The sequence below is a fragment of the Acidovorax sp. ACV02 genome (assembly GCF_014851475.1).
GTDB classification, from domain to species: Bacteria; Pseudomonadota; Gammaproteobacteria; order Burkholderiales; family Burkholderiaceae_C; genus Acidovorax; species Acidovorax delafieldii.
The window spans coordinates 1-114745 of the sequence record NZ_JACUZU010000011.1; the positions used below are offsets into that span (position 1 = coordinate 1).

The window sequence follows — 114745 nt, forward strand, 5'->3', positions numbered from 1 at the left end:
ACGACTACATCCGCTGGTACAACGAGAAGCGGATCAAGATCTCTCTTGGCTCCCTCAGCCCTATCGAATACCGGGTGAGCCTTGGACTTGCGGCATAAAACCAGTCCAAGTTTTTATCCGCACCCCCGTTTCGCTCGCCCTGAACAAACCAGCAGCGCCTGGCCGGCGCGACGACACAAAAATGGCCCGCAGCCCAAGCCGGGGTGGGGGCAGGTACGACCACTTGGCCCCAAAGGGCGCTTGAAGCACGATCTGCGCCGCCCTCTTCGACCCCCAGACGCTCCGATATGCACGGCCGCAGGCCATACGCGGCCCCGTGGGGAGATGCGTGAAATATCCGGGCTAGCCTTCTGGCTGGGGCTCTTGGTGGTTTTATCAAACGCTGCCGTTAAGCCGTGAACTCATCTTTTTTCATACAAAATTGAATTCAATACTGGGATTATCCCTTATGGAATTCTAAATTGAGTTCAATATAGTTAGTCTCTTGTTGATCCTGCGCATAGGAGCGCTCCATGACCAAGACTCAGCTGTTCGTTTTCGACCCCTATCCGATTGACGTTCAAGAGGGCCCCCTACCTGTATGACGCGGTGCTGCGCCTGTGCGAGCAAGCCAAATGCTGGGCGCTGTCGCGTTACGGCGACGTACTGGGCAGTGACCTGCCTAGTCGGTGCCAAGAATGGATCGAAATCGTGGCCGCCGTCATCGTCGCCGAGCCCGGATATGCATTGCGTGAGCGGGTTGATCGATGCCTGCGCGCATCCGCTGGCCTCTTCAACTACCCCAAACGTCTGATCTTGACCGACGTGCTGCCGAAGAATCTGAGCGGCGCGTTGCTCAACTGTGACTGCGGCTGCGCTATGCCGCGACGTGTGCCTGAGCGGGCTCGCTAACCCACTTTGGGCAATTCCCGACCATCTCGACCCCCTTGAGGAATAACCATGACTACATCCCGACGCGAACTTTTCAAATATGGCTCTGCCGCGCTTGCCGGTGCAGGGCTGGCCGCTTGCGGCGGAGGCAATGCGGCAGCCGTCGACAAGCCGGCTTACGTCCTGGTCCACGGCGCGTGGCATGGCGCATGGACGTATCAGAAGGTCATCCCTGAGCTGGCGGCCTTGGGGCACGCGGCTATCGCTGTCGACCTGCCGGGGCACGGTCTGGAGGCTTTGTTTCCATCCAGCTATTTTGGTCGCCCCCTGGACGCCCAGGCTTTCGCCACTGAGGTGTCGCCGCTGGCCGCTGTCACCGTGGAGCAATGCGCAGATCGCGTAATCGCCGCCATCGACCAAATGCGCGCCGGCGGCTTTTCGAAGGTTATTCTGGTGGGGCACAGCCTGGGCGGCGTGACGATCACCCGCGTCGCCGAACGTGTGCCCGAAAAACTGATATCCGTGGTGTACCTCACGGCGTTCATGTTGGCTGACGGACAAAAAGCACTCGATGCACTCCTCTCTCCCGAAGCCGCAACTGCCGAAGTGCTGCCGCTCCTGAAGGCCGATCCTGCCGTCGTCGCAGCCACCCGCATCGACTTCGCGTCCACGGAACGCGCATATCTCGCTGCAGCGAAGTCGGCGTTTTACGGCGATGTGAGTGATGCTGCATTCCGGGCCATTGCCAACCTACTGACGCCCGACGAACCCATCGCGCTGAGCGCGACTGCAACCGCTAAGACGGTGAGCCGCTGGGGCTCCGTGCCGCGGCACTACGTCAAGTGCTTGCTCGATCGCGCGATTCCGCCCGCACTTCAACAGCGCTTCATTGACGCTGCTGACGCGTTTACCCCCATGAACAAAACCATCGTTCATCCGATGAATACAAGTCACTCACCATTCATCTCAGCACCCAAGGAACTCGGTGCCTTGTTGGCGCAGATAAGCGGTTACTGAATGTGAACAACGAGAAACACGATTTCACGGTGGAAGACTTCACCCAACGCTTGAGGCGCCTAGACTGCTGCGCGGTTTCCGATCCCTGGAGTAGAGCTTGTTGCCAAAGACGCATTTGTCGAGGGTAGTGGAGGTTCGAAGTCGACTTTTCTTTCTGAGGCTGTCGATGATCGTGAGGATGGCTCGACGTTGTGTTTCAACGGCTCCTTCGCAGCGGACGCAGGCAGAACGACGGACAATCACAGTCGGCGCAGCGGCGGCGGCAGTCCATCGGTGATCTGCATGCGTTCGGCTGTTGTCGGCCAGGGCATCACAAAGGCAGGGTGATTTGAACCTCACCGCGACTCGAAAGCCCCTTGATACACTGCCCAGTATGAGGGAAAAGATGAGAGTCGATGCCTATGACCAGTAACCAAGTCCTGACCCAAAGTGCGCTGCGAGTCGGTGCATTCCTCGGGCTCTCCCATGGAGAACTGACCCAAGCTTTGGGCCTGGACCTCTGCACAATCTCAGCCATGGCAGACGGTTCGGCAGAGCTAGACGGCAACACCGCCAGCGGTCAGCGGGCCCTCACTCTGATCAAAATCCATCAGGCGCTAATTGCCAACGTGGGTTCGAATGAGGAGGCATGCAAGCAGTGGGTTTGCTCGCACAACGCCGGCCTTGCGGGAACGCCTGCGTTGTTCATACATACCTCAATAGGTATGGAGGCGGTATTGGAGCTCCGCAGGGGATGTGACAGGGAGGCAAGAGCTTTAGGACGTTCAGCGTAGAAAGCCCAGGAGGTGGCCCGCGACGATGTCGAAGGACTGTGATGCAGCGGTTGCAGCCGTTCGCATCTCAGTCGCGAATGGGTACTATCGGCCAGAAGTGGACCTCAGTGAAGGGCTGCTTTCGGCTGGGCTATCCTGATCAGGCGGTTTGCTGATTGCCGTGAACTGACTTCATCACCGTCGCGGAAGCTCCACGACGACCCGGGTCGTATTGGTGTCATCGAATACCTCTAGCCCTACGCTGCCATGCTGGGCCTCGGTGAGCAATTTGGCGGAATATGTGCCCAGGCCTGTCCCCCCCTGTTTGCCCGCAGTCACGAACTTGTCGAAAAACCGGTCGCGGATCGCGATTGGCACAGCTCCAGTGTTGCTGATGATGATGCGCAAGGGGTTCTGATCCTGGAGCTGCACCGACACCCGCGACCCGTGCGGCGCTGCTTCGCACGCGTTCCTTAGTAGGTTCTGGAAGATCGAGTAGCACAGGGTTGAATCCGCAAGCGCTACAGGTGGCTCCGCTCCGACCGCCACGTCCGTGTCCACCGCGATAGACAGGTCCTTCTCCGCGAAGGTCACCCGATTCATCTCGGCTATGCGGCGCAGCAGTTCGCCGATAAGCACGGGCTGCGCTCGTAGCACGAAGCGACCCGATTCAATTTTGTACAGTTCGGATGACAGGTTGATCATGTTGAGCACCTGCATCACGCTCTCTTCCATCAAGCGCAACTGCTCCACTTGTCGGCGACCGACCGAGTCATCCTCAATCAGCGCCTGCACAAGACCCAGTGCCCCGGCCAGCGGCGCCTTGATGTCGTGCCGCGTGATGCGCTCAACGTCTTCGCGCAACTGGGCTGCCTCGACCATGCTGTCGAACTCGGCCTGCAGGTCCTTGCGCAGCTGCACGTAGCGCATGAAATTGCGCACGCGCGGCTTGAGCGTTTCGGGGTCGATGGGCTTGGTAATGAAATCGACCGCGCCGAGATCGAGCCCCCTGATGCGTGCGTCCGCCGACGCCATGGCAGTGACGAAGATGATGGGAATGCTCTGGGATGTGGGATGCTCGCGCATCATCCGCGCTACTTCGAAACCATCCATGCCGGGCATCATGATGTCCAGCAGTACCAAGTCCGGAGGGTCGTCGGAGGTCACCACCTCCATCGCCTTGGCGCCTGTCTGAGCCAGCCTGATCCGATACTCGCCTTTGAACAGCTGGGACAGTAGCAGCAGGTTGTCGGGCGTATCGTCGACGATCAGTATCGTCGGTCGAGGAGCTTCCTGCTCTTCGGCTGATGGCGTGCTCGCGGTGTCCTGCGTCGCCGGAGCATGCGCATTTTGCGCTGGCAACCCCTCCCCAGCAAAATCGCCAGGAGCGCGCGGCTTCCATTGCAAGGCCTTCTCCAGCCTTTGAGCCAATTGCTTGGGGGAGTAGGGCTTGAGCAGCAGGGAGGTCACCCCCATCGAAATGGCCTCCTGAACACGGCTGCGCTCCGCCTCGGCGGTGATAAGAACAAACGGTATTGCGAATAATCGTTCGTCTGCACGCATGGCCTGAAGCAACTCCACGCCTGTCATCACGGGCATGTTCCAGTCCGAGAGCACCACATCGAAACGCTGATTCTTCAGAAGGCGCAGGGCTTCGGCACCGTTGCGCGCGGATTCAATGCGTTCCACTCCCATCTGCCGGAGCTGGTTGATGGTGACCTTGCGCATCGCCTCAAAGTCATCAACGACCAGACAGCGTGCGCCTCGCCCAATGGCAGATGGGCTCGAAGCAGCAAAAACACTCATGCAGATACCTTCTTGTCTTGCTGGGTGAGGTCAAGAGCCACATCGGCCTCTTCACGAACGAAGCGCAGGATACCCACAGCGATGATGGGTTCCATGTCCACTAGCAACTGGCGGCGCTCTGGCCTGATCGACTCAGTCGCGGCTAACTCAATGACGGCCACGACACATCCAGCGTGCTTGATCGGCATCAAATAGATGGCGCAGGGAGCGCAATGCCCAAGACCTGACTGGACACGCAGGTAGTCAGTCCCAGGCGCTTCGATGAGCACGGACTCGCCCGTTGCGATGCATCGCTCGATCATGCTGGCTGTTGTGGGCAGCTCAGAGAGCGTTTGTTCCGCACTAGCACCCGAACCCGCATAGTGCGCAACTGCCTGCATCGCGCGCGCTTCGTTTACTCGCACCAGCAGGGCTTGCCCCATCGGCAAGTGCCTCGCCAGTTCGTGCAGGACTGTGCGGGCAAAAGCTGCAAGAGTGTTGGCGTGTTGCAACTCGAGCAATAGGTCGGACACTGCCTTGCGCCGGTAGGCCTCGCCGGTCAACTGGTCGTGGCTTTGCTGCAGCGCTTTTAGGGTCAGTTTGTGCCGGGCCGCTTCGCGCCTGAGCTGCGTTGCCCAAAATAGCATGGCCAGCAGCACTCCCGCAATGGCGGCCCCGCCAGGGATTCCCCAGGCCATCCAAACCCGGTGCCATTTCCCGCTATTGTCGAAAGAGGCGGAGAAGAGCTGGTACTCCATCAGCGACACGCCATATTTGCGTCGCCAGGACAGATCGAGATCTGACCCCATCCGACGACTGTCGGTGAAATAGCGCTGTATGGCGTGCTCGAGGTCCGATGCTTCAAAGGAAATACCCCAGCCTACCGAGATCGCCTCGCCCACCGGAAACAGCATGTCCAGGTTCTCCAGGTCGTTACGCACCCAGTGGAAGGCAGATTCGGCCGCGATCACGGTGAAATCTGCGCGACGCTGCGCGACGGCCTGCATGGATTTGGCGGTAGGTACGTTCTCAATGACGATCGGTGAGTGCTCTCCCGCTCCAGCGTTGAATCCCTGGATCCATCCTTCGTAAGCGGTTCCCGCCTGGACCGATGCAGTGCGCCCTGCAAGATCTACCTCGGCGCGCAAAACGGATCGCATCTCCGGTCGCGAGACGACGACATTGCGCGTGGTGAAGTACGGCACCAGTATCATCTTTTGCTTGCGCCATTCGGTGATGTGCAGGTCATTCGGGTACAGATCGCATTTTCCAGTGGCCAGAGGAGCGGCTTCGTAGCGATCTCCCTGAACTGTCACGCCCTGCGCGTTGTGAAACTGCTGATCCCACTGCGAAAGCGTCACGGTTTTCGCTTGAACACCAAGGTATCGGGCGAAATCCTCCCCATTGGTCCGATAGTAGTCGGCGCTGGAGCCAGCGACGCAGATGCGCAACTCTTGGCTGTCCTTGATTTGCACCAGCGAGCGCCCCAAGGCGCTGCCCGCGGCCATCGCAAGGCCCACAAAGCAGGCAAAAAATCGCATTTGGCGCTTCATGGACCAGATTCAGCCGGGCTGAGCAGGAGCCTGAACTTCGAGCGCTGAGAGCGCAGCATCGAAATCGATGCGATCAATGGCTCGGCTCACGGCAGACAGGGACTCAGCAAGCGGGTCGCCATCCGCCGCCAACCGAGCGACCAAGTTCTCCAGCGCGTCGCCCGCATCCGCGTCGCTGTCTCTGAGCAACTTGCGCAATCGGCTCAGCAGAGCCTCGGTTTCGGCGGAGCGCGCCTTGGAAACAACAGGTTCCGATCGGGCTTGCACAGTGCCAGCCCCGCTGCTCGCCGTGGACTCCTGCAGAGCCTTGATAAGCGGGCGTAACAAAACTCCAATCTGGGACAACATTTCCAGCGCTGCCGGCACGCGGGACTCGTGGGCGCCCTCTGCCTCCAGCGCCCCTGCTGCCCATGCGACGTTGGTGGCGCCGATCGTGCCCGCAGCGCCTTTGAGGGTATGAGCCAGCCGCGTGGCCAGAGGCCAGTCGCCCTGATGCAGCGCCTCAGCGACGGCTGTTTCAAAGCCCGTGTACTCCTGCAGAAACATGCCCAGTAGTCGGCGGTAGAGCCGCCGGTCGTTTTGAACTATGCGAAGTCCAATCGCCTGATCCACGCCGGGCAATTGCGGCAGATCTGGATCGGCCACGCTGCCTCCTTGATTGAAAGCCTGTTCAGGCGTCGTCTGGGCGGTTGTGGCAGCAGGGTTGATCCATCGAGCCATGCACGCAAACATTTCCTCTACCCGCAGCGGTTTGGGGATGTGGTCCACCATGCCGGCATCCATTACCTTCTCCCTGTCACCGGCCATGGCGTTGGCTGTCATGGCGATGATGGGCAGGTTGGCAAACTGCGGCAGCGAGCGCAGGTGGCGTGTGGCCGTATAGCCGTCCATCACGGGCATCTGGCAATCCATGAGGACGCCATCGAATCGAGGGTCCGCGGCCAGCAGGTCCAGCGCCTCCTGGCCGTTGTTGGCCAGCACCACCTCCATGCCGGCCTGGCGCAGCAGCTCCATAGCCAGTTCCTGGTTCAGTGCATTGTCTTCAACCAGCAGCACCCGCGCGCCCTTGAGCTGCTGCAAATGCTCGGTTCGCCCGTCGGCCTTGGCTACCACGCGATCAGATACCAGGCGACCTTTGCCCAGCGCCTCAGCCACCGCTTCTAGCAATGTCGATGCCGTGACCGGCTTGGTGAGCACCGCATTCACCCGGGCGCCATGGCTCTGCACCGCAGTCATGGCTTCTTCCCGGCCGAAAGCAGTCACCATGATCACCGCCGGTGCAGCCCCACCCTTGAGCGCCTGCATGCGGCGCACGGTCTCGGCGCCGTCCATGCGTGGCATCTTCCAGTCCATCAGCACTAGGTCGTAGGCGAGCGAGCGGCTGTCGGCGCCCTCCACCATGCGCAGCCCTTCCTCGCCATCGCGGGCCATGTCCACCTCCAGGCCGAAACGGCGCGCCATGGTCGACAGGATCTCCCGGGCCGCAGCATTGTCATCCACCACGAGAACTCTCAGGCCCAGCAGTTCGTTGGCATCAAACATGCGCCGGGGCATGGGCTGCGCCTGCAGGCCAAAGTGCACATGGAAGTGGAAGGTCGAGCCCTGCCCCTCGGTGCTCTCCACCCAGATGCGGCCTTTCATCAACTCCACCAGGGTCTTGGAGATCGCCAGGCCCAGGCCCGTGCCGCCATAACGCCGCGTGGTGGAGCTGTCGGCCTGACTGAACGACTGAAACAGCCGTTGGCATTGCTCTGGCGTCATGCCGATGCCCGAGTCCTTGACCCAGAAGTGCAGCTCGACGTCACCACCTGGCTTGCCTTGCTGGCCGGCCAGCTCGATCCCCAGCACGATCTCCCCCTGCTCCGCGAACTTCACGGCATTGCTGCCCAGGTTGGCCAAGATTTGGCCCAGTCGCAGCGGGTCTCCTACCAGCGCCGTCGGAACGTCGTCCGCTGTGCTGAACAGCAACTCCAGACCCTTGTCCTCGGCCTTCATACCGATCAGATTGGCTACGTGGTCGAGAACATCCTCCAGCCGGAAGTCGACTTGCTCCATGGACATCTTGCCGGCTTCGATTTTGGAGAAGTCGAGGATGTCGTTGATGATGCCCAGAAGGCTCTCGGCAGCGCGGTTGACTTTCTCGATGTAGTTGCGCTGCTTGTTGTCCAGCGCGGTCTGCAGAGCCAGGTGCGACATGCCGATGATGGCGTTCATCGGCGTGCGGATCTCGTGGCTCATGTTGGCCAAGAACTCGCTTTTGGCCCGCGTCGCTTCCTCGGCCATTTCCTTGGCCCGCCGTATATCTTCTTCTGACGTCTTTCGGATCGTCACGTCAAGCAGCATCCACACCGTCCCCTTGCTCAGGTCGTCCGGATCAATGGCTGCACCGCTGAGTTGACACCAGAAGCGCGTGCCATCGGCGCGCACCAGCTCTTCCTCGCGTTGGTGTTTTTCACCGCTTGATAGCTGTCCGTATATCTCATTGAGGGCATGGGCAAACGCGTCATCAGATGCGTACCAGGCACGGGGGGACTGGCCAAGTTGCCCGGTGCCGAACAGCGTGTCAAGCTGTGTGTTGCCGCGCACAACCACGCGGTCCTTGATGAACGCGATGCCCAGCGTGGTGGCCTCGAACATGGCGGTCTGCTCGGCATGGGCCAGCTGCATGGCCTCCTGCGACTTCTTGTGCTCGGTGATGTCGGTGGCGATGCCGCAGATGCCGTAGATTTCACCTGCTTCGTTGATCAGCGGTGTTTTCGTGGTCATGAACGAGCGCTGCCCTGATCCATCGGCAGTGGGGATGATCTCCTCGTAGGTGATGGCTTCGCCCCTTTCGAGCACGCGGTTCTCCACCTCCCAGATCTTGTCTGCCATCTCTTTGGGCCACAGGTCGTGTGCGTTTTTACCGAGAACCTCATGCTCGCTGGTGCCTGCGTACTTCGCATAGGTGGCATTCAATAGCTGGTAGCGGCCTTCCCTGTCCTTGAGCGTAATGATGGAGCCGATGCCATCCACCAGGGTGCGGATCTGACGTTGGCTGTTGCGCACTTCCTGCTCTACCCGGTTGCGCTCGGTCACGTCGCGCACCGAGGCGCATACACAGACGCCATGGCCGCCAATGGCAGGCAGGCGTGACAGGCCGACCTCCACCGGAAACTCGCTGCCATCCTTGCGCACGCCTTTGAGGTTGGCATTCGTACCCCCCATGTTTCGCGGCAGTCCGACTGCCAGGAAGCCCTGGCGCAAGCCCGGGTGCCGGTCGCGGATGGCGGATGGCACCAGTATTTCCATAGGCTGGCCCACCAGTTCATGTTCCGCATAGCCAAACAGATCGAGCATGCGCGGGTTGACCATGATCACCGTGCCGTGCTCGTCCGTGACCATCAAGCCGTCGGGTGCAGATTCGATGATGCCGTGATACCAAGCCTCGGTGGCGGCGATGGAATCTTTTTGCGTGGCGAGCTCGTGCGCCTGCTGTTCCAGCGTCTTCGCCTGGGCCTGCGTTTCCTCAAGCAGCCGATGGGTGGCCACGTTGCGCTCCAGAATCTCCAGATTGGCAGCCAGCGCAGGCATCAGCGCGTCCAACAGGGCCTGCTGTGCAGGCGAGAAGATCTGAAAGCTGGCAATCTCCAGCACACCCAGCAACTCGTCACCACGTTGGATCGGCAGCACGCAGATACACCGGGGTGCGGCATCGCCCAACGCCGATCCGATGCGTACGTAGTCTGGGGGAGGCTGAGTGAGCGTGATGGCGCTGCGCTCCAGTGCGCACTGTCCCACCAAGCCCTGGCCCAGCTGAATGTATTGATCCATCGTCTTGCGTTCGCGATGGGCAAAACCGGTTAGCAGACGCAGGTGGCGCTGGCTTTTTTCGTAGATGTAAAGGACGCCGTGCCCTATGTCCAGCAAAGGCGCCGAGAGCGTGAAGAAGCGTTGCGCCAGCTCGACGAAGGACTGGGTCGACTGCAGTTCGGCAGAGACGCTGGCCGTATGTGTCTTGACCCAGCGCTGCACCTCCAGTTCGCGGGCTCCCCGCTGTAGCACCGCCACTGCACGCGCCAGCGCGCCCAGGTCGTTGAGGTACGAGGTATGAGGCACCTCCTGCAGCAGATCTCCTTCTGCAATCCGCTCCACAGCCGTGCGCAGTTCGAACGCTGGTACACGAATGGACCGCGCGATAAGCCACGCAAAAAGCACACTGAACAAGCCGCCCATGACCAGCAGGGTGCTGCCGCGGATCCTGGTCTGCTGCGCAAGGTCCTGCACGGAGCGCAGCGTAGCCCGGGCGCTGTCCTCTTTCGTGGCTGCCACAGCTTCCATAGACTGGGCCACGGTATCCCCAACGACAGCGAACTCCCGACTTGAGACCTGTCTGCGCGCTTCTTGAAGTTGCCCCTGCCTGGCGAGCTCAAGCAGACCTTCAACTCTCTTGCGGTACTCCGCATAGTTCTGGTCGAACGTCAGAAGGTTGCGTCTGTTGTCGTCGCGAACAATGCGCCCGCGAAGCTCACCGACCTCGCGCAAGATATCTTGGTGCGACTGATCAAGCCTCTCCAGCGCCTGGGCCCTGTCGTCTGTCTCTACGGTGAGCAGCGCATTGCGCAAATGGCGCCCCATGCTGGCATAGTGGAACTGGATCGCCCGGGCGTTGGAAACGCCCTGCAGGTCCCTTTCATACATGTCCTGAATCTCGTCGTTCACGCGGCTGACCGCCTGCATGCCCAGCACGCTGAGCACGATTGCCATGAGGAGGATGACGAAAAAGGCGAACGCGAGCTTCGCCGTCAGGGAGGAGCGGTGGTAGTGCTGAACAATAGCGTTCATGAAACGCGTTCCTCTCTATTCCGGGGCGAAGTGATGCAGGCCAGACGGTCCCGGCAATGGAGGCTGGCTGCCTGGGAACCTATTGAGCTCAGGAAGAAGGCTGAATGACCGCAGTCGCCAATTCCAGGTGCTTGGCCTTGTCGGCCATTTCCGCGTCGCTGTCGGCAAATTTTTGAGCAATGCGCTGAAACTCTTCGAGCATGCCGAGAAAGGCATCCAGGATGTCGGGGTCGAAATGCGAGCCTCGGCCTTCGCGCATGATGTCCACCGCTTTCTCGTGTGGCATCCCGTCCTTGTAGACACGACGACTGATCAGTGCATCGTAGACATCGGCCACGGCCATGATGCGCGCAGACAGGGGAATTGCCTCGCCCGCCAGGCCCTGTGGGTAGCCGCTGCCGTCCCATTTCTCTTGGTGGCCATAGGCGATCTCCTTGGCGTATTGCAAGAACTCAACCGGCATGCCCAACTGGTCCTCGGCATGCTGTATCGCGTCTCGGCCCAGGGTCGTATGCGTCTTCATGATCTCGAACTCATGCGGCTCAAACCGCCCGGGTTTGAGAAGAATCCGGTCCGGGATGCCAACCTTGCCGATGTCGTGCAACGGCGCCGACTTGTACAGCATGTCGATCACGTGATCGCTCAGTGCAGTGCTGAAGCGCGGATGCGTCTTTAGCGCTGTGGCTAGCGCCTTCACATAGTGCTGCGTGCGGCGGATGTGGTTGCCGGTCTCGTTGTCGCGGGTCTCTGCCAGGGACGCCATGGCCAGGATGGTGACATCCTGGATAGCGGCGAGTTCGCGCGTGCGCTTGTGGACTTCCGTCTGCAAAAACTGATTTTGGTCGCGCAGGAAATCGGCACCCGCCTTGGCCTGAAGCTGGGTCGCCACACGGGCAAGCACGATTGGAGGGTTGATTGGTTTAGTGATGAAATCGGCAGCGCCTAATGCCAGCCCGACCTTCTCATCCTCCGTCCCCGTCATGGCCGTCAGGAAGATGATGGGAATATCCCGCGTGGCCGGAGCCGCCTTGAGCTGGCGGCATACCTCATAGCCGGAGAGGTCCGGCATCATCACATCCAGCAGAATCAAGTCTGGTGCTGGGATGCTGCGCGCGATCTGCAGCGCTTTTTCGCCAGACCCTGCCAATTTCACCCGGTACTGATCTTTGAGGAGGCCGGAAAGTACCCAAAGATTGTCTGAAGAGTCATCGACAGCAAGTACCAGTGGACGCGGAGAATCCTCGGACTGTTTGAGCATCTTTAATCATCCCTCCAAGGCGTAGGCCCCTCATCAGCCTAACTATTCCTTACACGGGACAGTTTGACAAGTGCTCAATTGACCTAAGTTGGATCGAAGGGCAGCACTCCGAGTTCAGGGGTGATTTAAGGCCTGCCCCCAAGGGCTGTCTCGCTATGGAAATACGGTGCTCTCTCAACTCAGATTTCGGTCTGTTCGGATAGCTCAAGAGCATCGTCAACCTCAATGCCAAGGTAGCGGACAGTTGATTCGATTTTTGAGTGGCCCAGTAGTAGCTGGACCGCACGTAGGTTTTTGGTTCTCCGGTAGATGAGCGTAGCCTTGGTGCGCCGTATGGAGTGCGTTCCATACTCTGCTGGATCGAGCCCAAGCTGCACCACCCAGTGCTCGAGAATCCGGGCGTACTGGCGCGTCCCGAGGTGCGGAGACTTGTGAAGTCGGCTCGGAAAAAGAAAGTCTTCTGATTTCAGTCCGGCTGCCTTGATCCATTGCTGAAGTGCTTCACGGGTGGTCGCCGTTATCTCGAATTGGACGGGGCGCTGGGTTTTGTGCTGCAAGACCATTGCTCGCGAGGCGACTTGGTCGCCATGGCAAACATCGCGAACCTTGAGGGCGACCAGGTCGCATCCGCGCAGCTTGCTGTCTATTCCCAGATTGAAGAGTGCAAGATCGCGCACCCGGCTCTCCATCTGGAGGCGCACGCGTAGCGCCCAGATGTCTTTAGGCTTGAAGGGAGCCTTCTGACCAACGATTTTCCCTTTGTTCCAAGGCTCGCGATGAACGACGACTGGAGCGGATTCCATGATGGTCTCCCATCGAGTAGAGGGGACAAATACGATGCGCCTTTTAGATGCCGTTGTCCACGAGTGACCACGGTAGCTATGTCAGTTCTTGCGGTTCAGAAAACGCCCAGTGATGTTCTTCACTGTCTGCTCTCGATCGCAGCAGTCGTTCAACGACTTCGGGTCGAGCGACAGCAACCAGCCTTAAGCAGGCCTGTTTGACCGCAGGTATCGCGGCGCGCGCTTTGGATGGCTGGTCAACATGGCAAACAGAGAAACTTGTCCTCTCATTGACGCTTGTACGCGATAGGTACTTCTCAGCCTCAAAAGTATTGAACAAACCATTCGTGCCAAGAGACGTCTGGACTATCCATGCACGATCTTGTGCCGGATCGCATACATCACAAGTTCGGCGTTGCTTTCCACGCCGAGCTTGCGAAGAATGCGCGTTCGGCTGGAACTTACCGTTTTGACGCTGATGAACATCTTTTTCCCGATGTCAGTCAAGGAGATGCCTTGGGCAATCATTAGCATGATCTGGTGCTCGCGGGCGGACAGCTTGTGGTGCGGTGGCTGGTCGTCGTCTGCACTGGCCGTCTGCAGCAGTAGCCGCTGAGCCGCGATGCTGCTGAGGTAACGCCTGCCAGCGGCCACCTCGCGGATGGCGTGGATCAACTCCTCGGCCTCGGCATCCTTGGTGAGATATCCACTGGCGCCCGCGCGCAGCGCTACCACTGCGTACTGCTCGGCCGGGTACATGGATAGCAGTAGCACCGGCATCTTCGGAAACTCTGCGCGAAGCGACGGCATGGCTTCCAATCCGCTGCGCCCTGTCATGCTCACATCCAGCAAAACGACTTCAAAAGGAGCTCCCCGCAGTTTGGTCAGCATTTCGCCCACATCGCGCGCTTCATCCTCCACGCGCATGTCCGCCTCGTCCGAAAGCAGCTTGCGCAGCCCCGAACGGAAGATGGTGTGGTCATCAACAACGAGAACTCTGATCATGGTGTGACAGGTATTGAAAGGTGAAGGCTCATGCCCGCCCCGGGCGCACACTCAAGGTCCAAGGTGCCACCCAGCTCACGCGCCCGTTCTTTCATGCCAAGCAGGCCTCGTGCATCGCTGCGGTGGGGGCCTGGAGCCAGGCCCACGCCATCATCCCGGATCTCCAGCGACAGCTGATTAGGCTCCTCCTGCCGCAAGGACACCCACACCTTGCCGGCATGAGCGTGTTTGGCAATGTTGATCAGAGCCTCCTGGAAGATACGGAACACACTGGTCGCGCGGTCGATCTCCAGCCCCTCTAGCGTGCCCGAGGTTTCCCACTGACATTGCAGCGCGTGCCGCGCCGCAAACTGGCGCAGCTCGCGCTGCATGGCCGAAGCCAGCCCCAGGTGGTCAAGCCCGCTGGGCCGCAACTCCTCGGACATCTCCCGCACCGACTGGATGGCTTGGCGCGTCATGTGCATGAGGTCCGCCGCGATCTCCGTGAGCGCAGGATCGCTGACCCGGCGCTGCACGCGCTGGGCGTTCATTTTGATGGAGGCCAGCAGCCCGCCCAACACATCGTGCAGCTCACGTGCGAACAGTGCCCGCTGGCGCTCGCGCTCCTGGTTGATGTGCGCAGCCAGCTGCTGCAGATCGTTGCGCGCTTGGCGCAGCTCTTCTTCGCGCAGCGTCTGCTCGGTGACGTCAATGCCCACGCCCATCACTGCAGGTCTGCCCCGGTAGGCCATGCGCGAACCGTGCACCTCCAGCAGCACGATGCGCCCCTGCTTGTGAATAGCAGGGGTGATGTAGCGCACGCTGTCGATCTCGCCTGCGATCCGCTGGTGGTACATCTTCAGTGTGTAGTCGATGGACGATGGCGGGACGAGGTCACGCAGCGACATGCCGACGATCTCGGAACGGCTGCGTCCGAAGAACTGGGCCCAGGTCTCGTTCGAGTACACGAAGATTTCATCCTGGATGACATAGATGCCCGTGATCGACTGCTCGACGATGGCCTTGAAGGAAAGGTCCAGGTAGTCATCCACAGTCGGAGTGGGAGGCTGGGGCTGCATGGGTAGGTCGTGGCGGAATCAATACGGGGCAACGGTAGGGGGCGGATCCCCTCGCGTCAAGCGGTGAGCACAGACGTGACATAAGACCCGCAGGTCACGACCAGGTCGCCATGGCGCTCGAAGTAGGCAGACTTGGTCATGGCCTCCTGCGTGAGCGGGTGCAGCCAGCGGTAGCTCACGTGGCCACTGCCCTGGCGCAACGCGTTGGCAACAATCTCGGCCACGAAATGTTTGCCATCCAGATCCTTGAAGTTGCGTCCATCCACCCCGACCAGCCGGGTGTTGGTTCCATGGGCAACACAATGAACGTCAGTGGAATACAACACCAGGTAAAGGTCCCGGTCGATCAGCTCGGTGTTGTGGGGGGTGTTGACCTGGGCAATCAACGCTGCGCCGCCCCGGCTGCGCAGTACGCCAACGGCCCGCTGCACGAGGGCCTTCGCATCATCAGCGCTGGCATGGGCCTGGGTTCCCAAGTCGAATGACGCCACCGACTGGACCAGTTGCAACGCCTGCTGGTGCAGCGCCGCCACCGGCTCGGCGGCATTGCGACTGAGCGACGCGTTCTGGCGGGTGAGCACATCCAGATCCGCGATGGACGCGCCGATGGCATGCATGCCTGCCGTTTGCTGCCGCACCGCCGTGGCCATGGCCTCGATGATGCTCGCCACCTGCTGCACGCCGTCCAGCAGTCCCGCCATGGTCCGGCCTGTCTGTCCGGCCATCTCAGCACCGGCATCAACACTGCGGGCCGACCCTTCGATGAGGGTGCGCACCTCGCGAGAGGCAGCGGCGGAGCGCGTTGCGAGGTTGCGCACTTCGTTGGCCACTACGGCAAACCCCCGCCCCGCATCCCCCGCCCGTGCAGCCTCTACCGCAGCGTTGAGCGCAAGGATGTTGGTCTGAAACGCGATGTTGTCGATCAGGCTGATGATCTCGCCAATCTTGCGCGAGCTGCCTGTGATGCTGCCCATGGTTTCCACCAACCGCTGGATCACCTGTGCGCCTTGCTTCGCTTGCTCCAGCACGCCGTTGGCGATGTGATGCCCCCGTTGGGCATCGTCGGCATTGGCCTGTAGGGCTGGCGCCAACTGCTCCATAGAGCCGTTGACATCGTCTATCGACGACGCCAACGTGCTCATCATGGCAGCAAAGCGCGTGTGGTCGCTGCCCACGTGGCCCGAGGATGTCGCGATGGCCAATGTGCCTGCATGCACATCGCGCACCACGGCAGCCAGGCGTTGCTGAAGCGCGGCCAGGTCCTGAAGCAGCGGTTCGGTACGGTCCGCACCGCGCGGATCTTGCGGCGGTGCCTCCAGCGCGCCCGCCACCAACTGTTGCACCTGCCTGTGCGCCTGCACCAGGCGGCGCGCGTGCCGGGCTGACTGAACGGCCAGCCCAGCGTAGCAACAGCCAGCAAGCACAAGGCAGGCCATGGCCCCCAGCTGCATCTGGCTTGGCGGCGCCATCGCCAACGCAGCAACTCCCCCCACCACGGAGAAAGCCGCAAGCGCATGCGCCACCACACCAGCGCGATCGTTCCAGACTGTGAGCAACCCCATGGAATGTTCCGATCCTTTTCTGGGAACCATGTCTTGGCAGCGTTCTGGCACTCAGAACACGTGCTGCAGGCCTACTTCGTAGCCATTCTTGCGCGTGGGTGCCTTGCTGTCGTGCGCGAAGGTCGTGTATACGCTGGTGCGCTTGGACAGGAAGTGGTGGTAGCCCAGCGCCAACTTCTGCGAGGCAACCACATCGGCGCGCTTGTAGTTCCCGAAGCTGGTTCGGAACTGGCCCGTGCCCACAGGAACCACTGACGACAGGGCCCACGTGCGCACGCTGGCATCGGTGTGGTCCGTACCACCCGCCACCATGGCATTGAGCGTGAACGCACCAAAGTCATAACCACCAAACAGCGTGGCGAGCTTGGAACGCCCGTCTGCGGGCTTCTCGTAGCCGAAGCGCAGTTGCCAGGGGCCCGGTGCATAACCCAGTGCAAACGAGTACGGCGTCTTGTGTGGTGTGCCCGACCAGCCGGGATTGGCGTCCTTGGCGGCCACCTGCGCCGTGAACGAGAAGGCACCGGTGTCGTAAGCATAGGTGGCTGCATCGTTGTACCAAAGGTTGCCGATATAGCCTGTACCTGCTGCAAAGCCGTTGGTGGTGTTGTCCCAGAACCAAGGGTCCACCAGGAGCTGCGGCAGCAGCGCCGCCGTCATCTGCCGCCCCAGCGTGAGCGAACCCCAGCCTCCGCGCAGAGCCACAGACGACTCCTGCGTCCAGTAGGTGCCAGCAGGGGAGTTGAGCACCGCGCCAGGTGCGTTGGTCGTACCACTGTCAGCGTTGATCCGGGTCGCAAGCTTGAAGCTGGCCAGCATGCCGCCACCCAAGTCTTCTGTGCCAGCAAACGTGAGGTGGCTCATGGAGCCAGTACCCATGCGCGTCTGTCCGGCCCCAATGTCTTTTCCCACGTTCAGGTCGATGCGCCCCGACAGGGTGATGTTGGACTGCGCGAGAGCCGATGTGCTGGCAAGCAATAAGGCTGCGGCGGGCAGTGTGATGCGGGCAATCATGGCGTGAGGTCTCCTTCCCTTAAAGGGATCTGTTGTGGTTCAGTAAAAATGAGGGACAGCCTGCTGCGCCCCACGGGTCGTGGGGCCTCCGGGACCGCTGGCGCAGGAACTCCAGCGCGGGGATACGGCCTCAGGCCAGGGCCGTCTGGTGTTCGGGTGCTGATGCCTGTGCAAACTTCTGGCGCAGGACTTTCTTGTCGAACTTGCCCACACTGGTCTTGTCGATGGCCTCGACAAAATGGATGCGGTCGGGCACTGCATAGCGGGGGATCAGGCCCCGCTCGGCCTGCTCCAGCACCAGGGTGCGCAAGGCCTGCTCGGTGGCAGACGCATTGCCCGGGCGCCGCACCACCACGGCGATGGGCCGCTCGCCCCAGCGCTCGCAGGGCGCGGCCACCACGGCGGCCTCGGCCACGCCCGGGTGGGTGGCCAGGAGCTGCTCCAGGTCGAGCGAAGACACCCACTCGCCCCCGGTCTTGATCACGTCCTTGATGCGGTCCACCAGCCGCAGGCAGCCGGTGGCATCGATGCGACCCATGTCCTGGGTGTGCAGGTAGCCGCCCTGCCACAGGGCCTCGGAGGCCTCGGCATTGCCCCGGTAGCCCTGCGTGAGCCAGGGCGCACGCACCACCACTTCACCCACGGCCTTGCCGTCGCGGGGCAGCGCGTGCAGGGATTCGTCCACCACCCGCAGGTCCACCAGCGGCACGCTCCAGCCGGCGGTCAGGCGGAAGTCGTCGGGCACGTCCAGGCCCGGCTGCGCAGGGCGCTGCGCCAGCGTGAGCAGTGGGCAGGTCTCCGACATGCCGTAGCCCGTGAAGATGTCTATGCCCTGAGCCAGCGCTTCCTGGCACAGGTGGGGTGGCATCACCGAGCCGCCCGAGACAATCTTCCAGCCCTCGAACCGGCGCCCCTTGGCGGCGGCCAGCACCATCTGCAGCACGGTGGGCACGCCGTGCGAAAACGTCACGCCCTCGCGCGCCACCAGGTCCACGATGTGCTCGGGCCGGAAGCGGCCCGGATAGACCTGCTTGACCCCCATTAGCGTGGCCACAAACGGCAGGCCCCAGGCGTGCACGTGGAACATCGGCGTGAGCGGTAGGTACACGTCGCCCCGGTGAAAACGCTGATGCTGCGGGCTGGCCGCCAGGCCCGATGCCGCTGCCAGCGTGTGCAGAACGATCTGGCGGTGGCTGAAGTAAACGGCCTTGGGCAGGCCCGTGGTGCCGGTGGTGTAGAAGGTGGTGGCCAGCGTGTTTTCGTCGAAGTCACGGAACTCAAAGGCCGTGGGCTGCACGGCCATCAGCGCCTCGTATTCGCCCACCGTCGGCAGCGGCGTTTGTGCGGGTTGCGCATCCTGAAGCAGCACGATGCGCTGGAGTTGCGGCAGGCGCGCGTGGATGACTTCAAGCACCGGCAGGAAGTCGGCATGCACCAGCAGAGTAGTAGCACCACTGTGATCCAAGGCATAGGCGATCTGCTCGTTCGACAGCCGGATGTTCACCATCATCAGCGCGGCGCCCATCATCGGCACAGCGAAGTAGCTCTCCAGATAGCGGTGGCTGTCCCAGTCCATCACAGCCACCACATCACCCGCCCCAACACCCAGCGACTGCAGCATATGGGCCTGCTGCGCAATGCGGCCCGCAAAACCCCGGTAGGTCATTCGAAACAGATCGCGGTACACGATCTCCTGATCCGGCGCGTTGGCCAGAGGGGTGTGCAGCAGCTGCTTGATGAGCAGCGGGTAGCTGTAAGCGGACGGTGTGCGCTCGATCACGCGGTCTTCGGGGGTCTGCACGCTGGTCTCCTGGCATTCTTGTTTGAGTGCACCGAGCGTAGGCAAAGGGCTGCGGCCTGGATGCCAGAAATTTCTGTACGGCAGGGCAGATAAGTCCATGCCGCGGGGGCCGCCCATGGCGGAAAAGTCTGGCGCGCCGGGCAGACAAATCCCGCAGACGGCCGCCGCCCCTGCACCCAGCATCCCGCACCACAACTCAAGGAGACATTGGTGCAGCATTTTTTCTGGCGCAGGCTGGTCGTTATCGGAGGGCTGTGCGGGGCCCTGTCAGCGGGCGCTGCGCCCGTGGCGGAGCTGGTGGTGGGGCAATCGCTGCCCCTGTCGGGTGAGCAGGCGGCGCTGGGGCGACAACTGCGACTGGGCGCAGACCTGTGGTTCGCCCATGTCAACGCCACGGGTGGCATCCAGGGCACGGCCATCCGCCATGTGGTGCTGGACGACGCCTTTGACCCAGCCAGCGTGGTGCGCAACACGCGCCAGTTGGTGCAGCAGGAGCAGGTGTCCGTGCTGATGGGCTACCCGCAGGCGCAGGGCGTGCGCGCCTTGCTGACGCAAAAGCTGCTGGCGGTGTCGGGTGTGCCACTGCTGGGGCCCGCCACGGGGGCCGGGTGGCTGCGTGAGCCAGTGCACCCCCAGGTGTTCCCTGTGCGCGCTGGTCACGCGGGCGAGGCCGAACACCTGGCCGGGCACCTGGCCACGCTGGGGGCACGCCGCATCGCCATGGTGCACGCGGCAGACGAAGACGGCCTCGGTGCCGTTGACGCCTTGCGCGCGGCGCTCACCCGCAAGGGACTCACCCTGGCAGGAGCCGCCACACTCGGCCCGGAAGGACCCGACGCCGCTGTGACTGCCCTGCGGGCGTTGCGGCCCGAGGCCATCGTGCTCATGGCTCCCACACGCCACGTCGCCGCATTCGCCAAAGCGTACCGAGGCACGGGCGAGACGGCACAACTGCTGAGCTTTGCGCGGGCCGACCACCAGGAAGTGCTGACTCAGGTCGGACCCACCGTAGCACGGGGAATGGGCTTCACGCAGGTTGTGCCTTATCCCTACGGAGGTGCCCGGCCGCTGGTGCGCGAATACCGGGCGCTGCTGGCCACCTATGGGCCCATGGACGCCGCCCCCAGCTACGCGGGCTTCGAGGCGTTCATCGCCGCCAAGGTGCTAGTGGAGGCCCTGCGGCGCGCAGGGGGCACGGCCTGGTCGCCAGGCCGCGTGGCCACCGCACTGGAGCAACTGGGCACTCTGGACCTGGGCGGTTTCGTGGTGCGCTATGGCCGGGGCGAGCGTCAGGGCGGGCGCTATGTGGATTTCACCGTGCTGGGCAGCGAAGGGCAGCTGCTGCGCTGACACCATGGATGCATCGGATGCGCTACAGCAAAAAAACAATAGCAATAAATCGAATGCAGACGAGCGCAAAGGCCGATTTATTTTCGCATTCCACATGCCAGAGCGACCATTGCGCGAAAAACAGAAGGCAGAAAATTCCCTCAACGCCCGGGGAATTTTCTGGCTGACGGTGCGCAATGGCGCGATCTACGATGCGCCGACCAGACAACGAAAAAAACCGAAGGAGACATATGAGCACAACGAACACCAACGAAACGCGCTTCAGTGTTGCAGCAGCCGATGGCCATGCCATTGAAGCGTATGCCTGGGCCACGCCAGCCGCTTTCACCGTGCCCCGCGCCGTGGTGCAACTGGTGCACGGCATGTCCGAGCACATCCGCCGCTACCGCCATGTGGCCCAGGCGCTGGCCGCGCAAGGCTACTTTGTGTACGGCAGCGAGCACCGGGGGCATGGCCAGTCGGCATTTGATGCGGGCACAGCAGGCGACTTTGGCCCGCGCGGTTTTGCGGCCCTTATAGACGACATGGCTGCAGTGACCCGCGCGCTGCGTGAGCGCCATCCCGGACTGCCTGTCGTCATGGTGGCGCACAGCATGGGTTCGATGGCGGCACAGGTCTATCTGATCGAGCACTCGGCGCTGGTCGATGCGGTCGCGTTGTCGGGCACCGCCGCGCTGGAAATGCTGGATGTGCGCACCTCCGGCTGGACGCCCGAGACGGCCAACGCCAGCGTGGGCACACCGGTCACGCCCGCCGACTGGCTCAGCCGTGACCCCAATGTGCCAGCGGCTTTCATTGCCGACCCGCTGTGTGGCACGCCGCTGACGCTGGAGTCGCTGTTCTCTATCTTCGACGTGGGCAACCGCACGGCAGACACGGCTTTGTACGCCGCTGTGCGCAAGGACCTGCCGCTGTACCTCTTCACCGGCGACCGCGATCCGGTGAACGCCTGCCTAGCTTGGTTCGACCCGCTGGTGAACCGCCTGCGCGGCGCGGGCTTCCGCGATGTGTCCACCCACGTGTACGGCGGCGCGCGCCATGAGGTACTCAACGAGACCAACCGCGAAGAGGTGATTGCCAACCTCATCGCCTGGATACGCCGCGCGGTTGGTTAAGGCCGCGCTCAACCACGCGCCCTGACCGGCGCCTGCCCCCTCTTTTCATCCCGACCTGACGAGTGGCCCCTGGGGCCGCGCGCAGGCCCCTGCACGCCTTTCTTACGCCTTTTCACGCCGTTCTTTCATACCCACAACAGGAGACACATCATGCTTACACCCACCCCATTCCACTGGAAGAAAACACTGGCCGCCCTGGCACTGGCCGGCCTGGCCGCCGCGCAGGCCGCACATGCGGCCGATGTCGAGCTGCTGCCGCCCGGCCTGCTCACGGCCACGACGGCCGAGCAGACCAAGCCCGGCCAGTACAAGAAGGCCGGGCCCTGGCGCATTGGCGTCTCGTGGGCCGGCATGGGCAACAGCTGGATCGTGCAGCTCATCGCCGAGATGCGCCACGCCGCCGCGCAGGACAAGAACATCGGCGAATTCATCTTCACCGAGGCCAACTGGCAGCCCGCCAAGCAGGTAGCCGACGTGGAAGACCTGCTGACCAAGAAGGTGGACCTGCTCATCATCGGCCCCATCTCGCAGGCCATCGGTGCGCCGCTGATCGAGAAGGCCGCCAAGGCGGGCATCCCGGTGGTCACGCTGGGCTCGTATGGCCGCGCTGTGCCGTCCACCACTGAGATCTGGGCGGGCGGCCGCATTTTTGGCCAGCAGGGCGGCGAGTTTTTGCGCAAGGAGTTGGGCGGCAAGGGCAACCTCTGGGTGTTCCGAGGCATTGCGGGCGTAGATGAAGAGCAGCAGCGCTACGACGGGCTGAAGAAAGCCATTGAGGGCAGCAATCTCAAGATCACCAACGAAGTGTTTGGCGACTGGAACTACGCCAAAGCCAAGCAGATCTGCGAGAACCTGGTGCTCTCGGGCCAGCCGGTGGATGGCATCTGGTTCTCGGGCGCAGAGATGACTCGCGCGTGCATCGACGTGTTCAAGGAGGCCGGCAAGCCGCTGGTGCCCATGACGGGCGAGGCCAACAACGGCTTTCTGCGCGTGTGGAAGCAAGCGGGTGTGAAGACTGTGGCACCGATCGTGACGCCGGGCCTGGGCACTGCCGTGGTACGCGCATCGAGCGCGCTGCTAGAGGGCAAGCCGCTGTACCGCTCGTACTTTTCGATGCCGACCCCGATTGCGCGGGACCAGCTCGACAAATTCTTCCGCCCTGAGCTGAACGACTCCTACTGGATGCCCACGGTGCTGCCCGAAGCCAAGATCGTGGAAACCTACCGCAGCAAGTAACAGGAAGCTCGCACCATGACGATCAAGGAGCGCCAGCCCCTGGTGGAGCTGCGCAGCGTGAGCAAGTCGTTCGGCCAGAACGCCGCGCTCAAGGCGGTCAGCCTGAAGGGCTGGCCCAGCTCGATCCACGCCGTGACCGGCGAGAACGGCGCGGGAAAATCCACGCTGATGAAACTGCTGGCCGGGGTGCACCAGCCCGACAGCGGCGAGATCTTGCTCCAGGGCCGCCGCGCGGCGTTGGGTACGCCCGCCAAGGCGCGCCGCGCGGGGGTGTCCACCGTGTTCCAGGAGCTGACCATCCTGCCCAACCTCACGGTAGCCGAGAACCTGTGCCTGGGGCGCGAACTGACGCGCGGCGGCTTGCTGAACCTGCGCGCGCTTCGGCATGAGGCCTTACAGGTACTCCAGCGCACCGGCATCGCGCTGGGCCCCGACCGGCTGTGTGGCACGCTCAGCGTGGGTGAACAACAATTGCTGGAGATCGCCAAGGGCCTGCATTCCGAGGCCGACATTTTCATCTTCGATGAACCCACCGCGCCGCTGAACCGCGCAGAGGTAGACCAACTCGAAACCCTGCTGCGCGCCTTGAAGGACCAGGGCAAACTGGTCTTCTACATCAGCCACCGGCTGGAGGAGATCTTCCGCTTCTGCGACACCGTGACGGTGCTCAAGGACGGCGCACATGTGGCCACACAGCCCATCGAAGGCCTCACACCCGATGCCCTGGTGGCGCTGATGGTGGGGCGGGAAATGGAAGCGCTGTTTCCCGAGCGCCCGGCACATGTACCCGATGTGCCTGCACTGCAGGTGGAACACCTCACAGCCACACCTCACAGCCCCCCTGTGACATTCATGCTGCGCCGGGGCGAGATCGTGGGCATTGCTGGGCTTGAAGGCCAAGGCCAGCGCGAAATCATCCGCAGCCTGGCCGGGGCACAGGAGCGCAGCAGCGGCACCGTGTGTGTATGGGCAGACGGTGGCCACTCTGTCGCTGTTGCGCCTGGCAGCGTGGCTGCCGCTGTGCGCTGCGGTGTGGCCCTGCTGCCCGAAGACCGCAAAGGCGAGGGGCTGTACCTGGACCTGTCCATCGAAGACAACATCTGGCTCGGCCCCCTGCGCCAGACCCCGCTGTGGCGCCGTGCGCCGCGCGACCCGAGTCTCGTGCGCCATCTGGCCGAGCACATGGGACTGCGCACGCACCCAGCGCAGCCCGTGGGCTCGCTTTCGGGCGGCAACCAGCAGAAGGCCATGCTGGGCCGCTGGCTGGCTGCCGATGTGCAGATTCTGCTGGTCGAGCAACCCACTCGCGGTGTCGATGTGGGCGCCAAAGCTGAAATCTATGAGCTGCTGCGCCGCTTCACGGCCGAGGGCGGCACCATCCTGGCCGTCTCTGGCGACCTGCCCGAGCTGATCGGCCTGTGCGACCGCATCCTGGTTGTGCGTGGTGGCGCCATCGTGGCCGACGTGCCCGGGCACAGCGCCACCGAAGAACTACTGCTGGGCCACGCACTGCGCAGCGAATCTCCCCACGAGGCCACCGCATGACCACCTTGAATCCGGCCCGTACGGGCCTGACGCGCTACACACTCGGCCTACCTGTCGTCCTGGTGTTGCTGCTTGCCACCACGCAGGTGGATTTCCGCTCTACCCAGAACCTTATGAACTTCAGTGGCCAGATCGGCGCATTGCTCATAGTGGCCGTGGGGCAGCTGTTTGTAACGCTGGTGGCGGGCATCGACCTGTCGGTGGGTTCGGTGATGAGCCTGGCATCCGCCTTCGCCGCCACCCAAAGCGATCCATTGGCCGCCGTCGCCATGGCAACCGCCCTGGGAGTTGCAGTGGGAACGGTCAACGGCATGGGCGTGGCCTTCGCGGGCGTGCACCCGCTGGTGATGACACTGAGCACTGCAACTTTTCTGCAAGGACTGGCTTACGTGGTGCTGCCGATTCCTGGCGGCACCATCGCGCCCGCCATGACGGCGGCAGCGACGGGCGAGGCGGCAGGCATCCCGGCACCACTGCTGTGGTGTGCGGCTGCAGCGCTGGCAGCCAGCATCGTGCTGCGCCGAACCCGTTTTGGTGCGCACCTGTTCGCAGTGGGTGGCCACCCGCGCAGCGCCTACCTCAATGGCGTGCGCGTGAAATCCGTGGTCGTGGGAGCCTATGTGTGGTGCTCGGTTGCTGCAGCGTGGGCGGGACTTTTCCTGGCCGCGCGCGTGGCTGCCGGAGACCCGGCTCTGGGGGCGTCTTATGCGCTGGAATCCGTTGCAGCCGTGGCCCTGGGCGGCGTGCAACTGACAGGCGGCGTCGGCAGCGTGGCAGGTGTGGTGGCCGGGGTACTGAGCCTCGGGCTGATGACCAATGGCCTCAACCTGTTCGGCGTATCGCCCTTCATGCGCGGGGTGTTGACCGGTGTCTTGTTGCTTGCGGCCGTGAGCCTGCAGCGCCGGCGCATCGTTGGAATGTGAGTTCGCCCATGTCTTCATCCATGTCCCTATCCTCTTCCCCCGGGCTGGCGTACCGCCTGCAACAGGCAATGACATTCATCCTGGCGCTGCCACCCGCTTATCTGGGCACCGTGGTGCTGCTGGTCAGCGCAGCGGCCCTGAGACCCAACCTTCTTTCTCCGTTCTTGCTACTGCTCATCTTGCGCCAGGCGGCGCCGCTGGGCTTCGCCGCCATCGGGCAGTCTCTGGTGATGCGCTGCCGCTCGCTCGACTTGTCCACAGGTGGTGTGATTGCGGTCGTGTCTTATCTGTTGACCAGCGACGTGATGCCCTTGCCCTGGCCCATCACATTGCCGCTGTGCATTCTGTTTGGTGCACTGGTCGGGGCATTCAACGGCTTTTTGATCGTGCGGGTGCGTGCTTCAGCGGTCATCGTGACGCTGGCCGTGTCGATGATTCTGTCGGGCACCGTGATTGCGCTGAGCCAGTTCCATGCCGTTGGCGATGCGCCCGAAATCCTGCGTTCCATGGGCCGCGCGCGCGTGGCTGGGGTGCCGCTGGTGCCATTGCTCTGGATTGCGACCCTGGTGCCGTTGGCCCTGTGGCTGCGCCGCAGTGCTTTTGGTCGCGTGCTTGACGCCGTGGGCGCCAACCCGCGTGCTGCGGGCCTGTCGGGACTTCCGCATCTGCGCGTGGTGTTTGTGGCGCATGTCACCTCGGGCGCCATGTCGGCCCTCAGCGGCCTGATGCTGCTGGGCTTCGTGGGAGTAGGCAACGTCAAGCTGGGCGCGGATCTGGCGCTCAACGCACTTGCGGCGTCCATTCTGGGCGGCATCAACTTCGGCAACGGGCGTGGCGGCATGCTGGGTCCGGCGGTTGCGGCGTTCATGCTGGTTTTTCTCTTCAACTTCCTCACTAGCCTGGGCCTGGGTGAGCCCGGCAAGCTGATGCTGCAGGGCACGCTGATCGGGGCGGCTGCACTGGCCTATTGCTTGCGCCACAAAGACTCGGCGCACTGATTTCACACAACCCAAAGAAGCTCAAGATGGCAGATGTTTTCAAAGATGGCTTGCTGCACGGGCAGCACGCACTGATCACGGGTGGCGGCAGCGGCATCAACCGCCGCATCGCAGAACGTTTTTCAGCCCAAGGGGCAACGGTGTCCATCGTGGGACGCAGCCTGGAACGGGCTGAAGGCGCGGCCACCGCCATCCGAGCAGTGGGTGGGCAAGCGCAGGGCTTGTCGGCGGACGTGCGCGATTTCGACGCACTGGCCAGCGCCTTCAGCCAGGCGCACGCAGTCTTTGGCCCGGTGGACATCTGCATCGCGGGCGCGGCGGGCAACTTCGTGGCCGAGGCCGCAAACATGTCCTCCAATGGCTTTCGGACAGTGGTGGACATCGACCTTGTCGGCACCTGGAATACCTTCCGCGCCAGTTTGGCGCTGCTACGCGAAGGACGATCCAATCTGCTGGCCATCTCCGCAGTCCAATCGGTGATGCCTATGGCCACACAAGCGCATGTGTGTGCGGCCAAGGCAGGCATCGATATGCTGGTGCGCACGCTGTCCATCGAATGGGCGCAGCGTGGTGTGCGCTGTAACGCCATAGCACCCGGCCCGGTGGCGGATACAGAAGGCATGAGGCGCCTCGCACCTGAAGGCGACGCGAGCTGGGCGCGCGTGCTGGCGGGCATTCCCATGGCGCGAGCCGCAGACCTAGATGAAATTGCAGACTTGGCGCTGTTCCTGTGCAGCGGCGCTGCCCGCTACATCCATGGCACAGTGGTCACCATCGATGGTGGGCAGACCAACCTGGGCTCACTGCCGTTCGGCAACGCGCTGCTTGAGTCATTGAGGCCTTACCCCTCCTGAACGTGGGATCAGTGAAGCATTTTCGTTCTTCCGAAAGCTCTGAAAAATGTCGGATCAGCTTCACCCCTGTCCGCAAGGAAACCGCAGAGGTTCTGCACCAGGTGGGCTTGCGGGTCGTACGAGAGCAGGACTGGTTTTAATTGCGACCTTGAGAGCGTCTGGTTTCGGCGCAGATCTGTCGTCCGACTGTCCCCGCTGAACGTCGACAACCAGCCTGAAGCAGCCCATCCAACTCCCCCATAGCTTGGTGATCTGACAATAAAAAAAGCGCCTCAACTGAGGCGCTTGGAACCCAACGGTACAGGTGCACTAAACCTTTCCAGGTTTTATTTACAGATTACAGAGTTTATTTTTACGATCATCAAGAGTCAGAAGGCAGCCTTCTTCCATCACCGTTACTCTATTGGCAAGTTTCAAAACTTGTCTACAAATGGCTCGCTGCACCGTCTCTGTATTGCAGGAGGCAGAACATCCGACCCAAGCAGGTTACACAGTCACTTGCCCTGTAAAAAGTATTCAGTCGCCAGGAAATGGGCAGGACTCGGCGGCTACCCGAAAGTTGGTCGACTTCAACCGACAGTTAGGCAAAAGCCGTTCACTTGCCTCGGGGCGGGCTCTCCACTGCAGAACGTTTGTCTATGTCTTCGACTGGGCAAGTGCATGCAGCAAACCCTCACGGATGCAAGGCATTTTTTACGAATTAAATTACCCAGCATATCCAGATGCTATTGACACTTTATATTTTTCTTTGACACTTTTAATTTTTACGGTCAACCCGGAATATTTGTTCAGCAGGTCACTCCACCGTGACGCTCTTGGCCAAATTTCTGGGCTTATCCACATCCGTCCCTCGCGCGCAGGCCGTGTGGTACGCCAGCAGCTGCAGCGGCACCACATGCAGCAGCGGGCTCAAGGGGCCGTAGTGCTCGGGCATGCGGATGACGTGGATGCCCTCGCTGCTCTCGATGCGGGTGTCGGCATCAGCCAGCACGTACAGCACACCCGCGCGCGCACGGACTTCCTGCATGTTGCTCTTGAGCTTTTCGAGCAGGGTGTCGTTGGGTGCTACGGTGACCACTGGCATGGCGCTGGTCACCAGGGCCAGGGGGCCGTGCTTGAGTTCGCCGGCCGGGTAGGCCTCGGCGTGGATGTAGCTGATTTCCTTGAGCTTCAGGGCACCTTCGAGGGCGATGGGGTAGTGCAGCCCCCGGCCCAAAAAGAGCGCGTTTTCCATGCGCGCAAAGTCTTCGGCCCAGCTGATGATTTGTGGCTCCAGCGCCAGCACGGCCTGCAGGGCCACAGGCAGGTGGCGCATGGCCTTGAGGTGCGCAGCTTCCTGCTCGTCGTTCAAACGCCCCTTGGATTGGGCCAGCGCCAGCGTCAGCAAGAACAGGCCTGCCAGCTGGGTGGTGAAAGCCTTGGTGCTGGCCACGCCGATCTCGACCCCGGCGCGCGTGATGTAGGCCAGCTTGCATTCGCGCACCATGGCGCTGGTGGCGACGTTGCAGATGGTGAGCGTGTGCTGCATACCCAACGACTGCGCGTGGCGCAGGGCGGCCAGCGTGTCGGCGGTTTCGCCGCTTTGGCTGATGGTGACAACGAGGGTGCGCGGGTTGGGCACGCTGGTGCGGTAGCGGTATTCACTGGCCACTTCCACTTGCGTGGGGATGCCAGCAATGTCTTCCAGCCAGTATTTGGCGGTGCAGCCGCTGTAGTAGCTCGTACCGCAGGCCAGGATCAACACGTTGTCGATCTCCTTGAACACACGCCAGGCGGCCGCGCCGGGCTCGCCATGCTGGCCTGCGCCGTCGAACAGCTCGGGCACGATGCCGGCCAGGCCTTCCAGCGTGTCGGCAATCGCGCGTGGCTGCTCGAAGATTTCCTTTTGCATGTAGTGGCGGTAAGGCCCCAGCTCGGCCGCACCACTGTGGGCGAGCACGGTGCGCACGGGGCGCTGCTCGGTGGTCAGCGCGCCGCCTTCCTTGCCTACGATCCAGTAGCGGCCCAGCTGCAGGTCCACAAGGTCGCCCTCTTCCAGATAGATGATCTGGTCGGTCACGCCCGCCAGGGCCATGGCGTCGCTGGCCAGAAAGTGCTCGCGCGACGCAGATGCGCCAGCGGTGGCGTCTTTGCCCACCCCCAGGATCAATGGGGACCCGGCGCGTGCCCCCACCACGCGGTGGGGTTCGTCCTTGTGCATGACGGCGATGGCGTAGGCGCCGTGCAGTTCGGCCACGGCGGCCTGCACGGCTTCGAACAGGTCGCCGCTGTAATGGCTGTCCACCAGATGGGCGATGACCTCCGTGTCGGTCTGGCTCGCAAACACATAGCCGCGTGACTGCAGTGCCTTGCGCAGTTCTTCGTGGTTTTCAATGATGCCGTTGTGCACCAGCGCCACGCGACCTGCGCCTTGGACCTGCGCGTCTGCGCCCGTGCCGTGGCTGAAATGCGGATGGGCGTTGTGCACGGCGGGCGCGCCGTGCGTGGCCCAGCGGGTGTGGGCGATGCCAGTGGCGCCGTCGATGTGCTCGGTGCTCACCTGCTCCAGCAGCTCGGCCACGCGGGCGGTGCTGCGGGCGCGCTGCAGGCCGGCAGGGCGCGTAGCGTCGAGGCTGGACGCATGCACGGCCACGCCACAGGAGTCATAGCCCCGGTATTCAAGCCGCTGCAGGCCCTGCACGAGGATGGGAACGATGTTGCGCGTGGAGACTGCGCCGACGATGCCGCACATGGTGGTTGCCCTTGGGTTGGATTCGATGGGGCGATCGTAGGCAGCAAAGAGAAAAATTATTCATTGATATTTGCATAAAAATGAACTTAAATTTCACCAATTCATACCGGTGAAATTTTCATTCATTTTTTATCGATTAATGGAATCCATATCTCTCGATGCGATCGATCTCCAGCTGCTCAACCTGCTGCAAACCGATGCCGCACAAAGCAACCAGGCCCTGGCCGAACAGGTGCACGTGTCCCCGCCCACCTGCCTGCGCCGGGTCAAGCGCCTGCATGATGTGGGGCTGATCGAGCGGCAGGTGGCCATCCTGCAGCCCGACCGACTGGCAGCGCTGCAGGGCCATGGGCTGGGGTGCATCGTGGAGGTGTCGCTGGACCGCCAGGGCGCAGAACAACTCGACGCGTTCGAAGCCCGCGCCGTGCAGGAGGCCGCGGTGCAGCAGTGCTGGCGCGTGTCGCCGGGGCCCGACTTTGTGCTGGTGGTGCACACGCGGGACATGCCGGGCTACCTGGCGCTGTCGCAGCGGCTGTTCACGGGCGACGCCAATGTGCGCAATGTGAAGGCGTTCTTCGCGACCCGGCGGGCAAAATTTGAGACAAAAGTGCCAGTAGCGCTAGATTGATATGCGCTAGCCGCTATCAATTTATTAGCAAAAACACCTGCACCCTCACCGGCGCCCTCTCACCACCTCGCCCCTCAGCCCCACCCCTGACAGGCCCGGCAGCACATCCCACAACCCAGCAACGTCATCCATGCGCCTCATGGTAAAGGAGCACGGTCATTTCTTGCTGGTATCGCCTGACCGGGCGTTGTAAGCTCCCCCGCACTTTCAACCTACCTGGCCGGTGGATGCCCGCGTGGCAGCACCGCCCTTCTCCTGCACCCCCATGCCGACGCCCCGCCGCCAGATGCCACGCCGCATCTACCCCTTGCGCATCCTGGGCATGGGGCTGGGCGGCATGGTGGTGGCGGTGGTGCTGTGGGAGCGCCAGGCGTCCGCCGCAGCCTGGGTGGCGCTGCTGCTGCCAACGCTGGTGTGGCCGCATGTGGCCTACCTGCTCACCCGCCGCGCCGCCGACCCCTATGCCGCCGAAGTGCGCAACCTGCTCATCGACTCAGCGCTGGTCGCTGCGCTGGTGCCGCTGATGCACTTCAACCTGCTGCCCAGCGTGATGTTGCTCACCTTGACCATGGTGGACAAGATCACGACCGGCATCCGGGGGCTGTGGACACGCGCGCTGTGGGTGATGCTGGCGGCCGGTGTGGCCAGCACGGCGGTCATGGGCCTGCACTGGGCGCCCGAGACCTCCATGCGTGTGATGGTGGCCTGCTTGCCGGTGATGTCGCTGCACACGCTGTCGGTCAGCGCCGTGAGCTACCAGCTCATCCGGCAGTCTGCGCGCCAGAACCAGATGCTGGACGAGCTGCGCCGCGTGGACGCGCTGACCGGCCTGTTCGGGCGCGGCCACTGGCAAGAGCAGGCAGAGGCCGCACTGCGCCGCCACCACACCACCGACGAGCCCGCCTGCATGCTGATGCTGGACATCGACCATTTCAAGGAGATCAACGACGCCTACGGCCACACCGTGGGCGACGAGGTGATCCGCGCGCTGGCCCATGTGGTGCGGGGCAACGTGCGCGCAGGCGACTGCGCGGGGCGCTACGGCGGGGACGAGTTCGCCATCGTGCTGCCCGGCATGCAGGCCCGGGACGCCCTGGCCATTGCCCAGCGCATCCGCGAGCAGACCGAAGGCGTGCGCCTGCGCAGCCTGCCCGAATTGCGCATCACCAGCAGCATCGGCGTGGCCCCGGCCGACCACCGCCACAGCAGCCTGCGCGCGTGGATCGACGCGGCGGATGCGGCGCTGTACGTCGCCAAGAACGGCGGACGCAATCAGGTGGCGGGGTGCATGGAACCGGCGCTGGTGCCGGCGGTGTAGCCACCAGCACTGCGTGCAGGTTCAGGACTCGTCGGCGGCAACTGCAGGATTCACCGGCCACCGCACCCGCACCGTGCAACCGCCCCCCAGCACCGCCGTCGCACTGATCTGCGCACCGTGGCGCTGCGCAATGGCACGGCACAGCGCAAGCCCTGTGCCCACGCCCTCGAACTCCGTCTCGCGGTGCAGGCGCTGGAACACGCCAAACAAGCTGCCCGCGCGTGCCGGGTCAAAGCCCACGCCGTTGTCCTGCACGGTGAAGGCGCCCTGGCCTGCGGGTGCCGCGTCCGCCGACACCGTGATGCACGGGTGCGCCACGGAGCGGGTGAACTTGAGGGCGTTGCCCAGCAGTTGCACCAGCAGATCCTGCAGCAGCGTCGGGTCGGCCCACAGCGTGGGCAAATCGGTGCCCACCTGCCATTCCACCGCGCGTCCGACCTCGGCCGGGGCCAGTGTGGCGCGCGCCTGGGCCATAGCATCGGTCAGCGGCACGGGCAGCAGGCGCAGCGGCGCACGGCTGGCACGCACCAGGGCTTGCAGGCCGTCGATCATGAGCCCCATGCGCCGAGCCGACTGGTCCATGGTGGCGAGGAAGCCCAGGGCCTCTTGCACCTCAGCACCCTGCACCACCTCGGGCGGCAGGTCGCCCAACACCTCGCGCACCAGCGTTCCGTAAGACGTCACATGCCGCAGCGGCGCGCGCAGGTCGTGCGAGACGGCGCGCAAGAACTCCTCTTGCGCAGTCGCCATATCGGCCACCTGCTGCTGGCTGCGGGCCAGTTCGGCGCGCAGCTGTTCGGGGGTCATGTCTGCACCAGCCACTTTCATCTCCCGCCGCAGGCCACAGAAGCGTGCACGGCACAACGAGGCGCCAACGCGCTACGCACGAAGACGAAGGCGCAGGCGAGGACAGCCAGCAAGGGCCGCCCCGCAGCAAAGGCTGTCGTCCCCCTGGAGGGGGAAGGCGCGAAGCGACTCAGGGGGTGCTTCATTTTTTCGGGCGGGACCAGTTGGCAATGCTGACTTGCTTGCCCCGCGCCACGCTCAGCGCGCCGGGCGCCGTGCTCTTGGTGATGGTGCTGCCGCCGCCCACCGTGCCGCCTGCGCCAATGGTCACGGGCGCCACCAGCACACAGTTGCTGCCCACATGCACGTCGGCCTCGATCACCGTGCGGTGCTTGTTGGCGCCGTCGTAGTTGGCGGTGATGCTGCCCGCGCCGTAGTTCACGCGCTCGCCCACCGTGGCGTCGCCCAGGTAGGCCAGGTGGTTGGCCTTGGCGCCGTCGGCCAGCGTGCTGTTCTTCACTTCGACAAAGTTGCCGATGTGCACTTCGCGGCCCAGTTGGGCGCCGGGGCGCAGGCGGGCAAAGGGGCCAATCAAGGCGCCCTCGCCCACGGTGGCGCCCAGCTTCTCGCCGTCGATGTGGGTGTAGGGATGAATCACGGCGCCTGCCGCGATGCGTGCGTTGGCAATGCCGCAGTTCGCGCCAATGCTCACGCCCTCGCCCAGCTCCACGCGGCCGGTGAAGACGCAGTTCACGTCGATCTCCACGTCCTGCCCGCAGACCAGCTCGCCGCGCACACCGGTGCGGGTGTCGTCGCGCAGGTCAAAGCGGGCGGGGTCGGCCAGGCGCACGCCCTGCACCATCAAGGCTCGGGCCTGGCGCAGCTGGTGGGCACGCTCCAGCTCGGCCAGTTGCAGCGGGCTGTTGACGCCTGCCACCTGCAGCGCGTCGGTGATGCGGTGGGCCACCACGGGCACACCATCGGCCACGGCCATGGCGACGATGTCGGTGAGGTAGTACTCGCCCTGGGCGTTGTGGTTGGTCAGCCGCGCCAGCCAGGGCGTGAGCAGCCGCGCGGGCACAGCCATGATGCCGCTGTAGACCTCGGTGATGGCGCGCTGGGTGTCGGTGGCGTCCTTGTGCTCGACGATGCCTTGCACTGCGCCGTCGGCGTTGCGCACGATGCGGCCGTAGCCGGTGGGGTCGGGCAGGGTCACCGTCAGCAGGGCCAGCTTGCTGCCTTCGCTAGCAGCCACCAGGGCGCGCAGGGTGTCGGCTTGCGTCAGCGGCACATCGCCCGACAGCACCACGGCCGTGCCGTCGTCGCGCAGGTGCGGCACGGCCTGCTGCACGGCGTGGCCGGTGCCCAGCTGGGGCTCCTGGCGCACAAACTTCAGGTCAAAAGTGCCGGTAGCGCTAGTCTTGCTTGCGGTAGCTGCTTCTACTTCCGTAGCACCATGCCCTGTGATGACAATGGCGCTGCGGGCCTGCAGGTGCGCGGCCTGGTCCAGCACGTGGTGCAGCAGCGGGCGCCCGGCCAGGCGCTGCAGCACTTTGGGGATGCGGCTTTTCATGCGCGTGCCTTTGCCGGCCGCCATGATGAGGATGTCGAGTGGGATCATGAAAATGGAATGGGGGTTGCGCAGCACAAGCCCGGCGCGCGGGCGTTGGGTGGATTATCGGCTGCAGCCCACGGGGCACAACACGCTATCCAATCCATAGCTAACTGCACATGATTGACTAGCGCTTGCGGCCTGTTGAACCCCAAACCTGCCGCAACGACGGCGCTACAGCAGCGGCATCAAGCGTGGCGGGGTGTCGTAGTACTCGGCAATGCGCGCCAGCGCGCGGGTGTTGAGCAGGCGCAGCCGCCCGTTTTTCAGCTCGTGCAGGCCCAGCATGGCCAGGCGCCGCAGCGTCTTGTTGGTGTGCACCAGCGACAGCCCGAGTGCGTCGGCAATGTGCTGCTGGTTGAGCGGGAAGGCCACCGAGCCATCTTCCACCAGCCCGATACGGTCGAGCCGGCGGTACAGGTGCATCAGCAGCATGGCCACACGCTCGGTGGCGTTGCGGCGGCCGGCGGTGAGCAGGTTGTCGTCCACATGGCCCTCTTCGTGCGCCGACAGCCAGGTGATGTCGTAGCCCAGGCGCGGGTGCTCGCGAAACAGCGCCCACAGGCTGTCGTTCTGGAACACGCACAGCGAGCAGTCGGTCAGCGCCTCGATGCCGTGGGCCGACACATCGCCAAACTCCTGCTGCAGGCCTACCAGGTCGCCGGGCAGCAGGAAGTTGAGGATCTGTCGGCGCCCGTCGCTCAGCGTCTTGTAGCGAAACGCCCAGCCCGAATACAGCGTGAACAGCTTGGCGTTGGTCTGGTTCTCGCGCACCAGCGCGCCACCCGCTTCCACGGCAAGGCTGTCGGTGCGAAAGCCTTCGATGAAATCCAGCACCTCCGGCTTCACGGGTGTGAAGGCCCCAGTCTTGCGCAATCGGCAATCGCGGCAGGCCGGAGGGCAGACATTGGGGGGCAAGGTGACGTTCATGAGGAAGCGATTCTAGGGATGGAAATCACGCAGAAACAGCTCGTTGCAACAAAGCTGCGCGCAATGTGCAACGGCTGTCTCCTCTATGTCTTTTGACATTGCGCAGGCACCATGCGCCACCTACATTGGGCTGCACCTATGAACCTATCCCCTGCCCTGTACGAGGTGCTCTACGTGAGCACCATCGCCCCCGATCAACCGCTGAGCGTGGTGGCCGAGATTGCAGGGCGCGCGCGCTTTGTGAATGCCGAGCTGGACATCACAGGCCTGCTGATCTTTGACGGACAGCGCTTTTGTCAGCAGCTGGAAGGCCCGCAAAAGGCCGTGCTCAAGCTCATTGAACGCATCCGCAACGACCCCCGCCACATCAACGTCGAGGTGTTGCACCACGGCCCGCTGGCGGGGCGGCGCTTTCAGCACTTCAGCCTGGCGTTCAGCACCGTAGAAGATGTGGATGCACTGGCTCGCATGGAGCTGCTGGATGGGGATGCGGCCATCGCCGCATTTGAGATCGTGCGGGGCGAGCTGGTGATCTGACCGGCCTCCTCGCGCTTCTTTCATTCAAACCTTCACGCGGCCTCGGTCCAGCGCCGCAGGATCAGTGTGGCATTCACGCCGCCAAAACCAAACCCGTTGAGCATGGCATGCGTGAGCGCCATGGGCCGGGGCTGCAGGGCCACCAGGTCCAGCCCCTCGGCCAGCGCATCGGGCGTGTGCAGGTTCAGCGTGCCAGGCACCACCTGGTCGCGCAGCGCCAGGGTGGTGAAGATGGCGGCCACGGCGCCCGCCGCCCCCAGCAGGTGCCCGGTGGCCGACTTGGTCGAACTGATGGCCACCTGCGCACCCGCGCCGAACACCCTGCGAATGGCGGCCAGCTCGCCCCGGTCACCCACACCGGTGGACGTGGCGTGTGCGTTCAGATGCTGCACGTCCTGGGCCGTGAGCCCTGCCTGCGCCAGCGCGGCCCACATGCTGCGCGCGGCCCCGTCACCGTCTTCGGGGCCGGAGGTGATGTGGTACGCGTCGGCCGACGTGCCGTAGCCCACCAGCTCGGCCAACGGCTGTGCGCCGCGCGCCAGGGCATGGTCCAGCGCCTCGATCACCAGCATGCCTGCGCCCTCGCCCATCACAAAGCCGTCGCGCTGCGCATCGAACGGGCGTGAGGCCTGCTCGGGCGTGTCGTTGAACGCGGTGCCCAGCGCCTTGGCCGCTGCAAAGCCGCCCAGGCTCACGCGGTCAACGGCCGCCTCGCTGCCGCCGCACACGGCCACATCGGCCTCGCCGCTGCGGATCAGGCGTGCGGCATCGCCAATCGCCTGCACGCTGGCGGCGCACGCGGTGACCGGAGCTCCCAGCGGTCCCTTGAGCCCGTGGCGGATCGACACCTGCCCCGCCGCCAGATTGACCAGGAATGACGGCACCGTGAACGGCGACAGCCGCTGCGGCCCGCGCGTGTCGGTGGTGCGCACGGCCTCGGCAATCGCACCAAAGCCGCCGATGCCCGAGGCGATCACCGTGGCCGTGCGCTCACGCGCCCGCTCGTCGGCCGGTGGCCAGCCCGCCTGGGCCAGCGCCTGCTGCGCGGCGCCCAGTGCAAAGGGGATGAAACGGTCCATCTTGCGCTGGTCTTTGGACGAGACGATGGCGTCCACATCCCAGCCGCCCTCGGGGTCTTGCGCTATGCCGGGAACCTGCCCGGCAACCTTGGCGGCAATGCCTTCTGTCACCGCGTCCGGCAAGCGCGAGAGGCCGGAGCGCCCAGCCAGCAAGCGCTGCCACGCCAGTTCTACACCGCAGCCCAGCGGCGACACCAGGCCCATGCCCGTGACCACCACGCGGCGCATCAGGCCACCCCCTCGTTGCTGCACATACCACTCACTTTTTTCATGGATTCACCTCGTCAGACAGTTGGGGCACAGAGGTTCTGCACCTTTATGATTGCAATCGTCATCATAAACTGCAAACCCATTTTTGCGTACGACCGCAATCAATAAGAGGCTTCCATGAAGGTTTCCAAAGCACAGGCCGCAGAAAACCGGCAGGGCATCCTGGACGCGGCGGCCCGCCTGTACCGCGAGCGGGGGCTGACCGGCGTAGGGGTGGCCGACATCACGCGCGATGCCGGGCTTACGCATGGCGGGCTGTACCGGCATTTCGCGTCCAAGGATGTGCTGGTGCAGGAGGCGTGCACCAAGGCGTTCGACTGGTCCATCCCCGTGCTGGACGGCGAGCGGCCCCACGCCACGGTGGGCGACCGCATCCAGCGCTACCTCTCACCTGAACACCGCGACGCGCCGGGCTCAGGCTGCCCCGTGGCCGCATTGGCGGTGGACGCCGCGCGGGCGGGCGGCGGGTTGTCCGAAGTGTTTGCCCAGGGCATCGAGCGCAACATCCAGCGGTTTGCCCAGCTGCTGGCTGACAGCGCTGCCGATGCCGGCGGCGGCGCCACCCCATCGCCACAAGACCGCGCCCGCGCGATCCATGTGCTGGCCACCATGGTGGGGGGGATGGTGCTGGCCCGCGCCACGGCAGCGGCGCAACCCGCGTTGTCGAATGAGCTGATGGTGACGCTGCAGACGCAGCTGACGGACTGGCTGGACAACACATCCACCAGCCCCTCGAAGTAAAAAAGAACAGCCAGCGCTTGCGTCACAAGCACTGGCCGTTCTTATTAACAAGTCACATCACCCGGGGCAAGACACCCCTGGGATCACGTCAGGCGCAGCAGGCGTCGCCCCAGGCGGGAGCCCCATTGCCCACCGACGCACGGCGCCACCACGTGGCAGGGCGCGCATCGGCGGCATCGCCACGCACCCAGCGGTATTGCAGGCGGCGACCGTTCAGGGGTTCGACCACCACCGCCTGGCCTGCCGCCACAGGCAGCGACTGACCGGCGCACAGAAACACGTCGCTGCCATTGCCCAGGCCCTGGCCCAGCGTGACCCAGGCCTGGCCTTCGGCAATGCGCAGGGTCATCGCGGCCTTGGGGGCCAGGGTGACGGCGGCGCCTGCGGCCACTTGCCCCGCCTCACCGGCGGCAGCGCCCGTGGCGCGGGAAGATGCAAACAGATGCAAAGCGTGAGAGGTTGTCATGGCTTTCTCCGGGTTAACCCTAATATGACCGTATGGTGCGCCGGTTGCAGAACAACGTCCAATGAAAAGCACGGCACCGATTGATGCTTTTCCTGCATGAGCTGCTCAAACGGTTCTGCGCTGTAGCGGTGCTGCTATCCGAAGCAGAGCAAACCGGGCCAGGCCAGCGGCAAACCGGCCCCCAGCGCCCGCCACACCGGCCAGCGCCGTGCCCAGCGCACGTCCGCCCTGCCCTAGCGCCTGGCCCAGATCGCGCAGCGGCTGCACGACGCCACATTCCCAATCTCTGGCAGCCGTGCTGGCGGGCTGCGCCAGAGCGGGGGCTGCCACGACGTCCCAGCGGAAAGCCACCGGCTCCGCGCAGCCGGAACCGGTCCAGGCTTCCATCACCACATGCTGCCCCGGCGCAACCGTCAGCTGTTGGCCGGGCTGCAGCACGTGGTCCACAGCGGCGCCCGGCATGTCCGCCAGAACGCCACGCAAGGTGACCCACGCCTGCCCCTGGGCGATCTGCAGCACGCCATGGGTGTCGGGGTGCAATGACAAGGCCTGGCCTGTGGCCAGTTTCCAGCAACCGGCCGCGCGACGGCCAGCCGTGGCGGCGTGGACGGATTGTTGCGATTCCAGAACGTTGCGGGGGGACATGACAGGCTCCTTGGCTTCAGTAAAACGTGTTGAGGAGCCTGGATAGTGCGCTTTACACCGTACACAGTCCAATGAAAACAAGGTACGCTATTCATTCCGTCAACGCATGAATCGCACTCAGGATCACTGCCATGGCCTCTGCCGAATACTCTCCCGCCGTCTTGCGCACCCGGCCCGTGGCCACAGGGCACTGGCGCGCCTTCCTGACTGTGGCCAAACACCTGAACTTTCGCGCGGCCGCCGACGAGCTGGCCCTCACCCAGTCGGCCGTGAGCCGCCAGATCCAGGCGCTGGAAGAAGAAGTGGGCGTGCCCCTGTTCCTGCGTCACACCCGTGCTGTAGAGCTGACCAGCGCGGGCGCACAGTTGCAGCGCGCCGTGGGCCCGGCGCTGGAGCGCATGGACGCCGCCGTGCGCCTGGTGCGCCAGACGGCTGGGCGCCGCAGCGTGGCCATCACCACCTGGGCCAGCTTTGCATCGATGTGGCTGATCCCACGCATGGAGGAGTTTCAGCGCGACAATCCGGGCATCGACATCCGCATTGATGCGAGCGACGTGCAGGTGGACCTGGAAACCTCGGACGTGGACCTGGCCCTGCGCTATGCCATGCCGGCCGGTGCCACCCAGGGCGGCATCCGCCTGTTTGGCGAGCAACTGGCCGTGGTGGCAAGCCCCTGGCTGCTCAAGAGCGGCAAACCGCTGCGCACCCCCGCCGATGTGGCGCAGTTCACCCTGATCGAGGCGGGCGACGCCCACCGCACGCACTACCTGGAATACCTGAGTTGGCGCCGCTGGTTCGACACCCGCGACCTGACCAAGCTCCAGCCCCAGCGCTGGCTGTACTTCAACTACGCCCACCAGATCGTGCAGGCCGCGCTGGCCGGCCAGGGCCTGGCACTGGCGCGCATGCCACTGATTGCCGATGCCCTGGCCGCGGGCGACCTGGTGGAGGTGCTGCCCGGCCACCGCATCGACTCGCCCCTGGCCTACTGGCTCATGGTGGGGCCGCGCAGCGCGCAACGGCCGGAGATCAAGGCCTTCTGCGCCTGGTTGCAGGTGCAGGCCGAGGCCACCCGCCAGGCGATTGGCGATGTGCCCGACCCGGACCTGAACGACAACCTGGACGGGTCATGAAAAAAGCGCTGGGCCCTGCGGCCTCAGCGCTTTCATTTTGATAGCTATCAGCGCTTATTCTTCTAGCGCTTGCGGCTGTTTTGACCCCAAATCAGGCCAGAGTCACCCGTGCAAACTTGCGCTTGCCCACCTGCACCACGTAGGTGCCGGCGTCCAGCTTCAGGCCCTTGTCACTGACCACGCTGCCTTCCACGCGCACGCCGCCGCCGTCGATCAGGCGGTTGGCCTCGCTGGTCGAGGGGGCCAGGTTGGCCTGCTTGAGCAGCGCACCGATGCCCAGCGGCGCGCCAGACACGCTCACCTCGGGGATCTCGTCCGGCACGCCGCCCTTGCTGCGGTTGATGAAGTCCTGCTCCGCGGCATCGGCCGCAGCCGCGCTGTGAAAGCGCGTGGTGATCTCCTTGGCCAGCATCACCTTGGCGTCCTTGGGGTTGCGCCCGCCAGCGATCTCCGCCTTGAGCGCGGCGATGTCGGCCAGGCTCTTGAACGACAGCAGCGTGTACCAGTCCCACATCAGGGTGTCGCTGATCGACAGCACCTTGGCAAACATGGTGTTGGCGTCCTCGGCAATGCCGATGTAGTTGTTCTTGGACTTGGACATCTTGTCCACGCCGTCCAGCCCCACCAGCAGCGGCATGGTGAGCACACACTGCGGCTCCTGGCCATATTCCTGCTGCAGATGACGGCCCATGAGCAGGTTGAACTTCTGATCGGTGCCACCCAGCTCCAGGTCGCTCTTCAAGGCTACCGAGTCGTAGCCCTGCATCAGCGGGTACAGGAACTCATGCACCGAAATGGACTGGCCGGTGGTGAAGCGTTTGTGGAAGTCGTCGCGCTCCATCATGCGCGCCACGGTGTACTTGGCGGCCAGCTGGATCATCCCGGTAGCGCCCAAGGGTTCGCTCCATTCGCTGTTGTAGCGGATCTCGGTGCGGGCCGGGTCCAGCACCAGGCTGGCCTGCTTGTAGTAGGTCTCGGCATTCACCTTGATCTGCTCGGGCGTGAGCGGCGGGCGGGTGCTGTTGCGGCCCGAGGGGTCGCCGATCAGGCTGGTGAAGTCGCCGATCAAGAAGATGACCTGGTGGCCCAGATCTTGCAGTTGCCGCATCTTGTTCAGCACCACCGTGTGGCCGACGTGGATGTCGGGGGCAGTGGGGTCCAGACCCAGCTTGATGCGCAGCGGCTGGCCCGTGGCCTCCGAACGCGCCAGCTTCTTGACCCATTCGTCCTGTGGCAGCAGCTCTTGCACGCCGCGCAGCGAGATTTCGAGGGCTTGTCTTACACCATCAGAGACCGGGGTTGTTGTAACAGCAGATTGATTCATAAGGGTTTTTTGGGATGTCTAGACAGCATGCACCGCTATACTTCAGCCCACATTGCAGAGGCGGATTCTAGTGGGCCCGCCGTTTCGACCTGTTTTTCATCAACCTGTCGAATGGCTGCAGCCTGACAGTCTGTGCTCCTGGCCCCGCCCCGCATTCACACCGGGGGTGTGCCACGGATCCGCAATCACCCTGGGGATAGACCTTTGATTCACGGCCTCACTACGGTCCGCACCGCCACCATCGCTTTGCTTGACCGGCTGTCCCGCACGATCCAACAACATCCCAAACGCATCACCGCCGCCGTTGCAGCCATCCTGCTGACGGGCGGCGGCGGCGCATTTGCCGTGGCCTCCTTCGCACCCGACCCGGCCGAGCTGCCGGTGCGCATGGTGAACTACCCGGTCGAATCGCTCGCCGAGAACATGGTGCTGGGACAGCTGGATGCGCCCAGTTTTTCGCTGTTCCGCTCCGAACAGGTGCGCAGCAGCGACACCCCCGAGTCGCTGCTGCAGCGCATGGGCGTGGCCGACCCGGCCGCCGCCGCCTTCATGCGCAGCGACACGCCGGTGCGCCAGAACGTGCTGGGCCGCACCGGCCGCATCGTGTCGGCAGAAACCACCGACGACCACCGCCTGATCCGCCTGACGGTGCGCTGGGTGCCGGACGACAGCGGCAACTTCCGCCGCCTGATCGTCGAGCGCACGGGCGACAACAAGTTTGCGACCCGCATCGAAACCGCCAAGATGACGACCAACAGCCGTCTGGCGGGCGGCATCATCAATAGCTCGCTGTTTGCCGCCACCGACGCGTCGAACATCCCCGACGCCGTGGCCGTGCAAGTGGCCGAACTGTTCTCGGGCAATATCGACTTCCGCCGCTCGCTGCGCAAGGGCGACCGCTTCTCGGTGGTGTACGAAACCCTGGAAGCCGATGGCGAGCCCCTGTCCAGCGGCCGCGTGCTGAGCGCCGAGTTCGTCAACAACGGCAAGACCCACCAGGCCGTCTGGTTCCAGGAACCCAACGCCACCAAGGGCGCGTACTACACGCTGGACGGCGAAAGCATGCGCCGCGCCTACCTGACCTCGCCCGTCGAGTTCTCGCGCGTGACCAGCGGCTTCAAGATGCGCCTGCACCCCATCCTGCAAACCTGGCGCGCCCACCTGGGCACCGACTTTGCGGCGCCCACTGGCACCGCCGTGCGCACCGTGGGCGATGGCGTGGTGGAGTTTGCGGGTGTGCAGAATGGCTACGGCAACGTGGTGTTCGTCAAGCACCGCAACCAGCACGTCACGGTGTATGCCCACCTGAGCCGCATTGACGTGCGCCAGGGCCAGTCGGTCGAACAAGGCCAGACGCTGGGCGCCGTGGGCGCCACGGGCTGGGCCACCGGCCCGCACCTGCACTTCGAGTTCCGCGTCAACGGCGTGCACCAGGACCCGATGACCATCGTCGCCCAGAGCGAAGCCGCAGCACCGGTGTCTGCAGCCGCACGCCCCGCGTTTGACCGCCTCGCGGCCAACATGCGTGTCCAGCTGAACGCCGCTGCGCTCATCGAGCAGGCCAGCGCAGACTGATCGCCCCCGCACCTCCAGACACCACCCGTCAGGCCATGTCCGATCTGTACATCGGCCTGATGTCGGGCACCTCGCTCGACGGGATCGACGGGGTGCTGGCTGATTTCTCGGGCCCGCGCCTGCAGGTCACACACCACGCCAGCGCCGCCTTTGCCCCCGCACTGCGCACCGAGCTGCTGGCTCTAAATACCCCCGGCGACAACGAACTGCACCGTGCGGCCCTCGCAGGCAACGCGCTATCCCGGGCCTATGCCGGGGTGGTGCACACCCTGCTGCAGCGCAGCGGTCACCCGGCGAGCGCCATCCGTGCAATAGGTGCCCACGGGCAGACGGTGCGGCACCGCCCCCAGGAATTTGACGGCACAGGCTACACACTACAACTGGGCAACCCCGCCCTGCTGGCCGAGCTGACGGGCATCACCGTGGTGGCCGACCTGCGCAGCCGCGACGTGGCCGCGGGCGGCCAAGGTGCGCCGCTGGTGCCCGCCTTCCACCAGGGCGTGTTCGGCCGGCCGGACGAGACGGTGCTGGTGCTGAACATTGGCGGCATCTCCAACCTCAGCGTGCTGGGGGCAGATGGCAGCGTGCTGGGCTTCGACTGCGGCCCGGGCAACGCCCTCATGGACCACTGGTGCCAGCAGCACACCGGCCAGCCGTTTGACAAGGATGGTGCCTGGGCCGCCACGGGCCAGGTGCTGCCGGACCTGCTGGCTGCGTTGCTGCAGGAGCCGTATCTGCACAAGGCCCCCCCAAAAAGCACGGGCCGCGACCTGTTCAACCCCGCCTGGCTGGCAACGCACCTGCAGCCCTTTGCGCAGGCCGCAGCGGCCGACGTACAGGCCACATTGACCGAATTCACCGCAAGCGCTAGTGCCATATGCGCCAAAAGCTATCTAAACAATAGCAAAAACCTGGCCGTATGCGGCGGTGGTGCGCTCAATGGCCAGCTCATGCAGCGGCTGCAGGCTGCCTGCCCGTCCTTGCAGGTGGTGGCCACCGATGCGCTGGGCCTGCCCGCCCTGCAGGTGGAGGCCGCCGCGTTTGCCTGGCTGGCACGCCAGGCGCTGCAGGGGGCGCCAGGCAACCTGCCCAGCGTGACCGGTGCGGCCGGTAGCCGTGTGCTGGGCGCGGTGTACCCCGCCTGAACCGTCCGGTCTACACAGCCCTGGACAGGGCGATCAGCCGTGGTCCCCGGCATCAACCGAGGCGCCTGCCTGGGTGCCGGAACGGTCTTGCGGCGACAGTTGCCAGAAGATACCGGCTGAAGCCACCGTGATCAGTCCCATGCAGGCAAACGTGGCCTGAAAGGCTTGCAGGGTCTGTGCCGCGCCGGTGGGCTGGAAGAAATCGGTGAACGCCGCCAGCACCGCCCCCGCCGCAGCCACCCCCATCCCCATGGCCACCATTTGCACCATGGACAGCAGGCTGTTGCCGCTGCTGGCCATGTCGTGCCCCAGGTCCTTGAGGGTCACGGTATTCATGGCCGTGAACTGCAGCGAGTTCACCGCACCAAACACCGCCAGCTGCACCACATGCACCCACAGCGGTTGCGAGGGTGCCGCCAGCCCGAAGCTGGCCATGGTCACCCCCACCAGCAGCGTGTTGCCCACCAGCACCTGGCGGTAGCCGAAGCGGGTGATCAGCGTGGTGGTGAACCGCTTCATGGACATGCCCGCCACCGCCACGGGCAGCATCATCATGCCCGCCTGCAGCGGCGAATAGCCCATGGTGACCTGCAGCAGCAACGGAATGAGGAACGGCATGCACGAGCTGCCCAGCCGCGCAAACAGGTTGCCCAGCAGCCCGATGCGCAAGGTGTCCACCGAAAACAGCCGGGGCGAAAACAAGGGGTCGGGCCGCCGCGCCGCGTGCAGCCAGTAGGCCACCAGGCTCGCCAGACCGAAGATCATGAGCACCAGCACGCTCGCCTGCCGCAGCCCCAGGCTGGCCAGGCCATCCAGCGCCAGCGACAGCGCCACCATGCCAAAGGCGAGCATCAGGTAGCCCGCCAGATCAAACCGCGCCACCGTCGGCGCGGGTACCCCGGGCATGTAGCGCATGGTGGCGGCACAGCCCAGCAGGCCCACCGGCACGTTGATCAGGAAGATCCAGTGCCAGGAGGCCACCTCAACCAGCCAGCCACCCAGCGTGGGACCGATCAGCGGGCCGATCAGCCCGGGAATGGCCACAAAACTCATGGCCTGCAAGAACTTCTCGCGCGGAAAGGTGCGCAACACCACCAGCCGCCCCACGGGCAGCAGCAGCGCGCCGCCCAGCCCCTGGAGCACCCGGGCGGCCACCAGTTGGGTCAGGCTGTGCGACAGCGCACAGAACACCGAGCCCGCCACAAAAAAGACGATGGCCAGAAAGTACACCCGGCGCGCACCAAACCGGTCGGCCACCCAGCCCGATGCCGGAATCAGCATCGCCATGGCCAGCGAATACGCAACAACCACCGACTGCATGCGCAGCGGGCTCTCGCCCAGGCTCTGCGCCATGGCGGGCAGCGCGGTGTTGACGATGGTGGCGTCCAGCGTCTGCATGAAGAAGCCGACGGCCACCAGCCACAGCAGTACTTTCTGGGAGGGTTCCTGGTGCATGGTTTGCAGGGTTTTCAAACGAAACGAACGCACCCCATGAAAAAACCGCCCGAAGGCGGTTGATTCAGTCAGGGGTGCAGGGCTGCGCCTGTCACGGTGCCCCTCAGGCCGAGAAGCTGGAGCCGCAGCCGCAGGTGGTGGTGGCGTTCGGATTCTTGATCACGAACTGCGCACCTTGCAGGTCTTCCTTGTAGTCGATCTCGGCACCCACCAGATACTGGTAGCTCATGGCGTCGATGAGCAGCGACACACCGTTCTTGGTCATGGTGGTGTCGTCTTCGTTGGTAATTTCATCGAACGTGAAGCCGTATTGGAAGCCGGAGCAGCCGCCGCCTTGCACAAACACCCGCAACTTCAGGTCGGGGTTGCCTTCTTCGGCAATCAGGTCCGCCACCTTGGCCGCCGCGCTGTCGGTGAACAGGATGGGGGCGGGCATTTCGGTCTGGATGTTTTCGGCAACTGCGCTCATGGGGTACTCCGGGTTCAGGGTTTGCGGGGAATACTACTGCAAACCTCTCGGGAATTCAGGTCACTGGCTGTTTGACGCTAACTTCAGTGGGGGCTTTTCCTCCACCAGCACGGCCATTGGAATCAATTGCCCCGCGATCACGGCGCCCTGGTGCATCTCCAGGGCCTTGTAATGCACATTGCCCGTGATCTGCGCCTTGGGCTGCAGCTCCAGCAGCTCTCCCGCATGCACAGGGCCCAGCACCTGGCCGTTGATGATCACATGGTCGGCATGCACCGCCCCCTCGACCCGCGCCGTCTCGGAAATCACGAGGATGCTGGGCTGGTCCGCCGCCGCCCGGATATCGCCGACCACTTCACCGTCAATGCGCATGCCCTCGGCAAAATGCACATTGCCTTCGATCTTGGTGCCCTGCGCCACCAGGCTTTTGATGGGTGGCTGCTTTTTACGCGAGAACATGGTCGGAAGACTCCTGAAGTGCCAGGCGGTTACAAAGGCCCGCTTGGGGATGGAATTCGTGCCAGCAAGGCGGCAGGTTGTGGGTGGCAGCTGGGGCTGGATTGCCGGGGCGAGAGCGCTAAAACCTGATCAGCGCATCCACCGTCCACCCTGCACTATTCGATGGCCATGGTCTGGCTGGTGCGTACGGTGGCGCCCTCCAGCACGCGCGCGGTCACGGTTTTTACCACGGCCTGCGGCGGCAGATCGAGCACGCCCTCGATGCGGCGGTATTGTTTGACCTGCAGCGACTGGCCTTGGGGTGGCTGGGTCTGTGCCCACGGTTTGCCATCCAGAGTGCCCGCCAGCACAAACTCCAGCCGCCCGTTGAACTCCGGCGCATTGCGGGCGGCCTGGATCACCAGCACCTGCCAACGCAGCTGCATCCCGCCCAGCACCTCAGCCTGCAGCGCGCGAATGGCCAGCCCATCGGTCTTGGCCGCAGGGATCAGCTTTTCAAAGAAGCCCAGATCCTCGCGCAGCGTGCGATTGTCGGCTTCAAGCTGGCGCACCTGGGCCATCAGGCTCTCCTTGGCAGCGCGTTCGGTGGCCAGCAGGCTCTCGGCGGTCAATGCCACCGTCTGGCGCTCCTGGCCCTCTTCGCGCAGGCGGCTGATCTCCGTCTTCATCTGGATCACTTCGTCACGCGAAACGGTATCGATCCCGGCAATGGATTTGCCGAATTCAAAGGCCCACAACGCCACGGCAGCGCAGAAACCCATCACCACGGCCAGGGCCAGCCATCGAAAGGGCCAGGGCAAGGCGCTGCGGATGGCCACCCGGGGGGCACTGATGGTCAACCGACGGCGAAGCAGGCGAAAGCGCATAGGCTCAACAGGCGGACCATGGAAGGCCTTCCCAAAAAACGAAAAGAGCGCACCATAAACGAAAAAACCGCCCGAAGGCGGTTTTTCTCTGTAAAGCACCCGCGAGGAGTGCCTTGCAGTGGATGCTGCACAAGGCAACATCCGGCAGGGCCACAGCTTAACGCTTGGAGAACTGCTTGGCGCGGCGTGCGGAGTGCAGACCGACCTTCTTACGCTCGACTTCACGGGCATCGCGGGTCACGAAGCCAGCTTGGCTCAGGACGGGCTTGAGGGATGCGTCGTAATCGATCAGGGCGCGGGTGATACCGTGGCGGGCAGCGCCAGCCTGGCCGGATTCACCACCACCGTGCACGTTGATCTGGATGTCGAAGGTTTCGACATGGTTGGTCAACGCCAGGGGTTGCTTGGCAATCATGATCGAGGTTTCGCGGCCGAAGTAGGACTGGATGTCCTTGCCGTTCACCGTGATCTTGCCGGAGCCTTTTTTCAGAAACACGCGGGCGACGCTGGACTTGCGACGGCCGGTGCCATTGTTCCATTCACCAATCATCTCAAGGCTCCTTAGATTTCCAGCACTTTGGGCTGCTGGGCGGTGTGGGGATGCTCAGCACCACCGTACACCTTGAGTTTCTTGATCATCGCGTAGCCAAGGGGGCCCTTGGGCAGCATGCCCTTGACAGCCTTTTCCAGCGCGCGGCCGGGGTGCTTGGCTTGCATGTCGCGGAAGTTCGTGGCCGTGATACCGCCGGGATAACCCGAGTGACGGTAGTACACCTTGTCCAGGGACTTGGTGCCGGTGACCTTGAGTTGGGCTGCGTTGATAACGACGATGAAGTCACCGGTATCGACGTGAGGCGTGTAAATGGCCTTGTGTTTGCCGCGCAAACGGAGAGCAACTTCGCTGGCTACTCGTCCGAGGACCTTGTTGGTCGCGTCAATCACAAACCACTCGTGCACGACCTCAGCGGGCTTTGCGCTGAAAGTAGTTGTCATGAGTTTTCTCTTCAAAAGAGGGTTTGGCGGGTCCTTTTCCACGGTCGGTGCTTCTCTGAAGGAAGCCTCTTAGGTGGCAAAAAGTCTTCGCCGCGGGACCACAAAAGCGCTGCGAAGCCTTCCATTATACGAAAGAGCCATGCGTTAGCGCAAGAGCACCCCAGCCACGGCCCTCGGGGCACCTGCTCCGGTCAGTTCGGCGTCTGGCGGCGGCGCTGCTCGTCGGCCTCGTAACGGCGACGGTTTTCCACGCAGACAGTTTGATTGGCCTGGGACGGTTTCTGGCATTCTTGGTGAATACACATCGGGCGGGCCAGGAAGTTGGCGTCGGCGCACACCTCTTGCGGCGAGGGCAGACGGGGCGGCGGCGCGGGGCGGGGCTTGGGCTCGGCCACCACCGGAGGCGGCGCCGGCACAGGCTCTTCATGCACCACGATGGGTGTGGGTGCGGGCTCTGCGCCTGCACGCTTGGCCACCCGGGGGCTCGGTTTGGGTGCAGACGCAACCACAAAGGCAGGAGCAGGTGCGGCCGCAGAGGCGGCGCTGGCTGACGCCACTGCGCCATCCGAGCTCAGACCTTGCGCGTCGCCCCCGGCAGCAGCCGGAGCGCTGACCTCCACCAGGGCTGCGTCTGAAGCAGCCGCTGCGGCAGGCCGCTCGGCCATCTCCGTAATGATCTCGTCCCGGGGCGGCTTGCTGCCCTGGCTCCAGCGCCAACCGGCGCCAGCCACCACAGCCACCAACGCCGCCACCACGATGCCCGCCACCAAAGGGGAACGCCGTGGGGATGGGGTCGGCTTGCCATTGCTGCGCACTACATCCCGCTCCAAAGGCGCAGAACGCCGATCGGCTGCACGCGACCCGCCCGCGCCCGGTGAACGGTGGTGTGGCAGGTCCTCAAAGCGCGAATCGTCGTCGGCCACCACGGTATCGCCGGCATCGATGAACACCGTGTCGCCAGCATCGGCCGCCACGGTGTCAGGACCAGCCAGCATGACCGTGTCCCCACCAAAATCATCGCCAGGGCGGCTGGCATCAGATGCGGGAGCCGCCGCCACCAAGTCCTCACGCTGGGCCTGTGCCTGCATCTCGGCCACGATCTTGGGGGCGGAGGTCACGTCCACGGTAGGTGCGGCCAGACCCGGGCCAGGCTGGTCGGCGGGCTCCACCCAGATGTCGCCCAACTCCGCCCGGAAGTCGAAGTGCTGCACATCGTCCGGCGCCGAGGTCATCTCCATGGTCTGGAGAAAGGCATCAATGCTCTGTGGGCGGTCCTCGGGCCGAAGGGCCAGCGATTGGGCAATCGCCGCGACAAAAGGCGCTGAATACTCCACCCCAAACTGCCGCTTGACGGTTTTGGCGATACGGGAGAACGACACCATGCGGTCACGGATGGAGCGCAGCGTGGCGGGCAGAGGCGTGTCATTGGCCAGACACCCGTGCATGACCGCCGCCAGCGAGTACAAGTCGCTCCACGGGCCTTGGCGCAGTTCCTCGTCGCCGTCGGAATACTGCTCGATGGGGGCGTAGTTCACCTTCAGCACGGCCGTGTGCTTGCGGTCCTGGTCGTTGATGGCGTGCCGGGCGGCGCCCAGGTCCAGCAGCACCGGCGGACCGTTGTCCTGCAGGAAAATGTTATCGGGCGAAATGTCGCGGTGCAGCGTGTTGCCATCGTGCAGCACGCGCAGCGCATCCAGCACCGACCACAGCAGCTTGCGCAGCCAGGCCTCGGGTGGGGGGGTGCGCATCTGTGCACGGGCTTGCTTGAACGTCATGCCCGAGTACAGTGGCATGACCATGTAGGCTGTGTTGTTGGCCTCCCAGAAGCGGAACACCTTGACCAGAGAGGGGTGGTCAAACTGCGCCAGCAGACGGGCCTCGCCCACAAAAGAGACCAGCCCGGCCTGGAAGGTCTGCTGGTCGGACGAGGACCGCACCCAGAGCGACTGCCCTTGCGAGCGTCCGGCCAGCGCCGAGGGCATGTACTCCTTGATGGCCACCGCCCGGTGCAGGGAATGGTCAAACGCCTTGTAGACCATGCCAAACCCGCCCACCCCCAGCAACCCCAGGATCTCGAACTCCGCCAGGCGGGTGCCAGGGGGCAGCGCATCGATATGGCTGACACCACTGGCGGGGGCTGTGCTGGAGCTTGCGGTCATGGTCAGAGGACGGGGCGGGCTGGCAATTTCAAATGCAAATCAATGAGGCAACTACGGCGACGGCGAAACGCTGACCCCGCCGCAGGCGCGATCATGAAGCATGGCCGCGCCGGATTTGGCAACAAATGGCTAACAAAGTGCGGCCTGTCTGCCAAAAACATCACGTCCCCCGCCACCACACGGCCCCCCGATTGTGCCGCGCCCGGACATGGGAGCCCCCTTGGCACAACACACTCGTTACCATTGGGCCATGTTCAGTTATCGCCACGCCTTCCACGCAGGCAACCATGCCGATGTGCTCAAGCACACCGTCCTGATTGCCGCCTTGCAACATCTCACCGAAAAAGACGCGGCGCTGACCGTGCTGGACACCCATGCGGGCGCGGGCCTGTACCGGCTGGACGGGGACTATGCCAGCACCAGTGGCGAAGCCGCCGATGGCGTGGCCCGGCTGTTTGCGCCAACCACCCCCGCCCTCACCCCCGCCCTGCAGGCCTATGTGGACATGGTGGGCGCCTTCAACCAGGGCAAGGCGCTGCGCGTGTACCCCGGATCGCCCTTCATCACCCAGCGCCTGCTGCGCGACCACGACAAGCTCAAGCTGTTTGAGCTGCACCCCACCGACCTGCGCGCGCTGGCCGGCAACGTGGCCCAGCTGGAGGCAGGCCGTCAGGTGGCCGTGCTGCACGAGGACGGCTTTGAGGGCATCAAAAAGTTCCTACCCCCACCGGCCCGGCGCGCCCTGGTGCTGTGCGATCCCAGCTATGAAATCAAGAGCGACTACGCCAAGGTGCTCGACATGGCGGCCGACTCGCTCAAGCGTTTTGCCACGGGCACCTATGCGTTCTGGTACCCCATCATTCCGCGCCCCGAAGCCCACGACCTGCCCCGCCGCCTGAAAACGCTGGCCACCAAGGCGGGCAAAAGCTGGCTGCACGCCACGCTCACCGTCAAATCGAGCAAGGTCACGGAAACGGTCACGGGCGACACCAAGCGCCCAGGCCTGCCCGCCAGCGGCATGTTCCTGATCAACCCGCCCTACACATTGAAGGCCGCGCTCAAAGACGCCTTGCCCCAGATGGCCGAGCTGCTGGCGCAGGACAAACACGCCACCCACACGCTCGAATCGGGCGGCTGACCGGCCTCCTAAGAACCTGTCCAAAAGCCTGGCGTCAGGGCGCCGCCGGGCAGTCCTTGTCGTCGTCCTGCAGGGCAAACAGCTCCACTGGCTTCAGCCCCAGGCCCACCATACCCAGCGCCTCGGCGGCGCCCCGGCTCAAATCAATCACCCGGTTGCGGGTGTGTGGACCACGGTCGTTGATGCGCACGATCACCGTGCGCCCTGTGGCCTGGCTGCGTACGCACACGCGTGAGCCAAAGGGCAGCGTGGGGTGCGCGGCCGTGAGCGCTCGCATGTCAAACAGCTCCCCGCTGGCAGTACGCCGCCGGTGGAACTGCGCCCCGTACCATGAGGCAAGGCCCACTTCATCCGCCTCCAGGCTGAGCGGCGACCCGGCAGGAGTGTTCGGCTCCGGTTTGGCCGGGGGATCGATCAGCATGGCCTCACCCGGCACGGACAAGAGATTAGGGGCCAGCGCATCCGGCTCAGCTTGCAACCCCTGGGCCTGAACAGCGGCGCAGGCGCTGCACAGCAGCCACAGACCCACCGCTCGCCGCAGCAGCACCCGCAGGGCAGCGCCGCGATGGGCCCCGGGAGGCTGTGTGCCCCCCGCCATCAGATCCCCAGCCGGCGACAGATCTCCAGCGTCGCGGCGCTTTGGTTCATGGTGTAAAAGTGCAGCGCGGGCACACCGGCACTGCGCAGCTGGTCGCACAGGTCGGTCACCACATCCAGGCCAAACGCCTTGATGCTGGCGGTGTCGTCCCCAAACGCCTGCAGCCGCAGGCGGATCCAGCGCGGAATCTCGGCACCGCAGGCATCCGAAAACCGCATCAGCTGCGTGGAGCTGGAAATCGGCATGATGCCCGGAACCACCGGTACGTCGGCACCCAGCTGGTGAGCGTCTTCGACGAAGCGGAAATACGCGTCGCTGTTGTAGAAGTACTGGGTGATCGCGGAGTCCGCGCCCGCACGCACCTTGGTCACATAGGCCTGCAGGTCTGCCTCGGGCGACCTGGCCTGGGGATGCACCTCGGGGTAGGCTGCCACTTCAAGGTGGAAGTCGCGGCCCGTTTCGGCGCGGATGAAGGCCACCAGATCGCTGGCGTACTGGAACTCGCCACCCGCGCCATAGCCGCTGGGCAGGTCGCCGCGCAGCGCCACCAGGCGCTTGACGCCCATGGCCTTGAGTGTGGCCAGCTGCTCGCGCACCGACTGGCGCGTGGCCCCGATGCACGAAAAGTGCGAGGCGGCACCCACGCCTTCGGACAGGATCTCACGCACCGTGCCGAAGGTGCCTTCTTGCGTGGAGCCCCCTGCGCCATAGGTCACCGAGCAGAAGTCGGGGTGCAGGGCATACAGCTGCTGGCGTGCCACGCGCAGCTTGTCGGCACCTTCAGGCGTCTTGGGCGGAAAAAACTCGAAACTCACCGGGAACCCGGTGCCTTGCGCGTGGGCTGCATTCATGCGGCTCTCCTTGCGTGTACAAAAAATTCTCGGTTGCCATCGCCGCCCTGGATGGGACTATCAATCCACGCCAACACCTCCAGGCCCAACGCGGCGCAGCAATCGCGGATGCGCTGCTCCACCACCGCATACAAGGACTCGTCGCGCACGATACCGCCCTTGCCCACCTGCCCGGGTTGCAGCTCGAACTGCGGCTTGACCAGCATGACCAGGTCGCTCTGGGGCGCCAGCAACGGCACCAACGCAGGCAACACCAGGGTGAGCGAGATGAAAGACAGGTCGCCGGTCACCAGCGTAAAACTGGACGTGATGTCCACATCGGCGCACTCGGGCCGGCGGCGGCGCTCCACCGGCAGCGTTCCCTGGGCGCGCTGCGCGCGCTCGGACTTGAAGGCCTCGATGTCCTGGTCCTTGGCGTCGTCGCTGTCGTCGTACGCCTCGTCCACCAAGCCGCCATTGCGCATCCAGCTGTAGGGGGCCTCGGGTTGGGTCTCGTTGTCTTCTTCGGGCACGATGACTTCGGACAAGGCCATCTCACAAGCCTGCACCAACGCATCGGGCGTGAGCGAGCGGGCATTGACGCCCTCCACACACACCACACGCAGATCGCTGCGCAGCCGGTCGTGCAACTGGGCGTGGCCCACGTCCACCCCAATCACCTGGGCGGCGCCCTGCTGAAGCAGGCAGTCGGTAAAGCCGCCTGTGCTCTGCCCGACATCCAGGCACCGCAGGCCAGCCACCGACAGGCCCAGCGCCTTGAGCGCGCCTTCCAGCTTGAGCCCGCCGCGCGAGATGTACTTGGCTTCTGCATCGTCCAGCAGCTGCACCTCGGCCACTGACGGAATGTCGTCGCCGTTCTTCACCACCTTCTGCCAGGGCGCCAGCGGCGACAGGCGCCACTGCGCGCCCGAGGCAATCAGGCGCTGCGCCTGCGAGCGCGTGGCAGCGTGGCCACGCTCCACCAAAAATACATCTGCGCGCATCGCGCCCATCCTTTTAGAGTCAAATCGGCTGGTAGCGCTAGTGAATCATGCGCCAGCAGCTATCAATTAAAGAGCAATCAGACATTGCTCCGAGCAACGGCGCCAGACCACCGTGCGCGCGCCCCGTCGCCGGGGCGCGCTGCACAGGGATCAGTAGCGGTAGGTGTCAGGCTTGTAGGGGCCTTGCTTGGGCACGCCAATGTAGGCGGCCTGCTCATCGCTCAGCTCGGTCAGCATGGCGCCCACCTTCTTGAGGTGCAAGCGTGCCACCTTCTCATCGAGGTGCTTGGGCAACACGTAGACCTTGCCGTTCTCGTAGTAGTCGCTGTGCGTGAACAGCTCGATCTGGGCGATGGTCTGGTTGGCGAAGCTCGACGACATCACGAAGCTCGGGTGGCCCGTGCCGCAGCCCAGGTTCACCAGGCGGCCCTTGGCCAGCAGGATGATGCGCTTGCCGTCCGGGAAGATCACGTGGTCCACCTGGGGCTTGATTTCTTCCCACTGGTATTGCTCCAGCGTGGCGACCTGGATTTCGTTGTCAAAGTGGCCGATGTTGCAGACGATAGCCTGGTCCTTCATGGCCAGCATGTGCTCATGGCGGATCACGTCCTTGTTGCCGGTGGTGGTCACGAAGATGTCGGCCTTGTCGGCAGCGTATTCCATGGTCACGACCTTGTAGCCTTCCATTGCGGCCTGCAGGGCGTTGATGGGGTCGATCTCGGTCACCCACACCTGGGCGCTCAGGGCGCGCAGCGCCTGGGCAGAGCCCTTGCCCACGTCGCCGTAGCCCGCCACCACGGCCACCTTGCCGGCGATCATCACGTCGGTGGCGCGCTTGATGCCGTCCACCAGCGACTCACGGCAGCCATACAGGTTGTCGAACTTGGACTTGGTCACCGAGTCGTTCACGTTGATGGCGCGGAACATCAGCGAGCCCTTGGCCGACATTTCCTTCAGGCGGTGCACGCCCGTGGTGGTTTCTTCGGTCACGCCGATGATCTGGGCGCTCTTGCGGCTGTACCAGGTCGGGTCTTGCGCCAGCTTGGCCTTGATGGAGGCGAACAGGCAGGTTTCTTCTTCGCTGGTGGGGTTGGCGATCAGCGATGCGTCCTTTTCGGCGCGCTTGCCCAGATGCATCAGCAGCGTGGCATCACCGCCGTCGTCCAGGATCAGATTGGGGCCTTCGCCCTCGGTGCCGGCAGCGCCGAAGTCAAAGATGCGGTGGGTGTAGTCCCAGTATTCCGCCAGGGTTTCGCCCTTGATGGCGAACACGGGCGTGCCAGCGGCAGCAATCGCGGCAGCGGCGTGGTCTTGTGTGGAGAAGATGTTGCACGATGCCCAGCGCACTTGTGCACCCAGCGCCTGCAGGGTTTCGATCAGCACGGCGGTCTGGATCGTCATGTGCAACGAGCCGGTGATGCGCGCGCCCTTGAGCGGCTGCTTGGCGGCGAATTCTTCGCGGATGGCCATGAGGCCGGGCATTTCCGTTTCGGCGATGCGGATCTCTTTGCGGCCCCATTCGGCCAGGCCGATGTCGGCAATGATGCAGTCGGTGTTGACCGGGGCGTTGACGCGTGCGTTCATGATGGTGTGCTCCAAAGCATGTTTGAAAAGCCACTGCGCGAAGGGGATGGTCGATACGACTCACCGCACGCGAAGTGGATGAGCGTCGTTGCTAGATGACTCCGAGCCTCACGCCCCGCCTGTGCTGGGGACGCTGCAACGCTCCTCGGATCGGCGGATTATAAAAGCAAGTGCTCGCCCGGCGCTACGCCAGCGGGGCAATCCATCCCCCAGCCTTGCACGGAACAGTAAAATCCCGCGACCGCAGACCTCGTGGCCTCCCCGCAGGCCCCGCCCCCAGATTCTTGTGCAGGGCACGCTGCCCCGCTCCATCCCACTCAGGAACCCTTGTGTCCTACGCCCCAGAAACCCGGCGCCGCCGCACCTTTGCCATCATTTCCCACCCCGACGCCGGTAAAACGACGCTGACGGAAAAGCTGCTGCTGTTCTCTGGCGCGATCCAGATCGCCGGCGCCGTGAAGGGCCGCAAGGCCAGCCGCCACGCCACCTCCGACTGGATGGAAATTGAAAAGCAGCGCGGCATCTCGGTGGCCTCGTCGGTCATGCAGATGCTCTACCGCGAGCATGTCATCAACCTGCTGGATACGCCCGGCCACAAGGACTTCTCGGAAGATACCTACCGTGTGCTCACCGCCGTCGATTCGGCGCTGATGGTGATCGACGCCGCCAACGGTGTGGAAGCACAAACCCGCCGCCTGATCGAAGTCTGCCGCCAGCGCGACACGCCCATCATTACCTTCGTCAACAAGATGGACCGCGAAGTGCGGGACCCGCTGGACATCATGGACGAAGTGGAGCGCGAGCTGGGCATGCCCTGCTGCCCCATGACCTGGCCCGTAGGCCAGGGCAAGGCCTTCGGCGGCATCATCAACCTGCGCACCAAGACCATGACGGTGTTCGAGTCCGGCAGCGAACGCCGCCCGCAGGACTTTGAATCCATACCTCTGTCGGATGAAACCACGCTGCGCGCGCGCTTCGGCGCCGAGTTTGACGCCGCGCTGGAGAGCATGGAACTGGCCGTGGGCGCATCCCCCGCATGGGACCACGAGGCCTTCCTGGCCGGCAAGCTGACCCCCGTGTTCTTTGGCTCCGGCGTGAACAACTTCGGGGTGATGGAGGTGCTGGACGCACTGGTGGACATGGCACCGCCACCCGGCCCGCGCGTGAGCACGCTCGAAGTCAACAAACAGCCCGTGGTCAAGACCATCCAGCCCGAAGACGAAGGCTTTGCTGGCGTGGTGTTCAAGGTGCAAGCCAACATGGACGCCAACCACCGCGACCGCATCGCCTTCGTGCGCGTGGCGAGCGGCAAGTACACGCCGGGCATGAAGCTCAAGGTGCAGCGCACCGCCAAGGAACTGCGTCCCACCTCGGTCGTGACCTTCATGTCCCAGCGCCGCGAGGCCGTCGAAGAAGCTTATGCAGGCGACATCATCGGCTTTACCACGCACGGCGGCGTGCAGCTGGGCGACACCATCACCGACGGCGCCAACCTGCAGTTCACTGGCCTGCCGTTCTTCGCACCCGAGATGTTCATGACCGTCGTGCTGAAGAACCCGCTGCGCACCAAGCAACTCCAGCAGGGCCTGGCCCAGCTGGGCGAGGAAGGCGCGATCCAGGTCTTCAAGCCCGATGCCGGCGGCAACATGCTGCTGGGCGCCGTGGGCCAGCTGCAGTTCGAAGTGGTGCAGCACCGCCTGAAGGCCGAGTACGACGCCGATGTGCGGCTGGAGGGCTGCCAGTACACGGGCGCGCGTTGGATCACGGCCGACAATGCCGCCGACCTGCGCGCGTTCACCGACGCCTACCCGCTGCGCCTGGCGCACGACGCGGCCGACACACTGGCGTACCTTTGCACCTCGCCCTACGACGTGCGGCTGGCGCAGGAGCGGTTTCCGAAGATCCATTTCCATCCTCTGCGGGAGCATGCGGGGCTGGCTTTGCAGGGAGCATAGTCCGCACAAGGCACAACATTCTTGTGCACTCAGCCCCTCGGATTTTCCTCATGCAGAAATGAATCACCCAGCCTTCGACCATGGAACAGCCACCCCTGAAGCCTCGTCCTTCCTCGCTGACGATCATCTGCCCGATGAAAAACGAGGCTGGAAATCTCGCTGCATTTTTTGCGCGACTGGTTCCCGTTCTGGAGTCCGTTGCGGACACTTACGAAATCCTATGCATCAACGACGGTAGCAGCGATGACACCCTGCCGCAATTACTGCTGGCAAGGGAGCGCAATCCTCACATTCGCATCGCCGACCTGTCACGAAACTTCGGCAAGGAGGCGGCCCTCACCTGCGGCATAGAGCTGGCAAGGGGCGACGTCGTCATCCCCATGGATGCTGACCTCCAGCACCCGCCCGAAGTGATCCCGGACATGGTGCGCCACTGGCGCGAGGGCTTCGAGGTAGTCCTGGCGAAACGGCAAAGCCGCGAGGAGGAACACTGGGCGCGGCGCACAACCGCCGGATGGTTTTACCGCCTGCAGAACAAGATTTCCGAAGTCGATATTCCCGCCGATGTCGGCGATTTCCGACTCATGGACCGCAAGGTCATCGAAGCCCTGAAAAGACTGCCGGAACGCCGCCGCTTCATGAAGGGTCTGTTCGCGTGGGCCGGCTTTCGGCAAACGACGGTCACTTTTGTCTGCGAGCCCCGGTTTGCCGGCGCGAGCAATTTCTCAGGGTGGCGTTTGTGGAATTTTGCGCTGGAAGGTATCACCTCCTTCTCCACGGTCCCGCTTCGCATCTGGACCTACATCGGGTCCACCATTGCGGCCTTCGCCCTGGTTTATGCCATCTTTCTGTTGCTCAAAACCTTGATCTTCGGGCGCGACGTGCCTGGCTACGCTTCGCTGATCACATCCGTTCTCTTTCTCGGCGGACTCCAGCTCGCCGGGCTGGGCGTGCTTGGCGAATACATCGGCCGCATCTATGGGGAAGTGAAGCAGCGACCCATCTACATTGTTCGCGAACTTTATGACTTTCCGGATCGCACCTGATTCCCTATCGAGCAAGATTGCCAAGTTCTCTGGCATCGGTGTCATCAATACGTTGATCCATACGGCCATCGTTGTGCTGTTTGTGGAGCGCCTGGGCGCTCACCCCTCCCTGGCTAACGCCATAGCATTCATGGCCGCCAACATCTTTTCCTATTGGGCCAACCGCCGATGGAATTTCAAGACGGCGGCGTCGCTAGGGCAATACGGGCGCTTTCTCCTCGTGTCCTTGGCCGGGCTGGCCATCACCGTGCTGGTCAGCGGGCTGGCTGCCTGGGCGGGCTGGCATTACCTGGTGGGGCTCGGGATGGTTTTTGTCGCACTTCCGGCGCTCACGTTCCTCCTGCATTGGCGATGGACGTTCAAGCACTGACGACCGGCCGCCTCGCACTGCGCGAAAAGATCGACCGCCACCCCGGGGTCGAGTATCTCAGCGTGACGCTGCTTGTGTCAGTGATCACCCTGCTTGCACACGGCCAGTCACTCCAGGGTTTTTGGCGCTGGGATGACGGCGCGCACCTGAGTTACGCGGCGCAATATGCGCCCTGGCAATATTTCTTCGAGCCCCTCGTTGCCCAAGGGCACTCCAGCGCCAACGTGGCGCCATGGAACCTGCTGTTCTACGACATCAATCTGAGCTTGTTCGGCATGGCCCCGGCTGGCCACTACGCACATTTGCTGTTCGTGATGGCGCTGGGTTCAGTGCTGTTCTACGCCGTGTTGCGGCAGTGGCTGGCGCCCCTGCCTGCGCTGGTCGGTGCCGTCGCACTGCTGCTTGGCAAGCCCACAGCCCACATTGCAGCGGGCCTGATGCATGGGCACTATGCGACCGGCTTTCTGTTCGCCATGCTGTCGATCCTGGGCTGGACCCGGCATCTGCAGGGCGGGCGCGGATATTGGCTGGGGCTATCCACCCTTGCCTACCTGCTAGCGACCGCGTGCAAAGAAGTCTACGTACCCCTGGTCATTCTCTTGCCCTTCCTGCCCGTGGGCGGGCTGCGGCAACGGATGCACGCACTGATCCCGTTCGTGCTGATTGCGCTCGCCTATGTGGGATGGCGCTATCTGCTGCTGGGGCGTCTCATGGGGGGCTACAGCCAGGAGATTTTTGAGGCCAGCGAGGCCTTGCGCCAGCTGCTCAAGGTTCCCAAGCTGCTCCTGGGCTCCAAGCCCCCAGGCAACCTTCTTGCACTCGCATTCTTTGGCCTGCTGTGTATCGCTGCCGTGAAACGGCGCTTGAACGGGCCCATGCTCCTCGTATCCTTTGGCATCGTCTTGTTGCCGCTGGTACCACTCACAGCCTTTCCAGGCATCCACAGCCCGGACCGCTACCTGTTTGTGCCATGGATTGCGTTCTCGGCCTGTCTGGCAGCCGTCTGGCCCCAGGGGCTGCGCCCCATGGCTGCAACGCTCGTCAGCGGGGTGCTCGTTGCTGCCCTGGCGGGCGTGCATGCGCAGGAGAAACAGGTGCTGGGGCCCAATCTGGCCTATTGGGACACGCTGTACCGTTTTGCGCTGTCGCTGGACAAAGCACGGCAGGGCATCTTCGTCGCCCCAGAATTCGGTGGCACCGATGAGGGATACAAGCGGTTTGTGCTGACCCGGGCCAGACAAACCGCCGACCTCTTTGTGCCAAATCCTCAGCCGGGCGACCTGTGGGTCGTGGACGAGAAGAACCCGAGCCCGGACTCCATCGCCTTGGATACCTTGCAGTTTTTCGAATTCAGTGGCGGCCACATGGTCCCCATGTCCACCGACAAACTCGCGGAGAAATGGCACAACCCAACGCGCGTACAACCGGCCCAAAGCCCTCGCTGACAACGGATCTCCTTCCGTTCACCCGGAGGGGTGAGCCCAAGCACCAAGCCGCCATGGCATCCGCCAACACCCAACCCGCCACACCATGCCTTCTTGCCCCCCCTTGTTGCCACTGAGTGCCTGGATTCCACCGGCCAATCTCGCAGGTCTGTTCACCGACATCGACGACACCCTGACCACCGAGGGCGCCATCACGCCCGACGCACTGCAGGCGCTGGCTGACCTGAAGGCGGCGGGCCTGGTGGTCATTCCCATCACCGGGCGGCCGATTGGCTGGTGCGAGCCTTTCATGGCGGGGCCTGCCGGTTCGGCCTGGCCTGTCGATGCCATGGTGGCAGAGAACGGTGCCGTGGCATTTACCCGCAGCTCTGGCGCTCAACCAACGCGGGTCAAGCGCTACCAGCAAGACGCCGCCACGCGCAGTGCCAACCAGGCGCGCATGCGTGAGATCGCCGCCCAGGTCGCTGCGGAAGTGCCAGGCGTCGCCCTCAGCCGCGACAGCGCCGGGCGTGAGACGGACCTGGCCTTTGACTACGCAGAGTTCGCCCGGCACTCGCCCGAAACCGTGGAGCAGGTGCTGGCTGTGCTGCAGCGCGCTGGCATGCAGACCACGGTGAGCAGCATCCACATCCATGGCTGCTTTGGGGACTTCAACAAATGGCAGGGAGCTAACTGGATTGTGCGCGAGCTGCTGGGCCGCGACCTTGCGCAGGAGCTGGACCGCTGGGTGTTTGTGGGCGACTCGGGCAATGACCAGGCGATGTTCCAGCACTTCACCCACAGCGTGGGCGTGGCCAACATCGCGCGGTTTGTGCCGCAGCTCAAGCACCTGCCACGCTATGTGACGCAGGGCGAACGGGGCGCGGGGTTTGCCGAAGTGGCGCGGGCGATCCTGGCGGACCGCTGACTGTCAGCGAAGCAAGCGCAGCAGGCAACAGGACGCAGTCGCCACAGCCCCTGGCTGATCGACGCAACGAGGCCAGCGCTCCCGGGACGGCACAGTGCACGCAAGACCTCCAGGAAGCAGTTTTGACTGAAAACGCCCGCTTGCGCCAGTGGAATATGCCGTGATAGCTATTATTTCAATAGCACGACCATCAAGCCTTGAGGAAGATATCGGTATCCGGCGCAAAACACGCATGCAGCGGCAGCAGCGCTCCGCCCAGCGCACGGGCGTCCGAGCCCATGGTGCCCAGCTCCAGCCGGGGGGGCTGGTGCAGGCCTTCCCAGTTGTAGTCGGCCAGCGCGTGGCGAGCGCCCTCGCACAAGGCCTGCAGCAGCTCGGGGGCTGCGGCGCCATCGACCACCACGGCATCCAGGTCCAAAAACGCCGTGGCCGAGACGATGCAGTGCGCCAGACCGGCCGCAGCGCGCGCAATCCAGCCCCGGCTGTGTTCCAGCCACGGGGCCTGCAGCACACGTTTGTCGTAGGCGGCCATGGGGTCGAGGCCGTGTTCGCGAAAGCGCTGCTCCAGCTCCCACAGCGAGGCCTGGCTGATGAGCTGCGCGGGCGCCTGGCCCGGCTGGGCGGGTGACAGCGGCAGCGAAGCCACCGCACCTGCGTTGCCATGCAGACCGCGATGCAGGTGCGAGTTGATGACCAGCCCGCCACCCACAAAGGTGTCCATGAACAGGTACAGAAAACTCGGGATGTCGCGTCCCCGCCCCTGCAGCAGCTCGGCGACGCAGGCGGCGGAGGTGTCCTTGGCAAAACTCACGGGCAGCTCGGTCATCTGCTGCACCTTCTCGGCCAGGTCGATGTTGTTCCAGGCTTCGGACTGGGCCTCGGTGAGCCCCAGCATGCGGTGCCAGCCGCCGAGCTGGAACGGCGCTGCCACGCCCACGCCCACCACGCGCGAGCGCAGCGGGCCCAGGCCGTCGAGCAGCTGGTTCAGGTGCGTGCGGATGGCGGGCAACAGCACATCGATGTCGGGGAAGGCGTAGTCGAGCACGATGCGCTCGCGCACATGGCCGGTGAAGTCCACCAGCAGCCAGTCGGCACTGCGGCGGCCGATCTTGATGCCGATGGCAAAGGCGCCGTCGGGGTTCAGGCCAATCGGCACCGAGGGCTGGCCCACGCGGCCGCGCACGGGCGCTTCGCGGCGCAGCAACTGGTCTTCGTCCAGCCGGGCGGTGATGAGTCCGATGGTCTGCGCCGTGAGGCCCGTGACCCGCGCCATCTCGGCCTTGGCCAGGCTGCCATGGGTGCGCAGTGCCTGCAGCACCACGCGCTCGTTGAACTGGCGCAGCCCCACGTGGTTGGAGCCGCGCTGGCGCAGCAGCGCGGGGCTGGCGGCAGCGTTGTCAACGGCGGGTAGGGATGCGTCGGTGTCCAGCATGGTGATGAAACGATCAGGCGTTCAGAGTGTCGCCGATGACGCCCTTGCGCAGCAGGAAGTTGCCCCAGGGCTGCAGCTCGCCCGTCACCACGATGGCATAGGCCTTTTTGACGCGCTCGTAGAACGCGAAACGCTCCACGCCTTCTGCCTGCGCGCTGGCCACGCCCTCGCGTGCCAGCACGTCCATGGTTTCGCGCTGCAGGGCCGAGCGGTACGGCGGCTCGGTGCCGCCCACCTGCATGTAGGCCACGGGGTGCGGCACGTCTTGCGCCAATGGCAGCACGCTGGCCACCGCTTGCACGGCGCGCGCCATGCCGATGCCGGGCAGGCGCAGCACGGGCTTGCCCGCGCCCAGGCTCATGGCGGTGAAATTGGCATCGGCCAAAACAATGGCGTCGTCATGGCCCATCTCGGCCAGCACCTTGAGCAGGTCGGGGGTCAGCAGGGGATCAATGTTTTTCAGCATGGGGGCGTTTCAGGCAAGGCATTCGGCAGGCAGGTCGGTGGCCGCCATGGCGCCCGTCATCACGGCCACCGTATCGCTCATGCTGATCTTCTTCGGGTTGACGACGGCGGCGCGCTTGCCCAGGCGGGCGATGTGGATGCGGTCGGCAATCTCGAACACATGGGGCATGTTGTGGCTGATGAGAATGACGGGCAGACCTTTGTCGCGCACGCGGCGGATCAGCTCCAGCACCATGTTGCCTTCCTTCACGCCCAATGCGGCGGTGGGCTCGTCCATGATGACGACATGGCGCGCAAACGCTGCTGCGCGCGCCACGGCCACGCACTGGCGCTGGCCGCCAGAGAGGGTCTCCACCGCCTGCGTCATGGAGCGGATGCCGACCTTCAGCTCGGCCATGCGGGCCACGCTTTCTTCGAGCATCTTTTTCTTGTCGAGCATGCGCAGCGCGCTGCCCAGCAGTCCGGGGCGGCGCAGTTCGCGGCCGAGGAACAGGTTTTCGGCAATGGTCATGGCCGGGGCCACGGCCAGGTCCTGGTACACGGTTTCGATGCCCGCGCGGCGTGCGTCGATGGGGCTTTTGAACTGGATGCGCTGGCCGTCGAGCAGGATCTCGCCTTCGTCGGGCACGGTGGCGCCCGACAGCGCCTTGATGAGACTCGACTTGCCCGCGCCGTTGTCGCCGATCACGGCCAGGATTTCACCGGCGCGCAGTTCAAAGTCGGCGCAATCCAGCGCGGTGACCTGCCCATAGCGCTTGACCAGGCCCTTGGCCTGCATGACCAGCGGGGCGTTCGTTGTGTGTGGGGAGGTGGTCATGATCAACGCACTCCTTTGCGCGAGAGTTGGTCAGTGGCCACGGCCAGGATCACGAGGATGCCGGTGACCAGAATTTGGTAGACCGACGACACGCCCATCAGCGTGAGCCCGTTGCGGAACACGCCCACAATCAGCGCCCCCACCAGCGTGCCCAGGATGACGCCGCGCCCGCCAAACAGGCTGGTGCCGCCCAGCACCACGGCGCTGATGGCGTCGAGATTTTCGGTCTGGCCCGCGTTGGGGTCGCCCGCGCCGGTGCGAGCCACCGACAGCACCGACGCGATGCCGTAGAACAGGCCGGCCAGCACATACACGCCCAGCAGCACCTTGTCGGTGGCAATACCGGTAAGGCGCGTGGCTTCGGGGCTGTTGCCCACGGCGTACACATGGCGTCCGGGCGCGGTCTCGCGCAGCGCAAACCAGGTGACGAGGTACAGGGCCAGCATGAGCACAGCCCCCCACACGATGGCGGTCTGCCCCAGCTGGAAGGTGTTGCCCAGCGCGGTCATGCCAGCGGGGATGTCGGTGATGGTCTGCGCGCCTGAATACAGCTGCGTGGCGGCAAACGCGATGTTGAGCGTGCCCAGCGTGACGATGAAGGGCGGCAGCTTGATCTTCGTGACCAGGAGGCCGTTGATCAGGCCGAACAGCATGGTCACGGCCATGCCGCAGGCAATCGCCACGGGTGCCGAAAGGCCATAGTCCGCCGCCATCTTGGTCATCACGATGCCGCCCAGCGCCATCACCATGCCACACGACAAATCGATGCCCGCGGTGAGGATCACGAGCGTCTGGCCAATGGCGATGACCGCCACCACCATGACCTGCTGCAGGATCAGCGCGAAGTTCTGCGCCGACAGAAAACGCTCGCTCTGCGTGGCAAAAAAGGCGCACGCCAGGATCAGCGCGATGAACGGCCCCAGCGTGGCCAGCGGCGGTAGTTTGGAAGCGGTCGAGGACATGGCGGCTCCGTGCGGGTGGACAAAGGTGGCGCTCAGGCAGGCACGTTGCAGCTTGCCTGGCGCCTATTCAGCAGAGGCGGCTTACTTGGCGCCCCAGCACAGGTCGGTGCCGGTCTTCACATCCTTGCTATCCACGCCCGCCATGGGCTTGGCAGCGATCAGCGTCACGCCGGTGTCGGTGTAGCCGCTGACCTTCTTGCCGGTCTTGGCGTATTCCACGCCTGCCGCCACGCCCATCGCGGCCATGCGCAGCGGGTACTGCTGGCTGGTGGCGGCGATCACACCCTTGCCCACGTCGGCGATGCCCGCGCAGCCACCGTCCACCGAGACGATGAGCACGTTCTTCTCCTTGCCTGCGGCCTTGAGCGCGTTGTAGGCACCGGCAGCGGCGGGCTCGTTGATGGTGTAGACGATGTTGATGTCGGGGTTCTTCTGCAGGCAGTTTTCCATGCCGGTCTGGCCCTTGGCGCGGTCACCAAAGCTGTCGGCCATGCACACCACCTCGGCGGGGCGCGACAGCTCGTTGCTCTTGGCATCGTTGGCCTGCAAGCCAAAGCCCTTCAGAAAACCGTTGTGCCGCTGTGCGCCCACGGGGTGGCCGGGGAACAGGTCCAGCGTGGCAATCACGGGCTTCTTGCCCGCAGCGGCGGCCTTGGCGTACTGGCCGATCAGCTCGCCCGCCTTGTAGTTGTCGGTGGCAAACAGCGCGTCCGTCGCATCCATGGGCTCGGTGGGGCTATCGAGAGCAATCACCATCACGCCGCGTGCCTGCGCCTTCTTGATGGCGGGCACGATGGCCTTGGCGTCGCTGGGGGTGATGAGGATGGTCTTGGCGCCCGCGGCGATCAGGTTCTCCATGGCCGTGACCTGGCCCGCGTTGTCGCCATCGGTCTTGCCCGCCGCCGACACCAGCTTGGCGCCCAGCTTCTTGGCCTCGGCCGTGGCGCCCTCTTTCATCTTCACGAAGAAGGGGTTGGTCTCGGTCTTGGTGATGAGGCCGATGACGGGCTCGGACGTCTGTGCCTGGGCCAGGCCACAGGCCAGGGCGCCGGTGAGGGCAAGGGCAGAAAGCGCGAAGGCGGGGGTGCGTTGCATGGCGTTGTCTCCGGGTTGTGGGATGGCAGATTCCTGTCGGCCCCGTGCTGCGCGGCTGGCAGGTGAACCACTCTTGTCGGGTGGATGGGATCGAACTATAGTGGCCGACTAGTTAATAAATCAAGTGGATTTACTTATGGTTTTCCCTATCCAGTCCGCCGACTCCAGGCCCGCCCACACCGCACCGCCGCTGCGGGTGGCCACGGCGGGCGAGGCCTTGTTTGACCTGATCGAAGAGCCCGATGGCCGCCTCAAGCCCTGCGCGGGCGGCGCGGTGTACAACCTCACGCGAGCGCTGGGTTTGCAAGGGGTGGGCACGCAGTACCTCAACCCACTGTCGGGCGACATGCTGGGGCGGCAATTGGCGCGCGGCCTGCACGATGCTGGCGTGGCCCTGCCAGCGCCCACGCCGGTGCGTGCGCCCAGCGCGCTGGCCCTGGCCGCGTTGGATGCCGAGGGCAAGGCCAGCTACAGCTTCTACCGCGACGGCGTGGCCGACCGCCAGGTGACGGCCGCTGCGCTGACGGCTGCTTGCGCCGCATTGCCAGAGCTGCAAGTAGTGGCCACGGGCTGCCTGGCGCTGGTGGCACAAGATGCCGCCATCTACCAGCCCTGGCTGGCAGCGCAGCGCGCAGCAGGCCGCATGGTGGTGGTCGATGCCAACCTGCGCCTGTCGGCCGTGGACGATGCGGAGGCCTACCGCGCCAACGTGATGAGCGCCCTGCAGCACGCCCACCTCATCAAGGTGAGCGACGATGACCTGGACGCGCTGGCTGTTCCGGGTGCCAACGCATTGGAGCGCGCCCACTGTTTGCAGCAGCAAACACAGGCCCAATGGCTCGCCCTGACCCTGGGGCCGGAAGGTGCCTGGCTGCTGCAGCGCGACGGCTTGGCCGTGCATGCGCGCGAGGAGGCTCCGATCACTGTGGTGGACACGGTGGGCGCGGGCGACTGTTTTCTGGCGGGTTTGATCACCGCCTGGCTGGCAGGGCCTGAGCGGGGCGAAGAAGCGCTGACCTTGCGCCCGGGTGGCCTGACGACGCCCGTTGCGGAGGCCCGGCTGCGCGCCGTGCTGCACCATGCGCTGGCCAGCGCCAGCCACTGCGTGGAGCGGGCGGGCTGCACGCCGCCCCGCTACGAAGAAGTGCAAGAGCGGCTGGCGTTGCGGCGCTCAGCGACCGCAGCCGGCCAATAACACTTACTCGGCGGGTTTGGCGGCTGGCTTGCGGGCCCGGCTGCGTGGACGGGGAGCGGCCGCCTTGGTGGGATCCGCGTCTTGTGCCTCAGCGGCTGGTGCGTCGGCCGCAGAAGCCGATGCCTCGGCAGCTGTAGCACCGCCCGCATCCGCCACGGCACGCGCGCCACGCGCTCGGGGCGCAGCAGCAGCCTTGGGGGCGCTGGCAGCTGGCTTGGCACCGCCTCCACTGCGGGCGCGGCTGCGGCGAGGGGCTGCAGGCTCGGCACCATCGTTCTCAGCAGGTATCTGCGCTGCCGGGGCCTCGGAGCCATCCAACGCTTCGGTGCGCGCATCCTGCTCAGGGCTGCTGTCGATCACCCGCTCCAATGATCCGGCCTCGTGGGCCACCGGCTGGCTGAAATAGCGGCTGGCCGGGCGCTCTGACGGCACATCCGCCTGCTCGGACGCCCGTGGCTCCTGGTTCGAGTCATTGCGCGGCTCGCTGCGCTGCGTGGAGCGTGTGTCTGGGCGGTCGGCGCCCTCACCGCGACGCCCCCGGCTGCGGCCCTGCGCGCCCTGCCCTTCGCCACTGTCAGAACGCAGATCGGGTGCCGTCGCCACCGCATGAAAGTCGTGCCGTGTGGCGCCGCCCTGGCTGGCTCGCTCACCGGCTCCTTCAGACCGCGCGGGCGCGGCGGCGGCAGTCGGCCCACCGTGGCTGCGGTACACATACGCACCCGATTTTTCATCGCGCCCAAACTCCAGCAGGCCGCGCGCCTGCGCTTCCTCCAGCAGGTTGCCAAAGGTGCGGAAGCCATACCGGCCTTCGCTGAAATCGGGCTTGCGGCGCTTGATGGCCTCCTTGAGCACCGAGGCCCAGATCTTGCCGGTGTCGCCGCGCTCGGACAGCAGGGCTTCAAACGTTTCGGCCGCCAGCTCCACGCCCTGGGTGCGGCGTGCGTCCTGGCTTTCCTTGCGGTTGCGCTCCTCCTCGGGGCTGCGACGGGGCGCGGGTGCCGGATTGCTGCCCGGGCTCTGGCGGCGGGCCTGGGCGCGCTGGTTTTCGCGCACCAGGTCGTCGTAGAAGATGAATTCGTCGCAGTTGGCAATCAGCAGATCGGACGTGGACTGCTTCACGCCCACGCCGATCACCTGCTTGTTGTTCTCGCGCAGCTTGGACACCAGCGGCGAAAAGTCCGAGTCGCCGCTGATGATGACGAAGGTGTTGACGTGCGACTTGGTGTAGCAGAGGTCCAGCGCATCCACCACCAGGCGGATGTCGGCCGAGTTTTTGCCCGACTGGCGCACATGCGGGATTTCGATCAGCTCGAAATTCGCCTCGTGCATGGTGGCCTTGAAGCCCTTGTAGCGCTCCCAGTCGCAATAGGCCTTCTTGACCACGATGGAGCCCTTGAGCAGCAGGCGCTCCAGGATGGGCTTGATGTCGAACTTTTCGTACTGCGCATCGCGCACGCCCAGAGCGACGTTTTCAAAGTCGCAAAACAGGGCCATGCTGATGCTGTCGGAGGGGGATGCCATAAATGCTCGCGGTGTTCCGTTCAATGTTGGGACGGATCATCACACGGAACGCATTGCCCCCTCGGAGAGGCGTGGCCTCACGTGGGTTTGGCCAGGCCCAGTTTCTCCACCAGCGCCTTCTCGCGCGTGAACGTGTCCTGCGCAAACTTCTTGTAGGCCGACGTGCTCATGTACATCGGCACCATGTCGTAGCGTGCCAGGGCCGTCTTGTAGCTCTCCTGCTCCATGGCCTGCTTGAAGGCATCGTGCAGGCGCTTGACCACCGCATCGGGTGTGCCCTTGGGTGCGCCGATGCCAAAGGGCGAGTTCTGCACCAGGTTCAGGCCCAGCTCCTTGAGCGTGGGCGCGTCGGGGAACTTGGCCAGGCGCTCGGCGCCCCAGGTGTTGAGCACGCGCAGCTTGCCCGCCTCGACCTGCGGTGCAAAACCGGTGGAGTCGGCCGCCGCCATGATCTGCCCACCCAGGATGGACTGCATCAGGTCGGCACTCCCCTTGTAGGGCACGTGCAGCAGCTCCAGGCCCAGCTGCTGCGCGATCAGCTCCATGGTCAGGTGCGGGCTGGTCATGGTGCCGGTGGAGCCGTAGCTCAGCTTGCCGGGGTTGGCCTTGGCCCAGGCCACGAAGTGCGTCCAGGTCTTGAGCGGGGAGTCGGCAGGCACCACCAGGCCAAACGCGTAGCCGGTGACGTTGAGCACGTAGCTGATGTCCTTGACCGGGTCCCAGTTGATCTTGGTGGTGTAGGGCAGGCGGAACACGCCCAGCGGAATCTGCGCCACCGTGTAGCCATCGGCCGGAGAAGTTTGCAGCTGCTGCGCGGGCAAGGTGCCGCCGGCACCGGGCTTGTTCTCCACGATCACGGGCTGGCCCAGGATCTTGCTGGCGTTGTCGGCCAGCGACCGCATGGTGATGTCGGTGGGGCCACCGGCCGGGAAGGCGATCACGAGCTTGATGGGCTTGCTGGGAAAGCTCTGGGCCTGCGCCAGGAATGCGGGGGCAGCGAGGCTGGCGGCTCCCCATTGGATGATCTGGCGACGTTGCATGGCGAGGCTCCTGAAAATGCAAAAACAAAGACTTCACCATTGGACTGCAGGCCGCGCTGCGAGGGCATGCGGAAACCCCCTAGCCGCTGTCGCCCAGGCGCCAGCGCGCAGCCCTTGCGCTGGTGCACCGCCAGGGCCGCATCACGCCTTGTAGGTGGACAACAAGATACTGGTTTCGGTGTTGCCAATGCCGGGCGTGAGGCGAATGCGGCCCAGGGCCGTGTCAAACGCCTCCAGGCTCTCGGCACGCACCTCGGCCACGATGTCCCAGCGGCCATTGGTGGTGTGCAGCGTCCCCACCGTGGGCTCGCCGCGCAGCGCCCGGATGACGGCGGGGGCGGCATTGCCTTCGACCGCAATGCTCATCCACGCACGGATGCGCTGCGGCTCGGAATCAGGGCGCAGGCGCACGGTGTAGCCGGTGATGACGCCGCTCTCTTCCATCTTGTGCAGCCGGTTTTGCACTGTGCCGCGCGATACGCGCAGCTTTTGCGCCAACGTGGCCACAGGGGTGCGCGCGTCCGCACGCAAGATGCTGATGATTTCGCGGTCGGTGTCGTCAAGCTTGGTCATAGTGGGCTTCAAAACTGGCAGAACGGCAATTTATCAACCATTTTGACCAGTTATGAGGCTAGAGGATAGCAGGGGCTGCCAAGAAAATTCTGGGACTTCTTCCCGCTTCTTTCACACCCAACCCCGCCATGCACGCCTCAGTCCAAGCCCCCAGCGCCGTTGTGATGGTGCGCCCGCACCGCTTTCACCCCAACCCCGAAACCGCCGCCGACAACGCCTTTCAGGTGCGCACCGCGCAGCTGGCGGCCCGTGACACCTCGCGCCGCGCGTTTGCCGAGGTCACTGCTGTGGCAGAGCGCCTGGAGGGCGCAGGGGTGCGCGTGCACCTGTTCGACGACCCCGGCGAGCACGACACGCCCGACGCAGTGTTCCCCAACAACTGGTTCTCCACCCACGCGGGCGGCCATGTGGCGATCTACCCCATGTACGCCAGGAGCCGGCGGCGAGAGCGGCGCAGCGATGTCATCGAGTTGCTCAAGGCCGAGTACCGCGTGCAGGACGTGATCGACTACTCGGGACTGGAGGCCGATGGCATGTTTCTGGAGGGCACCGGTGCGATGGTCCTGGACCACATCGGCCGCATTGCCTACACCGCGCAATCGAACCGCGCCGACCCCGTGGCTCTGGAGCGCTTTTGCACGCACTTCAACTACGAGCCCATGGTCTTTGCCACGGCAGACGAGGAGGGCCAGCCCTGCTACCACACCAACGTGATGCTCTGCATTGGCACCGCGTTTGCGCTGGGTGGCTTTCACATGATCACCGACCCTGCGCGCCGTGCGGCCGTGTGCGAGCGCCTGCGCGAAACGGGCCGCGAGGTCATCGCCCTGAGCCCCCACCAGATCAGGGAATTTGCCGGCAACGCGCTGGAGCTCTCGGGCGCCCAGGGCCGGGTGCTGGCGCTGTCGGCGCGCGCCGCTGCCAGCCTCACACTGGCGCAGCGTGCCACCATCGAGCAAAGCGCCCGCTTGCTGCCGTTGGACGTGCCAACCATCGAACTGGCGGGTGGATCGGTGCGCTGCATGCTGGCGGGCGTGCACCTGGCTCGGCGCAGTGCGGGGGGCTGAAATTTCAGTCCAATTCACTGCTTGCGCTAGTCGAATATGCCCGAATAGCTATTGAATTTATAGCAGGCTACTTCAGCTGGTTGCCTGCTGGCGGACCCTGCACGTCCAGCCGCGCATCACAACCCACGCCCGATGCGATCCAGCGCCGCGCCAGCGCCGACATGGCGCGCACTGCCCAGGGGTGGGTGAGCCCCGTCGCCCCGGCCGGATCGGCCACCATGCCGCACCAGTAGCGCTGGTCCACATCGCTCCAGCGCAGGGCTACGCAGGCGCCACGGCGGCGGCGCGAGACCAGTACACCCAGCGGACATGGTTCCGCCAGGCAACACAGACCACAGCCATTGCAGGGCGCTCCCTCGGCCGGCTTGGCAGGTGCTTCGGGGTGCAGCCACACCACGGTGGTTGGTTGAGGGGGTGGTACGGGCATGGACGATGGGTAGCGTGCAGCGCGGCCACAGCGCCGCAAGCACACCGATGCATTGTGCCGCCAGCAAACCGCTGCGCGCACCGGGATCGCAGGTGCACAGGTTCGCCCAGCCCTGCGCCGCAACCCGAGGGAGAGCGGTGTGCACCCGCCCCGCGCACGCCCCCAAAAAAAGCCCCTGCCGCTATCGCAGCTGGGGCTGAACCGGCCGAAGGGACCGGGGAGGGAGACAAGCAATCAGATCTTGAACCGCGTCTCAGAGGCGCAAAACGCGGACTCAACAGCCCGAAGGACGGTTGGGGCGCATGGGCACGATGCCGCTGACGCGCAGCGTGGCGCCAGATCCGTCCGACGCCGTCAGCGTCTTGCCGCTGAAGCGCACCTGGTCGCTTTCGCGGACCACGGCAGTGTCGGTGGGTTCGCCGCTGCCGTATTCCTTGCCATCGAACGTCAGGAACACCTGGTGCAGGCTGGTGGCGTCGGGGCGGTAACGGATATCGCCAAAGGCCGTGGCCGATGAACCCACCTTGTTGGCGCCATCAAACCGGAAGGTGCACAGCTCCGGCACCGAACCGACAGGGTTCTTCTTGTCCACATCGGTGAGGTTGAGAGCGCCGTTGCCATACACGCCATTCAGGCCATCGATGGTGGCGTTGCTGACTGTCAGCACACCGGGCTCGTTGCTGGGAGATGGGTCGTCGTCATTGCCACCGCCGCAGGCCACCAGCAACACGGAGGTGGCCGCCAGAGCGGTACAGGTCTTGAGGAATTTGAATGCGTTCATGGTGATGGGCGTCCTTGAAATGTGGATGGAAGGTGGGGAGCCGATCCCCTGCAATCCATCGTAGGAAGCCCATCCCATGCAGCGCGTGCGCCATGTTCTGCGCAGTGCGTAGGACAGAGGCCGACAGGGCTGTGCGCCAACCACCAGGCTGGCCCAGCCTCCCGCCGTCAGCCCTGCATGCCTCAGCGGGCCAGCACGGGCGCGAGGGCCTTGCCGGTGTGGGTCCCCGCCGCCACCACGTCTTCGGGCGTGGCCGCCGCCACGATGCGGCCGCCTGCGCCACCGCCCTCGGGCCCCAGGTCCAGGATCCAGTCGGCCTCGGCGATCACATCGAGGTCGTGTTCGATCACGATCACGCTGTGGCCGCCATCCACCAGACGGTGCAGCACGCGGATGAGCTTGTCCACGTCGGCCATGTGCAGGCCCACGGTGGGTTCGTCCAGCACATACAGTGTGTGCGGCGCCTTCTGGCCCCGTCGGCCGACCTCGTCGCGCACCTTGGTGAGTTCGGTCACAAGCTTGATGCGCTGCGCCTCGCCACCGCTGAGCGTAGGTGACGGCTGGCCGAGCGTGAGGTAGCCCAGGCCCACGTCCTGCAAGAGCTGCAGCGGATGCGCAATGCTGGGCATGGTGGCGAAGAAGCCCACGGCCTCGTCCACTTCCATCTGCAGCACATCGCCGATGCTCTTGCCGCGCCAGGTCACGGCCAGCGTCTCGGGGTTGAAGCGCGCGCCGTGGCAGGTCTCGCAGGGCACCTTCACATCGGGCAAGAAGCTCATCTCGATGGTGCGCACGCCCGCGCCTTCGCAGCTGGGGCAGCGGCCTTCGCCGGTGTTGAAGCTGAAGCGCCCGGCCGCATAGCCACGTGCCTTGGCCTCCAGCGTCTCGGCAAACAGCTTGCGGATGGTGTCCCAGAAGCCGATGTAGGTGGCGGGGCATGAACGCGGCGTTTTGCCGATGGGTGTCTGGTCCACTTCGAGCACGCGGTCGATGCTCTCGAAGCCCGACAGGCCCGTGCAACCGACCAGTGGCGGCGCCTTGCCCGCGTCCATGGCATCGCGCCCGGCCTTGGTACTGCGCTGCTGCACCCAGGCCTGCACATTGGCCAGCAGCACATCGCGCGCCAGAGTCGACTTACCCGAACCGCTCACGCCCGTCACTGCCACCAGGCGGTGCAGCGGCACGGTGGCCGTCACGTTCTGCAGGTTGTGCAACTGCGCGCCATGCACCGTGAGCCAGCGCATGGCGGCGCGTTCCTTGGCCTCGGTCAGTGCGTCAGCGGCCAGCGATGCCGCCTGCGCCGCACGCTTCTTGACGGCGGCGCTTTGGCGGCCCGTGGGCGCTGCCGCCTCGGCCTGGGCAAAGGCCGCCGTGGCCTCGGCGCTCACCTCGCCGGGCGCCATGCTGCGGCGCAGCTGCAGCGGGTGCTTCATCGCGTGCAGCAGGTAGCGGCCAGTTTGGGAATCTTCGGCGCCCGTGATGTCGGCCACGCTGCCCTGCGCCACCAGGCGCCCGCCGCGTTTGCCGGCGCTGGGGCCGATGTCGATGATGTGGTCGGCGCGGCGGATGGTGTCTTCGTCGTGCTCCACCACCACCAGCGTGTTGCCCTTGTCGCCCAGCTTGTGCAGGGCGTTGAGCAAAATCTGGTTGTCGCGCGCGTGCAGGCCGATGGTGGGCTCGTCGAGCACGTAGCACACGCCCTGCAGGTTGCTGCCCAGCTGCGCGGCCAGGCGGATGCGCTGGGCCTCGCCACCGCTGAGCGTGGGCGCACCCCGGTCCAGCGTGAGGTAGCCCAGGCCCACTTCTTCCAGAAATTCGAGGCGGCTCTGGATCTCGGGCACCAGGTCACGGGCAATGTCGGCCTCGCGCGCCGTCATGCCACCTTCAATGCGCAGGGTCTCGACCCAGCGGCGCACATCGGTCACGGACAGCGCGGCAATGTCGGTAATGCCCACACCGGCAAACTGCACAGCACGCGCGGTGGCGTTCAGGCGTGTGCCGCTGCAGCTCGGGCAGGCCGTGTCGGCCAGGTCTTCCACCTCGGGCTCGGCAAAGGTCTGCTCGCGGCCTTTTTCCTTGTCGTCCTGCACCGAGTCGTCAAACACCTTGCGCTGGTCCTTGGTGAGCTTGACGCCGGTGCCGACGCAGTCGGGGCACCAGCCGTGCTTGCTGTTGTAGCTGAACAGGCGCGGGTCCAGCTCGGCATAACTGGTGGCACACACGGGGCAGGCGCGCTTGGTGGAGAACGCCTGCAGCGTGCCAATACCGGCCGTGGGCTGGCCGCCCTCCATGGCTTCGCGCAGGCCGGTGATGCCACTGAGCACATGCACCACGCCCTTGCCGTGCGTGAGCGCATCGGCCAGCGCGGTGCGCAAAGCCGCTTCGTTCTCGGGCGACACATCGAGGCTGGCCACGGGCAGCTCGATGGTGTGTTCCTTGAAGCGGTCGATGCGCGGGAAGTTCGTGGTGGGCAAGAAGTTGCCGTCCACGCGCAGGTGGGTGTAGCCGCGCGGGCGAGCCCAGTCGGCCAGTTCGGTGTACACGCCTTTGCGGTTCATCACCAGCGGCGCGAGCAGGCCGATGTGCTGGCCGCGGAACTGCGTGAGCAGCTGCGCGGCGATGCTCTCGGGCGTCTGCGGCTGCACGGCGGCGCCGTCCTTCACGCAGTGCTGCGTGCCGAGCTTGACGTACAGCAGACGCAGGAAGTGCCACACCTCGGTGGTGGTGCCCACGGTGGACTTGCGCCCGCCGCGCGACAGGCGCTGCTCGATGGCGACGGTAGGCGGAATGCCGTACACCGCATCCACCTCGGGCCGGCCTGCAGGCTGCACGATGGAGCGCGCATAGGCATTGAGGGATTCGAGGTAGCGGCGCTGGCCTTCGTTGAACAGGATGTCGAACGCCAGCGTGGACTTGCCCGAGCCGCTCACGCCCGTGACCACATTGAACTTGCCACGCGGGATGTCCACGCTCAGGTTCTTGAGGTTGTGTTCCTTCGCATTGACGATTTCTATGGCGTTTTTGGCCGCAGGCGCTAGATCCATATGCGCAAGGCGCTCTGATTTTCGTAGCGCCGCAGCCTTTTCGTGCACCGAGTGGCCGCCCACGCCCAGCGCCAGTTCGTAGTCGCGCAGTGCCTGCCCGGTGTGGGATGTAGCGTGGGCTCGCACGTCCTCGGGCGTGCCCTCGGCCACGATGAGACCACCTGCGTAGCCGCCTTCCGGCCCCAGGTCGATCAGCCAGTCGCTCGCACGGATCACGTCCAGGTTGTGCTCGATGACGATGAGCGAGTGCCCTGCGTCGATGAGCTTGCGCAGTGCGCGCATGAGCTTGGCGATGTCGTCAAAGTGCAGGCCGGTGGTGGGTTCGTCGAACAGAAACAGGGTGCCCTTGCGCGCCACCGTCTGGCGCGATTTGCTTTGTACGCGTGCAGCCTCGGCCAGAAAGCCTGCGAGCTTGAGGCGCTGCGCCTCGCCGCCCGACAGGGTGGGCACGGGCTGGCCCAGCGCCACGTATTCGAGCCCCACGTCCACGATGGGCTGCAGCGCGCGGATCACGTCGCGGTCGTTCGCAAAGACGGCCGCAGCTTCGGCCACGGTCAGCGCCAGTACATCCGCCACATTCAGCGATTTGCCACCGCGCTCAATGGTGATCTCCAGAATCTCGGGCCGGTAGCGCTTGCCGTCGCAGTCGGGGCAGCGCAGGTACACGTCGCTCAGAAACTGCATCTCCACATGCTCAAAGCCCGAGCCGCCGCAGGTGGGGCAACGCCCGTCGCCGCTGTTGAAGCTGAACTTGGCGGCGGTGTAACTGCGCTGCTTGGACAGCGGCGCCACGGCGAAGAGTTCGCGGATGCTGTCCCACGCGCCCACGTAGCTCACGGGGTTGGAACGTGCGGTCTTGCCGATGGGCGACTGGTCCACGAACACCACGTCCGACAGGTGGTCGGCGCCCAGCATGCGGTCGTGCGCGCCCGGTGCATCCGTGGCCTTGCCGAAGTGGCGCAACAGCGCGGGGGCCAGCACATCCTGGATCAGGCTTGACTTGCCCGAGCCGCTCACGCCCGTCACGGTGACCAGGCGCTGCAGCGGAAATTCGACTGTCACATCCTGCAGGTTGTGCTCGCGCGCGCCTTCCAGGATGAGGCGCGGGGTCGATTCCGTCACCATGCGCTTGAAGCCAAAGCCCACATGCTTGCGCCCGCCCAGGTAGGCGCCCGTGAGCGTGTCGGCCTTGCGTAGGTCGGCGGTGGTGCCGTCGAACACGATCTGCCCACCCAGGCGGCCCGGGCCGGGGCCCATGTCGATCATGCGGTCGGCCGCGAGCATCACGGCGGGGTCGTGCTCCACCACCACCAGGGTGTTGCCCGCATCGCGCAGGCGCAGCATGGCCTCGGTGATGCGGTGCATGTCGCGCGGGTGCAGGCCGATGCTGGGTTCGTCCAGCACAAACAGCGTGTTGACCAGGCTGGTGCCCAGGGCCGTGGTCAGGTTGATGCGCTGCACCTCGCCGCCGCTGAGCGTGCGGCTTTGCCGGTCGAGCGTGAGGTAGCCGATGCCCACGTCGCACAGGTACTTGAGGCGTGTGGTGATTTCTTCGTGCAGCAGCTTCAGCGCCTGGGCATCGCCGCCCTTGGCATCGTCGCCCACCGGCAACTGCATGCGCGCAAAGAACTGGCGCAGGCGGTCGATGGGCAGCAGCATCAGGTCGTGCAGGCACAGGCCGGGCAGCGCTTCGAGTTGCTCGCGCGACCACTGCACCCCCTCGGGCATGAACCGTTTGCCAGGCTCCAGCACCGCATCGGCATCTTCCTTGCGGCCGATGCGCCACAGCAGGCTTTCGGTCTTGAGGCGTGCACCCGCGCAGGTGGGGCATGGCGTGTAGCTGCGGTACTTGGACAGCAGCACGCGGATGTGCATCTTGTAGGCCTTGCTTTCAAGGTACTCGAAGAAGCGCTTGATGCCATACCACTGCTTGCTCCACTGGCCGTCCTTGTAGCCGGGCGCGCCGCCGATGACCCATTTCTTCTGATCGTCCGTGAGCTTGTTCCAGGGCGTGTCGCGCGGGATGCCTGCCGCCTCTGCGTGGCGCATGAGGTCGTCCTGCGCTTCCTTCCATGCAGGCGTCTGGATGGTCTTGATGGCACCGGCGCGCAGGGTGAGCTTGTCGTTGGGGATGACCAGGCCGTAGTCCACGCCGATCACGCGGCCAAAGCCCCGGCAGCTTTCGCACGCGCCCACGGCGGAGTTGAACGAGAAGGCGGAGGGGATGGGGTCGCTGTAGCGCAGGTCGCTGTCAGGGCAGTGCAGGCCGGTGGAGAAGCGCCAGAGTTCGGCGTCACCTTCGTCAACGAGACGATAGACATTCAGCCGCCCCGTGCCGCGCTTGAGCGCGACCTCGATGGCTTCGATCACGCGCGCCTTCTCGGCATTGCCCAGCCGGAACCGGTCCGCCACCACATCCAGCACCTTGCGCGGGCCGGTGGGCGTGGCCACTTCGCGCTCGGCCTGCACCTTGGTGAAACCGCTGGCGGACAGCCATTGCTCCACCTGCTCGGCTGACGTGTTGGCGGGTAATTCGACCGGGAAGGTCAGCACGATGCGCGGATCACCGGCTGCGGCGCAACGCGCGGCCAGCTCGGCATAGATGGTTTCGGGCGAGTCGTGCCGCACCGGCTGCGCCGTCTGCTTGTCGAACAGCTGGCCCGCACGGGCAAACAACAGCTTCAGGTGGTCGTTCAGCTCCGTCATCGTGCCCACGGTGGATCGGCTGGAGCGCACCGGGTTGGTCTGGTCGATGGCAATGGCCGGGGGCACGCCCTCGACCTTGTCCACGGCGGGCTTGTCCATGCGGTCGAGGAACTGGCGCGCATAGGCACTGAAAGTCTCCACATACCGGCGCTGGCCCTCGGCATAGAGCGTGTCGAACACCAGGCTGGACTTGCCCGAGCCACTGGGGCCTGTGACCACCGTGAGTTCTCCGGTACGGATGTCCAGATCCAGGTTCTTGAGGTTGTGCTGGCGTGCGCCGCGGATACGGATCAGTCCCTGGGTCATGGAAGCGGTCTTTCGGGTGTGAGGCGGGACATTCTAGGGACGCACCCGGCGTTTGCGCCTGCGCGCGCCGATTACCCCCGAGGCGCGCTGCGGTGCTTTGACCGTGGACAAAGCACAAGCAATAGAGCAGCGGCGGGCGAAAAGCGGGTGTTCTGGCCCGAAACATCGGTTTAGACTGCGGCCTCCACACAAAACAAGAGGAGACCGCCATGACAAAACAATGGCAACTGCGAGCGGCTGGCCTGGTCCTGGCGCTTGCGGCCAGTGCAGCCAGCCATGCCCAGATCCTGATCGGCCAGACCGCAGGTTTCAGCGGCCAGGTGGCAGCGGGCGTGAAAGAGACCACCGATGGCGCGCTGCTGTTCATCGACGCCATCAACGCCAAGGGCGGTGTCAATGGCCAGAAGATCGAGCTGATCTCCCTGGACGACAAGTTCGACCCCAAGCTGGCGGCCGAAAACGCCCGCACGCTGATCGAGGACAAGAACGTGTCGGCCCTGTTCCTCAACCGGGGCACACCCCACACCGAAGCCATCCTGCCACTGCTGGATAAACACGGCGTGGTGCTGGTGGCACCGTCCACCGGTGCCATGGTGCTGCACCAGCCGGTGCGCAAATACATCTTCAATGTGCGCGCCACCTACCAGCGCGAGGCCGAAAAGGCAATCACCCACCTGGCCTCCATGGGCATCACCCGCGTGGCGCTGGTGTATGCGGACGACAGCTTTGGCGCCGATGGCATCCAGGGCGCACAGAAGGGCCTCGCGGCCGCCAAACTGACGGCTGTGGTGTCTGAAAAATTCGACCGCGCCAAGCCCGACTTCGCCCCCATTGCCGCCAAGGTGGCCAAGGCCGACGCGCAGGCGGTGTTGATGGTGGCCTCGGGTTCTGCGGTGGTGGATGCCACCACCGCACTGCGCACGGCGGGCTCGGCCGCGCAGATCGTGACGTTGTCCAACAATGCCTCCAGCGGCTTCATCAAAAGCCTGGGGGCCAACGCGCGGGGCGTGATCGTGACCCAGGTGTTCCCCAACGAACGGGCCGTGACCTACCCGATGGTGAAGGAAGCCCAGGAACTGGCCAAGACCAAGGGGCTCACCGAAATCAGCCCCGCCATGCTGGAAGGCTTTGCCGCCGCCAAGGTGCTGGTGGAAGGCCTCAAGCGCGCGGGCCCCAAACCCACCCGCGAGAAGATCCAGGTCGCGCTGGAGAGCATCAAGAAGCTGGACCTGGGCGGTCTGGAGGTGAACTTCAGCCCCGAGGACCACACCGGGCTGGACTTTGCCGACCTGGCCATCATCGGCACGGACGGGCGCTTCCGCCGCTGAACGCCCGCCTACGCGTTTTTACAGTTGTCCCGCGCGGGGGCGTCCCTACACTCGGGCGCTCCACACGCAGGAGACAACCCCATGAAGAAAACTGGCCTGGCCGGCGCGCTCTGCGCTCTGGCTGCTGCCCTGGGTATCGGTTCGGCCCATGCACAGATCCTCATTGGCCAGACGGTGGGCATCACCGGCTCGGCCGCCGCCACGGTGGCCGAATCCATGCAGGGCGCAGCCCTCTACATCGACCATGTCAACGCCAAGGGCGGCGTGGGCGGGCAGAAGGTGGAGGTGCTATCGCTGGACGACAAGTTCGACCCCAAGCTGACCCTGGACAACACCCGCATACTGATCGAACAAAAGGGCGTGATCGGCCTGTTCATGACCCGTGGAACGCCCCACACCCAGGGCATCATCCCGGTGCTGGAGCAGCATGGCGTGCCGCTGGTGGGTCCGTCCACCGGGGCGATTGCGCTGCACCAGCCGGTGAGCAAATACGTGTTCAACGTGCGGGCGCCCTACCAGCGCGAGGTGACCAAGGCCATTTCGCACCTGCACACGCTGGGCATCCAGCGCATTGGCGTGGTGCATGTGGACGACACGTTTGGCGCCGACGGGCTGGCTGGTGCACAGGCCGGGTTCAAGGCCAACAACATCGAGGCGCTGTTCATCGAAAAGTTTGACCGTGCCAAGCCCGACTACAGCGCCATCGCCCCGCGCGTGGCCGGCAAGCAGCCCCAGGCCGTGATCTTCATCGGCACCGGCGCTGCGGTGGTCGACGGCATCAAGGCCTTGCGCGCCGCGGGCGTTGCCGGACAGATCGTCACCCTGTCCAACAACGCGTCGGGCGGGTTTGTGAAGGCCCTGGGCGACCAGGCCCGGGGCGTCGTGGTGACGCAGGTGTTCCCGTCCGAGCGCTCGCTCAACTACCCGGTGATCAAGGAGGCCATCGATCTGGCCAAGGCCAAGAACATCGGCGACCTGACGCCCGCCATGCTGGAGGGCTTCGTGAGCGCCAAGGTGCTGGTGGAAGGCCTCAAGCGCGCGGGTGCCAAGCCCGACCGCGCCAAGCTGCATGCGGGGCTGGAGAGCATCCACAAGTGGGACGTGGGTGGGCTGGAGCTGAGCTACAGCCCCACCGACCACAGCGGGCTGGACTTCTCCGACCTGTCCATCATTGGCACGGACGGCCGCTTCAAGCGCTGACGCGGCGCAAGCGCCCGCGCGTTACGACACGACACGACAAAAAAGGCCCTGCCAGCGATTGCTGGCAGGGCCTTTTTCATGCCGGGCAATGTGCTTATTGCGCGCTGGCAGCCGATGCAGGGGCTGCAGCGGGTGCTGGCGCGGCGGCGGCAGCGGGTGCAGCTGCGCTGGCGGGTGCCTCGGGGGCGTGCACCGCATCGGCACCGTGCTTTTCTCCGCCCATGTCGGCCTTGTCGCCCGCCGTGATGATCACGTACATCGACAAGGCGGCAAACAAGACGAAGCCAACAACAATCTTCCACATATCAATATCTCCTGGGATGGGTTTGTTCAATCAAGGGGCCTGGCTGACGCGCAGGGTTGTGGGTTGTACTGGTGCGCGACACAAGCCCCTTGATGGAACACAGGGCCCGACCCTTGCGGGGCGGGCCCTGTACACCGGTCAGTAACGATCAGTCGTTGGCGTAGATGTCCACGTCTTTGGTTTCCTTGATGAACAGGCCACCGATCACCACCGTGGCACCGGCGATGATGATGGGGTACCACAGGCCGTTGTACATGTTGCCGGTCTGGGCCACGATGGCAAACGCCGTGGTGGGCAGCAGGCCGCCGAACCAGCCGTTACCGATGTGGTACGGCAGGGACATGGACGTGTAGCGGATGCGGGTGGGGAACATTTCCACCAGCATGGCGGCGATGGGGCCGTACACCATGGTCACCAGCAGCACCAGGTAGGTCAGGATGATGGTGACCATCACCTTGTCGATGCGTGCAGGGTCTGCCTTGGTGGGGTAGCCAGCGGCCTTCAGGTCGTCGGCCACGAGCTTCTTGAACTCGGCGTCCTTCTTCTTGGCTTCGTCAGCGCTCAAGCCCTTGCTGGTGTACGAGGGGATTGCGGTTTCGCCAATCTTGATGCTCGCCACCGTACCGGCGGGAGCCACAGCGTTTTCATAGCTCACCGAAGCGCCAGCCAGCACCTGCTTGGCGATGTCGCACGAGCTGGTGAACTTGGTGGTGCCGGTGGGGTTGAACTGGAACGAGCACTCGGCAGGGTCAGCGGTGATCACCACCTTGTTCTTGGCCTGGGCTTCGGCCAGGGCAGGGTTGGCCGCCTTGGTCAGTGCACCGAACACAGGGAAGTACGTCAGCGCGGCCAGCAGGCAGCCTGCCAGGATGATGGGCTTGCGGCCGATCTTGTCCGACAGCGAACCGAACACGATGAAGAACGGCGTACCAATCAGCAGCGAAACGGCCACGAAGATATTGGCGGTGGCGCCATCGACCTTCAGCGCTTGCGTCAGGAAGAACAGCGCATAGAACTGGCCCGAATACCACACCACGGCCTGGCCGGCGGTCAGGCCCACCAGTGCCAGGATCACGATCTTCAGGTTCTTCCACTGGCCGAAGGATTCGGTCAACGGTGCCTTGGAGGTCTTGCCCTCGGCCTTCATCTTCTGGAAGGCAGGGGATTCGTTCATCGACAGGCGGATCCAGACCGAAATGGCCAGCAGCAGGATCGACACGATGAACGGAACACGCCAGCCCCAATCACCAAAGGCTTCTTCGCCCAGCACGGTGCGAGTGCCCAGGATCACCATCAGCGACAGGAACAGGCCCAGCGTGGCGGTGGTCTGGATCCAGGCGGTGTAGGCGCCGCGCTTGCCGTGCGGTGCGTGCTCGGCCACATACGTGGCAGCACCGCCGTATTCACCGCCCAGTGCCAGGCCTTGCAGCAGGCGCAGGGCAATCAGGATGACGGGAGCGGCCACACCGATGGACGCGTAGGTTGGCAAGATGCCCACGATGAAGGTGGACAGGCCCATGATCAGGATGGTGACCAGGAACGTGTACTTGCGGCCGATCATGTCGCCCAGGCGGCCGAAGAAGATGGCGCCGAAGGGACGAACAATGAAGCCCGCCGCAAACGCCAGCAGCGCGAAGATGAACGCCGAACCGGCATCCAGACCGCTGAAGAACTGCTTGGCGATGATGGCTGCGAGCGAGCCGTACAGGTAAAAGTCGTACCACTCGAAAACGGTGCCGAGCGACGAGGCGAAGATGACCTTCCTCTCTTCGGGCGACATCGGCCGCGGTGCGGGATGAACAGTTGCCATGGTGTGTGTCTCCTATTGGTGTTACAGACCGCACTGCGGCGGGCTGCACGCATTCTTGGAGATGGCACTGACCACCCTCTGACGCGAAACCAACAAGAGCTTTCATCAAACTGACCGCTCTCTGACAACTTAGGGTGAAACCCGCAGCACCCCTTTCAGCATCCGGAAATTGCTCAGGGCTTGCCGGGTAAACCCGATGGGAGCTGGCTGACAGCGTCCCAGGCGGGGCCGTCGAACCAGGCGTCGCCATCGAGGTAGGCACGCAGCATGGGCAGGCCGTCCAGCCCCCAGAACAGCTTGCCATCCACACCGAACGCGGGCACGCCAAACACACCGGCTGCTTGCGCGGCTTCGGTGTTGGCGCGCAGCAAGGCCTTGGGGCCGTCGCTGTTCACGTCCTGCCCGGGGCGCACCTGCTCCGCCAGCGCCTCGGCCAGCATGGCCAGGCGCGCAGGGTCCAGCGCGTCGGCGCCGCCTTGCCACACGTGCCGCAGCACCGTGCCCGCCACGTAGCGGTTGATGCTGCCGTCGTCACTGCAGGCCAGGGCCTGGCGCAGCAGGGGCAGCGGGTTGAACGGGTGGCGCGCAGGCATCTGCAGTGGCGTGCCTTGCGCATGGCCCAGCCAGGTCACATGGCGGTAGGTCCAGTCGCGCTTGGGGGCAATGCCCGCAGGGCCGGGGTTGCCGTGCTGCTGCAGCAGGGCACCCAGCAGCACGGGCTGGTAGGTCACGCTATAGGTCAGCCCTTCCAGCACCTCGGGCAAGCGCTCAAACGCCAGCCAGGCATAGGGGGAAATGAAGTCCAGGTAGAACGTGATGCGCTTCATGCTTCGGTCTCCGGCACGGGCCAGGCAATGCCGGCGCGTTGCAACAACTGCGCCCAGATGGCGCGCCGCTGCGGAGCGTCGGCACGCGACCAGGCGCGGATTTCATCCAGCGTGCGAAAGCAGCCTTCGCAGTGGCTGCGGTCGGGCGTCATGCGGCACACCGAAATGCAGGGCGAAGGCACTGGCTCGGCACTTTTGGGGTCAAATTGGCCGGTAGCGCTAGTCTCTTTTGCTTTGGCAGCTAGCAAATCAATAGCATTCATGCGGCCGCCTGGGTCGCAGACGCGTCCGCCACCGGTGCTTGCACCACGTCCACCACGGGTGCGCCCGTCAGACGCTGCAGGTCGGTGGGGTGCAAGGGGAACACGCCATGGGGGTGGCCTGCTGCGGCCCACACCACGTCAAAGCGCAGCAGGTCCTGGTCAATGAGCGTGACGGGCGGCGTGGCATGTGCCACGGGCGACACGCCGCCAATCGAGAAGCCGGTGCGCGATTTCACAAACTCGGCATCGGCCCGGCCGATCTTGCCGCCCACATGGGCTTCCACCTTTTTCTCGTCCACGCGTCGGTCGCCCGAGGTGACCACCAGCACCGCAGCATCGTCGCTCTTGCGCCGAAAGATGATGCTCTTGGCCACCTGCCCCACCAGGATGCCCAGCGCATCGGCGGCCTGCTGTGCGGTGCGTGCGGCATCGTCCAGCATCTGCGGCAGGTGCGGGTGCCCGCGCCGCTGCAGCTCGGCAGCCACACGCTGTACGCCCTCAGGCAGGTTCATCAGTTCGGCTCCACACATTCGCGTTGTCTCCAGCAGGTCCACAGGGGGGCGTGATTCGGTCGGGTCTCCCTCCATTTTGCCGCGCGCCATGGCCTCCCTCGCACCCCGGCCCGCATGTCCCTGCACGGCGCTCCGGCACCCGGGCCAAATCCGGCCACTTTACAAACAGGAAATGTGTGCGCCCCACAATGCGCCGAACCTTCCCAACCCAACCGCTCCCACGCCCATGAACGATGCTGCGTTGTCCCCGCTGTGCCCGAGCCTGCCCGCGACCTCCCCTGCCAACACTGTGCCGGGCCGCCCCGCCCTCGGGGCATTGCCATGCCGGGGAGCGTTGCTGGGGCTGCTGCTGATCGCGGGCATCTTGTCCGGCTGCAACAAACCCAACGAGACCCCCGCACCGGCCAAGGCCGCCCCTGAAGTGGGCGTGGTCACGCTCAAGCAGCAAAGCCAGCAGCTCGAAGCCGCCCTGCCCGGCCGCACCCGCGCCTCGCTCACGGCCGAGGTGAGGCCCCAGGTGTCGGGCATCCTGCAAAAGCGCCTGTTCACCGAAGGGATGCTGGTGCGCCAAGGCCAGCCGCTGTACCAGATCGATGACGCCTCGCTGCGGGCCACCGAAGCCAGCGCGCAGGCAGCCCTGGCCAAGGCCGAGGCCACAGCGCGCACCCAGGAGGCCACGGCCAAGCGCAATGCGGAGCTGGTGAAGATCGACGCCATCAGCCAGCAGGCCTTTGAAGAAAGCCAGGCCGCCGCAGCCCAGTCGCGCTCCGACGTGGCCGTGGCCCAGGCCAACCTGGCCACCGCCCGCATCAACCTCAAGTACAGCCGCATCGAGGCACCGATCAGTGGACGCATCAGCCTGTCCAACGTGACGCCGGGAGCGCTGGTCACGGCCAACCAGGCCGATGCGCTGACCTCCATCGTCCAGCTTGACCCGATGTACGTGGACTTCACCCAGTCCACCACCGAGCTGATGCAGTTGCAGCGGGACTGGGACGCTGGCCGCTTCCAGAAGGTCGAGGGCGACAAGATCCCCGTGCGCATCCGCCTGGACGACGGCACCGAGTACGCGCAACGCGGCCAGCTGCAGTTTGCCGGCGTGATCGTGAACGCCACCACCGGCACCGTCACGCTGCGCGCCGTCGTGCCCAACCCCAAGGGCACGCTGATGCCCGGCATGTACGTGCAGGCGCTGCTGCCCACCGGGCTCGCGCCCGAAGCCCTGCTGGTGCCCCAGCAGGCCGTGACCCGCGACCTCACCGGCAAGCCCAGCGTGCTGGTAGTCAAGGAAGGCGATGTAGTGGAAAAACGCCCGATCAGCATCGACCGGGCGGTGGGCAACCAGTGGCTGCTGCAAGGCGGGCTGGCTGCGGGCGAGCGCGTGGTGACCGAAGGGTTCCAGCGCGTCAAACCGGGCGACAAGGTGCGCGCGGTGGAGGTGGACCCCAAAGCACCCGCCAAGGGCCGCAAGGGAGCCCCTGGCGCCGACGCGCCGCCCGCTGCAGGTGCCGCGCCCGCCTCGGCCCCTGCCCCAGCGGCCTCCCGCTGAGCACGAAGGACGCAGCACATGGCTCAGTTCTTCATCAACCGGCCCATTTTTGCCTGGGTCATCGCCATCATCATCATGTTGGGCGGTGCACTGTCCATCGTCACGCTGCCGCTGGAGCAGTACCCCGACATCGCTCCGCCACGCGTGACCATCGGCTCGCAATACACCGGCGCCTCGGCCGAGACGGTCGAAAACTCGGTCACGCAGATCATCGAGCAGCAGCTCAAGGGCATCGACAACATGCTCTACATGAGCTCGACCTCGGATGCCTCGGGCCGCGCGCGCACCACGCTCACCTTCGCGCCCGGCACCAACATCGACGTGGCGCAGGTGCAGGTGCAGAACAAGCTGCAGGCCGCCACCAACCGCCTGCCCGACGCCGTCAAGAGCCGGGGCGTTTTCGTGAACAAGGGCGGGCAGGACTTCCTGGTCACTTACAGCTTCTTCTCCAAAGACCCTTCGATGAGCGCCGTGGACATCGGCGACTTCCTGACCAGCAGCCTGGTGGACGTGATCGGCCGCCTCGATGGCGTGGGTGACGTGACGGTGTTCGGCACCAACTACGCCATGCGCATCTGGATGGACCCGGCCAAGATGGAGAAGTACGCGCTGATGCCGTCGGACCTGGTCAATGCGCTCAACGCCCAGAACGCCCAGGTGTCTGCCGGCCAGCTGGGCGCCCTGCCGGCGGTGTCTGACCAGCAGCTCAACGCCACCATCACCGCCCGCACCAAGCTCAAGACGGTGGAGCAGTTCGAGGCCATCGTGCTCAAGTCGGCGCTCGATGGCTCAGTGGTCACCGTCAAGGACGTGGCCCGCGTGGAGCTGGGCGCCGAGAACCTGACCGTGAAGGCCAAGCTCAACGGCATGCCCGGCGCGGGCATGGGCATCGTGCTGGCCGACGGCGCCAACGCCATGCAGGTGGCCGATGCCATTGCCGCCAAGCTGGCTGAACTCAAGCCCTACTTTCCCAACCAGATCGACTACTTCGTGAGCTCGGACTCCACGCCCTTTGTGCGCGCCTCCATCAAGGAAGTGGTCAGCGCACTGGGCGAAGCCATGATCCTGGTGGTGATCGTGATGTTCGTGTTTTTGCAGAACTTCCGCGCCACGCTGATCCCCGCCATCGCCGTGCCGGTGGTGCTGCTGGGCACCTTCGGGGTGCTGTCGCTGGCGGGGTATTCGATCAACACGCTGACCATGTTTGCCATGGTGCTGGCCATCGGCCTGCTGGTGGACGATGCGATCGTGGTGGTCGAAAACGTCGAGCGGGTGATGCACGAGACCGGCCAGTCGGCCAAGGAGGCCACCCGCCAGTCCATGCGCGAAATCACGCCCGCCCTGGTGGGCATCGGGGTCACGCTGTCGGCGGTGTTCGTGCCCATGGCGTTCTTTGGCGGCTCCACCGGCGTGATCTACCGGCAGTTCTCCATCACCATCGTGGCGGCCATGGCGCTGTCGGTGTTTGTGGCGCTCACCCTCACCCCGGCGCTGTGCGCCACGCTGCTCAAGCCCGCAGCCGCGTCTGCCGGGCATGACCGGCCCATCCGCCGCGGCCTGCTGGGGCTGAACGACCGGTTCTTCCGCTGGTTCAACCACCATTTCGACGCCACTTCGGCACGCTACCAGGGCACAGTGGCCTACACCCTGCGCCGCACCAAACGCATGGTGCTGATCTTTCTGGCGGTGTGTGGCGTGGTGTGGCTGCTCATGGCGCGCCTGCCCACATCCTTCCTGCCCGACGAAGACCAGGGCTTCCTGTACGTGAACGTGAACCTGCCCTCGGGCGCCGCCGATGCGCGGCTGCAGAGCGTGCTGGACCAGGTGCGCGACTACTTTGCGCAGCAGCCCGATGTGCTGAGCTTCTACCAGGTCTCGGGCATCAACGGAGACCAGGCCTCGGCCCGCGGCTTTGTGCGCCTCAAGCCCTGGGAAGACCGCACGCTGCCCAATCAGGCCGCCGCGCAGATTGCCTACAAGGCCACGCGCGACCTGGCATCCATCCGCGATGCGCGGGTGCTGGTCGTCATGCCGCCGGCCGTGCGGGGCCTGGGCTCCAGCTCGGGCTTCAACTTCGTGATCAAGGACATGAACGGCCTGGGCCATCAGGCGTTGCTGGCAGCCACCAACACCTTTCTGACCGAAGCGCGCAAGCGGCCCGAACTGACCAACCTGCGCATGACCAACCTGGAAGATGCCAGCGAGCTGCGCCTGGAGATCGACGACCGCAAGGCCGCCGCGCTCGGGCTGTCGTACAACGACATCAACAGCGTGCTCTCCAGCGCCATTGGCGGCACCTACGTGAACGACTTCCTGAACAACGAACGGGTCAAGCGCGTGTACATCCAGGGCGACGCCCCGGCGCGCATGCTGCCGCAGGACGTGGCGCGCTGGAGCGTGCGCAACAGCAAGGGCGAGATGGTGCCGTTTGGCGCGTTCTCCACCAGCTACTGGGCCTACGGCTCGCCGCAGCTGCTGCGCTACAACGGCAACCCGGCGTACGAGCTGGAAGGCCGCGCGGCACCAGGCGTGAGCTCGGGCGCAGCCATGAAGATCGTGGAAGACATCCTGCGCACACTGCCTCCCGGCATTGGCTACGAGTGGACGGGCGCCTCGCTGCAGGAACGCCAGTCGGGCGCCCAGGCCCCCATGCTGTACGCGATCTCGATCCTGTTCGTGTTCCTGTGCCTGGCAGCCCTGTATGAAAGCTGGACCGTGCCGCTGTCGGTGATCCTCGCCGTGCCGCTGGGCGTGGTGGGCGCGCTCGCCGCCACCTACACCCGGGGCCTCACCAACGACGTGTACTTTCAGGTGGGGCTGCTGACCACGGTGGGGCTGGCGTCCAAAAACGCGATCCTGATCGTGGAGTTTGCGGTGCAGCTGCAGGAGCAGGGCAAGAACCTGTTTGACGCCATCGTCGCGGCCGTGCGCCTGCGCCTGCGGCCCATCCTGATGACCTCGCTGGCGTTTGGCTTCGGGGTGATCCCGCTGGCCATCGGCACCGGCGCGGGTGCAGGCGGGCGGGTGGCCATCGGTACCGCCGTGCTGGGCGGCATGCTGGCTTCCACGGTGCTGGGCATCTTCCTGGTGCCGGTGTTCTTCCTGCTGATCCGCCGCTGGTTCAAGAGCCGGTCGCGCAGCGAAGACAACGCACCGCCACCGCCTGCCACCACCCTACCGCACCCCACTCAGGAGAGCGCAGCATGACGCGCCCACCCTTTTTGCCACGCCGCCAGCGCCGGACTGCCGCCATCGCTGCAGCCCTGGCCACCACCGCACTGATCGCGGGCTGCAACCTGGCCCCCATGCACCAGACCCCCGCCCTGCCGGTGCCTGACACCGTGGGCACCACCAGCGGACAGCCGGCCGTGGCCAGCGACGCCAGCCTGCATGCGGCAGCGGCGCTGGGCTGGGTGCAGGCCCAGCCGCTGCGCGATGTCATTGCCCTCGCGCTGTCGAACAACCGCGACCTGCGCGTGGCCGTCGAGACCATCGAACGGGCCCGCGCCCAGTACGGCATCACCCGCGCCGACCTGTTGCCCAGCGTCACCGCGCAAGCGCAGGCCAGCCGCGCGCGCACCGCCGCTGGCATGAGCAGCGCCACAGCCCCTGCACAGGTGGCCACGCAGTACACGGCACAACTTGGGTTTGCCAGCTACGAGATCGACTTCTGGGGCCGGGTGCGCAACCTCAACGAGGCAGCGCTGCAGCAGTTTCTGCAGAGCCAGCAGAACCAGCGCAACATCCAGACGGGCCTGATTGCCGATGTGGCCAACGCCTGGCTCACCCTGGCCGCCGACGAAGCCCGGCTGCAGCTGGCGCGCGACACCCTGGCCAGCCGCGAAAAGGCCTATGCGCTGACCGAACGCATCCACGCCATCGGCTCCACATCGGGACTGGTGCTGGCCCAGGCGCAGACCACGGTGGACGCGGCACGCGGCGATGTGGCGACCTACCTGGCGCAGGTGGAGCGCGACCGCAACGCACTGCAATTGCTGGTGGGCGGCCCGGTGCCTGCGGCCCTGTGGCCCACTGCCAGCACGCTGCGTGCAGACGCGCAGGCCCCGGCGGCGTTGCAGCCCGTGCCGGTGCCGCTGGCCTCCAGCGTGCTGCTCGCCCGCCCCGATGTGCAGGCCGCCGAAAATGCCCTGCGCGCCAGCGAAGCGAACATCGGGGCTGCGCGGGCGGCCCTGTTCCCCACCATCAGCCTCACGGCCAATGTAGGCACCGGCAGCCGCGAGCTGGACGGCCTGTTTGGCGCAGGCAGCGGCACCTGGAGCTTTGTGCCGCTGGTCCGCCTGCCCATCTTCGACGCCGGCCGCAACCGCGCCAACGTGCAGGTGGCCGAGGCCAACCAGCGCATCGCGGTGGCCCAGTACGAAAAGGCCGTGCAGACCGCGTTCCGCGAGACCGCCGATGTGCTGGCCGACCGCGCGCAGTGGGATGAGCGCATTGCCGCACAGACGCGGCTGGTGGCCTCCACCCAGAAGGCGTTCGACCTGTCGGAGGCGCGTTTCAAGGCCGGGGTGGACAACTACCTCACGGTACTGGATGCGCAGCGCAGCCTTTACGCAGCGCAGCAGACCCTCATCGGTCTGCGCCAGGCCGAGCAGGTCAACCGTGTGACGCTGTGGAAGGTGCTGGGCGGCACCCCGGACGCCGGTTGACGGCGGCCGGGTGCAGATGGATCAATAGTCAGCCCGCGCGCTTGGTCAGCAAGGCATTGGCCGCGCGTGAGTTGGGCTTGCGATCCAGGAAGCCGCTGATGTAGGCCCCGGCATCGATGAGCTGGTCCAGGTCGATGCCGGTCTCAATGCCCATGCCGTGCAGCATGTAGACCACATCCTCGGTCGCCACATTGCCGGTGGCGCCCTTGGCATAGGGGCAGCCACCCAGCCCGGCCACGGACGACTGGTAGTTCCACACCCCCAGCTCCAGCGCCGCCAGCGTGTTGGACAGCGCCTGGCCGTAGGTATCGTGGAAATGGCCCGACACATCGTCGATGCCAAAGTGCTGCAGCGTCGCCTCCAGCGCCTTCTGCACCTTGCGCGGCGTGCCCACACCAATGGTGTCAGCCACATCCACGCGCTGCACGCCAATGCCCTGGAGCAGGCCAGCCAGGTAGGCCACGCGCTCAGGGGCAATGTCGCCTTCGTACGGGCAGCCCACGGTGCAGCTCATGGCGCCGCGCACACGGATGCCGGCGGCCAATGCTGCCTCCACTACAGGGGCAAAACGCTCAATGCTCTCGGCAATGCTGCAGTTGATGTTGCGTTGGCTGAAGGCCTCGCTGGCGGAACCGAAGACGACGATCTCGTCGGGTTTGTCCAGCAATGCCGCCTCAAAGCCCTTGAGGTTGGGCGTGAGCACCGAATACGCGACGCCGCTCTGGCGGGTGATACCTGCCATCACCTCGTGGTTGTCGGCCATCTGCGGCACCCACTTGGGGCTGACGTAGCTGGTGACCTCGATCTCTTTCAGGCCGGCCTGCTGCAGGCGGTGCACCAGCTCGATCTTGACGGCAGCGGGCACCGGGGTCTTTTCGTTCTGCAGGCCGTCACGGGGGCCAACGTCGATGAGGCGGACGCGGGAGGGAATGCTCATGGGGCTACCAAGTGGTGGATCAAGGAATGCCGCCATTGTCTCGCCACCGCCTCCACAGGGCCACCCCATATCGTGCCAGACCATTCGCCGGACGCGCCATCAGCCAGCCCGGGTGTGATCACCCTCGACCTCCTGCCGCAGCAAGGCCACCATGGCCTGCGCCGCCAGCGACAGCGGCCGCCCGCGCAGCGTGATCAGCCCGATGGGCCGGTGCAGCACCGGCGCCTTGAGCGGGCGTGTGACCACCTCGGGCCGGCGCACCACCTGGGCGGCCAACTCGGGCAGCGCGCTCACACCCAGCCCCGCCGCCACCATGGCCGCAATGGTGGCCAGGTGTTCCACCTCGTAGCGGGGTTCAAAGCGGATGCGGTGCGTCAGCAGGGCCTCTTGCGCGTACTGCCGCACGCTGGTGCCCGCGGGCATGGAGATGTGGTGCAGCTCGGCCACGTCGGCCCAGGCGATGGCACCCCGCCCACGGGCCAGGGTGTGCGTGCGCTGCATCAGCAGCACAAACCGGTCGGACACCAGCGGGGTGTAGTCCAGGTCCGCATAGGCGGGGTTGGCGGCGGTGAGGGCAAAGTCCACGCGCCCGGCACGCACCATGTCGAACGCCGGGCCCGCCAGGCTGTCGATCAGCTCCATCTGCACGCCCGGGTGCTGTGTGGCGAACCGGGCAAACGCGCGGGGGACGGCCCCGGCTGCCAGCGACGGCAGCGCCGCCAGCGCAATGCGACCCACCTGCAGCTGCGCCACCTCCTGCACGCGGCGCACGGTCTCCTCCATCTGGTGGCGCAGAAACCGCGCCTGCTCGGCAAAAACCTCGCCCGCCAGCGTGAGTTGCACGGTGCGCGTGGTGCGCTCGAACAGGCGCACGTCCAGCATCTCCTCCAGCCGCGCCACCGTGCCCGACACCGCCGACTGCGACAGGTGCATCTGCAAGGCCGTGCGCCGAAAACTCAGCGTCTCGGCCAGCGACAGGAATACATCCACCTCGCGGGCGGACCAATTGATCTTCATAGCCGATCAGTCTATCGAAAAAGACGTCTGGACCGCGCAATGTGGGGCCCCTAGACTGAATTCAACGCAAGCACACCGCTTGAGCAGAGTGAGAGCAACAAGGAGACACGATGGAGAACAGTTCGCCGCGCAGCGCGCGCACCGTGGTGGTAGGCGGAGGCACCATGGGGGCCGATGTGGCCGTGGTCCTGGCCCGTGGCGGCGCGCAGGTCACGGTGGTGGACCCCCACGCCGCCCGCCGCGACCACTTGCTGCCCCACATTGCGCAGGAGCTGGCCGCTGCCGGCCAGGCCGCCCACGCCGGCCCGGTGCAGGTGTGCGCCAGCCTGCAGGACGTGGACTGGAGCGGCGTGGTGCTGGTGGTGGAATGCATCACCGAGCAACTGGCTGCCAAACAAAAGCTGTTTGCCGAGCTGGAAACCGTGGCGCCCCCCAACGCCGTGCTGGCCAGCAACAGCTCGGGCTTTCCGATCAGTGCCATTGCCCAGGGGCTGACCACGGCGCAGCGCATGCTGGGTCTGCACTTCTTCATGCCCGCCCACCTGGTGCCACTGGTGGAGGTGGTGCTGGGCGAGCGCAGCAACCCGGCCCTGGGCACCTGGCTGCACGCCTTCATGCGCGGCTGCGGCAGCGTGCCGGTGCTGGTCAAGAAGGACAAGCCCGGCTTTCTGGCCAACCGCATGCAGCATGCGCTCTCGCGCGAGGCCTTTGCACTCATCGACGAAGGCATTGCCTCGCCGGAGGACGTGGACGCCGCCGTGCGCTTTGGCTTCGGCTTCCGCTTTCTGGCAGCCGGGCCAGTGCTGCAGCGCGACCACGCAGGCATTGAGGTGCACACCGCCGCAGCCGCCACCATGTACCCCACGCTGTCGAACACCGACGTGCCCGCCCAGGCCCTGCGCGACAAGGTGGCGCAGGGTCAGCTCGGCATGAAGACGGGCAAGGGCTTTTTTGACTGGCCCGAAGACCGCAAGCGGGCCGAACGCGCGCGCTACGACACCCTGCTGCGCCAGGGCCTGGCTTTGCTTGCCAGCGAGTTGCCCACCATCGAACCCCCCACCGATACGTCACAGACGGACACCCCAACGACCACCGGAGCCCGCGCATGAGTGCATCGCCCGCATCACCCACCAATGCCAGCCAGTGGGTTGACCCACTGATCGTGACCGTGGCGCCCAACGGCGCCTACAAGCAGCCCGCCGACCACTCCGCCGTGCCCATCACCCCCACCACGCTGGCCACCACGGCCAAGGCCTGCCTGGACGCGGGAGCGGCCATGCTGCACATGCACATCCGCGACGCGCAAGGCCGCCACAGCCTTGATGTGGAGGGCTACCGCGAGGCGCAGCAGGTGGTGCGCCAGGCCGTGGGCGACGCGATGGTCATACAGATCACCAGCGAAGCCGCAGGCGTGTACCAGGCCCCCGCGCAGATCGCCATGGTGGAGGCCCTGCAACCCGAGGCCGTGTCCATCGGCCTGCGCGAAGTAGACAAGCCCGAGATCGGCGAAGCCGGACTGCAGCGCTTCTTCACCGGCCTGGCCCAGCGCCGCACCATGGTGCAGGTCATCCTGTACGACGTGGCCGACCTGCGCCGCTGGCAGGCACTGCGCGCCAGTGGCGTGGTGCCGGATGCGCCTTGGTTCCTGCTGTTTGTGCTGGGCCGCTACAGCGCAGGCCAGACCTCCAGCCCGCGCGACCTGCTGCCGTTTCTGAACGCCCATGACGGCAACGAGCCCTGGGCCGTGTGCGCCTTCGGGGCGGCAGAGAACGCCTGCGTGGCCGCCGCTGCCGTGTTTGGCGGCCACGCCCGCGTGGGGTTTGAAAACAACCTGCTGTGCAAGGACGGCAGCGTGGCCCCCGACAACACCGCGCTGGTGCGCCAGGCCGTCGAAGCGGCCGCCGCGCTGGGCCGCCCGCTGGCCACCGCCGCCGACATCCGGCAGCGCTTTGGCGCAGGCTGATCGGCACCGCTCCATCGCGCTCCCCATCCATTGACATCAACCCGCAGCAGACGGGCTTTATCCATCCCCACAGGAGACAGACATGCACCACCACCACCTTCACTCGTCCACGCATCGCGGCGCCCGGCGCGCCATGCTGCACGCGGCCCTTGCCGTGCCCCTGGCCCTGGGCATCGCAGGTCACGCTGCGGCGCAGACGGCCGCCACCGCCTTCCCCAGCAAGACCATCCGTTTTGTGGTGCCCTACCCGCCCGGTGGACCCACCGACCTGATGGCCCGCATGCTGCAGCCCGAGCTGCAAAGCCGCCTGGGTGTACCTGTGGTGGTGGACAACAAGGGCGGCGCCGGTGGCAACACCGGCAGCGCCGAGGTGGCCAAACAGGCGCCAGCGGACGGCCACACGCTGCTGCTGGCCGCCAGCGGCCCGATGGCGGTCAACCCCTCGCTGTACGCCAGCATGCCGTTCAACCCGCTGTCCGATCTGGTGCCGGTGATCCAGCTGTCGGCATTTCCGCTGGTGCTGGAGGTGCATCCCTCCCTGGGCGTCAAGACACTGGCCGAGTTCCTGGCCATGGCCAAGGCCGGAAAGCCGGTGCTGAGCTACGCGTCGGCCGGCAACGGCACACCGCAGCACTTGGCGGGCGAGCTGTTCAACACCACCGCGGGCGTGAAGATGGGGCACATCCCCTACCGTGGCGCTGGCCCCGCGCTCAACGACCTGATCGGCGGACAGGTGAACGTGATGTTCGACATCGTCGGTAGCTCCCTGCCCCACATCCAGGCGGGCAAACTCATTCCGCTGGCCGTCACATCCAGCGAACGCGCCAAGGTGCTGCCCAATGTGCCCACCATGGCGGAGGCTGGCATTGCGGGCTACCAGATCACCGGCTGGCATGGCATTGCGGTGCGCGCGGGCACCCCGCAAGCCACCGTCGACAAGCTCAACGCCACGGTGAATGCGATCTTCAAGGAACCCGCGTTCCGCACCAAATGGGAAGCCATCGGCACGCCCGTGGTGGGGGGCACGGCGGCAGACTTTGGGGCGCTCATCAAGGCCGACGCGCAGCGACTGGGCAAGCTGGTGCGCGATGCCGGCGTGACGGTGGATTGAAAAGGCACACCCTCTGTGCCCGCGCGCGGAGGGCTATGCGACAGACCTGGGGCGCAAGCGCAGCAACAGCCAGCCCACTGCCATACCGATGGCGCTGGAGAGCAGCATCACTGCACCGATCACGATCTTCACGATGGTGGAACTGCGGATTTCCGCCTGCGCCGGGTCCTTGGCGGAGTAGCGCACCGAAACCGTCTCACCCACCTTGTGGATGGCCTGCTGCTGGCGTGCGACCGAATCCGTGAAGCTGTAGGTTCGCCCATCGCCCGCCACAAACTCCACAATGCTTTTCTTGGCAAGCCCCCGGCGGTGGGATGGGCCTGTCATGATTTCTTCATGCGCCACCACCCGGCCCTTGGCGGTGTGCGTGTCGCCAAGCATGTTCATGCCAGAGGCCAATAACCACGCCGCACCCAGCGCGGTCAAGGCGCTGGGCACCAGCAGGATCCAGCCCAAAAGACCAAAGAAACGACGGAACGTGGAGGTGCTCATGCCCGCCATTCTCTACGCTCGCGAGAGTGTGGACCGGCGGCTTCAGTAGCCTCGCGCGGGGTTCACGATGCCCGCCACCGCCTCGCCGTGCTCCAGCGCCACCATCTTGCGTGCGATCTGGGCAATGCTCTCGTCGCGCAGCGTGCGCGCCGAAGTGTGGGGCGTGACGGTGATGCGTGGGTGCGTCCAGAACGCATGGCCTGCGGGCAACGGCTCGGTGCGGAACACATCGAGCGTGGCTCCAGCCACATGGCCGCTGTCGATGGCGGCCACCAGGTCTTCGTCCACCAGGTGCGCGCCGCGCGCCACATTGATCACATAACTGCCGGGCAACAGGCGGCCCAGGGTGTCCTTGTTGATCACGTTGGCCGTATCAGGCGTGAGGGGCAGCAGGTTGACCAGCACACGGCTCGCGGCCAGAAAGTCATTGAATTGATCTGCGCCCGCAAAGCCGCGCACGCCGTCGATGGCCTTGGGGCTGCGGCTCCAGCCGTTGATGGGAAAGTCAAACTGCGCCAGCGCCTTGGCAACCCGCTCGCCCAGCACGCCCAGGCCCATCACACCGACGGGATAGTCGCTGCGCAGGCGTGGCTTGCGGTAGCCCCAGCGGCCCGCCTGGGTGTCGGCCTCATAGCCATCAAACTCGCGGAAGTGGCGGATGACCGCGTGGCACACATATTCGGCCATCTGCACGGCCATGCCCGCATCATCCAGCCGCACCACCAAGGCCTGGGGCGGCAGGCGCAGCTTGAGCAGGGCATCCACCCCTGCGCCGATATTGAAGAGCGCCTTGAGGCCAGGCTGTTCGTCCATGAACTGCTGGGGTGGTGCCCAGACCACGGCGTAGTCGGCCTGCGGGGCGCCGGGCTGCCAAACAGAAATCTCAACGCCGGGCAGCGCGGCGGAAAAGCCCTGGAGCCAGGGCTCGGGCTTGGCATCGGTACAGCAAAAGGTGATTTTCATGGGGCCCAAGCGTAGCCGCATTGGGCCCCCTGCGCTGTCACCTGCAGACGACTCGGGACACTGCGTGGCTCAGGCCTTGTCGGCGGCTACCAGCTTGAGCAGCTCTGCCCCCTCGGTCACCTGGTCGCCGGGCGCGTACAGCAGCTCCTGCACCACGCCGTCGGCTGGGGCGGCAATGGTGTGCTCCATCTTCATGGCCTCCATCACCGCCAGTGGCTGCCCCTTGGCAACCTTGTCGCCCGCCTTCACGGCAAACGACACCACCTTGCCGGGCATGGGGGCCGTGAGGCGTCCGCCTTCAGCCGCTGCCTCGCCCGCGTGGGCCAGCAGGTCGATGGCGGTGATCTGCGTGGCGCCCAGCGGGGTAAAGACATGGTCCACCTCGCCCTGCGCATACACGGCGGCGCGGGTGCGCTGGCCAGCAAACTGCAGCTCGATGCCATCGGCCTGTGCGGCAAACACCAGTGGCCCGGCCACGGCGGTTTCACCTTCGCCCACGGCCAGATGCAGGCTGCCACCGCGCTCGTACGTGAGCCAGGCCTTGGCATGTTCGCCGCCAAACTCGAACTCGAAGCGGCGCTGCACCACACCATGGGTGTGGAAGCCGTCGCGGCGGCTGAACGGGTCCACGCCTTCGCTGGCGCGCTCCTTCAGCAGCGTTTGCGCCACCGCAGCGGCAGCGGCCAGCGGCAGGCCCACCGGCTCCTGGTGAAACAGCACGGCCTGCTCACGCGGGATGAGCGCGGTGTCGAGCTGGGCGCTGGCAAATGCCTCGGTGCGCGCCACGCGGCGCAAAAACTGCACGTTGGTCGCCAGGCCCACGATGTGGGTCTGCGCCAGCGCTTCATCGAGCCGGGCCAGGGCTTGCGCACGTGTGTCGCCGTGCACGATGAGCTTGGCCACCATGGAGTCGTAAAACGGGCTGATCGCATCGCCCTGGCGCACGCCGGAATCCACGCGCACCGCGCCTCTTTCAAACGTCACGCAATCGGGTAACGCATACACATTGAGCGCACCGGTCGCGGGCAGGAAGTTGTTGTCGGGGTTCTCGGCACAGATGCGGGCCTCGATGGCGTGGCCTGTAATGCGCAGGTCTTGCTGCTGGAGCGGCAAGGGCTCGCCCGACGCTACACGCAGCTGCCACTCCACCAGGTCGAGGCCGGTGATCGCCTCGGTCACAGGGTGCTCCACCTGCAGGCGGGTATTCATCTCCATGAAGTAGAACTTCATCTGCTCGGGCGCGTCATAGCCGCCGGGCTGCTCGACGATGAACTCCACCGTGCCCGCGCCCACGTAGTGCACAGCCTTGGCGGCGGCCACAGCGGCCTCGCCCATGCGGGCGCGCAGCTCCGGCGTCATGCCCGGCGCAGGCGCTTCTTCCAGCACCTTCTGGTGGCGGCGCTGCACGGAGCAATCGCGCTCAAACAGGTACACACAGTTGCCGTGCGTGTCGCCAAACACCTGGATCTCAATGTGGCGCGGGCGCTGCACGTACTTTTCGACCAGCACCGCGTCGTCACCAAAGCTGTTGATGGCCTCGCGCTTGCAGGAGTCGAGCGCCGCCGCAAAGTCCTCGGCCTTGTCCACAGCGCGCATGCCTTTGCCGCCGCCGCCGGCGCTGGCCTTGATGAGCACGGGATAGCCAATACGGTCCGCCTCGCGTTGCAGCAGCGCCGGGTCCTGGTCAGCACCGTGGTAGCCGGGCACCAGGGGCACCTGTGCCTGCTCCATGAGGCGCTTGGACTCGGCCTTCAGCCCCATGGCATTGATGGCGCTGGCGGGGGGGCCAATAAAAACCAGGCCCGCGTCGGCACAGTCCTTGGCGAAGTCTTCGTTCTCGCTCAGAAAACCGTAGCCAGGGTGGATGGCCTGCGCGCCCGTGGCCTTGGCAGCCTCGATGATGCGTTCCCAGCGCAGGTAGCTGTCCTTGGGTGCGCTGCCGCCAATGTGCACGGCCTCGTCGCACACGGCCACGTGTTTGGCGTTGGCGTCGGCGTCGGAGTACACGGCGACGGTTTTCACGCCCAGGCGCTTGGCGGTCGCTGCGACACGGCAAGCGATCTCGCCACGGTTTGCAATAAGGATCTTGTTGAACATGTTTAAGCCACCTTGGCAGAACCAGAAAAGAAAGAGGACAAGCGCCGCACCACGGCGCGCAGAAACTTGAACAGCACCACCATCAGCAGCACCGACACCGCCACCATCACCACCAGCGCGATGCCAAAGGCCACCGGGTGCTGCGTGGCCAGCCACACCACGGCCACCACCAGGCCGTCTTCAAAGAACGACAGCCCCCAGTTGGAAAACGGCTCGGGCGAGGTGTTCACGGCAGCGCGGGTGGTCATCTTGGTGGCCAAGGCCGTGGCAGAGAGCGAGCCGCCCAGCAGTCCCGCCACCACGGCCATGGTCGCGTTGTCGGCACCGAACACGCCGTAGGCCAACGCAGCGCCCGCAGGTACGCGGATGAAGGCATGGATGGCATCCCAGGCGCTGTCCACCCAGGGCACCTTGTCGGCAAAAAACTCCACCATCAGCATGAAGCCGCTGACCATCAGCACCAGCGGGTGCTGCAGCATCGCCAGGCCTGGCGGCAGGGGCATCCAGCCCAGCACGCCCATCATGCCGACCAGGAACACCACGGCATACAGCCGGAACCCGCTGGCCCAGCCCAGTGCGGCGGCCAGCGCCAGCAGGCTGGGCATGTCGAGCTTCGCAGTTGCTGTGGCTGCCGCGTCGCCCACGGCGCGCGCGGTGCCGCCATCCACATGCAGTCCCAGCGTGTGGAGCCACTGCACGATGTTGAACCAGAGGGTGTCCATGGTCTGCTTGTACTGATCAGCCCAACCAGGCGGGTTTGCGCTTGTTGAGGAAGGACTGCACGCCTTCCTTGCCCTCGTCGCTGGCACGGATGTCGGCAATGCCCTGCACCGTGGCGGCGATGAGGCCCGCGTTGATCTCCCGCTCTGCCACATCCATCACCAGCTTCTTGCACACGCGCACAGCGTTGGGGCTGGCGCTGGTCAGGGCCTTGAGCAGTTCGTCCACCTTGGTGTCGAGCTGGTCAGCGACCACGACCTCGTGCACAAAGCCAATGCGCAAGGCTTCGGCCGCGCCAAAACGCTCAGCGGTGAGGAAGTACCGGTGCGCAGCACGTGCGCCCATGGCACGGATCACATAGGGGCTGATGGTGGCGGGGATGAGCCCCAGCTTCACCTCGCTGAGGCAAAAGCCTGCCGTGTCCACGGCCACGGCCATGTCGCACGCGGCCACCAAGCCCATGCCACCGGCGTACACATCGCCCTGCACGCGGGCGATGGTTGGCTTGGGGCATTCGTAGATCACGCGCAGCATCTCGGCCAGCTTGCCCGCGTCGGCGATGTTCTCGTCGCGCGTGTAGTCGGCCATGCGGCGCATCCAGTTGAGGTTGGCACCGGCGCAAAAGGCAGGGCCTTCTGCGGCGAGCACCACGGCGCGCACATCGGCACGCCCGCCCACATCTTTGAAGGCGGCGGTGATCTCGGCAATGACCTCATCGCTGAAGGCGTTGCGAATCTCAGGCTGCGTGAGCGTGATGCGCGCCACGGCGCCGGTTTGGGTGATGGAAAGGTTCTGGCTGCTCATGGCTTGGACGGGTTTTGCAGAAAGTAGACGAAGTCCAGCTCGGGACAGGGCTGGCCCAGCGCGGTCAATGCCGCAGTGATCTGACCCCGGTGGTGCGTGCCGTGGTTGAACACGTGCGCCAGCGTGGCCGCAAACGGCAGCGATGCCGCCGTGCCACGCATGGTGGTGTAGTCGAGCGTGCCGCTCCAGCGATCAGGCGAGAACGAAGCAATCAACGGTGCCCAGCGGGCAGCGCCTTCGCGCAACCGGGCATCGAGTTGCGCGCGGTCGAGTTCCAGCTCGGCGTCCAGCGCCACCTTGGGCGAAATGCCTTCGGCAAAGCGAACGAACCACAGATGGTGCTCGCCCACCAGCAGGTGGTTGAGCGTGCCGTGGATGCTGTGGAAGAACAACCCAAAATCGCGCCGGTAGTCCTCTTCCGGCAGCGCCCGCACGGCATCGAGCAGGCGCGCCGTGGCCCACACGTTGTAGCGTGCCAGCTGGGTGAAATGCGCAACAGCGTCCATGGCGGCTCCCGGCGGGTTACATACGGAACAGGCCGAACTTGGTGTCTTCGATGGGCGCATTGCGCGTGGCGGCCAGCCCCAGCGCCAGCACACGGCGGGTGTCGGCCGGGTCGATCACGCCGTCGTCCCACAAGCGCGCAGTGGCGTAGTAGGGGTGGCCCTGGTCTTCGTATTGACGGCGGATGGGGGCCTTGAAGGCTTCCTCCTCCTCCATGCTCCACTGGCCGCCCTTGCCTTCGATGCCGTCGCGCTTCACCGTGGCCAGCACGCCTGCGGCCTGCTCGCCGCCCATCACGCTGATGCGCGCGTTGGGCCACATCCACAGGAAGCGGGGCGAGTACGCGCGGCCGCACATGCCATAGTTGCCTGCGCCAAAGCTGCCGCCAATGATGATGGTGAACTTGGGCACGCTGGCCGTGGCCACGGCCGTCACCATCTTGGCGCCGTTGCGGGCGATGCCTTCGTTCTCGTACTTGCGGCCCACCATGAAGCCGGTGATGTTCTGCAGGAACACCAGCGGTATCTTGCGCTGGCAGCACAGCTCGATGAAGTGCGCACCCTTGAGCGCCGACTCGCTGAACAGGATGCCGTTGTTGGCGATGATGCCAACCATCATTCCCTCGATGCGCGCAAAGCCCGTGACCAGCGTGGTGCCGTAGCGTGCCTTGAACTCGTCGAACTCGCTGCCGTCCACGATGCGCGCAATGATCTCGCGCACGTCAAACGGCTTGCGCGTGTCCACGGGGATCACGCCGTACAGCTCGTCTGCTGCGAATTTAGGAGCTACCGGCGCATGATCTGCGGGCGCCTGCGGCTTGTTTTTATTCAAATTGCGCACTGCATTGCGTGCCAGTTGCAGCGCGTGCATGTCGTTCTGCGCCAGGTGGTCGGCCACACCCGACAGGCGGGTGTGCACGTCGCCGCCGCCCAGGTCTTCGGCCGTGACGACCTCGCCCGTCGCGGCCTTGACCAGCGGTGGGCCGCCCAAAAAGATCGTGCCCTGGTTTTTGACGATGATGGACTCGTCGCTCATCGCAGGCACATAGGCGCCGCCCGCCGTGCACGAGCCCATCACCACCGCAATCTGGCTGATGCCCATGGCGCTCATATTGGCCTGGTTGAAGAAGATGCGGCCGAAGTGGTCGCGGTCAGGAAAGACTTCGTCCTGATTGGGCAGGTTGGCGCCGCCCGAGTCCACCAGGTAGATACAGGGCAGGTGGTTCTGCTGCGCCACTTCTTGCGCGCGCAGGTGCTTCTTGACGGTGAGCGGGTAGTAGGTGCCGCCCTTCACCGTGGCGTCGTTGCACACGATCATGCAGTCCACGCCGCTCACGCGGCCAATGCCTGCGATGAGCCCCGCGCTGGGTGCGTCGTTGTTGTACATGTTGAGCGCGGCCAGCGGCGCCAGTTCGAGGAACGGCGTTCCCGGGTCCAGCAGCATCTGCACGCGCTCGCGCGGCAGCAGCTTGCCCCGCGCCGTGTGCTTGGCGCGGGCCGCCTCACCGCCGCCCTGGGCGACCTTATCGAGCTGCGCGCGCAGGTCATCCACCAGTGTGCGCATGGCGGCAGCGTTGGCCAGAAAGTCCGCCGAGCGGGCATTGAGTTGGGTGTCGAGAATGGTCATACGTTGTGGCTCTTTCAAGCGGTTTTCTGTTCTTCCAGACCCAGCTGGTCCTTCATCTCGTCGCGGATCTTGAACTTCTGGATCTTGCCCGTCACCGTCATCGGAAAGCTGGTGACAAAGCGGATGTAGCGCGGCACCTTGTAGTGCGCAATCTGGCCCTTGCAGAAGGCGCGGATGTCGTCCTCGGTGGGCCGCGTGCCGGGCTTGGCGATGATCCAGGCACAGAGTTCTTCGCCGTACTTCTGGTCGGGCACGCCCACCACCTGCACGTCCTGCACCTGCGGGTGGCGATACAAAAATTCTTCGATCTCGCGCGGGTAGATGTTCTCGCCGCCACGGATCACCATGTCCTTGATGCGGCCGACGATGTTCACATAGCCCTCGGCATCCATGGTGGCCAGGTCGCCGGTGTGCATCCAGCCGCCGTCGTCGATGGCCTCGCGGGTCTTGGCCTCATCGCCCCAGTAGCCGTGCATGACGGAATAGCCTTTGGTGCAGAACTCGCCGCGCTGGCCGACGGGAACGATGGCGCCCGTGTCAGGGTCCACGATCTTCACCTCCAGGTGCGGCTGCACCTGGCCCACGGTCGATACGCGCTTATCCAGCGGCGTGTCGGTGCTGCTTTGGCAGCTCACGGGACTGGTCTCGGTCATGCCGTAGGCGATGGTGATTTCGCGCAGGTTCATCTGCTCCACCACACGCTTCATCACCTCGGTGGGGCAGGGCGAGCCCGCCATGATGCCGGTGCGCAGCGTGCTCAGGTTGAACTCGGCAAAACGCGGGTGATCCAGCTCGGCAATAAACATGGTGGGCACGCCGTGCAGGCCGGTGCAGCGCTCGTCCTGCACCGTCTGCAGCACGGTGATCGGGTCGAATCCGTCATTGGGGTACACGATGGCAGAGCCATGCGTGAGGCAGGCCAGGTTGCCCAGGACCATGCCAAAGCAGTGGTACAGCGGCACGGGGATGCACAGCCGGTCTTCGGGCGAGAGCTTCATGCATTCGCCAATGAAGAAGCCGTTGTTCAGGATGTTGCGGTGCGTGAGCGTGGCCCCCTTGGGGAAGCCCGTGGTGCCGCTGGTGAACTGGATGTTGATGGGGTCGGTGGCACTCAACGTGGCTGCGATGTGCGCCAGGCGCGGGTCGGCCGCGTTGCCGCGCGCCAGCAGGTCGGTAAAACGCAGCAGGCCGGGCTCGTCGGCGCCCTGCCCCGCCTCATCGATCCACACCACCGTGTTCAGGTGGGGCAGCTTCACGGAGCCCAGCTGGCCTGGCTGCTGGTGGTGCCACTCGGGCGCCAGCTCGCGCAGCATGCCCAGGTAGTCGCTGGTCTTGAAGCGGGCCATGGTCACCAGCAGCTTGCAGCCCACCTTGTTGAGCGCGTATTCGACCTCGGACGTGCGGTACGCCGGGTTGATGTTGACCAGCACCAGGCCCACCTGCGCGGTGGCCAGCTGCATCAGCACCCATTCGGCATTGTTGTGCGACCAGATGCCCACGCGGTCGCCGGGGGCGAGCCCCAGGCCGAGCAGTGCGCTGGCCAGGCGGTGGGCTTCGGTTTGCAGCTGGGCATAGGTGTAGCGGCGGCCCTGGTGCCTGCTCACCAGCGCCTCGCGATCGGGCTGGCGGGCCACCATGCCGGCAAAGAAGGCGCCGATGGTCTGCTCGATCAGGGGAACATCGGTGGCGCCACGGGCGTAGCTCTCCACCAGTGGTGCGGATTGTGTTGCGGCTGCAGTCGTCACGGGTTTGTCTCCTCGGTCTCCGGCCAGCGCAGGCAGAACGCGCACGGCGGGCGGGCAATTAGCAAGCTTGGGCAAGCATAGAAGCCCACGGCCCTGCCGGGTTGCCACAATGGTTGCAAATCGTGCCACGGCTGGCACACTCTGTAACGTGAAATCACCTGCCCCTCCCGCCCATCGCCTGCCTGCTTCCGCCACAGCTCCCGCCGCCACGCCCATCGCACCGGCGGCCACGCCCATCGCGTTCGTGCGCGCCATTGTTCTGGCCTATGAACGGCGCGGCATGAGCCCCGAACGCGCCCTGACCCAGGCACAGATTGCGCCGCAGCTGCTGCAAGACGACAGCGCCCGCATCACCGCCTGGCAGATGGAGCAAATCTCCGATGCCGCCATGCAGGAGCTGGACGACGAAGCCCTGGGCTGGTTCAGCCGCCGCCTGCCCTGGGGCAGCTACGGCATGCTGGCGCGCGCCAGCATCAGCTCGCCCACGCTGCAAGTGGCCCTGGCCCGCTGGTGCCGCCACCACGGCCTGCTGGCGGACGACATTGCGCTGCACCTCACCACCACCGGCGACACTGCCACACTGGCCATCACCGAGGCCCGCGACCTGGGCGCGCTGCGCGAGTTCTGCCTGGTGTCGGTGCTGCGCAATGCACACGGCCTGGCCTGCTGGATGGTGGACTCGCGCATCCCCCTCATCGCCGCCGAGTTTGCCTTTGATGCGCCCCCGCATGCCGATGCCTACGCCGTGCTGTTCCGTGGCCCCGTCACCTTCCACGCACCACGCACCGCCATCCACTTCGACGCCCGCTACCTGCACCTGCCCCTTCGCCGGGACGAGCAGGCCCTGCGCCAGATGCTGCAGCACGCCCTGCCCCTGACGGTGCTGCACTACCGCCGCGACCGCCTGCTGGTGCAGCGCGTGCGCCAGTTGCTGGCCGCCCCCCTGCCCGGCCAGCCCGCCCATGCGCTGCCCCAGCACAGCGCTGAATCACTGGCCGCGCTGTTGCATGTGTCACCGCGCACCCTGCACCGGCAGTTGAAGGAAGAAGGTGCCACGCTGCAAGGCCTGAAAGACGAGGTGCGCCGTACCCGCGCGGTGGAGCTGCTGCACCGCACGCAGCGGCCCATCAAGCAGGTGGCGGAGGCGGCGGGTTTTGAGAACGAAAAGAGTTTTATCCGGGCGTTCCGGGGGTGGACAGGGCAGTCACCGGCGGAGTTTCGGAAGGTGGTGCGGGTGTAGAGACTGCGCAAGGAATGCTTTACGCTTACTCTCACATGCAGATCAATTCAATATCTTGCCTGCTCAAGGTCAAGCATCTGGGGAACCGGTCATACGTCGCTGTTTTCCAGGCAGACGCTGGTACGTTTGAGCTATTTTTGGCTGGCTCGGGCTATCCGGGCGAGTTCACTGGCTTCATGTCGCCGTCTCTACGAAATCAGACCACGGGTCAGAGTTGGGTAATTGACTGGCCGCTAGCGAAAATCGTTGCCGCACACCTGGAACCAGTACTGGACACAGCGGGAACCGACAGACAGCTCGCCCAAGAGCTCATCAACGCATTACTCACAGGTAAACGGTACGGGCATGAGGACCGTCTCGAAGGATAAAGCAGCCCCGCTCCACGACCATCATTCGCATGTACGTTGAATAGCGGCCGCTGGCTGCAGACACGACACATGCCAAGCAACCTTAGTCACCCACGCGAAGCCAGCCCCCCCATGCTCCACCTCCACCACTGCATCAGCGCCCGCTCCTTCCGCCCCCTGTGGATGCTCGAAGAGCTGCAACTCCCCTACCAGCTCCACATGTTGCCCTTCCCGCCGCGCGCCAAGGCGCGGTGGTTTCTGGACGAGAACCCGCTGGGCACGGTGCCGCTGCTGGTGCAGGGCGATGTCCGCATGACCGAATCCGCCGCGATGTGCCAGTACCTCGCGGCCACACACCCGGATGCGGGGCTGGACGTGGCGCCCACGCACCCGGCGTATGGCGCCTACCTGAACTGGCTGCACATGAGCGATGCCACGCTGACCTTTCCGCAGACGCTGGTGCTGCGCTATGGCCGCTTTGAGCCTGCGGAGCGGCAGCAGCCGCAGGTGGTGGAGGACTACAGCCGCTGGTTCCTGGCCCGGCTGCGCGCCGTAGAGACGGCACTGACCCACAGCCGCAGCGACCATCTGTGCGCGGGCCGCTTCACGGCGGCGGATGTGGCGGTGGGGTATGCGCTGCTGCTGGCGCAGCACCTGGGGCTGGATGTGCAGTTTGGCCTGGCCACGCAGGCCTATTGGCAGCGGCTGCAGCAGCGGCCCGGCTACCAGCGTGCCATGGCGGCGCAGGTGCGGGCTGCCGAGGAGCAGGGCGTGCCCACAACCCCGGCGCCGGATACGCGTCCCTGAGCGCCGTCAAGAGCCCCTGAGCGCGCGCCCTCAGTCCTTGGCCTGCAGCCCCGCTGGCGGTGCATGTGGCGCATGGGGATCGGGGCTGAGCAGCGATTGCACCAGCGCCCGGAACTCGGGCGAGTGGCGCAGCACGCTGCCGCCCGCCTCGATGAGGTCGGTGACTTCTTCCGACGTGATCGAGAACGCCGTGGGCACCTGCAGCAAGCGGCGGCGTGCGATGTCGTCGGGGGCGTCGCGCAGGTTGACGGGGATGACGTGGATCTCTGCGTCGGGCGCGAACACGTCGTTGGCGCCGGTGGGGCCTGACGCCAGCGAGCGCTGCCATTGGCGTGTGATGTCGCGCAAGAACTCTTGCGTCTCGCGCGTGGCGCGGGCGCCGGTGCCGAACAGCAGGGCGTCCACCACCTGCGCCATGTTGGGCACCTTGTCGCTCATGTCGATGTTGACCGAGGGATCGCGCTCGGCGTTCACCGTGATCAGCACCAGCTTGCGGATGGTGGCAGGCGGTATGCCGACCTCGCTGAAGGTCTGGCGCAGGCCGCCATTGGCCAGGGCACGGTCCAGCAGGCGCTGCACCCCCAGGTTGTCGGCCAAGCCGCCATCGACCAGATGGATGTAGGGCTTGCGCTGCGCATCCACATAGCTCAGCTCATGGGCGCGATTGAGCCGCACGCGGTAGTCGCCCGCCGCCGCCGCGGCGACCGATGGGGAGGGACGATCGGAGCACTGGTCGGCGTAGTTCTTGAGCGTCATCGGGCTCAGCAGCAGCGGCACCGCCGACGAGGCCGCCACGGCGAACGACAGCGGCACCTTGCGCAGGTCTGAGCAGATCAGCGAAAACTGCTCCCAGGTGAACTCAAAGCCGGTGCCCAGCGACATGTCGGTGGCGGTAATGAACAGCTGCGGGTGGCGCGGGCGCCGCTCCACGTCGCCAAAGGTGAGGCCGCCATACAGCTCGTCCAGCCGCCGTGCCAGCAGGTGCGTGCGGCCCAGCCAGGGGGAGGTCAGGTCGATCAGATTGCCCGGGCGCAGCGCCTGGGTGATGAGGCTGTTCTGGAAGTTCTGGCGCAGAAAGTCCTGTTCAAAGCGTGGCAGCCCCTCGATGCCATGCGCCGCAAAGTAGGCCGCCACAATGCTGCCGCCCGACACACCGCAAACCACGTCGGTGGCGTCCAGCAAGGTGGTGGGGTGGCCGTTCCACACAAACCGCGTCTGCTGCAGCTCGGTCAGCACGCCGTAGCCAAACGCGGCGGCCCGCGCCCCGCCACCTGACAGCGTGACGGCCACGAGGATGGTCGGGTCGCGCTCGGACTTGCGCACAGGGATGTTCTGATCGCCCGCAGGCAGGGGTTCGTTGATCCAGGGTTTGACCGACGAACAGCCCGCCAGCAGCGCCAGGGCGGCGGCCAGTACCGTGTGCTTCATGGCCCGCGCAAAGGTGTTCATCGCCATGTCCCTTTTTTTGTGGACCCGTGTCAGCAGCCGAGCAAGCCGGGCAGCTCGGCCATGCTGCGAAACACGTGCTGCGCCCCTGCCGCCCGCAGCGCGGCCCCATCGTCCAGCGGGGCGTAGGCAAACACGGTGGCCCCGGCAGCCACACCGGCGGTGACGCCGGTCACCGTGTCTTCGACCACCGCGCAGCGCGTGGGCACGGCCTGCAGCGCTGCAGCGGCGGCAAGGTACACATCGGGTGCGGGCTTGGTGGCGGGCATTTCGTGGCCGCTGAAAATGCGGCCTTCAAAGTAAGGCGCCAGGCCCACCTTGGCCAGCTGCATCTCGACCTTGAAACGGTCGGCCCCCGAGGCACAGGCAATGCGCCCGCCGTGGTGGGCGTGTACACGCTCGACAGCGCCATGGATGTGCTCGATGGCGCTGAGCTGCGCCTCCAGCGCGGCGTTGCGGCGCGCGTAGAAGGCCGACATCCATTCGTCGGTCAGAGGACGGCCCGTGTGGTGCTCAATGCGCGCGGCCTCGCTGCGCACCATCTTGCCGATGAACAGGCGCATGCACTCTTCCGGCGTCATCACCCACCCGGCCTCGGCCAGCATGTCGCGCAGCACGCCGTTGGTGATGGGCTCGCTGTCCACCAGCACGCCGTCGCAGTCAAACAGGATTGCTTCAAATTTCATAGCTATCAAGGCATATTGCACTAGCGCTTGAGGTGGTTTTGGCTTGAATTTCAGCCATGGAGGTCTCCATCGACATAGAACCAGCGCCCACCCTCGCGCACAAAACGGCTGGTCTCGTGCAGGCGCACGGCGCGCCCCGCGACACGGTAGCGGGCCACAAACTCGACCACGGCGTGGTCGGCATCGGTGGCGACGTATCGGCGCACGTCCAGCCCGAGCCATTTGGCCCCCGCATCAAAGTCGAGCGTGGCCGGGCGGGTGCTGGCGTGCCAGGTGGCCTGCAGGTAGTCGGCCCGCTCGCACGCAAAGGCGGTGTAGCGCGACCGCATGAGGCTTTCGGCATCGGGGGCGGCCATGGCATCCAGCCCAGGTGCCGCCAGGTAACGGCCGCAACAGCTGGCGAATGGCAAGGGGGCTGTGCTTTTGCCCTTGCTGCCACCCGGGCCAGTAGGCGCCAGGCGCCCGCAGGGGCAGGGGTCGTTAGGCTGTGGCAAAGGCATCGTGACGTCTCTCAGCGCAAGGCACCAAACACCTTGCGGGCGATGGCGCTGCCGGCGGCGGCCGGGTCCTGGCGGATCTTGCGCTCTTCCTCTCCGATCATGTAGTACAGGCCGTCCAGCGTCTTGCCGGTGACGTACTGCGCCAGGTTGGCGTCTTCGGCCTTCAGCAGGCCAAAACTCGCGGCCTTGCCCGCGAACGCGTTGTATTTCTGCGTGAGGCCGACTTTCTCGGTGGCCTGGTTCACCACGGGCAGAAAGCGCTGGCCCAGTGGCGTGCGCGTCTTCTCGGCAAAAAAGGCGGTCACCGAGTTGTCGCCGCCGGTGAGGATGTTCCTGGCATCGGTCACCGTCATGTTCTGCACCGCGCCCACCAGCAGGTCCTTGCCCATGGGCACGGCCGCTTCGGCGGCGCGGTTGATGGACACGACCAGCTCATCAATGCGCTTGCCCTGGCCCAGCGACTTCATCACCTTGGCGGCGTCGTCCAGGTAGCCCGGCAGGCCTATGCGTACCTTGGGGTTGCCCAGAAACCCGTCGTTGCGGCCGAGCAGCGACACCGCCGCCTGCGCGCCCTGGGTCAGCGCGGCCTTGAGGCCGCTGGAGGCGTCGGCATTGGTGAGGTCGCCCAGCGACAGCGCCCAGGCGTGCTGCGCAGTGGCGCACAGCAGCGCCCCCATGAGGCTGGTTTGGTGGAATTGGCGGCGTTGCATGGGGCGGTACTTTCGATGGGGGCAGCAGAGGAGGCCCGCTCGGCCGCCACTGCAATGAGGGCGCACTGTGCCGGAGCCGTGCGGGGGATTGCCCGGGATTTTCGCTCAGCGAATGAGGGGCAAGCCGCAGGCCGTAGACTGGCCCCACCCAAGCATCCAACAAGGAACCTTGCAATGTGGCAAATGAGTGTGCCGTGGTGGGAGTTTGTGCTGCGCGGCGTGGTGGTGTATCTGTTCTTGCTGGTGTTCATGCGCCTGTCGGGCAAGCGGCAGACAGGGCAGTACGAGCCGTTTGACCTGATCCTGCTGCTGATCCTGTCGAACGCGGTGCAGAACTCGATGAACGCGGGCGACAACTCGCTCGTGGGCGGGCTGATCTCTGCCAGCACGCTGATGCTGCTGCATGTGGCGCTGGCGCGGCTGGCGTTCCACTTCCCGCGCATCGGGCGCTGGGTGGACGGCAAAGCCCAGGTGCTGATCCACCAGGGCGAGCTGAACCAGGCGCTGATGCGCAAGGAGCTGCTGACCCGCGACGACGTGGAGGCCGCACTGCGCGCCGGTGGCTGCCTGCACGCGCACGAAGTGGAACGCGCCACCATCGAGACCAACGGGCAGATCACCGTGGTGCTGCGCCGCCGTGGCGAAGAGGGCTGAGCCGCCCCGCGCCCACTCCAACAATCTGCGCCCCCATAGGCCCTCACAACACACGCGACCCGATATGACTGCACTGAACGTTCTGGGCACCATGCTGATGCCCTGCTCCTACGACCCACTGACCGGCTACTACCGCGATGGCTGCTGCAACACCGACGAGCACGACCACGGCACCCACGTGATCTGCGCACGCATGACACAGGCGTTTCTGGACTTCTCGCTGTCGCGGGGCAATGACCTCATCACCCCCCGGCCCGAATACCGGTTTGCAGGACTCAAGGCCAACAACCGCTGGTGCCTGTGCGCCCTGCGCTGGAAAGAAGCCTACGAGGCGGGTGTGGCACCGCCGGTGATCCTGGAATGCACCCATGCCCGCGCGCTGGAGTTTGTGACGCTGGCGCAGTTGCAGAGCGCGGCGCTGTCCAGCAGCTGACCGTTCTGACAAGCGCGGGGCGCAGCCCGGGCCGGGTGTGCCGCCCCTTGCCCCCTACCTCTGTCGGGTTGCCGGTGATTGGCTGCACGGCGAAAGATCAGGACTTTGTGTTCCTCCCTTTCGCTGCACATGCGGCCACATCTGTCACCATGACCATCACCCTTTCTGCCCCGCTGCGGCGCGCGCGTGCCGCTGCCACCCCGCCCCGTTCAACCACCCCGCTGCGCCTGTGCGCAGTCAGCGCTGCCGTGGCCGCTGCTGCACTACTGAGCGGCTGCGAGACCACCAACATGCGCATGGGCAGCGCCGATGCCAAGACCGTGGCCACCGGCAGCGCTGCGGGCGGAGCCTCTACCGGCGCCAGCGACTCGCTGGAGCGTTGCGAAAGCCCGCTGGGCACCGTCTCGCTGATCGAAAACCAGCAGGCTGGCTGGTACACCATCCTGCGTGACCAATACCGCCTGCCGCCCACGGCCAACCTGCTGCGTCTGCTGGTGCAGCAGTCCAACTGCTTTGTGGTGGTGGAGCGCGGCGCCGCCGGCATGAACGCGATGACGCGCGAGCGCGCGCTGATGCAGTCGGGCGAAATGCGGCAGGGCAGCCAGTTTGGCCAGGGGCAGATGGTGGCCTCGGACTATGGCCTGTCGCCCGAAATCGTGTTCCAGAACAACAACGCAGGCGGTGCCTCCGCATCGCTGGGCGGCCTGGTCGGTGGCCGTGCGGGGGGCCTGCTGGCAGCCATCGGCGGCAACATGAACACCAAGGAGGCCAGCGCGCTGCTCACGCTCATCGACAACCGATCCGGTGTGCAGGTGGCGGCGTCAGAAGGCAGTGCCGCCAAGACCGACTTTCGCGCCATGGGGCAACTGCTGGGCGGATCGGGCGGCGCGCGCATGGGCGGCTACTCCAACACGGCCGAAGGCAAGGTGATTGCGGCCGCCTTCATGGATGCGTTCAACCAGATGGTGCAGTCGCTGCGCAACTACCGCGCCCAGACGGTGAAGGGCCAGGGCCTGGGGGGTGGCGGGCGACTGAGTGTGGACGGCGCCGCACCGCCCTCGCAGACATCGGCCGCGCGTGCTGCCTCGCAAAGCAATGGAGCCACCGCAGGACTTTCGCTGCGCGATGCGCAGGCCCGCCTGAATGAGCTGGGCTACAACGCGGGCACACCCGATGGCGCCATGGGCGGCAAGACTACGGCAGCGCTGCGCGCCTTTCAGAAGGACAAGGGGCTGCCCCCATCCGGGCGGCTGGATGCGGCGACGGCGGCTGAACTCGCCCGCTGAAGCCTGAGGGATGCCCCGGGGACACCGGGGCGGGTGGCCCTGCAGCAATGGGCGCGCTCCAACACAAACCGGATCACATCCGATCAAAGAAAAGCCCCCGCAGCAACTTCGCTGCGGGGGCTTTGGGTTGGTCGGGGGGCTGTACAGCCCCCAGCACTCAGTTTTGCGTGTAGCAGGTCTTGGCGGGCAAGACGGTGTCCACGTAGCTCTCCACGCTGGCCGCCGTCGGGAACGCGGTGGGTATCTGATCGCCAAAGATGCACAGGCGGGGCCCCTTGCGTGCCCAGACGGCGCGCGATGTCAGGCCCGACGGCTGGGTCCACAGCCCCCAGAAAGCGGTCAGCGTGGCCGTGCTGCCGTTGCGGTCGAACGCCACATTGCCCACATCGGTCAGCGGACCGGCAACGGTGCCCGTGCCGGAACAGTTGGCGTCGGCATAGGTCACCACGCCAATCTGCCCCACCACGCGGGTGTCGCTCTGGCGGGTGATGCGCCACAGCGAGCGTCCCCAGGTTCCTGGCCGCACCACCACGCACAGCTCCTGCTTCCAGTCGCCCTCCGGCAGCCCCAGCGCCGCCGTCGCGCAGCTCACGTCCACCGAACTCACATTGGCCGATCCTACCGTGCCCGTTCCGTTGCGCACCGTGCAGCTCTGGCCCGAAGGCTGCGTGCGCACCGTGATGGCGTAGGCCGTGCCACCCGCCAACGCCGTGCCACCCGCCAACGCCGTGCCGAACGTGAAGCCGCCGTTGCTGGACACCGACAGATCGTCGCGCCCGTTGTTCTGCAGCACCACAGCGCCACCCGCCAGGCCGCTGACCGAGCCACCCACCGTGTAGGTGGCAGCCGCCAGGTTTTCGCAGCGCACCTGCACGTTGCTCACGTTGGCAGTGGCTGTGCCGGTGCCTTCCGTCACCGTGCAGCGCTGCCCGCTGGGCTGGGTCTTCACGGTGACGGCATAGGCAATGCCGTTGTCCAGACGCGTGACGAACACGAAGTTGCCATTGGCATTCACGGTCAGGTCGTCCTTGCCGGCGTTCTGCAGCGTCACCGTTTTGCCAGCCCCAAGGCCGCTGACCGCGCCGCCGATACTGAATGCGCCAGCGCTGGGCGGAGGCGTGCCGTTGTCGTCATCACCACCGCCGCAGCCCACCAGCAAGGCGGCAGCCAAGCCCAGGGGGGCCCAGCGGAAGATAGGTCGTGCAGAGTGCCAGGTGCGCCCGGCACCCGTTGCGCTGGCTTGTCGTGTCATGAACAGAAACCTCGTGA

Annotated in this window: 100 protein-coding genes and 1 riboswitch; of the genes, 40 read left to right on the forward strand and 60 right to left on the reverse strand. The window is 65.2% G+C overall.

What is annotated here, in order from left to right; genetic code table 11:
* The 4 genes from IB236_RS22030 to IB236_RS24640 all read left to right on the forward strand — a co-directional run.
* Positions 1-98, forward strand: a 98-nt coding sequence (locus tag IB236_RS22030) for an IS3 family transposase (RefSeq protein WP_156358536.1), incomplete at its 5' end; no start/stop codon positions are given.
* Between the two features lie 454 nt (positions 99-552).
* Positions 553-891, forward strand: coding sequence for a hypothetical protein (locus tag IB236_RS22035; protein ID WP_192422233.1), 339 nt, complete (start codon positions 553-555; stop codon positions 889-891).
* A 48-nt stretch (positions 892-939) separates the two neighbouring features.
* Positions 940-1887, forward strand: a complete 948-nt coding sequence (locus IB236_RS22040) for an alpha/beta hydrolase (RefSeq protein ID WP_192422234.1) — start codon at positions 940-942, stop codon at positions 1885-1887.
* Between the two features lie 515 nt (positions 1888-2402).
* Entirely contained in the window at positions 2403-2660 is a 258-nt protein-coding gene (locus IB236_RS24640) for an antitoxin Xre/MbcA/ParS toxin-binding domain-containing protein (RefSeq protein ID WP_225581322.1), read from the forward strand.
* A 174-nt stretch (positions 2661-2834) separates the two neighbouring features.
* On the opposite strand, the gene IB236_RS22050 is transcribed toward IB236_RS24640, so the two are convergent.
* The 10 genes from IB236_RS22050 to IB236_RS22095 form a co-directional block, all read right to left on the reverse strand.
* Entirely contained in the window at positions 2835-4445 is a 1611-nt protein-coding gene (locus IB236_RS22050) for a response regulator (RefSeq protein ID WP_056057417.1), read from the reverse strand.
* Positions 4442-5977: a transporter substrate-binding domain-containing protein gene (locus tag IB236_RS22055; RefSeq protein WP_082522307.1), complete on the reverse strand. Its 1536-nt coding sequence runs from the start codon at positions 5975-5977 to the stop codon at positions 4442-4444. The genes IB236_RS22050 and IB236_RS22055 overlap by 4 nt, the downstream gene beginning before the upstream one ends.
* A 9-nt stretch (positions 5978-5986) precedes the next feature.
* Positions 5987-10801, reverse strand: coding sequence for a PAS domain S-box protein (locus IB236_RS22060; protein WP_192422236.1), 4815 nt, complete (start codon positions 10799-10801; stop codon positions 5987-5989).
* A gap of 88 nt (positions 10802-10889) precedes the next feature.
* A complete protein-coding gene (locus IB236_RS22065; RefSeq protein WP_056057405.1) occupies positions 10890-12059 on the reverse strand; it encodes an HD-GYP domain-containing protein in 1170 nt (389 codons plus the stop codon).
* A 179-nt stretch (positions 12060-12238) separates the two neighbouring features.
* Positions 12239-12862 carry a tyrosine-type recombinase/integrase gene (locus IB236_RS22070; protein ID WP_099654885.1) on the reverse strand — a complete coding sequence of 208 codons (624 nt, stop codon included), beginning with the start codon at positions 12860-12862 and terminating at the stop codon, positions 12239-12241.
* Positions 12863-13207: 345 nt separating this feature from the next.
* Positions 13208-13846: a response regulator transcription factor gene (locus IB236_RS22075; protein ID WP_192422237.1), complete on the reverse strand. Its 639-nt coding sequence runs from the start codon at positions 13844-13846 to the stop codon at positions 13208-13210.
* Entirely contained in the window at positions 13843-14904 is a 1062-nt protein-coding gene (locus IB236_RS22080) for a PAS domain-containing sensor histidine kinase (protein ID WP_192422238.1), read from the reverse strand. The genes IB236_RS22075 and IB236_RS22080 overlap by 4 nt, the downstream gene beginning before the upstream one ends.
* Before the next feature lie 56 nt (positions 14905-14960).
* The gene (locus IB236_RS22085; protein ID WP_192422239.1) at positions 14961-16466 is read right to left on the reverse strand and encodes a methyl-accepting chemotaxis protein; all 1506 of its coding nucleotides are present in this window, start codon (positions 16464-16466) and stop codon (positions 14961-14963) included.
* Between the two features lie 51 nt (positions 16467-16517).
* Entirely contained in the window at positions 16518-17477 is a 960-nt protein-coding gene (locus tag IB236_RS22090; RefSeq protein ID WP_094291733.1) for a porin, read from the reverse strand.
* A 130-nt stretch (positions 17478-17607) separates the two neighbouring features.
* Positions 17608-19278, reverse strand: coding sequence for a long-chain-fatty-acid--CoA ligase (locus IB236_RS22095; protein WP_370539943.1), 1671 nt, complete (start codon positions 19276-19278; stop codon positions 17608-17610).
* Between the two features lie 210 nt (positions 19279-19488).
* Here IB236_RS22095 and IB236_RS22100 point away from each other — a divergent pair, with 210 nt between their 5' ends.
* From IB236_RS22100 to IB236_RS22135, 8 genes are all read left to right on the forward strand, one after another.
* The gene (locus tag IB236_RS22100) at positions 19489-20628 is read left to right on the forward strand and encodes an ABC transporter substrate-binding protein (protein ID WP_192422241.1); all 1140 of its coding nucleotides are present in this window, start codon (positions 19489-19491) and stop codon (positions 20626-20628) included.
* Between the two features lie 4 nt (positions 20629-20632).
* Entirely contained in the window at positions 20633-20923 is a 291-nt protein-coding gene (locus IB236_RS22105) for a hypothetical protein (protein WP_192422242.1), read from the forward strand.
* Complete coding sequence (locus tag IB236_RS22110) at positions 20859-21743, forward strand: alpha/beta fold hydrolase (protein ID WP_192422243.1); 885 nt, start codon at positions 20859-20861, stop codon at positions 21741-21743. The genes IB236_RS22105 and IB236_RS22110 overlap by 65 nt, the downstream gene beginning before the upstream one ends.
* 150 nt (positions 21744-21893) lie before the next feature.
* A complete protein-coding gene (locus IB236_RS22115; RefSeq protein ID WP_192422244.1) occupies positions 21894-22979 on the forward strand; it encodes an ABC transporter substrate-binding protein in 1086 nt (361 codons plus the stop codon).
* A gap of 15 nt (positions 22980-22994) precedes the next feature.
* On the forward strand, positions 22995-24524 hold the full coding sequence (locus IB236_RS22120) for a sugar ABC transporter ATP-binding protein (protein WP_192422245.1): 1530 nt from the start codon (positions 22995-22997) through the stop codon (positions 24522-24524).
* Positions 24521-25447 carry an ABC transporter permease gene (locus tag IB236_RS22125; RefSeq protein WP_192422246.1) on the forward strand — a complete coding sequence of 309 codons (927 nt, stop codon included), beginning with the start codon at positions 24521-24523 and terminating at the stop codon, positions 25445-25447. The genes IB236_RS22120 and IB236_RS22125 overlap by 4 nt, the downstream gene beginning before the upstream one ends.
* 20 nt (positions 25448-25467) lie before the next feature.
* Complete coding sequence (locus tag IB236_RS22130; RefSeq protein ID WP_192422247.1) at positions 25468-26445, forward strand: ABC transporter permease; 978 nt, start codon at positions 25468-25470, stop codon at positions 26443-26445.
* A 26-nt stretch (positions 26446-26471) separates the two neighbouring features.
* Entirely contained in the window at positions 26472-27299 is an 828-nt protein-coding gene (locus IB236_RS22135; RefSeq protein ID WP_192422248.1) for an SDR family oxidoreductase, read from the forward strand.
* A 796-nt stretch (positions 27300-28095) separates the two neighbouring features.
* Here the strand turns inward: IB236_RS22135 and glmS are convergent.
* Positions 28096-30030 carry a glutamine--fructose-6-phosphate transaminase (isomerizing) gene (glmS, locus tag IB236_RS22140; RefSeq protein WP_192422249.1) on the reverse strand — a complete coding sequence of 645 codons (1935 nt, stop codon included), beginning with the start codon at positions 30028-30030 and terminating at the stop codon, positions 28096-28098.
* Positions 30031-30169: 139 nt separating this feature from the next.
* On the opposite strand from glmS, the gene IB236_RS22145 reads away from it, so the two are divergent.
* The gene (locus IB236_RS22145; protein WP_121941043.1) at positions 30170-30658 is read left to right on the forward strand and encodes an Lrp/AsnC family transcriptional regulator; all 489 of its coding nucleotides are present in this window, start codon (positions 30170-30172) and stop codon (positions 30656-30658) included.
* Positions 30659-30923: 265 nt separating this feature from the next.
* Entirely contained in the window at positions 30924-31976 is a 1053-nt protein-coding gene (locus tag IB236_RS22150) for a diguanylate cyclase (RefSeq protein ID WP_056058164.1), read from the forward strand.
* Positions 31977-31997: 21 nt separating this feature from the next.
* Here IB236_RS22150 and IB236_RS22155 read toward each other — a convergent pair whose 3' ends face one another.
* From IB236_RS22155 to IB236_RS22165, 3 genes are all read right to left on the reverse strand, one after another.
* Positions 31998-32783, reverse strand: coding sequence for an ATP-binding protein (locus tag IB236_RS22155; protein ID WP_192422250.1), 786 nt, complete (start codon positions 32781-32783; stop codon positions 31998-32000).
* A gap of 181 nt (positions 32784-32964) precedes the next feature.
* A complete protein-coding gene (gene glmU, locus IB236_RS22160) occupies positions 32965-34383 on the reverse strand; it encodes a bifunctional UDP-N-acetylglucosamine diphosphorylase/glucosamine-1-phosphate N-acetyltransferase GlmU (RefSeq protein ID WP_192422251.1) in 1419 nt (472 codons plus the stop codon).
* A 165-nt stretch (positions 34384-34548) separates the two neighbouring features.
* Positions 34549-35304: a Crp/Fnr family transcriptional regulator gene (locus IB236_RS22165; RefSeq protein ID WP_121941045.1), complete on the reverse strand. Its 756-nt coding sequence runs from the start codon at positions 35302-35304 to the stop codon at positions 34549-34551.
* A 138-nt stretch (positions 35305-35442) separates the two neighbouring features.
* On the opposite strand from IB236_RS22165, the gene IB236_RS22170 reads away from it, so the two are divergent.
* On the forward strand, positions 35443-35841 hold the full coding sequence (locus IB236_RS22170) for a BLUF domain-containing protein (protein WP_056057981.1): 399 nt from the start codon (positions 35443-35445) through the stop codon (positions 35839-35841).
* 32 nt (positions 35842-35873) lie between these two features.
* Here the strand turns inward: IB236_RS22170 and fabF are convergent, their stop codons facing one another.
* Positions 35874-37148, reverse strand: coding sequence for a beta-ketoacyl-ACP synthase II (gene fabF / locus IB236_RS22175; protein WP_146869744.1), 1275 nt, complete (start codon positions 37146-37148; stop codon positions 35874-35876).
* A 159-nt stretch (positions 37149-37307) separates the two neighbouring features.
* Here fabF and IB236_RS22180 point away from each other — a divergent pair, with 159 nt between their 5' ends.
* A complete protein-coding gene (locus IB236_RS22180; RefSeq protein ID WP_056057976.1) occupies positions 37308-37931 on the forward strand; it encodes a TetR/AcrR family transcriptional regulator in 624 nt (207 codons plus the stop codon).
* Positions 37932-38019: 88 nt separating this feature from the next.
* Here the strand turns inward: IB236_RS22180 and IB236_RS22185 are convergent, their stop codons facing one another.
* Together IB236_RS22185 and IB236_RS22190 are read right to left on the reverse strand one after the other, a co-directional pair.
* Complete coding sequence (locus IB236_RS22185; RefSeq protein WP_056057975.1) at positions 38020-38397, reverse strand: DUF2917 domain-containing protein; 378 nt, start codon at positions 38395-38397, stop codon at positions 38020-38022.
* A gap of 105 nt (positions 38398-38502) precedes the next feature.
* Entirely contained in the window at positions 38503-39042 is a 540-nt protein-coding gene (locus IB236_RS22190) for a DUF2917 domain-containing protein (protein WP_056743855.1), read from the reverse strand.
* A 131-nt stretch (positions 39043-39173) separates the two neighbouring features.
* Between IB236_RS22190 and IB236_RS22195 the strand changes: the two genes are divergently transcribed.
* Complete coding sequence (locus tag IB236_RS22195; RefSeq protein WP_056743853.1) at positions 39174-40175, forward strand: LysR substrate-binding domain-containing protein; 1002 nt, start codon at positions 39174-39176, stop codon at positions 40173-40175.
* 91 nt (positions 40176-40266) lie between these two features.
* On the opposite strand, the gene tyrS is transcribed toward IB236_RS22195, so the two are convergent.
* The gene (gene tyrS, locus IB236_RS22200) at positions 40267-41499 is read right to left on the reverse strand and encodes a tyrosine--tRNA ligase (protein WP_192422252.1); all 1233 of its coding nucleotides are present in this window, start codon (positions 41497-41499) and stop codon (positions 40267-40269) included.
* A gap of 204 nt (positions 41500-41703) precedes the next feature.
* Between tyrS and IB236_RS22205 the strand changes: the two genes are divergently transcribed.
* Together IB236_RS22205 and IB236_RS22210 are read left to right on the forward strand one after the other, a co-directional pair.
* Positions 41704-43074, forward strand: coding sequence for a M23 family metallopeptidase (locus IB236_RS22205; protein WP_192422253.1), 1371 nt, complete (start codon positions 41704-41706; stop codon positions 43072-43074).
* A gap of 35 nt (positions 43075-43109) precedes the next feature.
* The gene (locus IB236_RS22210) at positions 43110-44219 is read left to right on the forward strand and encodes an anhydro-N-acetylmuramic acid kinase (RefSeq protein WP_056743848.1); all 1110 of its coding nucleotides are present in this window, start codon (positions 43110-43112) and stop codon (positions 44217-44219) included.
* 33 nt (positions 44220-44252) lie between these two features.
* On the opposite strand, the gene mdtD is transcribed toward IB236_RS22210, so the two are convergent.
* From mdtD to IB236_RS22245, 7 genes are all read right to left on the reverse strand, one after another.
* Positions 44253-45674, reverse strand: a complete 1422-nt coding sequence (gene mdtD, locus IB236_RS22215) for a multidrug transporter subunit MdtD (protein ID WP_056743846.1) — start codon at positions 45672-45674, stop codon at positions 44253-44255.
* A gap of 103 nt (positions 45675-45777) precedes the next feature.
* Positions 45778-46143: an iron-sulfur cluster insertion protein ErpA gene (gene erpA, locus IB236_RS22220; RefSeq protein WP_008907234.1), complete on the reverse strand. Its 366-nt coding sequence runs from the start codon at positions 46141-46143 to the stop codon at positions 45778-45780.
* Between the two features lie 60 nt (positions 46144-46203).
* The gene (locus tag IB236_RS22225; RefSeq protein WP_056057955.1) at positions 46204-46602 is read right to left on the reverse strand and encodes a polymer-forming cytoskeletal protein; all 399 of its coding nucleotides are present in this window, start codon (positions 46600-46602) and stop codon (positions 46204-46206) included.
* 155 nt (positions 46603-46757) lie between these two features.
* Positions 46758-47468 carry a DUF6776 family protein gene (locus IB236_RS22230; protein ID WP_056743844.1) on the reverse strand — a complete coding sequence of 237 codons (711 nt, stop codon included), beginning with the start codon at positions 47466-47468 and terminating at the stop codon, positions 46758-46760.
* Positions 47469-47625: 157 nt separating this feature from the next.
* The gene (gene rpsI / locus IB236_RS22235; RefSeq protein WP_005798582.1) at positions 47626-48018 is read right to left on the reverse strand and encodes a 30S ribosomal protein S9; all 393 of its coding nucleotides are present in this window, start codon (positions 48016-48018) and stop codon (positions 47626-47628) included.
* Positions 48019-48029: 11 nt separating this feature from the next.
* On the reverse strand, positions 48030-48461 hold the full coding sequence (gene rplM / locus IB236_RS22240; RefSeq protein WP_015015720.1) for a 50S ribosomal protein L13: 432 nt from the start codon (positions 48459-48461) through the stop codon (positions 48030-48032).
* Between the two features lie 191 nt (positions 48462-48652).
* Positions 48653-50620 carry a serine/threonine-protein kinase gene (locus IB236_RS22245; protein WP_056743841.1) on the reverse strand — a complete coding sequence of 656 codons (1968 nt, stop codon included), beginning with the start codon at positions 50618-50620 and terminating at the stop codon, positions 48653-48655.
* A 250-nt stretch (positions 50621-50870) separates the two neighbouring features.
* On the opposite strand from IB236_RS22245, the gene IB236_RS22250 reads away from it, so the two are divergent.
* Positions 50871-51758: a 23S rRNA (adenine(2030)-N(6))-methyltransferase RlmJ gene (locus IB236_RS22250; RefSeq protein ID WP_056743839.1), complete on the forward strand. Its 888-nt coding sequence runs from the start codon at positions 50871-50873 to the stop codon at positions 51756-51758.
* A 34-nt stretch (positions 51759-51792) separates the two neighbouring features.
* On the opposite strand, the gene IB236_RS22255 is transcribed toward IB236_RS22250, so the two are convergent.
* From IB236_RS22255 to ahcY, 4 genes are all read right to left on the reverse strand, one after another.
* The gene (locus tag IB236_RS22255) at positions 51793-52179 is read right to left on the reverse strand and encodes a septal ring lytic transglycosylase RlpA family protein (RefSeq protein WP_369817452.1); all 387 of its coding nucleotides are present in this window, start codon (positions 52177-52179) and stop codon (positions 51793-51795) included.
* Between the two features lie 176 nt (positions 52180-52355).
* Positions 52356-53207, reverse strand: a complete 852-nt coding sequence (gene metF, locus IB236_RS22260; RefSeq protein WP_108497768.1) for a methylenetetrahydrofolate reductase [NAD(P)H] — start codon at positions 53205-53207, stop codon at positions 52356-52358.
* Positions 53204-54190, reverse strand: coding sequence for a TlyA family RNA methyltransferase (locus IB236_RS22265; RefSeq protein ID WP_192422254.1), 987 nt, complete (start codon positions 54188-54190; stop codon positions 53204-53206). Before IB236_RS22265 ends, metF begins: the two co-directional genes overlap by 4 nt.
* A gap of 150 nt (positions 54191-54340) precedes the next feature.
* On the reverse strand, positions 54341-55774 hold the full coding sequence (ahcY, locus tag IB236_RS22270; protein WP_056743912.1) for an adenosylhomocysteinase: 1434 nt from the start codon (positions 55772-55774) through the stop codon (positions 54341-54343).
* 73 nt (positions 55775-55847) lie between these two features.
* Positions 55848-55927, reverse strand: a riboswitch (S-adenosyl-L-homocysteine riboswitch).
* 176 nt (positions 55928-56103) lie between these two features.
* Here ahcY and IB236_RS22275 point away from each other — a divergent pair.
* The 5 genes from IB236_RS22275 to IB236_RS22295 all read left to right on the forward strand — a co-directional run bounded on the left by IB236_RS22275 (position 56104) and on the right by IB236_RS22295 (position 61497).
* Positions 56104-57729: a peptide chain release factor 3 gene (locus tag IB236_RS22275; RefSeq protein WP_056743833.1), complete on the forward strand. Its 1626-nt coding sequence runs from the start codon at positions 56104-56106 to the stop codon at positions 57727-57729.
* A gap of 80 nt (positions 57730-57809) precedes the next feature.
* Positions 57810-58775, forward strand: a complete 966-nt coding sequence (locus IB236_RS22280; protein ID WP_192422255.1) for a glycosyltransferase family 2 protein — start codon at positions 57810-57812, stop codon at positions 58773-58775.
* A complete protein-coding gene (locus IB236_RS22285) occupies positions 58753-59145 on the forward strand; it encodes a GtrA family protein (protein WP_056743831.1) in 393 nt (130 codons plus the stop codon). The genes IB236_RS22280 and IB236_RS22285 overlap by 23 nt, the downstream gene beginning before the upstream one ends.
* Complete coding sequence (locus IB236_RS22290) at positions 59127-60590, forward strand: hypothetical protein (RefSeq protein ID WP_192422256.1); 1464 nt, start codon at positions 59127-59129, stop codon at positions 60588-60590. The genes IB236_RS22285 and IB236_RS22290 overlap by 19 nt, the downstream gene beginning before the upstream one ends.
* 85 nt (positions 60591-60675) lie before the next feature.
* A complete protein-coding gene (locus IB236_RS22295; RefSeq protein WP_192422257.1) occupies positions 60676-61497 on the forward strand; it encodes an HAD family hydrolase in 822 nt (273 codons plus the stop codon).
* Positions 61498-61687: 190 nt separating this feature from the next.
* Here the strand turns inward: IB236_RS22295 and IB236_RS22300 are convergent, their stop codons facing one another.
* The 5 genes from IB236_RS22300 to IB236_RS22320 form a co-directional block, all read right to left on the reverse strand.
* Positions 61688-62929, reverse strand: coding sequence for an ROK family transcriptional regulator (locus IB236_RS22300; protein WP_192422258.1), 1242 nt, complete (start codon positions 62927-62929; stop codon positions 61688-61690).
* Positions 62930-62942: 13 nt separating this feature from the next.
* Positions 62943-63395, reverse strand: a complete 453-nt coding sequence (locus tag IB236_RS22305; RefSeq protein WP_056743823.1) for an RbsD/FucU family protein — start codon at positions 63393-63395, stop codon at positions 62943-62945.
* A gap of 9 nt (positions 63396-63404) precedes the next feature.
* Positions 63405-64211: an ATP-binding cassette domain-containing protein gene (locus IB236_RS22310; protein ID WP_056743821.1), complete on the reverse strand. Its 807-nt coding sequence runs from the start codon at positions 64209-64211 to the stop codon at positions 63405-63407.
* A 2-nt stretch (positions 64212-64213) separates the two neighbouring features.
* Positions 64214-65173, reverse strand: coding sequence for an ABC transporter permease (locus IB236_RS22315; RefSeq protein WP_015015732.1), 960 nt, complete (start codon positions 65171-65173; stop codon positions 64214-64216).
* A gap of 81 nt (positions 65174-65254) precedes the next feature.
* Positions 65255-66268 (reverse strand): sugar ABC transporter substrate-binding protein, encoded by a 1014-nt coding sequence (locus tag IB236_RS22320; protein WP_056638934.1) that lies wholly within the window; start codon positions 66266-66268, stop codon positions 65255-65257.
* A 136-nt stretch (positions 66269-66404) separates the two neighbouring features.
* Here IB236_RS22320 and IB236_RS22325 point away from each other — a divergent pair, with 136 nt between their 5' ends.
* Positions 66405-67463 (forward strand): PfkB family carbohydrate kinase, encoded by a 1059-nt coding sequence (locus IB236_RS22325; protein ID WP_192422259.1) that lies wholly within the window; start codon positions 66405-66407, stop codon positions 67461-67463.
* A gap of 3 nt (positions 67464-67466) precedes the next feature.
* On the opposite strand, the gene IB236_RS22330 is transcribed toward IB236_RS22325, so the two are convergent.
* From IB236_RS22330 to IB236_RS22340, 3 genes are all read right to left on the reverse strand, one after another.
* A complete protein-coding gene (locus IB236_RS22330; RefSeq protein WP_192422260.1) occupies positions 67467-68984 on the reverse strand; it encodes an NYN domain-containing protein in 1518 nt (505 codons plus the stop codon).
* Between the two features lie 77 nt (positions 68985-69061).
* Positions 69062-70024 (reverse strand): tripartite tricarboxylate transporter substrate binding protein, encoded by a 963-nt coding sequence (locus tag IB236_RS22335; RefSeq protein ID WP_108498456.1) that lies wholly within the window; start codon positions 70022-70024, stop codon positions 69062-69064.
* Positions 70025-70165: 141 nt separating this feature from the next.
* On the reverse strand, positions 70166-70597 hold the full coding sequence (locus IB236_RS22340; RefSeq protein ID WP_192422261.1) for an Lrp/AsnC family transcriptional regulator: 432 nt from the start codon (positions 70595-70597) through the stop codon (positions 70166-70168).
* A 128-nt stretch (positions 70598-70725) separates the two neighbouring features.
* Between IB236_RS22340 and ctlX the strand changes: the two genes are divergently transcribed.
* Positions 70726-71664, forward strand: coding sequence for a citrulline utilization hydrolase CtlX (gene ctlX / locus IB236_RS22345; RefSeq protein WP_192422262.1), 939 nt, complete (start codon positions 70726-70728; stop codon positions 71662-71664).
* A 67-nt stretch (positions 71665-71731) separates the two neighbouring features.
* Here ctlX and IB236_RS22350 read toward each other — a convergent pair whose 3' ends face one another.
* From IB236_RS22350 to uvrA, 3 genes are all read right to left on the reverse strand, one after another.
* A complete protein-coding gene (locus IB236_RS22350) occupies positions 71732-72091 on the reverse strand; it encodes a hypothetical protein (protein WP_192422263.1) in 360 nt (119 codons plus the stop codon).
* A 274-nt stretch (positions 72092-72365) separates the two neighbouring features.
* A complete protein-coding gene (locus tag IB236_RS22355; protein ID WP_121941067.1) occupies positions 72366-72872 on the reverse strand; it encodes a hypothetical protein in 507 nt (168 codons plus the stop codon).
* Positions 72873-73054: 182 nt separating this feature from the next.
* On the reverse strand, positions 73055-78928 hold the full coding sequence (gene uvrA / locus IB236_RS22360) for an excinuclease ABC subunit UvrA (protein WP_192422264.1): 5874 nt from the start codon (positions 78926-78928) through the stop codon (positions 73055-73057).
* A 209-nt stretch (positions 78929-79137) separates the two neighbouring features.
* Here uvrA and IB236_RS22365 point away from each other — a divergent pair, with 209 nt between their 5' ends.
* Positions 79138-80256 (forward strand): ABC transporter substrate-binding protein, encoded by a 1119-nt coding sequence (locus IB236_RS22365; protein ID WP_192422265.1) that lies wholly within the window; start codon positions 79138-79140, stop codon positions 80254-80256.
* Positions 80257-80337: 81 nt separating this feature from the next.
* Positions 80338-81456, forward strand: a complete 1119-nt coding sequence (locus IB236_RS22370; protein ID WP_192422266.1) for an ABC transporter substrate-binding protein — start codon at positions 80338-80340, stop codon at positions 81454-81456.
* A gap of 94 nt (positions 81457-81550) precedes the next feature.
* On the opposite strand, the gene IB236_RS22375 is transcribed toward IB236_RS22370, so the two are convergent.
* The 5 genes from IB236_RS22375 to IB236_RS22395 form a co-directional block, all read right to left on the reverse strand.
* Entirely contained in the window at positions 81551-81760 is a 210-nt protein-coding gene (locus IB236_RS22375) for a hypothetical protein (RefSeq protein ID WP_056057887.1), read from the reverse strand.
* 148 nt (positions 81761-81908) lie between these two features.
* Complete coding sequence (locus IB236_RS22380) at positions 81909-83570, reverse strand: MFS transporter (protein WP_056057882.1); 1662 nt, start codon at positions 83568-83570, stop codon at positions 81909-81911.
* 173 nt (positions 83571-83743) lie between these two features.
* On the reverse strand, positions 83744-84397 hold the full coding sequence (locus tag IB236_RS22385; RefSeq protein ID WP_192422267.1) for a 2-hydroxychromene-2-carboxylate isomerase: 654 nt from the start codon (positions 84395-84397) through the stop codon (positions 83744-83746).
* Positions 84394-84660, reverse strand: a complete 267-nt coding sequence (locus IB236_RS22390) for a DUF1289 domain-containing protein (protein WP_015015746.1) — start codon at positions 84658-84660, stop codon at positions 84394-84396. The genes IB236_RS22385 and IB236_RS22390 overlap by 4 nt, the downstream gene beginning before the upstream one ends.
* Complete coding sequence (locus tag IB236_RS22395; protein WP_192422268.1) at positions 84657-85190, reverse strand: YbaK/EbsC family protein; 534 nt, start codon at positions 85188-85190, stop codon at positions 84657-84659. Before IB236_RS22395 ends, IB236_RS22390 begins: the two co-directional genes overlap by 4 nt.
* Before the next feature lie 208 nt (positions 85191-85398).
* Between IB236_RS22395 and IB236_RS22400 the strand changes: the two genes are divergently transcribed.
* The 3 genes from IB236_RS22400 to IB236_RS22410 are packed head-to-tail and all read left to right on the forward strand — an operon-like array spanning position 85399 to position 91388.
* Complete coding sequence (locus IB236_RS22400; protein WP_225581319.1) at positions 85399-86721, forward strand: efflux RND transporter periplasmic adaptor subunit; 1323 nt, start codon at positions 85399-85401, stop codon at positions 86719-86721.
* An 18-nt stretch (positions 86722-86739) separates the two neighbouring features.
* The gene (locus tag IB236_RS22405) at positions 86740-89928 is read left to right on the forward strand and encodes an efflux RND transporter permease subunit (protein WP_192422269.1); all 3189 of its coding nucleotides are present in this window, start codon (positions 86740-86742) and stop codon (positions 89926-89928) included.
* Positions 89925-91388, forward strand: a complete 1464-nt coding sequence (locus IB236_RS22410) for an efflux transporter outer membrane subunit (protein ID WP_192422270.1) — start codon at positions 89925-89927, stop codon at positions 91386-91388. Before IB236_RS22405 ends, IB236_RS22410 begins: the two co-directional genes overlap by 4 nt.
* A 28-nt stretch (positions 91389-91416) precedes the next feature.
* On the opposite strand, the gene IB236_RS22415 is transcribed toward IB236_RS22410, so the two are convergent.
* Positions 91417-92325, reverse strand: coding sequence for a hydroxymethylglutaryl-CoA lyase (locus tag IB236_RS22415; RefSeq protein ID WP_192422271.1), 909 nt, complete (start codon positions 92323-92325; stop codon positions 91417-91419).
* A gap of 99 nt (positions 92326-92424) precedes the next feature.
* On the reverse strand, positions 92425-93342 hold the full coding sequence (locus IB236_RS22420) for a LysR family transcriptional regulator (protein WP_192422272.1): 918 nt from the start codon (positions 93340-93342) through the stop codon (positions 92425-92427).
* A 110-nt stretch (positions 93343-93452) separates the two neighbouring features.
* Here IB236_RS22420 and IB236_RS22425 point away from each other — a divergent pair, with 110 nt between their 5' ends.
* The 3 genes from IB236_RS22425 to IB236_RS22435 all read left to right on the forward strand — a co-directional run bounded on the left by IB236_RS22425 (position 93453) and on the right by IB236_RS22435 (position 96416).
* Complete coding sequence (locus IB236_RS22425) at positions 93453-94451, forward strand: 3-hydroxyacyl-CoA dehydrogenase family protein (protein ID WP_192422273.1); 999 nt, start codon at positions 93453-93455, stop codon at positions 94449-94451.
* A complete protein-coding gene (locus tag IB236_RS22430) occupies positions 94448-95305 on the forward strand; it encodes a 3-keto-5-aminohexanoate cleavage protein (protein WP_192422274.1) in 858 nt (285 codons plus the stop codon). The genes IB236_RS22425 and IB236_RS22430 overlap by 4 nt, the downstream gene beginning before the upstream one ends.
* An 82-nt stretch (positions 95306-95387) precedes the next feature.
* Positions 95388-96416, forward strand: a complete 1029-nt coding sequence (locus IB236_RS22435; protein WP_192422275.1) for a tripartite tricarboxylate transporter substrate binding protein — start codon at positions 95388-95390, stop codon at positions 96414-96416.
* A 33-nt stretch (positions 96417-96449) separates the two neighbouring features.
* Here IB236_RS22435 and IB236_RS22440 read toward each other — a convergent pair whose 3' ends face one another.
* From IB236_RS22440 to IB236_RS22475, 8 genes are all read right to left on the reverse strand, one after another.
* The gene (locus tag IB236_RS22440) at positions 96450-96908 is read right to left on the reverse strand and encodes a DUF3592 domain-containing protein (RefSeq protein ID WP_192422276.1); all 459 of its coding nucleotides are present in this window, start codon (positions 96906-96908) and stop codon (positions 96450-96452) included.
* A gap of 42 nt (positions 96909-96950) precedes the next feature.
* Entirely contained in the window at positions 96951-97871 is a 921-nt protein-coding gene (locus tag IB236_RS22445; RefSeq protein ID WP_192422277.1) for a glyoxylate/hydroxypyruvate reductase A, read from the reverse strand.
* Positions 97872-97940: 69 nt separating this feature from the next.
* The gene (locus IB236_RS22450) at positions 97941-99968 is read right to left on the reverse strand and encodes an acetyl/propionyl/methylcrotonyl-CoA carboxylase subunit alpha (protein ID WP_192422278.1); all 2028 of its coding nucleotides are present in this window, start codon (positions 99966-99968) and stop codon (positions 97941-97943) included.
* 2 nt (positions 99969-99970) lie between these two features.
* Positions 99971-100690 carry a DUF4126 domain-containing protein gene (locus IB236_RS22455; protein ID WP_192422279.1) on the reverse strand — a complete coding sequence of 240 codons (720 nt, stop codon included), beginning with the start codon at positions 100688-100690 and terminating at the stop codon, positions 99971-99973.
* Between the two features lie 16 nt (positions 100691-100706).
* The gene (locus tag IB236_RS22460; protein WP_192422280.1) at positions 100707-101492 is read right to left on the reverse strand and encodes an enoyl-CoA hydratase/isomerase family protein; all 786 of its coding nucleotides are present in this window, start codon (positions 101490-101492) and stop codon (positions 100707-100709) included.
* On the reverse strand, positions 101489-101998 hold the full coding sequence (locus IB236_RS22465) for a DinB family protein (protein ID WP_192422281.1): 510 nt from the start codon (positions 101996-101998) through the stop codon (positions 101489-101491). Before IB236_RS22465 ends, IB236_RS22460 begins: the two co-directional genes overlap by 4 nt.
* 16 nt (positions 101999-102014) lie before the next feature.
* Positions 102015-103622 carry a carboxyl transferase domain-containing protein gene (locus IB236_RS22470; RefSeq protein WP_192422282.1) on the reverse strand — a complete coding sequence of 536 codons (1608 nt, stop codon included), beginning with the start codon at positions 103620-103622 and terminating at the stop codon, positions 102015-102017.
* A gap of 14 nt (positions 103623-103636) precedes the next feature.
* Positions 103637-105367 carry an AMP-binding protein gene (locus tag IB236_RS22475; protein WP_192422283.1) on the reverse strand — a complete coding sequence of 577 codons (1731 nt, stop codon included), beginning with the start codon at positions 105365-105367 and terminating at the stop codon, positions 103637-103639.
* 109 nt (positions 105368-105476) lie between these two features.
* Between IB236_RS22475 and IB236_RS22480 the strand changes: the two genes are divergently transcribed.
* Positions 105477-106607 carry an AraC family transcriptional regulator gene (locus tag IB236_RS22480; protein ID WP_192422284.1) on the forward strand — a complete coding sequence of 377 codons (1131 nt, stop codon included), beginning with the start codon at positions 105477-105479 and terminating at the stop codon, positions 106605-106607.
* Positions 106608-107086: 479 nt separating this feature from the next.
* The gene (locus tag IB236_RS22485; protein ID WP_192422285.1) at positions 107087-107761 is read left to right on the forward strand and encodes a glutathione S-transferase family protein; all 675 of its coding nucleotides are present in this window, start codon (positions 107087-107089) and stop codon (positions 107759-107761) included.
* A 30-nt stretch (positions 107762-107791) separates the two neighbouring features.
* Here the strand turns inward: IB236_RS22485 and IB236_RS22490 are convergent, their stop codons facing one another.
* Genes IB236_RS22490 through IB236_RS22505 form a run of 4 tightly spaced genes read right to left on the reverse strand, consistent with a single transcriptional unit; the run spans position 107792 to position 111103 of the window.
* Positions 107792-109216, reverse strand: coding sequence for a patatin-like phospholipase family protein (locus IB236_RS22490; protein ID WP_225581320.1), 1425 nt, complete (start codon positions 109214-109216; stop codon positions 107792-107794).
* A 23-nt stretch (positions 109217-109239) separates the two neighbouring features.
* On the reverse strand, positions 109240-109893 hold the full coding sequence (locus IB236_RS22495) for an HAD family phosphatase (RefSeq protein WP_192422286.1): 654 nt from the start codon (positions 109891-109893) through the stop codon (positions 109240-109242).
* Between the two features lie 50 nt (positions 109894-109943).
* Complete coding sequence (locus IB236_RS22500) at positions 109944-110393, reverse strand: YchJ family protein (protein WP_192422287.1); 450 nt, start codon at positions 110391-110393, stop codon at positions 109944-109946.
* An 11-nt stretch (positions 110394-110404) separates the two neighbouring features.
* Positions 110405-111103, reverse strand: a complete 699-nt coding sequence (locus IB236_RS22505) for a DUF4197 domain-containing protein (protein WP_192422288.1) — start codon at positions 111101-111103, stop codon at positions 110405-110407.
* 174 nt (positions 111104-111277) lie between these two features.
* Between IB236_RS22505 and IB236_RS22510 the strand changes: the two genes are divergently transcribed.
* From IB236_RS22510 to IB236_RS22520, 3 genes are all read left to right on the forward strand, one after another.
* Entirely contained in the window at positions 111278-111757 is a 480-nt protein-coding gene (locus tag IB236_RS22510) for a DUF421 domain-containing protein (RefSeq protein ID WP_056057813.1), read from the forward strand.
* Between the two features lie 64 nt (positions 111758-111821).
* Positions 111822-112190 carry a DUF2237 family protein gene (locus tag IB236_RS22515; protein WP_056057809.1) on the forward strand — a complete coding sequence of 123 codons (369 nt, stop codon included), beginning with the start codon at positions 111822-111824 and terminating at the stop codon, positions 112188-112190.
* A 149-nt stretch (positions 112191-112339) separates the two neighbouring features.
* A complete protein-coding gene (locus IB236_RS22520; RefSeq protein ID WP_225581321.1) occupies positions 112340-113476 on the forward strand; it encodes a peptidoglycan-binding domain-containing protein in 1137 nt (378 codons plus the stop codon).
* A gap of 157 nt (positions 113477-113633) precedes the next feature.
* Here the strand turns inward: IB236_RS22520 and IB236_RS22525 are convergent, their stop codons facing one another.
* Positions 113634-114728 (reverse strand): hypothetical protein, encoded by a 1095-nt coding sequence (locus IB236_RS22525; protein ID WP_192422289.1) that lies wholly within the window; start codon positions 114726-114728, stop codon positions 113634-113636.
* Between the last annotated feature and the right edge of the window lie 17 nt (positions 114729-114745).

Coding starts and splice junctions, on each gene's coding strand:
- IB236_RS22300 (WP_192422258.1), bottom strand. CDS start 62,929: ATGCTGGACACCGACGCATCCCTACCCGCCGTTGACAACGCTGCCGCC.
- IB236_RS22500 (WP_192422287.1), bottom strand. CDS start 110,393: ATGCCTTTGCCACAGCCTAACGACCCCTGCCCCTGCGGGCGCCTGGCG.
- IB236_RS22410 (WP_192422270.1), top strand. CDS start 89,925: ATGACGCGCCCACCCTTTTTGCCACGCCGCCAGCGCCGGACTGCCGCC.
- IB236_RS22040 (WP_192422234.1), top strand. CDS start 940: ATGACTACATCCCGACGCGAACTTTTCAAATATGGCTCTGCCGCGCTT.
- IB236_RS22480 (WP_192422284.1), top strand. CDS start 105,477: ATGGTTGCAAATCGTGCCACGGCTGGCACACTCTGTAACGTGAAATCA.
- IB236_RS22505 (WP_192422288.1), bottom strand. CDS start 111,103: ATGCAACGCCGCCAATTCCACCAAACCAGCCTCATGGGGGCGCTGCTG.
- rplM (WP_015015720.1), bottom strand. CDS start 48,461: ATGACAACTACTTTCAGCGCAAAGCCCGCTGAGGTCGTGCACGAGTGG.
- IB236_RS22145 (WP_121941043.1), top strand. CDS start 30,170: ATGGAATCCATATCTCTCGATGCGATCGATCTCCAGCTGCTCAACCTG.
- IB236_RS22325 (WP_192422259.1), top strand. CDS start 66,405: ATGGTTTTCCCTATCCAGTCCGCCGACTCCAGGCCCGCCCACACCGCA.
- IB236_RS22195 (WP_056743853.1), top strand. CDS start 39,174: ATGGCCTCTGCCGAATACTCTCCCGCCGTCTTGCGCACCCGGCCCGTG.
- IB236_RS22420 (WP_192422272.1), bottom strand. CDS start 93,342: ATGAAGATCAATTGGTCCGCCCGCGAGGTGGATGTATTCCTGTCGCTG.
- IB236_RS22470 (WP_192422282.1), bottom strand. CDS start 103,622: ATGACCATTCTCGACACCCAACTCAATGCCCGCTCGGCGGACTTTCTG.
- IB236_RS22050 (WP_056057417.1), bottom strand. CDS start 4,445: ATGAGTGTTTTTGCTGCTTCGAGCCCATCTGCCATTGGGCGAGGCGCA.
- IB236_RS22075 (WP_192422237.1), bottom strand. CDS start 13,846: ATGATCAGAGTTCTCGTTGTTGATGACCACACCATCTTCCGTTCGGGG.
- IB236_RS22225 (WP_056057955.1), bottom strand. CDS start 46,602: ATGTTCTCGCGTAAAAAGCAGCCACCCATCAAAAGCCTGGTGGCGCAG.
- IB236_RS22310 (WP_056743821.1), bottom strand. CDS start 64,211: ATGACCACCTCCCCACACACAACGAACGCCCCGCTGGTCATGCAGGCC.
- IB236_RS22515 (WP_056057809.1), top strand. CDS start 111,822: ATGACTGCACTGAACGTTCTGGGCACCATGCTGATGCCCTGCTCCTAC.
- IB236_RS22170 (WP_056057981.1), top strand. CDS start 35,443: ATGAACCTATCCCCTGCCCTGTACGAGGTGCTCTACGTGAGCACCATC.
- IB236_RS22455 (WP_192422279.1), bottom strand. CDS start 100,690: ATGGACACCCTCTGGTTCAACATCGTGCAGTGGCTCCACACGCTGGGA.
- IB236_RS22380 (WP_056057882.1), bottom strand. CDS start 83,570: ATGGCAACTGTTCATCCCGCACCGCGGCCGATGTCGCCCGAAGAGAGG.
- IB236_RS22120 (WP_192422245.1), top strand. CDS start 22,995: ATGACGATCAAGGAGCGCCAGCCCCTGGTGGAGCTGCGCAGCGTGAGC.
- IB236_RS22445 (WP_192422277.1), bottom strand. CDS start 97,871: ATGAAAATCACCTTTTGCTGTACCGATGCCAAGCCCGAGCCCTGGCTC.
- IB236_RS22510 (WP_056057813.1), top strand. CDS start 111,278: ATGTGGCAAATGAGTGTGCCGTGGTGGGAGTTTGTGCTGCGCGGCGTG.
- IB236_RS22370 (WP_192422266.1), top strand. CDS start 80,338: ATGAAGAAAACTGGCCTGGCCGGCGCGCTCTGCGCTCTGGCTGCTGCC.
- IB236_RS22415 (WP_192422271.1), bottom strand. CDS start 92,325: ATGAGCATTCCCTCCCGCGTCCGCCTCATCGACGTTGGCCCCCGTGAC.
- IB236_RS22335 (WP_108498456.1), bottom strand. CDS start 70,024: ATGCAACGTCGCCAGATCATCCAATGGGGAGCCGCCAGCCTCGCTGCC.
- IB236_RS22165 (WP_121941045.1), bottom strand. CDS start 35,304: ATGAACGTCACCTTGCCCCCCAATGTCTGCCCTCCGGCCTGCCGCGAT.
- erpA (WP_008907234.1), bottom strand. CDS start 46,143: ATGAGCGCAGTTGCCGAAAACATCCAGACCGAAATGCCCGCCCCCATC.
- IB236_RS22295 (WP_192422257.1), top strand. CDS start 60,676: ATGCCTTCTTGCCCCCCCTTGTTGCCACTGAGTGCCTGGATTCCACCG.
- IB236_RS22430 (WP_192422274.1), top strand. CDS start 94,448: ATGAGTGCATCGCCCGCATCACCCACCAATGCCAGCCAGTGGGTTGAC.
- tyrS (WP_192422252.1), bottom strand. CDS start 41,499: ATGAATCAATCTGCTGTTACAACAACCCCGGTCTCTGATGGTGTAAGA.
- IB236_RS22490 (WP_225581320.1), bottom strand. CDS start 109,216: ATGGCGATGAACACCTTTGCGCGGGCCATGAAGCACACGGTACTGGCC.
- mdtD (WP_056743846.1), bottom strand. CDS start 45,674: ATGCACCAGGAACCCTCCCAGAAAGTACTGCTGTGGCTGGTGGCCGTC.
- IB236_RS22440 (WP_192422276.1), bottom strand. CDS start 96,908: ATGAGCACCTCCACGTTCCGTCGTTTCTTTGGTCTTTTGGGCTGGATC.
- glmS (WP_192422249.1), bottom strand. CDS start 30,030: ATGTGCGGCATCGTCGGCGCAGTCTCCACGCGCAACATCGTTCCCATC.
- IB236_RS22465 (WP_192422281.1), bottom strand. CDS start 101,998: ATGGACGCTGTTGCGCATTTCACCCAGCTGGCACGCTACAACGTGTGG.
- IB236_RS22180 (WP_056057976.1), top strand. CDS start 37,308: ATGAAGGTTTCCAAAGCACAGGCCGCAGAAAACCGGCAGGGCATCCTG.
- IB236_RS22315 (WP_015015732.1), bottom strand. CDS start 65,173: ATGTCCTCGACCGCTTCCAAACTACCGCCGCTGGCCACGCTGGGGCCG.
- IB236_RS22390 (WP_015015746.1), bottom strand. CDS start 84,660: ATGAATGCTATTGATTTGCTAGCTGCCAAAGCAAAAGAGACTAGCGCT.
- uvrA (WP_192422264.1), bottom strand. CDS start 78,928: ATGACCCAGGGACTGATCCGTATCCGCGGCGCACGCCAGCACAACCTC.
- IB236_RS22055 (WP_082522307.1), bottom strand. CDS start 5,977: ATGAAGCGCCAAATGCGATTTTTTGCCTGCTTTGTGGGCCTTGCGATG.
- IB236_RS22210 (WP_056743848.1), top strand. CDS start 43,110: ATGTCCGATCTGTACATCGGCCTGATGTCGGGCACCTCGCTCGACGGG.
- IB236_RS22350 (WP_192422263.1), bottom strand. CDS start 72,091: ATGCCCGTACCACCCCCTCAACCAACCACCGTGGTGTGGCTGCACCCC.
- IB236_RS22265 (WP_192422254.1), bottom strand. CDS start 54,190: ATGCGCGCAGATGTATTTTTGGTGGAGCGTGGCCACGCTGCCACGCGC.
- IB236_RS22520 (WP_225581321.1), top strand. CDS start 112,340: ATGACCATCACCCTTTCTGCCCCGCTGCGGCGCGCGCGTGCCGCTGCC.
- IB236_RS22495 (WP_192422286.1), bottom strand. CDS start 109,893: ATGAAATTTGAAGCAATCCTGTTTGACTGCGACGGCGTGCTGGTGGAC.
- IB236_RS22450 (WP_192422278.1), bottom strand. CDS start 99,968: ATGTTCAACAAGATCCTTATTGCAAACCGTGGCGAGATCGCTTGCCGT.
- glmU (WP_192422251.1), bottom strand. CDS start 34,383: ATGATCCCACTCGACATCCTCATCATGGCGGCCGGCAAAGGCACGCGC.
- IB236_RS22115 (WP_192422244.1), top strand. CDS start 21,894: ATGCTTACACCCACCCCATTCCACTGGAAGAAAACACTGGCCGCCCTG.
- IB236_RS22330 (WP_192422260.1), bottom strand. CDS start 68,984: ATGGCATCCCCCTCCGACAGCATCAGCATGGCCCTGTTTTGCGACTTT.
- IB236_RS22125 (WP_192422246.1), top strand. CDS start 24,521: ATGACCACCTTGAATCCGGCCCGTACGGGCCTGACGCGCTACACACTC.
- metF (WP_108497768.1), bottom strand. CDS start 53,207: ATGAATGCAGCCCACGCGCAAGGCACCGGGTTCCCGGTGAGTTTCGAG.
- IB236_RS22290 (WP_192422256.1), top strand. CDS start 59,127: ATGGACGTTCAAGCACTGACGACCGGCCGCCTCGCACTGCGCGAAAAG.
- IB236_RS22305 (WP_056743823.1), bottom strand. CDS start 63,395: ATGCTGAAAAACATTGATCCCCTGCTGACCCCCGACCTGCTCAAGGTG.
- IB236_RS22355 (WP_121941067.1), bottom strand. CDS start 72,872: ATGAACGCATTCAAATTCCTCAAGACCTGTACCGCTCTGGCGGCCACC.
- IB236_RS22400 (WP_225581319.1), top strand. CDS start 85,399: ATGAACGATGCTGCGTTGTCCCCGCTGTGCCCGAGCCTGCCCGCGACC.
- IB236_RS22460 (WP_192422280.1), bottom strand. CDS start 101,492: ATGAGCAGCCAGAACCTTTCCATCACCCAAACCGGCGCCGTGGCGCGC.
- IB236_RS22385 (WP_192422267.1), bottom strand. CDS start 84,397: ATGAAGCGCATCACGTTCTACCTGGACTTCATTTCCCCCTATGCCTGG.
- IB236_RS22080 (WP_192422238.1), bottom strand. CDS start 14,904: ATGCAGCCCCAGCCTCCCACTCCGACTGTGGATGACTACCTGGACCTT.
- IB236_RS22065 (WP_056057405.1), bottom strand. CDS start 12,059: ATGCTCAAACAGTCCGAGGATTCTCCGCGTCCACTGGTACTTGCTGTC.
- IB236_RS22070 (WP_099654885.1), bottom strand. CDS start 12,862: ATGGAATCCGCTCCAGTCGTCGTTCATCGCGAGCCTTGGAACAAAGGG.
- IB236_RS22435 (WP_192422275.1), top strand. CDS start 95,388: ATGCACCACCACCACCTTCACTCGTCCACGCATCGCGGCGCCCGGCGC.
- IB236_RS22255 (WP_369817452.1), bottom strand. CDS start 52,179: ATGCTGATCGATCCCCCGGCCAAACCGGAGCCGAACACTCCTGCCGGG.
- IB236_RS22525 (WP_192422289.1), bottom strand. CDS start 114,728: ATGACACGACAAGCCAGCGCAACGGGTGCCGGGCGCACCTGGCACTCT.
- IB236_RS22425 (WP_192422273.1), top strand. CDS start 93,453: ATGGAGAACAGTTCGCCGCGCAGCGCGCGCACCGTGGTGGTAGGCGGA.
- IB236_RS22155 (WP_192422250.1), bottom strand. CDS start 32,783: ATGACCCCCGAACAGCTGCGCGCCGAACTGGCCCGCAGCCAGCAGCAG.
- IB236_RS22285 (WP_056743831.1), top strand. CDS start 58,753: ATGACTTTCCGGATCGCACCTGATTCCCTATCGAGCAAGATTGCCAAG.
- IB236_RS22135 (WP_192422248.1), top strand. CDS start 26,472: ATGGCAGATGTTTTCAAAGATGGCTTGCTGCACGGGCAGCACGCACTG.
- IB236_RS24640 (WP_225581322.1), top strand. CDS start 2,403: ATGGCAGACGGTTCGGCAGAGCTAGACGGCAACACCGCCAGCGGTCAG.
- IB236_RS22190 (WP_056743855.1), bottom strand. CDS start 39,042: ATGTCCCCCCGCAACGTTCTGGAATCGCAACAATCCGTCCACGCCGCC.
- IB236_RS22150 (WP_056058164.1), top strand. CDS start 30,924: ATGCCGACGCCCCGCCGCCAGATGCCACGCCGCATCTACCCCTTGCGC.
- IB236_RS22375 (WP_056057887.1), bottom strand. CDS start 81,760: ATGTGGAAGATTGTTGTTGGCTTCGTCTTGTTTGCCGCCTTGTCGATG.
- ahcY (WP_056743912.1), bottom strand. CDS start 55,774: ATGAACGCACGCGTCAACGCCCCGGTCAACACCGACTGCATCATTGCC.
- IB236_RS22110 (WP_192422243.1), top strand. CDS start 20,859: ATGAGCACAACGAACACCAACGAAACGCGCTTCAGTGTTGCAGCAGCC.
- IB236_RS22085 (WP_192422239.1), bottom strand. CDS start 16,466: ATGGGGTTGCTCACAGTCTGGAACGATCGCGCTGGTGTGGTGGCGCAT.
- fabF (WP_146869744.1), bottom strand. CDS start 37,148: ATGCGCCGCGTGGTGGTCACGGGCATGGGCCTGGTGTCGCCGCTGGGC.
- IB236_RS22250 (WP_056743839.1), top strand. CDS start 50,871: ATGTTCAGTTATCGCCACGCCTTCCACGCAGGCAACCATGCCGATGTG.
- IB236_RS22485 (WP_192422285.1), top strand. CDS start 107,087: ATGCTCCACCTCCACCACTGCATCAGCGCCCGCTCCTTCCGCCCCCTG.
- IB236_RS22365 (WP_192422265.1), top strand. CDS start 79,138: ATGACAAAACAATGGCAACTGCGAGCGGCTGGCCTGGTCCTGGCGCTT.
- IB236_RS22245 (WP_056743841.1), bottom strand. CDS start 50,620: ATGACCGCAAGCTCCAGCACAGCCCCCGCCAGTGGTGTCAGCCATATC.
- IB236_RS22320 (WP_056638934.1), bottom strand. CDS start 66,268: ATGCAACGCACCCCCGCCTTCGCGCTTTCTGCCCTTGCCCTCACCGGC.
- IB236_RS22340 (WP_192422261.1), bottom strand. CDS start 70,597: ATGACCAAGCTTGACGACACCGACCGCGAAATCATCAGCATCTTGCGT.
- ctlX (WP_192422262.1), top strand. CDS start 70,726: ATGCACGCCTCAGTCCAAGCCCCCAGCGCCGTTGTGATGGTGCGCCCG.
- IB236_RS22105 (WP_192422242.1), top strand. CDS start 20,633: ATGGATGCATCGGATGCGCTACAGCAAAAAAACAATAGCAATAAATCG.
- IB236_RS22060 (WP_192422236.1), bottom strand. CDS start 10,801: ATGAACGCTATTGTTCAGCACTACCACCGCTCCTCCCTGACGGCGAAG.
- IB236_RS22405 (WP_192422269.1), top strand. CDS start 86,740: ATGGCTCAGTTCTTCATCAACCGGCCCATTTTTGCCTGGGTCATCGCC.
- IB236_RS22130 (WP_192422247.1), top strand. CDS start 25,468: ATGTCCCTATCCTCTTCCCCCGGGCTGGCGTACCGCCTGCAACAGGCA.
- IB236_RS22185 (WP_056057975.1), bottom strand. CDS start 38,397: ATGACAACCTCTCACGCTTTGCATCTGTTTGCATCTTCCCGCGCCACG.
- IB236_RS22280 (WP_192422255.1), top strand. CDS start 57,810: ATGGAACAGCCACCCCTGAAGCCTCGTCCTTCCTCGCTGACGATCATC.
- IB236_RS22090 (WP_094291733.1), bottom strand. CDS start 17,477: ATGATTGCCCGCATCACACTGCCCGCCGCAGCCTTATTGCTTGCCAGC.
- IB236_RS22395 (WP_192422268.1), bottom strand. CDS start 85,190: ATGTGTGGAGCCGAACTGATGAACCTGCCTGAGGGCGTACAGCGTGTG.
- IB236_RS22230 (WP_056743844.1), bottom strand. CDS start 47,468: ATGCGCTTTCGCCTGCTTCGCCGTCGGTTGACCATCAGTGCCCCCCGG.
- rpsI (WP_005798582.1), bottom strand. CDS start 48,018: ATGATTGGTGAATGGAACAATGGCACCGGCCGTCGCAAGTCCAGCGTC.